86 protein-coding genes, 1 tRNA gene and 1 riboswitch (1 of these 88 running past the window's edge) are annotated in these 107,025 nt (G+C 70.2%); of the genes, 65 read left to right on the forward strand and 22 right to left on the reverse strand.

Annotated elements, in window-relative coordinates; genetic code table 11:
• Positions 1–355, forward strand: partial view of a pilin gene (locus tag P6166_RS10560; RefSeq protein WP_277764421.1) — the 3' portion only. 86 nt of this gene lie to the left of the window's left edge; only the last 355 of its 441 coding nucleotides appear in the window; its start codon lies beyond the left edge, outside the window; the stop codon is at positions 353–355.
• A gap of 65 nt (positions 356–420) precedes the next feature.
• On the forward strand, positions 421–2,160 hold the full coding sequence (gene pilB / locus P6166_RS10565) for a type IV-A pilus assembly ATPase PilB (RefSeq protein WP_277764422.1): 1,740 nt from the start codon (positions 421–423) through the stop codon (positions 2,158–2,160).
• 72 nt (positions 2,161–2,232) lie between these two features.
• Here pilB and P6166_RS10570 read toward each other — a convergent pair whose 3' ends face one another.
• Both P6166_RS10570 and P6166_RS10575 read right to left on the reverse strand, forming a co-directional pair.
• A complete protein-coding gene (locus tag P6166_RS10570) occupies positions 2,233–3,615 on the reverse strand; it encodes a sigma-54 dependent transcriptional regulator (RefSeq protein ID WP_277764423.1) in 1,383 nt (460 codons plus the stop codon).
• A 96-nt stretch (positions 3,616–3,711) separates the two neighbouring features.
• Complete coding sequence (locus P6166_RS10575) at positions 3,712–5,325, reverse strand: ATP-binding protein (RefSeq protein WP_277764424.1); 1,614 nt, start codon at positions 5,323–5,325, stop codon at positions 3,712–3,714.
• Positions 5,326–5,562: 237 nt separating this feature from the next.
• On the opposite strand from P6166_RS10575, the gene sucC reads away from it, so the two are divergent.
• The 3 genes from sucC (at position 5,563) to P6166_RS10590 (ending at position 9,497) form a co-directional block, all read left to right on the forward strand.
• Positions 5,563–6,732, forward strand: a complete 1,170-nt coding sequence (sucC, locus tag P6166_RS10580; protein ID WP_277764425.1) for an ADP-forming succinate--CoA ligase subunit beta — start codon at positions 5,563–5,565, stop codon at positions 6,730–6,732.
• Positions 6,733–6,758: 26 nt separating this feature from the next.
• Positions 6,759–7,637, forward strand: a complete 879-nt coding sequence (sucD, locus tag P6166_RS10585; protein WP_130318750.1) for a succinate--CoA ligase subunit alpha — start codon at positions 6,759–6,761, stop codon at positions 7,635–7,637.
• Positions 7,638–7,859: 222 nt separating this feature from the next.
• Positions 7,860–9,497, forward strand: coding sequence for an NAD+ synthase (locus P6166_RS10590; RefSeq protein ID WP_277764426.1), 1,638 nt, complete (start codon positions 7,860–7,862; stop codon positions 9,495–9,497).
• A 204-nt stretch (positions 9,498–9,701) separates the two neighbouring features.
• Here P6166_RS10590 and P6166_RS10595 read toward each other — a convergent pair whose 3' ends face one another.
• Complete coding sequence (locus P6166_RS10595; RefSeq protein WP_277764427.1) at positions 9,702–10,586, reverse strand: outer membrane protein assembly factor BamD; 885 nt, start codon at positions 10,584–10,586, stop codon at positions 9,702–9,704.
• Positions 10,587–10,699: 113 nt separating this feature from the next.
• On the opposite strand from P6166_RS10595, the gene rluD reads away from it, so the two are divergent.
• Together rluD and pgeF are read left to right on the forward strand one after the other, a co-directional pair.
• A complete protein-coding gene (gene rluD / locus P6166_RS10600; protein WP_277764428.1) occupies positions 10,700–11,680 on the forward strand; it encodes a 23S rRNA pseudouridine(1911/1915/1917) synthase RluD in 981 nt (326 codons plus the stop codon).
• Positions 11,680–12,459, forward strand: coding sequence for a peptidoglycan editing factor PgeF (gene pgeF / locus P6166_RS10605; protein WP_277764429.1), 780 nt, complete (start codon positions 11,680–11,682; stop codon positions 12,457–12,459). Before rluD ends, pgeF begins: the two co-directional genes overlap by 1 nt.
• Before the next feature lie 18 nt (positions 12,460–12,477).
• Here pgeF and otsA read toward each other — a convergent pair whose 3' ends face one another.
• The 4 genes from otsA to P6166_RS10625 all read right to left on the reverse strand — a co-directional run bounded on the left by otsA (position 12,478) and on the right by P6166_RS10625 (position 19,015).
• Entirely contained in the window at positions 12,478–13,845 is a 1,368-nt protein-coding gene (gene otsA / locus P6166_RS10610; protein ID WP_277764430.1) for an alpha,alpha-trehalose-phosphate synthase (UDP-forming), read from the reverse strand.
• The gene (locus P6166_RS10615; protein ID WP_277764431.1) at positions 13,842–15,620 is read right to left on the reverse strand and encodes a glycoside hydrolase family 15 protein; all 1,779 of its coding nucleotides are present in this window, start codon (positions 15,618–15,620) and stop codon (positions 13,842–13,844) included. The genes otsA and P6166_RS10615 overlap by 4 nt, the downstream gene beginning before the upstream one ends.
• A gap of 44 nt (positions 15,621–15,664) precedes the next feature.
• Positions 15,665–16,429 (reverse strand): trehalose-phosphatase, encoded by a 765-nt coding sequence (gene otsB / locus P6166_RS10620; protein ID WP_277764432.1) that lies wholly within the window; start codon positions 16,427–16,429, stop codon positions 15,665–15,667.
• A gap of 144 nt (positions 16,430–16,573) precedes the next feature.
• Positions 16,574–19,015 carry a TonB-dependent receptor gene (locus P6166_RS10625; RefSeq protein ID WP_277764433.1) on the reverse strand — a complete coding sequence of 814 codons (2,442 nt, stop codon included), beginning with the start codon at positions 19,013–19,015 and terminating at the stop codon, positions 16,574–16,576.
• A 199-nt stretch (positions 19,016–19,214) separates the two neighbouring features.
• On the opposite strand from P6166_RS10625, the gene P6166_RS10630 reads away from it, so the two are divergent.
• From P6166_RS10630 to P6166_RS10645, 4 genes are all read left to right on the forward strand, one after another.
• Positions 19,215–19,685, forward strand: coding sequence for a DUF3574 domain-containing protein (locus P6166_RS10630; protein ID WP_277764497.1), 471 nt, complete (start codon positions 19,215–19,217; stop codon positions 19,683–19,685).
• A gap of 28 nt (positions 19,686–19,713) precedes the next feature.
• Positions 19,714–21,306, forward strand: a complete 1,593-nt coding sequence (locus P6166_RS10635) for a hypothetical protein (protein ID WP_277764434.1) — start codon at positions 19,714–19,716, stop codon at positions 21,304–21,306.
• Between the two features lie 77 nt (positions 21,307–21,383).
• Complete coding sequence (locus P6166_RS10640; RefSeq protein WP_277764435.1) at positions 21,384–22,202, forward strand: DUF3014 domain-containing protein; 819 nt, start codon at positions 21,384–21,386, stop codon at positions 22,200–22,202.
• 141 nt (positions 22,203–22,343) lie between these two features.
• Positions 22,344–23,243, forward strand: a complete 900-nt coding sequence (locus tag P6166_RS10645) for a hypothetical protein (RefSeq protein ID WP_277764436.1) — start codon at positions 22,344–22,346, stop codon at positions 23,241–23,243.
• A gap of 1 nt (position 23,244) precedes the next feature.
• Here P6166_RS10645 and P6166_RS10650 read toward each other — a convergent pair whose 3' ends face one another.
• Positions 23,245–23,517, reverse strand: coding sequence for a GIY-YIG nuclease family protein (locus P6166_RS10650; RefSeq protein ID WP_277764437.1), 273 nt, complete (start codon positions 23,515–23,517; stop codon positions 23,245–23,247).
• A 170-nt stretch (positions 23,518–23,687) separates the two neighbouring features.
• Here P6166_RS10650 and clpB point away from each other — a divergent pair, with 170 nt between their 5' ends.
• The 13 genes from clpB (at position 23,688) to P6166_RS10715 (ending at position 38,109) form a co-directional block, all read left to right on the forward strand.
• Positions 23,688–26,273, forward strand: a complete 2,586-nt coding sequence (clpB, locus tag P6166_RS10655) for an ATP-dependent chaperone ClpB (protein WP_277764438.1) — start codon at positions 23,688–23,690, stop codon at positions 26,271–26,273.
• 558 nt (positions 26,274–26,831) lie between these two features.
• Positions 26,832–27,056, forward strand: a riboswitch (cobalamin riboswitch).
• Positions 27,057–27,177: 121 nt separating this feature from the next.
• On the forward strand, positions 27,178–29,046 hold the full coding sequence (btuB, locus tag P6166_RS10660) for a TonB-dependent vitamin B12 receptor (RefSeq protein ID WP_277764439.1): 1,869 nt from the start codon (positions 27,178–27,180) through the stop codon (positions 29,044–29,046).
• A gap of 15 nt (positions 29,047–29,061) precedes the next feature.
• Complete coding sequence (locus tag P6166_RS10665; RefSeq protein ID WP_277764440.1) at positions 29,062–29,649, forward strand: hypothetical protein; 588 nt, start codon at positions 29,062–29,064, stop codon at positions 29,647–29,649.
• A gap of 82 nt (positions 29,650–29,731) precedes the next feature.
• A complete protein-coding gene (locus P6166_RS10670) occupies positions 29,732–30,253 on the forward strand; it encodes a hypothetical protein (protein ID WP_277764498.1) in 522 nt (173 codons plus the stop codon).
• A complete protein-coding gene (gene cobO / locus P6166_RS10675) occupies positions 30,250–30,867 on the forward strand; it encodes a cob(I)yrinic acid a,c-diamide adenosyltransferase (RefSeq protein ID WP_277764441.1) in 618 nt (205 codons plus the stop codon). Before P6166_RS10670 ends, cobO begins: the two co-directional genes overlap by 4 nt.
• Before the next feature lie 28 nt (positions 30,868–30,895).
• On the forward strand, positions 30,896–31,822 hold the full coding sequence (gene cbiB / locus P6166_RS10680; protein WP_277764442.1) for an adenosylcobinamide-phosphate synthase CbiB: 927 nt from the start codon (positions 30,896–30,898) through the stop codon (positions 31,820–31,822).
• A gap of 1 nt (position 31,823) precedes the next feature.
• Positions 31,824–32,807 carry a threonine-phosphate decarboxylase CobD gene (gene cobD / locus P6166_RS10685; RefSeq protein ID WP_277764443.1) on the forward strand — a complete coding sequence of 328 codons (984 nt, stop codon included), beginning with the start codon at positions 31,824–31,826 and terminating at the stop codon, positions 32,805–32,807.
• Complete coding sequence (locus tag P6166_RS10690) at positions 32,804–34,297, forward strand: cobyric acid synthase (protein WP_277764444.1); 1,494 nt, start codon at positions 32,804–32,806, stop codon at positions 34,295–34,297. The genes cobD and P6166_RS10690 overlap by 4 nt, the downstream gene beginning before the upstream one ends.
• Positions 34,290–34,811 (forward strand): bifunctional adenosylcobinamide kinase/adenosylcobinamide-phosphate guanylyltransferase, encoded by a 522-nt coding sequence (cobU, locus tag P6166_RS10695; protein WP_277764445.1) that lies wholly within the window; start codon positions 34,290–34,292, stop codon positions 34,809–34,811. The genes P6166_RS10690 and cobU overlap by 8 nt, the downstream gene beginning before the upstream one ends.
• Positions 34,808–35,851: a nicotinate-nucleotide--dimethylbenzimidazole phosphoribosyltransferase gene (cobT, locus tag P6166_RS10700; RefSeq protein WP_277764446.1), complete on the forward strand. Its 1,044-nt coding sequence runs from the start codon at positions 34,808–34,810 to the stop codon at positions 35,849–35,851. Before cobU ends, cobT begins: the two co-directional genes overlap by 4 nt.
• Positions 35,848–36,414 carry a histidine phosphatase family protein gene (locus P6166_RS10705; RefSeq protein ID WP_277764447.1) on the forward strand — a complete coding sequence of 189 codons (567 nt, stop codon included), beginning with the start codon at positions 35,848–35,850 and terminating at the stop codon, positions 36,412–36,414. The genes cobT and P6166_RS10705 overlap by 4 nt, the downstream gene beginning before the upstream one ends.
• Positions 36,411–37,136, forward strand: a complete 726-nt coding sequence (locus P6166_RS10710) for an adenosylcobinamide-GDP ribazoletransferase (RefSeq protein ID WP_277764448.1) — start codon at positions 36,411–36,413, stop codon at positions 37,134–37,136. The genes P6166_RS10705 and P6166_RS10710 overlap by 4 nt, the downstream gene beginning before the upstream one ends.
• Positions 37,137–37,221: 85 nt before the next feature.
• The gene (locus tag P6166_RS10715) at positions 37,222–38,109 is read left to right on the forward strand and encodes a GyrI-like domain-containing protein (protein ID WP_277764449.1); all 888 of its coding nucleotides are present in this window, start codon (positions 37,222–37,224) and stop codon (positions 38,107–38,109) included.
• Between the two features lie 6 nt (positions 38,110–38,115).
• Here P6166_RS10715 and ybaL read toward each other — a convergent pair whose 3' ends face one another.
• From ybaL to P6166_RS10730, 3 genes are all read right to left on the reverse strand, one after another.
• Entirely contained in the window at positions 38,116–39,789 is a 1,674-nt protein-coding gene (ybaL, locus tag P6166_RS10720) for a YbaL family putative K(+) efflux transporter (protein ID WP_277764499.1), read from the reverse strand.
• A 455-nt stretch (positions 39,790–40,244) separates the two neighbouring features.
• A complete protein-coding gene (locus tag P6166_RS10725) occupies positions 40,245–42,590 on the reverse strand; it encodes a TonB-dependent receptor (RefSeq protein ID WP_277764450.1) in 2,346 nt (781 codons plus the stop codon).
• A 292-nt stretch (positions 42,591–42,882) separates the two neighbouring features.
• Positions 42,883–45,267 (reverse strand): TonB-dependent receptor, encoded by a 2,385-nt coding sequence (locus tag P6166_RS10730; protein WP_277764451.1) that lies wholly within the window; start codon positions 45,265–45,267, stop codon positions 42,883–42,885.
• 194 nt (positions 45,268–45,461) lie between these two features.
• On the opposite strand from P6166_RS10730, the gene P6166_RS10735 reads away from it, so the two are divergent.
• Complete coding sequence (locus tag P6166_RS10735; protein WP_277764452.1) at positions 45,462–47,324, forward strand: ABC-F family ATP-binding cassette domain-containing protein; 1,863 nt, start codon at positions 45,462–45,464, stop codon at positions 47,322–47,324.
• Positions 47,325–47,451: 127 nt separating this feature from the next.
• Positions 47,452–47,655 (forward strand): hypothetical protein, encoded by a 204-nt coding sequence (locus P6166_RS10740; RefSeq protein WP_277764453.1) that lies wholly within the window; start codon positions 47,452–47,454, stop codon positions 47,653–47,655.
• An 8-nt stretch (positions 47,656–47,663) separates the two neighbouring features.
• On the opposite strand, the gene P6166_RS10745 is transcribed toward P6166_RS10740, so the two are convergent.
• Positions 47,664–48,530 carry a LysR family transcriptional regulator gene (locus P6166_RS10745; protein WP_277764454.1) on the reverse strand — a complete coding sequence of 289 codons (867 nt, stop codon included), beginning with the start codon at positions 48,528–48,530 and terminating at the stop codon, positions 47,664–47,666.
• Positions 48,531–48,628: 98 nt separating this feature from the next.
• Between P6166_RS10745 and bla the strand changes: the two genes are divergently transcribed.
• Both bla and P6166_RS10755 read left to right on the forward strand, forming a co-directional pair.
• Positions 48,629–49,525, forward strand: coding sequence for a class A beta-lactamase (bla, locus tag P6166_RS10750; RefSeq protein ID WP_277764455.1), 897 nt, complete (start codon positions 48,629–48,631; stop codon positions 49,523–49,525).
• 187 nt (positions 49,526–49,712) lie between these two features.
• Entirely contained in the window at positions 49,713–49,979 is a 267-nt protein-coding gene (locus tag P6166_RS10755; protein WP_277764456.1) for a zinc ribbon domain-containing protein, read from the forward strand.
• A 60-nt stretch (positions 49,980–50,039) separates the two neighbouring features.
• Here the strand turns inward: P6166_RS10755 and P6166_RS10760 are convergent, their stop codons facing one another.
• The gene (locus P6166_RS10760; RefSeq protein ID WP_277764457.1) at positions 50,040–50,783 is read right to left on the reverse strand and encodes a DUF3011 domain-containing protein; all 744 of its coding nucleotides are present in this window, start codon (positions 50,781–50,783) and stop codon (positions 50,040–50,042) included.
• 155 nt (positions 50,784–50,938) lie between these two features.
• Here P6166_RS10760 and aspS point away from each other — a divergent pair, with 155 nt between their 5' ends.
• Both aspS and P6166_RS10770 read left to right on the forward strand, forming a co-directional pair.
• Complete coding sequence (gene aspS, locus P6166_RS10765) at positions 50,939–52,696, forward strand: aspartate--tRNA ligase (protein WP_277764458.1); 1,758 nt, start codon at positions 50,939–50,941, stop codon at positions 52,694–52,696.
• Between the two features lie 4 nt (positions 52,697–52,700).
• Positions 52,701–53,222, forward strand: a complete 522-nt coding sequence (locus tag P6166_RS10770) for a GNAT family N-acetyltransferase (RefSeq protein ID WP_277764459.1) — start codon at positions 52,701–52,703, stop codon at positions 53,220–53,222.
• A gap of 75 nt (positions 53,223–53,297) precedes the next feature.
• On the opposite strand, the gene P6166_RS10775 is transcribed toward P6166_RS10770, so the two are convergent.
• Positions 53,298–54,398 (reverse strand): metallophosphoesterase, encoded by a 1,101-nt coding sequence (locus P6166_RS10775; protein WP_277764460.1) that lies wholly within the window; start codon positions 54,396–54,398, stop codon positions 53,298–53,300.
• A gap of 109 nt (positions 54,399–54,507) precedes the next feature.
• Here P6166_RS10775 and P6166_RS10780 point away from each other — a divergent pair, with 109 nt between their 5' ends.
• The 19 genes from P6166_RS10780 to P6166_RS10870 all read left to right on the forward strand — a co-directional run bounded on the left by P6166_RS10780 (position 54,508) and on the right by P6166_RS10870 (position 69,337).
• Positions 54,508–54,852 (forward strand): I78 family peptidase inhibitor, encoded by a 345-nt coding sequence (locus P6166_RS10780; protein ID WP_277764461.1) that lies wholly within the window; start codon positions 54,508–54,510, stop codon positions 54,850–54,852.
• A 31-nt stretch (positions 54,853–54,883) separates the two neighbouring features.
• Positions 54,884–55,489, forward strand: a complete 606-nt coding sequence (locus tag P6166_RS10785; protein WP_277764462.1) for an alpha/beta fold hydrolase — start codon at positions 54,884–54,886, stop codon at positions 55,487–55,489.
• A gap of 64 nt (positions 55,490–55,553) precedes the next feature.
• Positions 55,554–56,282, forward strand: a complete 729-nt coding sequence (locus tag P6166_RS10790; RefSeq protein WP_277764463.1) for a YebC/PmpR family DNA-binding transcriptional regulator — start codon at positions 55,554–55,556, stop codon at positions 56,280–56,282.
• Between the two features lie 12 nt (positions 56,283–56,294).
• A complete protein-coding gene (ruvC, locus tag P6166_RS10795) occupies positions 56,295–56,816 on the forward strand; it encodes a crossover junction endodeoxyribonuclease RuvC (RefSeq protein WP_277764464.1) in 522 nt (173 codons plus the stop codon).
• 43 nt (positions 56,817–56,859) lie between these two features.
• On the forward strand, positions 56,860–57,447 hold the full coding sequence (ruvA, locus tag P6166_RS10800; RefSeq protein WP_277764465.1) for a Holliday junction branch migration protein RuvA: 588 nt from the start codon (positions 56,860–56,862) through the stop codon (positions 57,445–57,447).
• A 56-nt stretch (positions 57,448–57,503) separates the two neighbouring features.
• Positions 57,504–59,420: a potassium transporter Kup gene (locus tag P6166_RS10805; RefSeq protein ID WP_277764466.1), complete on the forward strand. Its 1,917-nt coding sequence runs from the start codon at positions 57,504–57,506 to the stop codon at positions 59,418–59,420.
• Between the two features lie 65 nt (positions 59,421–59,485).
• The gene (gene ruvB / locus P6166_RS10810) at positions 59,486–60,520 is read left to right on the forward strand and encodes a Holliday junction branch migration DNA helicase RuvB (RefSeq protein ID WP_277764467.1); all 1,035 of its coding nucleotides are present in this window, start codon (positions 59,486–59,488) and stop codon (positions 60,518–60,520) included.
• A 17-nt stretch (positions 60,521–60,537) separates the two neighbouring features.
• The gene (gene ybgC, locus P6166_RS10815; protein WP_277764468.1) at positions 60,538–60,960 is read left to right on the forward strand and encodes a tol-pal system-associated acyl-CoA thioesterase; all 423 of its coding nucleotides are present in this window, start codon (positions 60,538–60,540) and stop codon (positions 60,958–60,960) included.
• 10 nt (positions 60,961–60,970) lie between these two features.
• Positions 60,971–61,741 (forward strand): protein TolQ, encoded by a 771-nt coding sequence (gene tolQ, locus P6166_RS10820; protein ID WP_277764469.1) that lies wholly within the window; start codon positions 60,971–60,973, stop codon positions 61,739–61,741.
• 38 nt (positions 61,742–61,779) lie between these two features.
• A complete protein-coding gene (gene tolR / locus P6166_RS10825; RefSeq protein ID WP_130318789.1) occupies positions 61,780–62,205 on the forward strand; it encodes a protein TolR in 426 nt (141 codons plus the stop codon).
• A complete protein-coding gene (gene tolA, locus P6166_RS10830) occupies positions 62,195–63,226 on the forward strand; it encodes a cell envelope integrity protein TolA (protein ID WP_277764470.1) in 1,032 nt (343 codons plus the stop codon). Before tolR ends, tolA begins: the two co-directional genes overlap by 11 nt.
• A 181-nt stretch (positions 63,227–63,407) precedes the next feature.
• A complete protein-coding gene (gene tolB, locus P6166_RS10835; protein ID WP_277764471.1) occupies positions 63,408–64,727 on the forward strand; it encodes a Tol-Pal system beta propeller repeat protein TolB in 1,320 nt (439 codons plus the stop codon).
• A 62-nt stretch (positions 64,728–64,789) separates the two neighbouring features.
• A complete protein-coding gene (gene pal / locus P6166_RS10840; RefSeq protein ID WP_277764472.1) occupies positions 64,790–65,302 on the forward strand; it encodes a peptidoglycan-associated lipoprotein Pal in 513 nt (170 codons plus the stop codon).
• Positions 65,303–65,308: 6 nt separating this feature from the next.
• On the forward strand, positions 65,309–66,133 hold the full coding sequence (gene ybgF, locus P6166_RS10845) for a tol-pal system protein YbgF (RefSeq protein ID WP_277764473.1): 825 nt from the start codon (positions 65,309–65,311) through the stop codon (positions 66,131–66,133).
• 46 nt (positions 66,134–66,179) lie between these two features.
• A complete protein-coding gene (gene queE / locus P6166_RS10850; protein WP_277764474.1) occupies positions 66,180–66,860 on the forward strand; it encodes a 7-carboxy-7-deazaguanine synthase QueE in 681 nt (226 codons plus the stop codon).
• Between the two features lie 62 nt (positions 66,861–66,922).
• Entirely contained in the window at positions 66,923–67,591 is a 669-nt protein-coding gene (gene queC / locus P6166_RS10855) for a 7-cyano-7-deazaguanine synthase QueC (RefSeq protein WP_277764475.1), read from the forward strand.
• Positions 67,592–67,658: 67 nt separating this feature from the next.
• Positions 67,659–67,734: transfer RNA gene (locus P6166_RS10860), tRNA-Lys, on the forward strand.
• A 224-nt stretch (positions 67,735–67,958) separates the two neighbouring features.
• Positions 67,959–68,978 (forward strand): HWE histidine kinase domain-containing protein, encoded by a 1,020-nt coding sequence (locus P6166_RS10865; protein WP_277764476.1) that lies wholly within the window; start codon positions 67,959–67,961, stop codon positions 68,976–68,978.
• A complete protein-coding gene (locus P6166_RS10870; RefSeq protein WP_277764477.1) occupies positions 68,975–69,337 on the forward strand; it encodes a response regulator in 363 nt (120 codons plus the stop codon). The genes P6166_RS10865 and P6166_RS10870 overlap by 4 nt, the downstream gene beginning before the upstream one ends.
• 70 nt (positions 69,338–69,407) lie before the next feature.
• Here the strand turns inward: P6166_RS10870 and P6166_RS10875 are convergent, their stop codons facing one another.
• The gene (locus P6166_RS10875; RefSeq protein WP_277764478.1) at positions 69,408–69,890 is read right to left on the reverse strand and encodes a hypothetical protein; all 483 of its coding nucleotides are present in this window, start codon (positions 69,888–69,890) and stop codon (positions 69,408–69,410) included.
• Positions 69,891–70,014: 124 nt separating this feature from the next.
• The gene (gene recQ, locus P6166_RS10880) at positions 70,015–71,817 is read right to left on the reverse strand and encodes a DNA helicase RecQ (protein WP_277764479.1); all 1,803 of its coding nucleotides are present in this window, start codon (positions 71,815–71,817) and stop codon (positions 70,015–70,017) included.
• 84 nt (positions 71,818–71,901) lie between these two features.
• Here recQ and P6166_RS10885 point away from each other — a divergent pair, with 84 nt between their 5' ends.
• Entirely contained in the window at positions 71,902–72,750 is an 849-nt protein-coding gene (locus P6166_RS10885) for a hypothetical protein (RefSeq protein ID WP_277764480.1), read from the forward strand.
• A 107-nt stretch (positions 72,751–72,857) separates the two neighbouring features.
• Here P6166_RS10885 and P6166_RS10890 read toward each other — a convergent pair whose 3' ends face one another.
• A complete protein-coding gene (locus tag P6166_RS10890) occupies positions 72,858–73,403 on the reverse strand; it encodes a Dps family protein (RefSeq protein WP_277764481.1) in 546 nt (181 codons plus the stop codon).
• An 88-nt stretch (positions 73,404–73,491) separates the two neighbouring features.
• On the opposite strand from P6166_RS10890, the gene hrpA reads away from it, so the two are divergent.
• Positions 73,492–77,604: an ATP-dependent RNA helicase HrpA gene (hrpA, locus tag P6166_RS10895; protein WP_277764482.1), complete on the forward strand. Its 4,113-nt coding sequence runs from the start codon at positions 73,492–73,494 to the stop codon at positions 77,602–77,604.
• Positions 77,605–77,744: 140 nt separating this feature from the next.
• Here the strand turns inward: hrpA and P6166_RS10900 are convergent, their stop codons facing one another.
• Together P6166_RS10900 and P6166_RS10905 are read right to left on the reverse strand one after the other, a co-directional pair.
• Positions 77,745–79,478 carry a chloride channel protein gene (locus tag P6166_RS10900; protein ID WP_277764500.1) on the reverse strand — a complete coding sequence of 578 codons (1,734 nt, stop codon included), beginning with the start codon at positions 79,476–79,478 and terminating at the stop codon, positions 77,745–77,747.
• A gap of 52 nt (positions 79,479–79,530) precedes the next feature.
• On the reverse strand, positions 79,531–80,061 hold the full coding sequence (locus tag P6166_RS10905) for a hypothetical protein (RefSeq protein ID WP_277764483.1): 531 nt from the start codon (positions 80,059–80,061) through the stop codon (positions 79,531–79,533).
• Between the two features lie 62 nt (positions 80,062–80,123).
• Here P6166_RS10905 and P6166_RS10910 point away from each other — a divergent pair, with 62 nt between their 5' ends.
• Positions 80,124–82,274, forward strand: a complete 2,151-nt coding sequence (locus P6166_RS10910) for a bifunctional (p)ppGpp synthetase/guanosine-3',5'-bis(diphosphate) 3'-pyrophosphohydrolase (RefSeq protein ID WP_277764484.1) — start codon at positions 80,124–80,126, stop codon at positions 82,272–82,274.
• A 211-nt stretch (positions 82,275–82,485) separates the two neighbouring features.
• A complete protein-coding gene (locus P6166_RS10915; protein WP_277764501.1) occupies positions 82,486–83,919 on the forward strand; it encodes a hypothetical protein in 1,434 nt (477 codons plus the stop codon).
• 1 nt (position 83,920) lies between these two features.
• Here P6166_RS10915 and P6166_RS10920 read toward each other — a convergent pair whose 3' ends face one another.
• The gene (locus P6166_RS10920; RefSeq protein ID WP_277764485.1) at positions 83,921–86,017 is read right to left on the reverse strand and encodes a glycosyltransferase; all 2,097 of its coding nucleotides are present in this window, start codon (positions 86,015–86,017) and stop codon (positions 83,921–83,923) included.
• 183 nt (positions 86,018–86,200) lie between these two features.
• Between P6166_RS10920 and mrcB the strand changes: the two genes are divergently transcribed.
• The 5 genes from mrcB to P6166_RS10945 all read left to right on the forward strand — a co-directional run bounded on the left by mrcB (position 86,201) and on the right by P6166_RS10945 (position 93,161).
• On the forward strand, positions 86,201–88,639 hold the full coding sequence (gene mrcB, locus P6166_RS10925; RefSeq protein WP_277764486.1) for a penicillin-binding protein 1B: 2,439 nt from the start codon (positions 86,201–86,203) through the stop codon (positions 88,637–88,639).
• 26 nt (positions 88,640–88,665) lie between these two features.
• Positions 88,666–89,175, forward strand: coding sequence for a hypothetical protein (locus P6166_RS10930; protein ID WP_277764502.1), 510 nt, complete (start codon positions 88,666–88,668; stop codon positions 89,173–89,175).
• Between the two features lie 91 nt (positions 89,176–89,266).
• On the forward strand, positions 89,267–91,279 hold the full coding sequence (locus tag P6166_RS10935; RefSeq protein WP_277764487.1) for an ATP-dependent DNA helicase: 2,013 nt from the start codon (positions 89,267–89,269) through the stop codon (positions 91,277–91,279).
• Between the two features lie 29 nt (positions 91,280–91,308).
• Positions 91,309–92,010, forward strand: a complete 702-nt coding sequence (gene tsaB / locus P6166_RS10940) for a tRNA (adenosine(37)-N6)-threonylcarbamoyltransferase complex dimerization subunit type 1 TsaB (protein WP_277764488.1) — start codon at positions 91,309–91,311, stop codon at positions 92,008–92,010.
• Between the two features lie 29 nt (positions 92,011–92,039).
• On the forward strand, positions 92,040–93,161 hold the full coding sequence (locus tag P6166_RS10945; protein WP_277764489.1) for a hypothetical protein: 1,122 nt from the start codon (positions 92,040–92,042) through the stop codon (positions 93,159–93,161).
• A gap of 15 nt (positions 93,162–93,176) precedes the next feature.
• On the opposite strand, the gene P6166_RS10950 is transcribed toward P6166_RS10945, so the two are convergent.
• Both P6166_RS10950 and gshB read right to left on the reverse strand, forming a co-directional pair.
• On the reverse strand, positions 93,177–94,067 hold the full coding sequence (locus P6166_RS10950) for an energy transducer TonB (protein ID WP_130318812.1): 891 nt from the start codon (positions 94,065–94,067) through the stop codon (positions 93,177–93,179).
• A complete protein-coding gene (gshB, locus tag P6166_RS10955) occupies positions 94,064–95,014 on the reverse strand; it encodes a glutathione synthase (RefSeq protein ID WP_277764490.1) in 951 nt (316 codons plus the stop codon). Before gshB ends, P6166_RS10950 begins: the two co-directional genes overlap by 4 nt.
• A 289-nt stretch (positions 95,015–95,303) precedes the next feature.
• Between gshB and pilG the strand changes: the two genes are divergently transcribed.
• The 7 genes from pilG (at position 95,304) to P6166_RS10990 (ending at position 106,847) form a co-directional block, all read left to right on the forward strand.
• A complete protein-coding gene (pilG, locus tag P6166_RS10960) occupies positions 95,304–95,705 on the forward strand; it encodes a twitching motility response regulator PilG (RefSeq protein WP_057646033.1) in 402 nt (133 codons plus the stop codon).
• A 16-nt stretch (positions 95,706–95,721) separates the two neighbouring features.
• Entirely contained in the window at positions 95,722–96,084 is a 363-nt protein-coding gene (locus P6166_RS10965) for a response regulator (protein WP_130318814.1), read from the forward strand.
• Positions 96,084–96,614 (forward strand): chemotaxis protein CheW, encoded by a 531-nt coding sequence (locus P6166_RS10970; RefSeq protein ID WP_277764491.1) that lies wholly within the window; start codon positions 96,084–96,086, stop codon positions 96,612–96,614. The genes P6166_RS10965 and P6166_RS10970 overlap by 1 nt, the downstream gene beginning before the upstream one ends.
• A 36-nt stretch (positions 96,615–96,650) precedes the next feature.
• Positions 96,651–98,687, forward strand: coding sequence for a methyl-accepting chemotaxis protein (locus tag P6166_RS10975; protein WP_277764492.1), 2,037 nt, complete (start codon positions 96,651–96,653; stop codon positions 98,685–98,687).
• Between the two features lie 121 nt (positions 98,688–98,808).
• On the forward strand, positions 98,809–105,060 hold the full coding sequence (locus tag P6166_RS10980) for an Hpt domain-containing protein (RefSeq protein ID WP_277764493.1): 6,252 nt from the start codon (positions 98,809–98,811) through the stop codon (positions 105,058–105,060).
• Positions 105,061–105,064: 4 nt separating this feature from the next.
• The gene (locus P6166_RS10985; protein WP_277764503.1) at positions 105,065–106,345 is read left to right on the forward strand and encodes a chemotaxis protein CheB; all 1,281 of its coding nucleotides are present in this window, start codon (positions 105,065–105,067) and stop codon (positions 106,343–106,345) included.
• A gap of 34 nt (positions 106,346–106,379) precedes the next feature.
• Entirely contained in the window at positions 106,380–106,847 is a 468-nt protein-coding gene (locus tag P6166_RS10990; protein WP_277764494.1) for a chemotaxis protein CheW, read from the forward strand.
• Positions 106,848–107,025: the final 178 nt, after the last annotated feature.

Raw genomic sequence — 107,025 nt, forward strand, 5'->3', positions numbered from 1 at the left:
CTACGTCGTGAAAGCCCGAGTGTCTGAAGCGCTGGTGTTGGCAAGCGGTCTCAAGGCAACCGTCATCGTTAATGCATCAGAGGGGGCTGCGGATTTGTCCACCGGTGCTTCGCTGACGGCCGAGACAGATGGTTCGCCGAATGTCACCTCTACTGCGATTGATGGCGCCAACGGGACTATTACGGTGATCACCACCGCGAAGGCAGGCAACGGACAGATTGTCATGACACCTACCGGTGCTGCGGGCTCCGCTCTAGTGGCAGGGGAGTCGCCTTCCGGTAACATCGTTTGGACCTGTACCTCGACGATCAAGCAGAAGTACTTGCCGTCTAGTTGCGCCGGAGTCGATATCTAGTCAGTTCGTGCAGCCTTGCACCGTGGGAGAGGCGCTGCAGGGACAAGAGCTTGTTTGGGGAACATATGAACGCAGTAGCCACCGCCAATTTGGTCGGCATCACCGGCATCGCCCGCCGCCTCGTGCAGGACGGCGCCATGGACGAGACCGCCGCGCGCGCGGCCATGGACCAGGCGGCCGCCGCCAAGGTTCCGCTGCCGCAGTGGTTCGCGGAGAAGAAGCTGGTCTCCGCCGCCCAGCTCGCTGCCGCCAATGCGGTGGAGTTCGGCATGCCGCTGATGGACGTGTCGGCGTTCGACGCCAGCCAGAACGCCATCAAGCTGGTGAGCGAGGAGCTGCTGCAGAAGCACCAGGTGCTCCCGCTGTTCAAGCGCGGCAACCGGCTGTTTGTCGGTGTCAGCAATCCCACCCAGACCCGCGCGCTGGACGACATCAAGTTCCACACCAACATGGTGGTGGAGCCTATCCTGGTGGATGAGGACCAGATCCGCCGCACGCTGGAGTCCTGGCAGGCCAACCACAGCAATATCGGTGACGCCCTGGGCGGCGGCGATGATGACGGCATCGCCAACCTCGACGTTGACGGTGGCGGCGACGAGGACATGTCCGGCGGCGACGCCGGCGTCGATGCCAAGGGCGACGACACTCCGGTCGTGAAGTTCGTCAACAAGGTGCTGGTCGATGCCATCCGCAAGGGCGCCTCGGACATCCACTTCGAACCCTACGAAGACGACTACCGCGTCCGCTTCCGCATCGACGGCCTGCTGAAGAACGTCGCCAAGGCCCCGGTGAAGCTCAACCAGCGCATCGCCGCGCGCCTGAAGGTCATGTCCCAGCTGGACATCGCCGAAAAGCGCGTGCCGCAGGACGGCCGCATCAAGCTCAACCTGTCCAAGACCAAGCAGATCGACTTCCGCGTCAGCACGCTGCCCACGCTGTTCGGCGAGAAGATCGTGCTGCGTATCCTCGACGGCAGCGCCGCCAAGCTCGGCATCGACAAGCTCGGCTACGAGCCGGTGCAGCAGAAGCTGTTCCTGGAAGCCATCCACAAGCCCTACGGCATGGTGCTGGTCACCGGCCCCACCGGCTCGGGCAAGACGGTGTCGCTGTACACCGCGCTGGGCATCCTCAACGACGAGACGCGCAACATCTCCACCGCCGAGGACCCGGTCGAAATCCGCCTGCCCGGCGTGAACCAGGTGCAGCAGAACAACAAGCGCGGCATGACCTTCGCCGCCGCGCTGCGCTCGTTCCTGCGTCAGGACCCGGACATCATCATGGTCGGCGAAATCCGCGATCTGGAAACGGCCGAAATCGCCATCAAGGCGGCGCAGACCGGCCACATGGTGCTCTCCACGCTGCACACCAACGACGCGCCGCAGACCATCGCGCGCCTGATGAACATGGGCATCGCGCCGTACAACATCACCAGCTCGGTCACGCTGGTGATCGCGCAGCGCCTGGCGCGCCGCCTGTGCTCGAACTGCAAGCGGCCGGTGCAGCTGCCGGAGAACGCCCTGCTCGCGGAAGGCTTCACGCCCGAGCAGATCGCCGCCGGCATCGACCTGTACGAGCCGGTGGGCTGCGAGGAATGCACCGAGGGCTACAAGGGCCGTACCGGTATCTACCAGGTCATGCCGATGACCGACGAGATCTCCACCATCATCCTGGCCGGTGGCAACGCGTTGCAGATTGCCGAGGCTGCGCAATCGATCGGCGTGAACGACCTGCGCCAGTCCGCGCTGCTGAAGGCCTCGCAGGGCATTACCAGCCTGGCCGAGATCAACCGCGTCACCAAGGATTGAGCGCCCGGCAATCCGCAAAAGGAAAGGCCGCCCTCGGGCGGCCTTTCGCTATGTGGGCTCGCGACGCGCGCGTCACTCCATGCCGAGCTTCTTCAACTTGTACCGCAGCGCCCGGAAGGTGATGCCCAACTGCGCGGCGGTGCGGGTCTTGTTCCAGCGGTTCTCCTCCAGCGCCTTCTGGATCGCCGCACGCTCCAGCTGCTCGATGTACGAGGGCAGGGCGGCCGCGCCGGGTTCCACATCGACCACCGCTTCCTGCGGCTCGGCGCCCGCGCCCGCGGTGCGTGCGCCGTTGTGCTGTGGCAGCCGCAGGTCGGTGGCGCTGATCTGGTCGTCCTCGGCCAGGGCCAGGGCGCGCTCGAGGATGTTCTCCAGCTCGCGCACATTGCCGGGGAAGCGATAGCGGTCCAGCGCTTCCAGCGCGGACGGCGAGAGCAGCGGAATCGGCCGGCCGTGGCTGCGTGCCAGCCGTGCCAAGATCGCCGCGGCCAGCTGCGGCAGGTCGCCGCCGCGCTCGCGCAGCGGCGGCACGCGCAGCTCGATCACGTTGATGCGGTAGTAGAGGTCGTGGCGGAAACGGCCCTCGGCGACGAGGTCCGCCAGGTCCTTGTGCGTGGCCGAGAGGATGCGCACGTCCACCGGTACTTCGTTCGATGCGCCCACCGGGCGCACGGATTTCTCCTGGATCGCGCGCAGCAGCTTGACCTGCATCTGCAGCGGCAGCTCGGCGATCTCGTCCAGGAACAGCGTGCCGCCGTTGGCGGCCTGGAACAGGCCGGGCTTGTCGGTGTGGGCGCCGGTGAAGCTGCCCTTCTTGTGGCCGAAGAACTCGCTTTCCATCAGCTCGGCCGGGATCGCGCCGCAGTTCACCGGCACGAACGGGCCGCCGCTGCGCGCTCCTTGCTCGTGGATGGTGCGGGCGACCAGTTCCTTGCCCACGCCCGATTCGCCGAGGATGTACACCGGCGCCTGGCTGCGCGCGACCTTGGTGATGGTGGCGCGTAGCGACTCCATCGCCACCGAGTCGCCCAGCAGGCGGCTGGCCTGCTCCGGGGGCGGCGGGGGCGGCACCGGGCGCTCGGCGTTGTTGAGCTCCAGCGCATGGCGGACCAGGCCGCGCAGCACCGAGATGTCCACCGGCTTGCTGACGAAATCGAAGGCCCCCGCCTTGAGAGCCTCCACCGCCAGGTCCATGCTGCCGAACGCGGTGATCATCGCCACCGGCGTGCGCGGGTAGTGGCGCGCGATCTCCGTCACCAGCTCGATGCCGTTGCCGTCCGGCAACCGCATGTCGGTGATGCACAGGTCGTAGGGATTGTTCGCCAGCAACTCGCGGGCTTCGGCGAGGTTGGCGGCGGTGCTGATACGCAGGCCCATGCGGCCCAAGGTCAGAACCAGCAGTTCACGGATATCGCGTTCGTCGTCTACAACGAGGGCGCTTCGGCTGTCGTTCATGAATGTGGAAGATAGCGGAAGGGGCCAGAACCGACAAATATTGCGGGTTTGCGACCCCCCGGGACAGTCGGCCGAGGCTGAATACGGGTGTCCGATTCAGGCCGGCAGGATCGTATGCGGCCCCGGCAGCGTGATGCGGAAGCAGGCGCCGCCGGCCGGCACCGCCACGTATTCCAGCCGCGCCTGGTTCGCCCGGCACAGCTCCCGGGCGATGTACAGGCCCAGCCCGGTGCCGTGCTCGGAGGTGGTGAAGAACGGCCGGAACAACTGCGCGGCCACGGCCTCCGGGATACCCGGACCGCGGTCCATCACGTCGATCACCGCCGTGCGCTCCTGCGCGGCCACGCGCAACCGCACCCGTGCCGGTTCGTCCATCGTGCGCCCGTACTTGAGCGCGTTGTGGACCAGCGCGGTGAGGATCTGGTGCAGGTGCTTCGGGTCGACCAACGCCTGCACCGAGGTTTGCCCGATCACCGCCTCCAGGCTGTCGTTCTCTACCGACAGGGTCTGCCGGTACTCGAGCACGAAGCGGCGCACGAAGGCCGCCAGGTCCAGGTTTTCCGGATTGGCGCGCTCGCGTCGCGCCAGCCCCAGCACGCTCTCCACGATGCCGTTGGTGCGTTGGCACTGCTGGTGGATGATCTGCAGCAACCGGCGGTCGGCCTCGCCGATGGCCGGCGATTCCTCCAGCAGCTGCGCGGCGTAGTTGATCGCCGCCAGCGGGTTGCGGATCTCGTGCGCGAGGCTGGCCGAAAACCGCCCCAGCGCGGACAGGGTGAGCGACTCGGCCCGCCGCGAGACCACCGTGGCGTCGTCCAGGAACACCAGCGTCATGTCGCTGTCGGCGAGCAGGCGCGCGAAGCGCGGCTGCACTTCCGGCTGGTCGGGCGAGAGCTGCAGCGGCGCGTCGTCCTGCTGCCAGCCGTTGCGCCAACGCTGCAGGCGCCGGGCCAGCTCCGGCGCGGCGCTGGAAAGCTCCAGCAGGCCGCTGACGGTGTTGCCCTCGGCATCGCCGATCAGCGTGGTGGCGGCCTCGTTGGCCAGGGTGATGCGGTTGCCCGCGTCCACCACCAGCACGCCGGTGCGCATGCGCCGGATGATCAGCTCGTTGACCTCGAACAGGTTGGCCACCTCCGCGCCGCGGCGCTCGGCCAGCTGCTGGTTGCTGCGCGCGCGCTGGCCGATCTGGTAGCAGATGTAGGCAATGGCCAGGTAGCTGGCGGCAAACATCGCCAGCTCGGCCAGGGTGCGGTTGTTCTGGCTGCCTTCCAGTGCGCTCCACAGGTATTCCAGCACCGTGGCCGAGCAGGCGATCAGCGCCACGCTCATCGCCAGGCGCAAGGGCAGCAGCATGCCGGCGGCGGCGATGTTGAACAGCAGCATCATCGAGATGCCGGCGCTGGCGCTGGGCAGGGCGTGGGTCATCAACGCGGCGGCGGCGATATCCACCGTCGCCGAGCAGAACACGATGGTGTTGAGCCACTGCTCGTTGCGGCCCCACGCCAGCAGGCCCAGGGCCAGGGCCAGGTACACGACCGCCAGCGCCTGCGCCAGCTGCGGCAGCTTGGGCTCGCCCACCAGCGCCGAGAGCGGGCTGAACACCAGCGCGGCGATCAGGCCGGCGACCAGCACCCGGTAGAGCGCGAAGAAATACAGCTCGCGCCGGGGTGCCGATTCGATGCGGTCGATGAGCGAAGCACTGGGCGACAAACCGAACTCCCCTTCGGATTGGTCAGGCCCGGAGTATAGGCCGGCAGGGCGACGGCCCGGCGGGCCGGCGAGGGCGGGTGTTGCCGGAATGGGCCGCCATCGCGCCGATAGCCCTGCTCGATTTTGCGCCACGGGGCGCGGTGGGCGACAATAGGCGGCCCGCTTGTGCGCCCTGGCCGTGGTTTCCGCCGCCGTCGCACGCTCCCGGCGGTCGATTTCCTTTTCCCACGGTGACGCATGAATTTCCACGAATACCAGGCAAAACAACTGCTTGCCGAATACGGCATCCCGGTGCCGGCCGGCAAGGTCGCCGCCACCCCGGACGAAGCGGTCGAAGCCGCCAAGTCGCTGGGCAATGGCCCCTGGATGGTCAAGGCGCAGATCCATGCGGGCGGCCGCGGCAAGGCCGGCGGCGTCAAGTTCTGCAAGACCGTCGATGACGTGAAGGCCGCGGCCGGCAAGATGCTCGGCACCAAGATGGCCACCTACCAGACCGCCGGCGTCGAGCTGCCGATCAACCTGGTGCTGGTGACCACCGCCGGCGAGATCGTCAAGGAGCTGTACCTGTCGGTGCTGGTCGATCGTGGCACCAAGACCATCAGCTACATCGCCTCGTCCGAGGGCGGCATGGAGATCGAGCAGGTCGCCGCCGAAACCCCGGACAAGATCCACACCCTCAATGTCGATTTCGTCGAGGGCGTGCAGGGTTACCACGGCCGCGACATCGGCTTCAAGATGGGCCTGACCGCCAAGCAGGCCGGCCAGTTCGCCAACATCATGGTGAACCTGTACCGCATCTTCAACGAGAAGGACCTGGCGCTGGTGGAGATCAACCCGCTGGCGATCCTGGACGACGGCAACCTGTACGCGCTGGACGGCAAGTTCAACAGCGACGACAACGCCAACTTCCGCCACAAGGAACTGGTCGCCATGCGCGACAAGTCCCAGGAAGACGAAACCGAAGTCACCGCTTCGGAGCTGGACATCAACTACGTCACCATGGACGGCAACATCGGTTGCATGGTGAACGGCGCCGGCCTGGCGATGGCCACCATGGACGTCATCAAGCTCAACGGCGGCGAGCCGGCGAACTTCCTGGACGTGGGCGGCGGCGCGAACAAGCAGCGCGTGATCGAGGCGTTCAAGCTGATCCTGTCTTCGGACAAGGTCGAGGGCATCTTCGTCAACATCTTCGGCGGCATCGTCCGCTGCGACATGATCGCCGAGGGCATCATCGCCGCGGTGAAGGAAGTGGGCGTCAAGGTCCCGGTCGTGGTGCGCCTGGAAGGCACCAACGTGGAAGAAGGCAAGCAGCTGCTGCGCGACAGCGGCATGGCCATCATCCCGGCCGACAACATCAACGACGGCGCCAAGAAGGTCGTTGAAGCGGTCAAGGCCGCCGCCTAATCCACGTCACCGAACCAGGAATTCCCATGAGCGTTTTGATCAACAAGAACACCAAGGTGATCGTGCAGGGCTTTACCGGCCAGCAGGGCACCTTCCACGCCACCCAGATGATCGAGTACGGCACCCAGGTCGTCGGCGGCGTCACCCCGGGCAAGGGCGGCACCACCCACATCGACCTGCCGGTGTTCAACACCGTCGCCGACGCCGTGGCCAGCACCGGCGCGGACGCCTCGGTCATCTACGTCCCGCCGCCGTTCGCGGCCGACGCGATCCTGGAAGCGGCCGCGGCCGGCATCAAGGTCATCGTGTGCATCACCGAGGGCATCCCGGTGCTGGACATGCTGCGCGTGAAGAACGTGCTGACCCGTTCGCACCCGGACACCGTGCTGATCGGGCCGAACTGCCCCGGCGTGATCACCCCGGGCGAGTGCAAGATCGGCATCATGCCGGGCCACATCCACATGCCGGGCAAGATCGGCATCGTCTCGCGCTCGGGCACGCTGACCTATGAAGCGGTCAAGCAGACCACCGAAGTGGGCCTGGGCCAGTCGACCTGCATCGGCATCGGCGGCGACCCGATCAACGGCCTGAACTTCGTCGACTGCCTCAAGCTGTTCAACGAAGACCCGCAGACCGAAGGCATCATCATGGTCGGCGAAATCGGCGGCGACGCCGAGGAAGCCGGCGCCGAGTACATCGCCAAGCACGTGAAGAAGCCGGTCGTCGGCTTCATCGCCGGTGCCTCGGCCCCGGCCGGCAAGCGCATGGGCCACGCCGGTGCGATCGCCTCGGGCGGCAAGGGCACCGCGGAAGGCAAGTTCGCCGCGATGGAAGCGGCCGGCGTCACCACCGTCCGTTCGCCGGGCGACCTGGGTGCGGCGATTGCCGCGCGCCTGAAGAAGTAAGTCGACGCTTCGGCGTGGACGGAAAGGCCGCCTTCGGGCGGCCTTTCCTTTTTTGCGCGTTCCGCGCGTGCCGCCACGGGCGGGTCCGGCGCCGTGCGCTTCTGGAATAATGGGCGGGCAGCGTAATCCCGTGGCTGTCCGCGCCCTTCCGGCGTCTGGAGGCACGGATCTCTTCCTCCCGCGCGGCCCCGTTCGGCCGCCGGCGCCATACCGAGGCACCGCATGTCGCAGACGCTCCGCATCGCCCTGGCCCAGTTCGATTTCCCCGTCGGCGCCGTGGCCGGCAACACCGCGCGCATCATCGAGTTCATCGCGCAGGCGCGCGACGAGTTCGGCGCCGACCTCGTACTGTTCCCCGAACTGGCCATCAGCGGCTACCCGCCGGAAGACCTGCTGCTGCGCCCCGGCTTCCTGGCCGATTGCGAGCAGGCCGTGCAGCGCATCGCGCAGGCCGCGCAAGGCATCGTGGCGGTGGTCGGCTGGCCGCAGAGCGCCGGCAGCGTGGTCTACAACGCCGCCTCGGTGCTGCGCGAGGGCCGCGTGGCGCATACCTATCGCAAGCGCGAACTGCCCAACTACGCGGTGTTCGACGAGCGGCGCTATTTCGACGTGGACCCGGACGGTGGCAACTGCGTGTTCGAGGTCAACGGCGTGCCGGTGGGCCTGGTGATCTGCGAGGATCTGTGGTTCCCCGAGCCGCTGCGCGGCACGGTCGATGCCGGTGCCGAGCTGGTGCTGGTGCCCAACGCCTCGCCTTTCGAGCGCGGCAAGCATGCCCAGCGCGACGCGCTGCTCGCAGAGCGCACCCGCGAGAGCGGGGCGGCGATCGCCTACCTCAATGTCGTCGGCGGCCAGGATGCGCTGGTGTTCGATGGCGCCTCGGTGGTCGCCGATGGCGATGGCACGGTGCACCCGGCCGCCGCGGCCTTCACCGACCAGTGGCTGGTGGTCGAGTACAGCCGCCAGGAGCGCCGCTTCCTGCCCGTGGTGTGGATGGACGATGGCGACGAGAGCATGGACGCGCTGGCCTGGCGCGCGGTGGTGCGCGGCTTGCGCGACTACTGTGGCAAGAACGGCTTCGGCAAGGTGTGGCTGGGGCTTTCCGGCGGCATCGATTCGGCGCTCGTGCTCGCCTTGGCGGTCGATGCGCTGGGCGCGGAGAACGTCACCGCGGTGCGCCTGCCTTCGCGCTACACGGCCGGGTTGTCCAACGACCTGGCCGCCGAGCAGTGCGCCACGCTGGGCGTGAAGCTGGAGGCGGTCGAGATCGAGCCGGCGTTCCAGGGCCTGCTGCAGGCGCTCGGGCCGCTGTTCGAGGGCACCACGCCGGACATCACCGAGGAGAACCTGCAGTCGCGCAGCCGCGGCGTGATCCTGATGGCGCTGGCCAACAAGTTCGGCGGCCTGTTGCTGACCACCGGCAACAAGAGCGAGTACGCGGTCGGCTACGCCACCATCTATGGCGACATGTGCGGCGGCTACGCGCCGCTGAAGGACCTCTACAAGACCGAGGTGTTCGGCCTGGCGAAGTGGCGCAACACCGTGGGCGGCGCGCCGGTGATTCCGCCGGCGGTGATCGCCCGGCCGCCGTCGGCCGAATTGCGCGCCAACCAGACCGACCAGGATTCGCTGCCCGCCTACGATGTGCTGGACGGCATCCTCTACCGCTATGTGGACCAGGAGCAATCGCGCGAGGAGATCGTCGCCGCCGGCTACGCGCCCGAGGTAGTGGACAAGGTGCTGCGGCTGGTGCGGATCAGCGAGTGGAAGCGCCACCAGGCCGCGCCGGGGCCGAAGGTGTCGCGCCGGGCCTTCGGGCGCGAGCGCCGCTACCCGATCACCAACGGCTACGCTGGCTAGTCCCGGCTGGCTAGTCCCGCTGCGCGGGCCTAGCCCCCAAAGTTTGCTGCGCAAACTTCGGGCCCCAGCGCTTGCCTTGCCTATCCTCCGCGCCTTCGGCGCGCGCCCCTTAACAAAGGGGGGCTCCACTTGCGGATGGATGTGTGGAGGCGAACAAAAAAGGGCCCTTGCGGGCCCTTTGTCGTTCTTGCGATCAGAAGTCTGTTACTTCTTGTCCATGATCGCGTTGCGCTGGCCGGTCGCGGCGGACTTCTCGCCAGCGAAGGGGTTCAGCTTGCGGATCGCCCACGGATACTTCGGCCACTTGCCCTCCAGCCACGGGTGCTGGGGATCGTTGAGTTCCAGCACGCGGCGCGCGTCGTCGGCCAGCGGCTTGTTGCCAAGCTGCGTGTAGGCCTCGCCCAGCACCGCGATGGCGTCGTACTGGAACGCGCTCTGCGGATAGGTTTCCAGCAGGTAGTTGGCGCGGCCAGCCGCCGACACCCAAGCGCCGCGGCGCATGTAATACAGCGCGTTGTCCAGCTCGTGCTGGGCGAATACGTCGCGCAGCACGATCATCCGCGCGCGCGCATCGGCGGCGTAGCGGCTGTTCGGGTAGCGGTCGGCCACGGTGTTGAAGTCGTTGTAGGCCTGCAGCGGCGTGGAGAGGTCACGGCGGCTCGGGTCCAGCGACCAGACGCGGCGCAGGAAGATCGTGTCGCGGTTGGAGTTGGACAGGCCGCGCAGGTAGTACAGGTAGGCGATGTTGCGGTGGGTCGGGTAGGTGCGGATGAAGCGGTCGATGCTCGACACCGCGTCGTCGTGCTTGCCCGCCTTGTACTGCGCGTAGGCGATCTCGATCATCGCCTGCTCGGTGTACGGGCCGTAGGGATACTGCGCGATCAGGCGCTTGAAGCTGCCTTCGGCGCCGGCCCAGTTGCCCTTCTTGGCCAGACCATGGGCCTTGTTGTAGAGCTGCTCGACGGGGACGCCCTCGTCGGGGTTCTTGTCCTTGGCGCCGCGGTGGCAGCCGGTGGCGAACAGGGCCACGACCAGCAGCAGGGCGAACAGGCGGAAGGTCGCGGACATCGTTGCGGAGCGTCGGATCATGGTTCGGGCGGGACGCAGCTGGAAAACGAAAGGGCGATGATAGCCTAGTGGCCTGTCCAGCGACTGAAATTGTCCGCCGGACGCCGATTCCCACCCTTCTGCCGTGCCTTTCCATGTCCCAGACCCCCGCTGATCCCCGCCAGGCCGTGGTGCCCGATGGCGCCGCCGGACGCCGCTTCGATGCCGTCCTGGCCGAGCTGTTCCCCGAATTCTCCCGTTCGCGCCTGGCCGAATGGATCAAGTCCGGGGACGCCCTGCTGGACGGCAGCCCGGCCCGCCCGCGCGATGCGGTCAAGGGCGGCGAGGTGGTGACCTTGCAGGCCGTGCTGGAAACCCAGACCCACGCCGTGCCGCAGGACATCCCCCTGGACGTGCTGTACGAGGACGCACAGGTCTTCGTGATCGACAAGCCAGCCGGGCTGGTGGTCCACCCCGGCGCCGGCAACCCGGACGGCACCCTGGTCAATGCGCTCCTGCACCGGGACCCGGCGCTGTCGGCCCTGCCGCGCGCGGGCATCGTGCATCGCCTGGACAAGGACACCAGCGGCGTGATGGTGGTGGCCCGCACGCTGGAGGCGCAGACCGCGCTGGTCGAGCAGCTCTCGGCCCGGCAGGTGCACCGGCAATACCTGGCCGTGGTGGTCGGCGCGCTGGTCTCCGGCGGTACCGCCAATGCGCCGATCGACCGCCACCCGCGCGACCGTCTGAAGATGGCCGTGCGCGAGGACGGGCGCGAGGCCGTCACCCATTTCCGCCTGCGCGAGCGCTTCCGTGCCCATACCGCGCTGGAGTGCCGGCTGGAGACCGGGCGCACGCACCAGATCCGCGTGCACATGGCGCATCTCAAGCACCCCATCATCGGCGACCCGCTGTACGGCGGTCCGCTGAAGCTGCCCAAGGGCGCCACCGAGGAACTCGCCGCCGAGCTGCGCGGCTTCAAGCGCCAGGCGCTGCACGCCGAGACGCTGGAATTCGCCCATCCGGTCAGCGGCGAGCCGGTGCGCGCCAGCGCCCCGGTGCCGGCCGACCTGAAGCGGCTGATGGACGCCCTGCGGGCCGACACGGCCGCCGCCGCGGAACGCGAGCGCCGCTGATGGCCGCCGCCATGCCCTGGCTCGCGCCGGACTGGCCCGTGCCCGCGGGCGTGCGCGCGCTGGTGACGCTGCGCCATGGCGCCGGCGTGTCCGCCCCGCCGTTCGATGACTTCAACCTGGGCAATCGCAGCAGCCCGGAGGGCGACCGGCCCGAGGCCGTGGCCGCCAACCGCGCGCAGTTGCAGGCCCTGGCCGGGCTGCCCTCCGCGCCGCATTGGCTGCGGCAGGTCCACGGCACCGCGGTGCTGCGCTTCGATGCGCCACCTGCCGGGCAGGGACCCGAGCACGAGCCCACGGCCGACGCCGCCGTCACCTCGGTGCCCGGGGTGGTGCTGGCGATCCTGACCGCCGATTGCCTGCCGGTGGTCTTCGCGGCGGACGATGGCCGCGAGATCGGCGCCGCCCACGCCGGCTGGCGCGGGCTGGCCGACGGTGTGCTCGAACGCACCGTGGCGGCCATGCACACGCCGCCCGCGCGACTGCACGCCTGGCTGGGCCCGGCCGCGGGGCCGCAGGCCTACGAGATCGGCGAGGACGTGCGTGCCGCGTTCCTCGCGCACGACCCGGCGGCGCAGGCCGCGTTCGTGGCGACCCGCCCCGGGCACTGGCGCGTGGACTTGTACGCGCTGGCGCGGCAGCGCCTGCTATCGGCGGGATTGGCCCCGGAAGCCCTGCACGGCGGCGACCGCTGCACCATCAGCGAACCGCAGCACTTCTTCTCCCACCGCCGCGACCGCCGCAGCGGCCGGCTGGCCACGCTGGCCTGGATCGCCCCGTAAGGCGCAAGGGCGGGCCCCTCACGCCGCGTCCAGCGCCTCCAGGTAGCGCTGGCGCCAGTGATTGATGTCGTTGTGGCGCAGGTGCTCCATCATCGCGTGCCAGCGCTCGATGCGCTTGGGCTTGGCCAGCGTCGCCGCCGTGGCGATGGCGTCGGCCACGCCGTCCAGGTCGTGCGGATTGACCAGCAAGGCCTCGCGCAGCTCGTCGGCCGCGCCCGCCAGCAGCGAGAGCACCAGCACGCCGGGATTCTCCGGATCCTGCGCGGCCACGTATTCCTTGGCCACCAGGTTCATGCCGTCGCGCAGCGGCGTCACCAGGCCCACGGCCGCGCTGCGGTAGAAGCCGGTCAGCGTGGCATGGGTGAAGTTCTGGTTGACGTAGCGCAGCGGCGTCCAGTCCGGCTCGGCGTGGCCGCCGTTGATGTGCCCGGCGATCTGTTCCAGCTGGCTGCGCAGGTCGCGGTACTCGGCCACCTCGCCACGCGAGACCGGTGCGATCTGCAGGTAGGTCAGCGTGCCGTGCTGGTCCGGATGCCGCTCCAGGTAGCGCTCGAAGCCGCGGAAACGCTCCGGCAGGCCCTTGGAGTAATCCAGCCGGTCCACGCCGATGGCCAGTTGCCGGTCGCGCAGGCTGCTGCGCAGGCTGCGCACCGACTGCTTGCCCATGGCCGCCTTGGCCTGCTTGGCGATCAACTCGGTATCGATGCCGATCGGGAAGGCCGCCGCGCGCAGCTGGCGGCCGCCGGGGGCTTCGAGCATGCCATCCCCCAACAGGCGCCCGCCGCCGAACAGGCGCACGTAGGACAGGAAGCGGTCCACGTCGCGCTGGGTCTGGAAACCGACCAGGTCGTAGGCATACAGCGTGGAGAACAACCGCGCGTGGTCGGGCATGGCCTGCACCAGGTCGGCCGAGGGCATCGGCACATGCAGGAAGAAGCCGATCTTGCAGCCGATGCCCCGCTCGCGCAGCAGCGAGGCCAGCGGGATCAGGTGGTAATCGTGGATCCACACCGTGTCGTCGTCGCGCAGCAGCGGCGCGAGCTTGTCGGCGAACAGCGCGTTGACCCGGCGATAGCCGTCGCGCTTGTTGCGGTCGTAGTCCACCAGGTCCAGGCGGAAATGCAGCAGCGGCCACAGCGTGCGATTGGCGAAGCCGTTGTAGTAGGCATCCAGGTCGCGCTTGTTGAGGTCCATGGTGACGAAGCGGATGTCGCCCTCCACCTGCTCGTGCGTCTGGCCGCTCTCGCCGCGCGCGACCTTGCCGTTCCAGCCGAACCACACGCCGCCACGCTCGCGCAGCGCGGCCAGCAGGCCTACGGCCAGTCCGCCGGCGCGGGTTTCGCCCGGCACCGCGACACGGTTGGAAACGACGACCAATCTGCTCATGAAGCCTCCTGCCAACTCCGGGACAAGCGCATGGCGGCGATGATCAGCCCCACATGCGAATACGTCTGGGGGAAATTGCCCCAGGCCTCGCCGTCCTCGAAGGCCAGGTCTTCCGACAGCAGGCCCAGGTGGTTGCGACGGTCGAGGATGCGTTCGAACATCTGCCGCGCCTCGTCCTTGCGCCCGATCGCGGCCAGCGCGTCGATGTACCAGAAGGTGCAGATAGTGAAGCTGGTTTCCGGTTCGCCGAAGTCGTCCGGCGCGATGTAGCGGTACAGCGAATCGCCGTGCTTCAGATCGCGGCCGATGGCTTCCACGGTGCCGATGAAGCGCGGGTCCATCGCGTCGACGATGCCGATATCGGCCAGCAGCAACAGCGAGGCATCCAGGCGGTGGCCGCCGAGCGTGTCGGTGAAGTGGTTGCGCTCCTCGCTCCACGCCTCGCCCAGCACGTGCGCGCGCAGCTCGTCGGCGCGCGTGCGCCAGTAGGCGCGGCGATCCGCCAGGCCCAGCCGGTCGGCGATCTTGGCCAAGCGGTCGCACGCCGCCCAGCACATCGCCGCGGTATAGGTATGCACCTCGGCACGGCCGCGGAACTCCCACAGCCCGGCGTCGGGCACGTTGTAGAGCGCGTAGGCGCGTTCGCCCAGCGGCTCCATGCGGCGGAAGGTGGCCTCGTCGCCCGGGTCCTTCAGGCGCAGGTCGAAGAACAGCTGCGTGGAGGCCAGCACCACGCTGCCGTACACATCGTGCTGCTTCTGGATCCACGCCAGGTTGCCGCGCCGCACTGGGCCCATGCCGCGGTAGCCCGCCAGCGATTCGACCTCGTGCTCCTCCAGCGCCGATTCGAAGCCGATGCCGTACAGCGGCTGCATCGTGCCGTCGGTGGTGGCGATGTTGAAGATGTAGGAGATGAACTGCTCCATCGTGCGGGTGGCGCCGAGCCGGTTGAGCGCGCGCACCACGAAGGCGGCATCGCGCAGCCAGCAGTAGCGGTAGTCCCAGTTGCGCGGGGTATGCGGCGCCTCGGGGATGGAGGTGGTCATCGCGGCGATGATCGCGCCGCTGTCCTCGTACTGGCACAACTTGAGGGTGATCGCGCTGCGGATCACCGCCTCCTGCCAGTCCAGCGGCACGGAGAGGTAGCGCACCCACTCGCGCCAGTATTCTTCGGTGCGTTCGTAGGCTTCCTGCACGTAGCCGGTCAGCGAGCGCATCAGCGATTCGTCCACGCCCAGCACCAGGTGCACCGGGTGGTTGAGCACGAACGGCAGCGCGTCGCGCACGAAGCGGATCGGCACATCGGTGGTCAGGCGCAGGGTGAAGTCCGGCAGCAGCCAGCGGATGTGGTTGCTGCCCCAGGTCGATTCGGGCGCCCGCGCGCCCCAGTCGGCCAGCGGGCGCGCGCGCACCACGATGCGCGGCGCGCCGGACAGCGGGCGGATCTTGCGCACGATGCTGACCGGCCGGTAGAACCGGTTGTGGTTGCGCCAGCGCGGCGCGAAGTCGATCACCTCGATCGCGCCGCCTTTGCTGTCGCGCAAGACGGTGCGCAGGATCGCGGTATTCGGGATGTAGGCCTGCTCGCTCTCCTGGAAATCTTCCAGTTCGACCGAGAAATCGCCGCCCTCGATGCGCGGCGAGAGCAGGTGGCAGAAGGCCGGGTCGCCATCGAAGGTGGGCAGGCAGCTCCAGACCACGCGGGCCTGGCGGTCGATGAGGGCGCCGAAGCTGCAGTTGCCGATGACGCCCAGGTCCAGGTTCGGTTCGCTCATAACGGGGGAGAATCCTCGGTGTTTCCGGGGGGAGGGCGGAGGGATCATCCGCGGCTGGCGTTCTCCTGCAGCCAGGCGTGGACGGCGAGGGGGTCGGCCAGGGCGTGGCGCGCTTGCGTCGGTTCGCGCGTGCCCACGCGTACCGCCCAGCCGCCGAGCCGCTGGGCGGCGATGAAGCCGTATTCGTCGGTGAGGTCGTCGCCGACGAACACCGGCACGCGGCCAAGGAACGGCGCGCGCTGCATCAGCTGTTCGACCGCCACGCCCTTGTCGCTGCCCTGCGGCACGAACTCGACGACATGGTCGCCGGGCTGCAGGCGGTAGCCGGGCAGCTGCGCGAGCGCATCGTGGGCGAACGCGATCACCGCGTCGGCCGACTGCGGCGCGCCGCGCCAGTGCAGGGCCATGCTGACGCCCTTGTCCTCGACCAGCACGCCGGGATGGGCCTGCGCCATGTGCGCGGCACGCTGGTGCAGCGTGTGCAGCCAGTCGGTGGTGTCGTCGGCGGCGGGCATGTCGTGGCGGGCGGCCAGTTCGCTGCGCAGCTCATGGCCGTGCAGGCCGGCAGCGGGCAACCGCAGCGGGGCGAAGAGGGCGTCGAGCTGGGACAACGGGCGGCCGCTGACCAGCGCCACCGCGCCGCCGAGGCGGTCGCTCAGTACGCCAATGGCTTCGCGGACCTGCGGCAGCAGGCGGACCTGCAACGGATCCTCCGCGAATTCGATCAGCGTGCCATCGACATCGAGGAACAGCGCGCAGCCATCGTCCAGCAACGGCGGCGGCGGTCGGAAAGGGGGGATTTCAGACATGCCCCCCATTGTGTCAAAGCGGGCGTGATATTCAGGTTACGGAACGCTCGGGGAGGCCTCGCCCGCGGGCGTCCGTGGCCGGCCTGGTGCCGGCGCCAGGCCATTGGGCCCGGCGCCGGCGCCGTGCATCCGGCTGCGCGCCGGTCAGAAGGTGTAGCGCACCCGTCCGTACCAGTAAGCGCCGTTGCTGCCGATCGGCGACAGCACGTCGTACGGCAGGTTGCCGAAGTAGTAGATGTCCTCGTTGGACTTGTCCGAGTAGTTGTCCAGCACGTTCTGCCCGCCCAGCGCCACGCTCCACTGCGGGGTCACGTGGTACTCGACCTCCAGGTCCAGCTGCCACTCCGCGCCGTAGGTCTGCCGCGGAATGTAGCCGTCCCCGAAATCGAACACGCGCGTGGCGCTGCCGTAGCGGCTCAGGCGCGATTGCAGCGCCCAGCGGTCGTTGCTCCAGTTGGCGGCGAATTGCCCGCGGGTGCGCGGGGTCGCGTCGGTGAGGGTGTTGCTCTCCTCCACGCCGAACAGCACGTAGTCCGGGTCCAGCGCCAGCAATTCGGCCGGCGTGGCGACGATGTCCTTCAGTTCGGTCTTCGCGTAGCTGTAGGTGCCGGTCAGCAGCAGCTGCCCGCCCGCCAACGCCTGGCGCCAGTTGGCGACCAGTTCGGCGCCGCGCGTGCGGGTATCGGCCGCGTTGACGAAGAAGCTCGCGCTCTGCACGCCGCTCACACCGAAGTTGTCTTCCACGAAGGTGGTCAGCGCATCGCCGGTGATGTCCTCCGACAGCGCCACGCGGTCGTCGATGTCGATCTGGAAGAAATCCAGCGACAGGTCGAAGTGCTCGCCCACGCGGCTGGTGAAGCCGAAGCTGTAGTTGCGCGACTTCTCCGGGTCCAGCGGCCGCGCGCCGAGCGCCTGGGCGATGGGATTGTTCACCGAGAGCAGCCGGCCCTGGGTGAGGCGGCCGGCCGCATCGTAGCCGGTGGAGGTGGCCTCGTAGCCGATCTGGCTCAGCGAGGGCGCGCGGAAATTGTTGGAGATGGCGGCGCGCAGCGCGAAGGCCGGCACGAATTCATAGCGCGCGGCGAGCTTGCCGGTCCACTGGCTGCCGAAGTCCTGGTAATGCTCGTAGCGGCCGGCGATGTCGGTGGAGAACTTCTCGCCGAACTGGCTCGACAGGCTCACATAGGCGCCGAGCACGTTGCGCGAGAGGTCGGCCTCGTCCTGCGGGCTCAGGCCTCCGCCGGCCTGCGAACCGGTGGGGCGGTCGGTGTACGGGCCGGCGGCGTAGCTGGCGGGGTCGCCGGCGTGGGTGCGGTATTCCTCGCGGCGCAGCTCCACGCCGGTGCCCAGCGTGTGGCTGGCGCCGTCGGTATTGAACACCCGGCTCAGGTCGAAGTTGCCCACGGTCTGCGCGAAGGCATAGCTGCCGGTGCGGAAGCGGGTCGGGCTGTCCGGGCCGAGCGAGGCATTGAGCGAGTTCTTCAGGCGGTAAGTGAAGTCGTTGCGGCCATAGTCCACGCTGGCGTCGTAGTCCCACTCGCCCCACTGGCCACGTGCGCCGGCCACCAGTTGCAGGTCCTGGTTGTCGCCTAGCGATACCGGCCGATAACCATTCGGGTACACCTCCGGCCAGTTGCTGCTGTCGTCCGGGTAGCGGAAGTAGTTGTCGCCCTCGGTATCGCGCGAGTTGTAGGTGCCGAACGCGTACAGCCGGCCTTGGCCGTCCTGGCCGAACGGCAGCTCGCCGTTGAACCACGCGTTGATGTCCTTGCTGTGGCCATCGCCCATGGCGTAGTTGCGCTTGCCCTGCAGGGCGAGGTTGTTGTCGGTCTGCTCCCACGGCGGGATGAGGTCGAAGCCGGCCCGGTTGGTGGCTTCGCGGTTCTTCAGCTCCAGGCCGGCCTTGATGAAGCCGCCGTCCCCGCCCAGGCGCGTACCGGCCTTGGCGCTGAGGTAGCTGGTCTGGCCGTCGGTGATCGTGCGGTCGATCGGCTTGAGGTCGGTGTGGTGCGCGCCGAAGCTGGCTTCCACCGCGCCGCTGTCCGGGTCGTTGTCCAGGATCACGTTGATCACGCCGGCAATCGCGTCCGAGCCGTACTGCGCGCCGGCGCCGTCGCGCAGCACCTCGATGCGCGAGATCGCGCTGACCGGGATCGAATTGAAGTCCACCGGCGTGGTGCCCTTGCCGATCTTGCTGTCGGTGTTGACCAGCGCCGAGACGTGGCGGCGCTTGCCGTTCACCAGCACCAGTACCTGGTCCGGCGACAGCCCGCGCAACTGCGCGGCGCGAATGTGGTCCGCGCCGCCGGAGTTGGACTGGCGCGGGAAGTTGAACGACGGCAGCAAAGCCTGCAGCGCGCTGCCCAGCTCGCCATTGACCACGCCGGCCTTGCGGATGTCCTCGGCGGTGAGCACGTCCACCGGCGCGGTGGATTCGAGCACGGTGCGGTCGCTGGCGCGGGTGCCGGTGACGATCACCGTATCGAGCGTGGTGGCGCTCGCCGCCTCTTGGGCGAAGGCGGGCGCGGCAAGGATCAAGGAAAGGGCGCTGGCCAGGGCGAGCGGGCGGGGATGGGGGCGATGCATGGGGGTGGCTCCGGCGGTGACGAGGGATGAACATTCATCCGGATGAAGCGATATGTTAACTTTCCGTCGTCGTCCGGTGGCCGCGTTTTCGACATGAAGTCATCGCCGCTGGTTATGAGTCGCCGCGTCCCGCCTGCGGCTAATCTCCCCGTCTTCCCCGCCGAGAAATCCCGCCATCGTGTTCCAGCCCGTCGCCGTCCTGCGTAGTTCGTTCCTCGTCGTTTCGCTGTTGCTGGCGGGATGCGCCGCCACGCCGGTGTCTTCCGGCCCCCCGGCCGCGGCCACGGCGGACCTGCGCGGCGACGCGCTGCGCCCGGCCCAGGCCAGCGGGTGGGTGCGCAGCGAGCTTTATTTCGGCGTGGGCGAGGAAAGCGGCACCGCCGACCGCCCGCAGGACGCGCCGATCAGCGAGGAGCGCTGGCGCGCCTTCCTGGACAAGGAAGTCACTCCGCGCTTCCCCGATGGCCTGACCGTGTTCGATGCCTACGGCCAGTGGCTGTTCCGCGGCGCGCCGCAGCCCAACCGCCTGCGCACCAAGGTGCTGGTGATCCTGCACGAGGACACCGCGCAGCGCCGCGCCGACATCGAGGCGATCCGCCTGGCGTGGAAGCAGGCCACCGGCCACCAGTCGGTGCTGTGGTCGCGCCAGCCGGTCGATGTGTCGTTCTGACGCCCTCCCACGCCCTTCCGGACATCGCATGCGCACCGTCACCCCCTCGCGTCCCCGCTGGTTCGTCGCCGGCGACCTCAATGGCTTCTTCGGCCTGCTGGTCGACAACCTCACCATCCTCGGCTTCATCGCGATGGCGCTGATCGGCCTGTTCCAGTTTCCGGCCGAGATCGTCTTCACCCGCATGTTTCCCGGCACCGCGTTCGGCGTGCTGGTGGGCAACCTGCTGTACACGCTGATGGCGCGGCGGCTGGCCGCGCGCAGCGGGCGCGACGACGTCACCGCCATGCCGCTGGGGCTGGATGCGCCCACCAGCATCGGCATGGCGCTGCTGGTGCTCGGGCCGGCGTTCGTCGCGTTCAAGGCGCAGGGCCAGAGCCCGGCGGACGCGGCGATCTCCACCTGGCAACTCGGCATGGCCTCGCTGGTGGTGATGGGCCTGCTCAAGCTGGTGTTGTCGTTCTTCGGCGAGGCGGTCACGCGCGCGCTGCCGCGCGCCTCGCTGCTGGGTTCCATCGCCGGCATCGCGCTGGTGCTGATGGGGCTGCTGCCGCTGCTGGAGACGCTGCGCGCGCCGGTGGCCGGTTTCGTCACCCTCGGCCTGCTGCTCTACGTGCTGATCGCCAAGGGCCGCCTGCCGGTGCCGCTGCCCGGCGTGCTGGTGGCGCTGATCGTCGGCACCGCGCTGTATTACGGCCTGGGCCTGGCCGGCCTGGGGGCGCCGGGCTTCGCGCTGCCGGCGTGGACGCCGCTGTCGGTCGTGCTGCCGTGGCCGAACCTCGGCTTCCTCGCCGGGTTGCCGCACACCGTGCCGTACCTGCCGTTGCTGCTGCCGTTCGGCCTGCTGATGGTGGTGGGCGGCATCAACGTGAGCGAAAGCGCGCGCGCGGCCGGCGACGACTACCGCACCCGCGACATCCTGCTGGTGGAAGCCTTCGCCACGCTCGTGGCCGGCGTGTGCGGCGGCGTCGCGCAAACCACCCCGTACATCGGCCAGCCCGCGTACAAGCACATGGGCGCGCGCAGCGGCTACACGCTGCTGACCGGCCTGTTCGTCGGCATCGGCGGCATGCTGGGCATCATTTCCGGCCTGGTGCAGTGGCTGCCGCTGGCGGTGCTGGCGCCGATCATCGTGTATGTCGCCATCGACATCACCACCCAGGCCTTCCAGGCCACGCCATCGCGCCACGCCGGCGCGATGGTGCTGGGCTTCCTGCCGTCGGTGGCCTACCTGCTGGCGATCAAGGCGCCGGGCTGGATCGCGCCCGAGCAACTGCAGGCACTCACCACCCAGGCCGATGCGCACGGGCTGCCGGAACTGGCGGTGATCTTCACCCTCGGCAACGGCTTCATCATCACCGCGATGCTGTGGACGGCCAGCGTGGCGGCGATGATCGACGGCCGGCTGCGGCGCGCGGCGGTGTTCCTGCTGGTGGCCGCGGTGCTGGCGTTGTTCGGGCTGATCCACTCGGTCGATCCGCGCGGCGGCATCTACCTGCCGTGGCAGCTGCAAGGGCTGGCGCGCACGATCAGCTGGCAGTTCGTCGGCGCCTATGTCGTGCTGGCGGCGCTGCTCGCGCTGCTCTCGTTCACCCCGGGCGCGCCGCGTCGCACAACCTGAGCTGACCCGCGGAAGGAACCCGGCGGCGTCGCGCAGGTCCTACCTGCCGACGATCACGCACAGGAGGCCTTCCCGACATGCAGACACGCGAACACGCACCCCGCTGGCCGTGGCTGCTCGGCGCGGTGGTGGTGATAGGCGCGGGCGTGTGGTTGTTCCGGCCCGATGCCATGTCGCCGGAGGCGACGGCCGAGAAACCCGTGTCCGCGCCCCGCCTCGGTACCGCGCCGGCCACGCCTGCCGCGCCGGCCCAGCCGGCGATCGCGCATCCCATCGCAGCGGATGCCGCGGCCGATGCCGCGCTCCCCGCGCTCGCCCACAGCGACGAGGCCGCATGGGCCGCGTTGGCCGGCGTGGTGGGCGACGAAGGCGCGCTGGCGGTGCTGCTGCGCGACCACCTGGTGCAGCGCCTGGTGGTGGCGGTGGACAACCTGCCGCAGCGGAGCATCACGCTACGCGCGTTGCCTTACCGCCCGCTGCAGGACCCGATCGCCACGACCACCGGCGACGCGCAGGCCTCCTGGCTGGACACCGCGGCCAACGCGCGCCGCTACGCCCCGTTCGTGCGCGCCTTCGTGCATGTGGATGCACAGGCCTCGGCGGAGGTATATCGCCGCTTCTACCCGCTGTTCCAGCAGGCGTATGTCGAGCTGGGCTATCCGCAGGGCTACTTCAACGACCGCCTGGTCGCGGTGATCGACCACCTGCTGCAGACGCCCGTGCCGGCGCAGCCGATCGCCGTCGTACCCGGCGCCAATGGCCGGCTGCGGTTCGCCGACCCCGCGCTGGAATCGCTGTCGGTCGGGCAGAAGGCGCTGCTGCGCCTGGCGCCCGAGCAGGCGGAGGCGGTGAAGCAGCAACTGCGCGCGTTTCGCGCGGCGATCACCGGCGCCTGAGTCTCACGCCGCTTCGGCTACCCTGCTCGCCATCGCAGTGGGCGGGAGGGTCGCGCGATGGGCGGGAAAGGAAACAGGGGCAGGGTCGGGCCGCTGTGCGCGGTGATCTGCGCGGCGGCCGCGACGGCGGCCACGCAGCCGGTGCTCCATCTGGATGACGCGCGCCGTTTCGCGCGGGTGTTCGAAAGCGGTCACGGCCGGCCCGACGCGAACCAGCTGCAGCGCGGCTACCTCGACCCCGGCAGCGCGGGCCTGAAGGCCTACATCGCCGACGGCGTGGGAAGCGCCGCGCAGCTCGCGCAGGCCGTGGCCGCCAACCCCGGCAAGTACCGGCACGCGGTGGACGAGTGCCTGCCGGCGATGCCCGCGCAGGAAGCTGGCGTGGCCGCCGTGCTGGAGGCCTATCGCGAGCGGTTCCCCGAAGCGCGGTTGCCCGCCGTGGATATCGTGTTCGGCAGCGGGAACGCGCTGGGCCTGGCGACATCGCAACGCACGGTAAGCATCAGCCTGGAGCAGCTGTGCGCCCAGCCGGAGTGGCGCGCCGGCCTGCGTGCCCTGGTCGCGCACGAAACCGCGCACACGTTGCAGCCGGTGCTCTCCGAAGACAGCCCCCTGCGACGCGATTTGCTCGCATGGGCCTTGCGCGAGGGCGCGGCCAGCCACCTCGCGGCGGACATCACCGGCGGCACGGCCGATGGCGCCGACAACGCCTGGGCCATGGCGCGGGAACAGGCCTTGCTGCGCCAGTTCCTGGAGGACCGGCAGACCCTGCGTGCCCATTGGCAGGGGGCCTCGCCGGACCCCCAGGCCATCGCCGCCGGCACCCGCTGGATGTGGAACAGCGGCCGCGAGGATGGCGGCCCGCCCGACCTGGCGTACTGGGTGGGGGTGCGGATATGGGCGGCCTACCGTGCCCGCCATCCCCGGCAGGCGCTGCGCGCGATGATCGCGCTGCCCGATGCCGACCAGGTACTGCGCGACAGCGGCTATGCGCAGTCGCTGGGCGTGGACGCGGACGACGTGCGGCCCGCGGCGCCTTGAATCAGGTGGCCTGTTCCAGCCACGCCAGCTTGCGCGCCTTCGGCAGCCGCTTGAGCTGCCATTCCGCGCGCGAGGCGCTGGCGCGGTCGGGGAAGGGGCGGCTGCCGAGGAGTTCGACCGGCGGGAAGGCGCGCGTATAGCGCGCACCGCGTCCGGCCGCGTGGGCGGCGTAGCGCGCCGGCACATCGTTCGTGATGCCCGCGTAGTAGCTGCCGTTGCGGCACAACAGCAGATAGACGTGCCAGCCGGCGGCGTGTGCGGGAACGGTCTCCATGGGTCCTTGGAGCTTGAGGCCGGCGCAGGGCGCTTGCAAGCGGCGCGCGGGCGGTGCCGAAACGAATGACCACTGCCCGTCTCGCACAGGCTTGAAACACGCCTGCTTAACCGCATCTGGGGTTCATTGCCGGCGCAGCCGGCCTTTCCGATTCCAGAGGAACGCCCACCATGCGGATGGACAAGCTCACCTCGCGTTTCCAGCAGGCGCTGGCGGACGCGCAGTCGCTGGCCGTTGGCCGCGACCACAACATCATCGAACCGGTCCATGTGATGACCGCCCTGCTGGACCAGTCCGGCGGCAGCACCCGGCCGCTGCTGGCGCAGGCCGGCGTCAACGTGCCCGTGCTGCGCGAACGCCTCGGCGAAGCGCTCGACAAGCTGCCCAAGGTCTCCGGCCAGGAGGGCAACCTGTCGATCGGCAACGACCTGACGCGCCTGCTCAACCAGACCGACAAGCTGGCCCAGCAGCACGGCGATGCATTCATTGCCAGCGAGTGGTTCGTGCTGGCGGCCGCCGACGACGGCGGTGCGCTGGGCATGGCCATGCGCGCCGCCGGCGCGGACAAGCGCCGCATCGAGGCGGCGATCGACAAGGTCAGGGGAGGGGACACCGTGCAGAGCGAGAATGCCGAGGACCAGCGCCAGGCGCTGGAGAAGTACACCATCGACCTCACCGCGCGCGCGGAGAGCGGCAAGCTGGACCCGGTGATCGGGCGCGACGAGGAAATCCGCCGCACGATCCAGGTCCTGCAGCGGCGCACCAAGAACAACCCGGTGCTGATCGGCGAGCCCGGCGTGGGCAAGACCGCCATCGTCGAAGGCCTGGCCCAGCGCATCGTCAACGGCGAGGTGCCCGAGGGCCTGCGCGGCAAGCGCGTGCTCTCGCTGGACATGGGCGCGCTGATCGCCGGCGCCAAGTTCCGCGGTGAATTCGAAGAGCGCCTGAAGGGCGTGCTCAACGACCTGGCCAAGAACGAGGGCCAGATCATCCTGTTCATCGACGAACTGCACACGATGGTCGGCGCGGGCAAGGCCGATGGCGCGATGGATGCCGGCAACATGCTCAAGCCGGCGCTGGCGCGCGGCGAGCTGCACTGCATCGGCGCCACCACGCTGGACGAGTACCGCAAGTACATCGAGAAGGATGCCGCGCTGGAGCGCCGCTTCCAGAAGGTCTTCGTGGGCGAGCCGACGGTGGAGGACACCATCGCCATCCTGCGCGGCTTGAAGGAGAAGTACGCCGTCCACCATGGCGTGGAGATCACCGATCCGGCCATCGTGGCGGCCGCCACGCTGTCCAACCGCTACATCACCGATCGCCAGTTGCCGGACAAGGCCATCGACCTGATGGACGAGGCCGCCAGCCGCATCCGCATGGAGATCGATTCCAAGCCGGAGGAACTGGACCGCCTGGAGCGCCGCCTGATCCAGCTCAAGATCCAGCGCGAGATGCTGAAGAAGGAGAAGGACGAGGCTTCGCAGAAGCGCCTGGCGGACCTGGAAGCCGACATCGACAGCCTGGAGCGCGAGTTCTCCGACCTCAATGAAATCTGGAAGTCCGAGAAGGCCGCGTTGCAGGGCGCCACCAAGATCAAGGAGCAGATCGAGCAGGCCAAGCTGGAGCTGGAGGCGGCGCAGCGCCGGCAGGATTTCGCCAAGATGAGCGAAATCCAGTACGGCCTGCTGCCCCAGCTGGAGAAGCAGCTGGCCGCCGCCAGCGAAGCGGAGCAGAAGGATTTCAAGCTCGTGCAGGACCGCGTGACCGATGAAGAGATCGCCGAGGTGGTCTCGCGCTGGACGGGCATCCCGGTCAACAAGATGCTCGAAGGCGAGCGCGACAAGCTGCTGCGAATGGAAGACGTGCTGCACCATCGCGTCGTGGGCCAGGAAGAGGCGATCCGTGTCGTATCCGATGCGGTGCGCCGTTCGCGCGCCGGCCTGTCGGACCCGAACCGCCCGAGCGGCTCGTTCCTGTTCCTGGGCCCCACGGGCGTGGGCAAGACCGAACTGTGCAAGGCGCTGGCCGAGTTCCTGTTCGACAGCAGCGACGCGATGATCCGCATCGACATGAGCGAGTTCATGGAGAAGCATTCGGTGGCCCGCCTGATCGGCGCGCCCCCGGGCTATGTGGGCTACGAGGAAGGCGGCTACCTGACCGAGGCCGTGCGTCGCCGTCCGTATTCGCTGATCCTGCTGGATGAGGTGGAGAAGGCGCATAGCGACGTGTTCAACATCCTGCTGCAGGTGCTGGACGACGGCCGCCTGACCGACGGGCAGGGCCGCACGGTGGATTTCCGCAACACCGTCATCGTGATGACCTCCAACCTGGGCTCGCACCAGATCCAGGAGCTGAGCGGCGACGATTCGCCGGAAGCCTACGTGCAGATGAAGGCGGCGGTGATGGGCGTGGTGCAGGCGCATTTCCGGCCGGAGTTCATCAACCGGCTCGACGACATCGTCGTGTTCCATCCGCTGGACAAGCAGCAGATCAAGCAGATCGCCAAGATCCAGATGTCGGGCCTGGAAAAGCGGTTGGCCGAGCGTGGCCTGCGTATCGAGGTCAGCGACAAGGCCTTCGAGTTGCTGGGCAATGTCGGCTTCGATCCGGTCTACGGCGCGCGGCCGCTGAAGCGGGCGATCCAGGCGCAGCTGGAGAACCCGTTGGCGCAGAAGATCCTGGGCGGCGAATACGCCACCGGGGATGTGATCAAGGTGGATGCGGAGGGTGGCCAGTTGGTGTTTGCCAAGGGGTGAGGTTTTCGCGTGCGCTGCGTTGGAGGAGGCCTGGGCTGTTGCCTGGGCCTCTTTTTTTTTGGGTCATGCAGTTTTGTGGGTTTTATCGATGGCGCGTGCGTCGTGTGCGGTGGAGGGGCTGCCTCGCGGTGCGGGCATCGGCCTGCCGTATAGGGGCGTCACGGCTCAGCAGACGTCCTGTCCGATTCGCCGCCGCGGGCCATCCATGGCCCGCTGACGCCCCTATACGGCAGGCCGGCGCAAGGCGCCTTGGGGATCCCACTTCGATGAAGGTGCGCGTGCGAGGACGTGAAGTACGCGGGCGTTGTGCGCGCGCGCTTCGGAGGTTGTCGTCCGGTCGATGGGATCTGGAGGGACAGCGGGGCGGGGCCTTTTCGGGACCGTAGGCGACATGGATGTCGCCTACGAGCCTCCATGGATGGATTCACGGCGTGTCCCGAAAAGGCCCCGCCCCGCTGTCGGTGCACGAACCAAAAACAGCCGATCAACATCGAAGGCCTACAACCCCAAAACCACCGCAAGACCCAGGAAAGCCAGCCGCAAGCCAGCAAATCCCGGTATCATTCGCCCGCCCCAGGTGACCTCCCAAGAACAGCTGGCAGGTTTAAACGGGAATCCGGTGCGACGCCAACGCGTCAATTCCGGAGCTGCCCCCGCAACGGTAGGCGAGACAAGGTCCGCACGAGCCACTGTGCAGTCATGCATGGGAAGGCGCGGATTGGCTGGCGAGTAGATCGCCCGCGCTCGCGAGCCCGGATACCGGCCTGGAGCGGCGTGACATGCGGTGGGCGATGTCATGGGGCCGGGTCGCATCCCGTCACCACCATACCCTCCTTCCGCCTGTCCTTTTCCATCGTTCCCGCGCGGGCAGGCGCGGACTAGGAGTGTTTCAGTGCATCGCCACGTGTCGTTGTCCCGTCGCCAGGTCCTGGCGGCGTCTTTGGCCTGTTCGTTGTTCCCCGCCGGCGCGGCCTTCGCCGCCGACGCCCCGCGCGATCTGGACCAGATCGTCGTCACCGCCTCGCGTACCGCCCAGACCCAGGACCAGGCCCTGGCGCCGGTCACCGTCATCGACCGCGCCGAGATCGAGCGCCGGCAGCCGCAATCGCTGCCCGACCTGTTGCGCGGCGAAGCCGGCGTCTCGCTCGCCAACAATGGCGGCGCGGGCAAGGCGACCTCGCTGTTCCTGCGCGGCACCGAGTCGGACCATGTCGTCGTGCTCGTCGATGGCGTGCGCGCGGGCTCGGCCACCTCCGGTGGCGCCGCCCTGCAGGACATCCCCGTCGAGCAGATCGAGCGCATCGAAATCGTGCGCGGCCCGTTCTCCAGCCTCTATGGCTCCGAGGCCATCGGCGGCGTCATCCAGATTTTCACCCGCCGGCCCCGCGGCCCGTTCGAACCCAACCTGGCCTTGAGCATCGGCAGCGACAACGCCCGCCGTTACAGCGCCGGGCTGTCCGGCCGCACCCAGGGCGACGCCGCCGAACACGGCGGCTGGTACGCCGTGCAGGCCGTGCACGATGAAACCGACGGCATCAACGCCTATACCAATACGGCCTCCCGCTACTACGATCCCGACCGCGACGGCTACCGCAACGATTCGCTCGGCGTCCAAGGCGGCTGGCGTTTCAACCGCCAGTGGGATGCCGAGGTCAACGCGCTGCGCGCCGAAAGCCGCAACGAATACGACGGCAGCGTGGACAACCTCGCCAAGGGCGTGGAGCAGATCGCCGGCGGCCGCTTGCGCTATGCACCGAACGATGCCGTCAGGTTCACCGCCAGCGTCGGCACCAGCGCCGAGTTGAGTGATACCTACCTCGATGGCGTGTATTCCTCCACCTTCGATACCCGCCGCCGCCTGGGCGCGTTGCAGGCCGATATCCAGGCCGGCCCGGGCCTGCTCTCGGTCGGGTTCGACTGGCAGCGCGACGAGATCGAGAGCAGCGAAACCTACGACGCCGACCACCGCATCAACCGCGGCGCCTTCGCGCAGTGGCAACAGACCTTCGGCCGGCAGTCCGTGCAGGCCAGCGTGCGCCACGACGACAACAGCCAGTTCGGCGGCAAGAACACCGGCAGCCTGCTGTGGGGCTGGGATTTCGCCGAACAGCTGCGCCTGACGGCCAGCTATGGCACCGCATTCAAGGCGCCCACGTTCAACGAGCTCTACTACCCCGGCTACGGCAACCCCAACCTCGGGCCGGAAACCTCGCACAGCGCCGAACTCGGCCTGCGCGGCGAGCACGCCTGGGGCCACTGGTCGCTCAATGCCTTCCAGACCCAGGTCGACGACCTCATCGCCTACGACGCCGACCTGGTGGACGACGCCCATCCCTTCGGCCAGCCGAACAACGTGGACCAGGCGCGCATCCGTGGCGTGGAGGCGGTCACCGGCGCGGAACTCGCCGGCTGGCAACTGCAGACCACGCTCACCTGGCTCGATCCCCGCGCCGATGGCGACACCAACCACGGCAACGTGCTGCAGCGCCGCGCGCGCCAGAGCGGGCGCCTCGACGCCGACCGCAGCTTCGGCGCTTTCAGCCTGGGGGCCAGCGTGTTCGGTGCCGGCGCGCGCTACGACAACCTCGCCAACACCGTGCACCTGGGCGGCTACGGCCTGCTCGACCTGCGCGTGGGCTGGCGCATCGCGCAGGATTGGAAGTTGAGCCTGTCGGCCAACAACGTGTTCGACCGCGACTACGAAACCGCGCGCTGGTATGCCCAGCCCGGCCGCAACTACCAGCTGACCCTGCGCTACCATCCGGCGCAGTAACCGGGAGAAACGCCGATGAAGCACCTGTCACCTCCCGCCGCCCGCGCAGTGCTGATCGCGCTGCTGATCGTGATGGCCGCCACGCGCTTCCATCACGTCGGCAGCCTGCTGCACTTGCCGGATGCGTCGATGGCGCTGTTCTTCCTCGGCGGTTTCTACCTGCGCCGCTACGTCCAGTACGCCCTGCTGCTGGGCGTGGCGGTGTTGATCGACTACCTCGCCATCCGCCAGCAGGGGATGAGTTTCTTCCAGCACTACTGCGTCACGCCCGCCTATTACGCGCTGCTGCTGTCCTACGCCGTGCTGTGGCAGGCCGGGCGTTGGGTGTCGGCCCGCCGCGAGGGCGGGCTGGCCTCGCTCGGCCTGGTCTGGGTGGTGGGCGTGGCGGCCGCGGCGGTGTCGTTCCTGATCTCCAACGGTGCCTTCTACTGGTTCGGCGGCCGCTACCCGGATCCGAACTGGAACCAGTACCTCGCCTGCGCCGGACAGTGGGGGCCGCTGTTCGTGCGCACCACCGCCACCTACCTCGCCGTCGCGCTCGCGCTGCACTACGTCGTGGCACGGCGGCGGCGCACGCGCGCTGCCGCACCGGCCAAGGCGTGAGCCGGTGAGCGCCGCACCCCGCGCGTTGCCCCTCGCGTCGGCCGCTGGCCAGGGGTTGGCCGGCGTGCTGCTGGCCGCGTTGATGATCTGCACGCGCGGCCAGCACTTCGCCTCGGTCGATGCGCTGCCCAGTGCTTCGTGGGCGGTGTTCTTCCTCGCCGGCGCGCTGCTGCGCCCGATGTGGACGTTGCCGCTGTTCTTCGTGCTCTCCAGCGCGCTGGATCTCGGCAGCCTGGCCGCCGGCACCATCAGCGACTGGTGCGTATCGCCGGCCTACTGGGCGCTCGCGCTCGCCAATGCCGCGCTCTGGCTGGGCGGGCACGTCTACGCGCGGCGGCTGCACGAAGCCCGCTGGCGCGCCGTGCCGCGGCTGGCCGGGGTGCTGGTGCTGACCGCCAGCGTCGCCTACCTGCTGTCCAAGGGCGGCTTCTACTTCTTTTCGGGCCATTACCCGGGCGCCGACCTGGCCGGCTTCCTGGCGCGCGTGCCGCACTACTACCCGCGCGCGCTGGGCACCTTGGCCGGCTACGTCGCGGTGGGCCTGGCGCTGGCGGTGGCCGCGCGGCGCCTGGCCGCGCGACGCCCGCAAGGCGCCCTCGCATGAACGACACGCCCCCGCGCGACGAAGACGCGCACTACCGCGAACGCGCGCAGCGCAAGAAGGAACTCGTCGACCGCCGCATCGCCCGCGCCACCATCGACCGCGGCGTGTTCGTGCTCAACACCGGCAATGGCAAGGGCAAGAGTTCCTCCGGCTTCGGCATGCTGGCGCGCTCGCTCGGCCACGGCCTGCACTGCGGCGTGGTGCAGTTCATCAAGGGCAGCTTCGCCACCGGCGAGGAAGCATTCTTCCGCCGGTTTCCCGACCAGCTCGACTACCACGTCATGGGCGAGGGCTTCACCTGGGAAACCCAGGATCGCGCCCGTGACATCGCCGCCGCGCAGGCAGCGTGGGACGTCGCCCGGCGGATGCTGTCCGATCCGAACTACGACTTCGTGCTGCTGGACGAGTTGAACATCGCGCTGGTGAAGGAATATGTCGCGCTCGAGGACGTGCTGCAGGCCGTGCGCGCGCGGCCTGCGCGGCAGCATGTGGTGATCACCGGGCGCGGCGCGCCGGAGGCGCTGGTCGAGGCCGCCGACACGGTGACCGAGATGCGCCTGGTCAAGCATGCGTTCAAGGCCGGCATCATGGCGCAGAAGGGCATCGAGCTCTGAACATGCGCGGATCCGCGGCATCATGGGGATGAGCGCGCTGGCCACGGGCTGCGTTGGCGTGGTGGCGCTGCTGCTCGACCTGCTGCTGGGCGAGCCGCGCCGCGCGCACCCGCTGGTGGGCTTCGGACGTTGGGCGCAATGGCTGGCCACGCGGCTGTACCGCGATTCGCGCCTCGCCGGATCGCTCGCCTGGAGCCTGGCGGTGCTGCCGTTCGTGCTGGCCGCCGCCAGCGTGCAATGGCTGCTGTGGTGGTGGTCGCCCTGGGCGGCGCTGGCTTGGGCCGCAGTGGCGCTGTACGCCGCGGTGGGCCTGCGCAGCCTGGGCGAGCATGCGCAGGCGGTGGCCGGTGCGTTGGCGCGCGCGGACCTCGCGGCGGCGCGTGCCGCGGTGGGACGCATCGTCAGCCGCGATACCGGCGCGCTGGATGCCACGCAGGTCGCCGCCGCGGCGACCGAATCGGTGCTGGAGAACGGGAGCGACGCCGTATTCGCCGCGCTGTTCTGGGGCCTGTTGCTCGGCGCGCCCGGCGCGGTGCTGTACCGGCTGGCGAACACGCTGGATGCGATGTGGGGCTACCGCACGCCGCGCTACCTGCGTTTCGGCTGGGCGGCGGCGCGCATCGACGATGTCCTCAATTGGGTGCCTGCCCGCCTCACCGCGCTGACCTACGCGCTGCTCGGTGCCACGGCTGCGGCGCTGCGCTGCTGGCGCGGGCAGGCCGCTGCCTGGAAGAGCCCCAATGCCGGGCCGGTGATGGCCGCCGGCGCCGGTGCGCTGCGCGTGCAACTCGGCGGCGCGGCGCCGTACCACGGCCAATGGCAGCCGCGCCCGGCCCTGGGCGAAGGCGCGCCGGCCGACGCGGACAGCGTGCGCCGTGCACTGTGGCTGGTACGCGGCGGCGCGGCGCTGTGGTGCGCGTTGCTGATCGCCGCCGCGCTGCTGGGGAGCTACTGACATGCTCGAACATGGAGGCCGCCTGTTGCGCGCCGCGCAACGCCACGGCATTCCTGCCGCGCAGTGGCTGGACCTTTCCACCGGCGTGAGCCCGTGGCCTTGGCCGGTGCCCGCGCTGCCGGCCGAGGTGTGGCACCGCTTGCCGGAAGAGGAAGATGGCCTGTTCGCGGCGGCATCGGACTATTACGGAACCCCGCACCTGCTGCCGGTGGCCGGCTCGCAGGCGGCGATCCAGGCGCTGCCCCTGTTGCGTGCGCGCGGCCGTGTCGGGGTGATCGCCCCGGGCTACAACGAGCACGCGCATGCGTGGCGGCGCGCCGGCCACGAGGTGTTCGACGCGGGCGCCGACGTGCTGATCACCGAGGCCGACCACCTCGACGTGCTGGTGCTGATCCACCCCAACAACCCCGGTGGCGAGCACTTCGACGCCGCCGCCTTGCGCGCGCTGCATGCCCGGCTCGCCGCGCGCGGCGGCTGGCTGGTGGTGGACGAAGCCTTCATCGACGCCACGCCCGCCGACAGCCTGTGCCCGGCCACCGGTACCGAAGGGCTGGTCGTGCTGCGTTCGGTCGGCAAGTTCTTCGGCATGGCCGGTGCGCGCGCCGGTTTCGTGTGTGCGTGGCCGGCGTTGCTGCAGGCCCTGCGCGAACAGCTCGGGCCGTGGACGCTCGGCGGCCCCACGCGCTGGGCGGTGACGCGGGCGTTGTCCGACCGCGCGTGGCAGGACGCCGCGCGCCCGCGCCTGCACGCCGCCTCGCAGCGGCTGGCGGCGCTGCTGCGCGCGCACGGCCTGCCGCCCTCCGGCGGCAGCGCGTTCTTCCAGTGGTGCCGCCACCCGCGCGCGGCGGCGTTGCACGAGGCGCTGCAAACCCGCGCCCTGCTGACGCGCCTGTTCGACGCGCCCGCCAGCCTGCGTTTCGGCCTGCCGCCCGACGAGGCCGGTTTCGCGCGCCTGGACGCCGCCTTGCGCGCGCTGGCCGCATGAGCGCGCGCGTACTCATGGTGCAGGGCTGCACCTCCGATGCCGGCAAGAGCACGCTGGTCGCCGCGTTGTGCCGCTGGCTGCATCGCCATGGCATCGACGTGGCGCCGTTCAAGCCGCAGAACATGGCGCTCAACGCTGCGGTCACCGCCGATGGCGGGGAAATCGGCCGCGCGCAGGCGGTGCAGGCGCAGGCCTGCGGACTGGCGCCGCATACCGATTTCAACCCGGTGCTGCTCAAGCCGCAGAGCGACACCGGCGCGCAGGTGATCGTGCATGGCCGCGTCGTGGCCACGCTCGACGCGGTCGCCTACCACGACTACAAGCGCATCGCCCGCGAGGCGGTGCTGGCCTCGCATGCCCGCCTGGTCGCGCGCCACGCGGTAGTGGTGGTCGAAGGCGCGGGCAGCCCGGCCGAGATCAACCTGCGCGCGAACGACATCGCCAACATGGGCTACGCCGAAGCGGTGGATTGCCCGGTGATCCTCGTCGCCGACATCGACCGCGGCGGCGTATTCGCCCACCTGGTCGGCACGCTGGCGCTGCTGTCGGACAGCGAGCGCGCGCGCGTGGCCGGGTTCGTCATCAACCGCTTTCGGGGCGACCTGTCGTTGCTGCAGCCCGGGCTGGACTGGCTCGAACGCGAGACCGGCAAGCCGGTGCTCGGCGTGCTGCCGTACCTGCACGGGCTGCACCTGGAGGCCGAGGACGCCTTGCCGCGCACGCAAGCGGCCAAGCCGCAGGCGCGCCTGCGCGTGGTGGTGCCGGCACTGCCGCGCATCAGCAACCACAACGATTTCGACGCGCTGGCCGCGCATCCGCAGGTCGAGCTGCATTTCGTCAGGCCGGGCGACGTGCCGCCGCCTTGCGATCTCATCGTGCTGCCCGGCAGCAAGTCCACCCGCGCCGACCTGGACTGGTTGCGCACGCAGGGCTGGGCCGACGCGATCGCGCGCCACTTGCGCTACGGCGGTCGCCTGCTGGGCATCTGCGGCGGTTTCCAGATGCTGGGCCGCGAGCTGCTCGACCCGGACGGGCACGATGGCCCGCCCGGCCGCAGCGAGGGCCTGGGCTGGCTCGACCTGCGCACGTACTTCGGCGGCGACAAGCAGCTGCGTGCCACCCAGGGCACGTTGCAGCTGGCCGGCGCGGCCGTGCGCGGCTATGAAATCCATTGCGGCCACAGCGAGGGCAGCGCGCTGGCGCGCCCGTTCGCGTGGCTGGAGGAAGGCCGCCCCGAGGGGGCGATCTCCGCCGACGGGCAGGTCATCGGCACATACCTGCATGGCCTGTTCGACGCGCCCGAGGCGCTGGAGGCCCTGCTGCACTGGGCCGGCCTGGACCACGCCACGCCGCTGGACTTGGCCGCCCTGCGCGAACACACCCTGGAACGGCTGGCCGACGAGGTGGAAGCCCACCTGGATACTTCGGCCCTGTCGCGCCTGCTGAACCTGCCACCGCTTCCAACGCGAGGACCTTCCGCGCATGCATGAGTTGATCCTGGGGGGCGCGCGCTCGGGCAAGAGCGCGCTGGCCGAACAACGCGCCGCCGACAGCGGCCTGCCCGTCACCTACATCGCGACGGCGCAAGCGCTGGATGCGGAGATGGCCGCGCGCATCGCCCACCATCGCGCGCGGCGCCCGGTGCGCTGGGAATGCGTGGAAGAGCCGCTGGCCCTGGCCGCCACGCTGCGCGTGCACGCCGCGCCCGAGCGTTGCGTGATCGTCGATTGCCTGACGCTGTGGCTGGGCAACCTGCTGGGCGATGCCGACGCCGGCCGCTTCCAGCGCGAGCGCGATGCGCTGCTGCAGGTGCTGCCCGGGTTGCCGGGGCGCGTGCTGCTGGTCAGCAACGAGGTCGGGCAGGGCATCGTGCCGATGGGAGCGCTGAGCCGGCGTTTCGTCGATGAAGCCGGTTGGCTGCACCAGGCGCTGGCGCGCCAGTGCGCGCACGTGGCGTGGGTGGTGGCGGGGCTGCCGATGTGGCTGAAGGGCGGTACGCCATGAGCGCGTGGTGGCATGCGCCGCCGGCGCGGCCGGATGCGGCCATCGCGCGCGAGGCCACGGCGCGGCAGGCGCGCCTGACCAAGCCGCCGGGTTCGCTCGGGCGGCTGGAACCGTTGGTGATCCGCCTGGCGGCCCTGCAAGGCGCGGTGTGCCCCGTGGTCGATCCGGCGTGGATCGCGGTGTTCGCCGCCGACCACGGCGTGGCGGCCGAAGGCGTCTCCGCGTTTCCGCAGGCGGTGACCGGCGAGATGCTGCGCAACTTCGCGCGCGGCGGCGCGGCCATCTCGGTGCTTGCCCGCGCGCTCGACGCGCACCTGGAGGTCGTGGACCTGGGCACCGTCAACGACATTGGTCCCCTACCCGCCGTGCGGCGCGCGCGCATCGCACCGGCCACGGCGAACTTCTGCACCCAGCCGGCGATGACCGCCGACCAGCTGGACGCCGCGCTGCAGGCCGGTGCCGATAGCGTCGCCGCCGCGCGCGCCGCCGGGGCGCGCCTGTACATCGGCGGGGAGATGGGCATCGGCAACACCACCGCCGCCGCCGCGCTGGGCGCCGCGCTGCTGCGCCTGCCGCCGGAATGGATGGTCGGCGCGGGCACCGGGCTCGATGCGCAGGGCATGGCGCACAAGGCGGCGGTCATCGCGCGCGCCCTGGCCTGGCATGCCGGCGAACACCCGCCGCTGGAGTGGCTGCGGCGCCTGGGTGGCTTCGAGATCGCCGCGCTGGCCGGCGCTTGCGTGGCGGCCGCGCAGGCCGGCCTGCCGGTGCTGGTCGATGGCTTCATCGTCAGCGTCGCCGCATTGCTCGCCGTGCGCCTGCAACCGGGCGTGCGCGATTGGCTGCTGTTCTCGCACCGCTCGCAGGAGAACGGCCACGGCGCCGTGCTCGATGCGCTCGGCGCCGAGCCGCTGCTCGATCTCGGCCTGCGCCTGGGCGAGGCCAGCGGCGCGGCGCTGGCGGTGCCGTTGCTGCGGCTGGCCTGCGCGCTGCATGCGAACATGGCCACGTTCGAGGAAGCGGGAGTGTCGGAGGCATGAGCAAGGCGCCGATCATCGAACTGCTGCGGCACGGCCATACGGGCCAACGCAGCTATCGCGGGCAGTTGGACGATCCGCTCAGCGCGCTGGGCTGGGAGCAGCTGCGCGCCACGGCCGCGGCGGGCACCTGGGACGCGGTGGTGTCTTCCACTTTGCAGCGCTGCGCCGCGTTCGCCGCCGAGCTGGCCACGCAGCGCGGGCTGCCGCTGCGGCTGGATGCGCGGTTGGCGGAATACCACTTCGGCGACTGGCAAGGCGTGCCGATCGAGGACATCGACCGCGATGCCGGCCCTGCGCTGGGCCGGTTCTGGGCCGATCCGGTGAACCACCCGCCGCCGGCCGGCGAGCCGTTCGCCGCGTTCCGCGGCCGCCTGTCCGCCGCGCTGGACCAAATCGTCGCCGAGCATGCCGGCAGTGGCCGCCGCGTGCTGGTGGTGACGCACGGCGGCGCGATCCGCGCACTGCGCTGCGTGGCCGAGCAGCGGCCCTTCGCGCAGATGGTGGAGATCGAGGTGCCGCACGCCTCGCTGCATCCGCTCGCCTGGCCGCCGGTTGCCGCGTGATCGACGGCCTGCTCGTCGCATTGGGCTTCCTGACCCGCATCCCGGTGCCGGGCGCGGTGTTCGCGCGCGCCGGCGCACAGGCGCGCTCGTTGCCGTGGTATCCGCTGGTGGGCGTGGTGGTCGGTGCGTTGCTTGCCTCGCTGGCGTGGTGCCTGCAAGCCACGCCGGTGCTGCTGATGGCCGCGTTGCTGGTGGCCGCATGGGCGTGGCTGACCGGCGGCCTGCATCTGGACGGGCTGGCCGACACGGCCGATGCGTGGGTGGGCGGGATGGGCGATCGCGCGCGCACGCTGGAGATCATGAAAGACCCGCGCAGCGGCCCGGCTGGTGTCAGCGCGCTGGTGCTGGTGTTGCTGCTGAAGTTCGCCGCCCTCGCCAGCCTGCCGGCGCCGCTGTCGTGGACCGCGTTGGTCATCGCGCCGCTGCTCGGCCGCGCGGCGCTGACCGCGGCCTTCCTCACCACGCCCTACGTGCGGGCGGGGGGCATGGGCGCGCCGTTGGCAGGCGCCTCGCGCGTCGCCTGCGCGCTCGCGCTGCTGGGCACCGCGGTGCTGGTGGTGTGCGCCGGGCGTCGCGCGGTGCTCGCGCTGCTGGTGGTCGTCGGCCTGGGCCTGCTGTGGCGGCGCCTGTGCATGCGCCGGCTCGGCGGCATGACGGGCGACACCTGCGGCGCGCTGTGCGAGCTGGCCGAGGTCGCGGTGCTGGTGACGATGGCGTTGTAGGCGCCACCGCCATCGCGCAAGATCGGTAACGCGCGGGCGGGCCGCGCTCGGCACAGTGCAGGCACACCCACCCCGGAGCTTTCCCATGCGCCAGCCTGTCCTGCATCGCCATGTCGCCGGCATCGAGCGCGTCGTCGCGCACCTGCGCGAGCGGGTGGCCCAGCCGGAGCTCGCATTGCCCGACCTGGAAGACCTGGCGGCGATCGCGCACCTGTCGCCGTTCCATTTCCACCGCATCTATCGCGCGCTGACCGGCGAGACCGTCGGCCACACCGTGGCGCGCCTGCGCCTGAGCGTGGCGCTGCGCCAGCTGGCCGAGGGCGGCAGCGTGACCGGGGCGGCGATGGCGGCCGGCTACGACTCGCCGCAGGCATTGGCACGTGCGTTCCGTGCGCGCCTGGACGTGACGCCGGCGAGCCTGCGCGGCGATACGCGCGCCGTCGCCCCGTTGCTCGAGCGCTTGTCCTCGCCGCAGCTCGCGGCCGACGCGGCCGAGCGCCTGCCGTTGCGGGTCACCATCGAGGAGGTGTCGCCGTTCGAGGTTGTCGTGCTGCGCCAGCGCGGTGCGTTCGAAGACCTGGATCGCGGCTTCGGCCGGTTGTTCGACTGGGCCATGCGCGCGGGGCTGGGCGAACGTTTGGAGCGGCTGGTCGGCGTGCCGCTGGCCGATCACCGCGACGTGGCGCCGCGTGAGCACGAATTCGACTGCGCGATGGCCTTCGGCGAAGGCGTGGCGACGCCACCGGCGCCGATGGCGTTGCGCACGCTGGGCGGCGGCCGCCATGCGGTGCTACGCCATGTCGGCCCGTACGAGGGGCTGGAAGACGCGCTGGACCGCCTGCTGCGCGAATGGTGGCCCGACAGCGGCCAGCGGCTGCGCGACGCGCCGGTGTTCCACCATTACCTGGACGATCCGGAGCAGACGCCGGCGCCGATCCTGCGCGCCGACCTCTACGTGCCGCTGGCGACCTGAGCGCGCTTACGCCTGCCGCAGGCTGCGATAGGGCGGCGTGGACAGGATCATTTCGGTCAGCGAGTGCGCCAGCTCGCGTTCGGCGAGCACCGCGCCATCGGCGCCGTGGTCGAGCAGGTACTTCACTTCGGCGTCGCTGTGCGCGCGGGCGAGCAGGGTAAGCGAGGGGTTGAGCGCGCGCAGCTTGCTCAGCGTCTCGCCGGCTTCCAGCGGCTGCGGGATCGCCAGCACCGCGATCTTGGCGTTCTGCGGATGCGCTTCGGCCAGCACCTTGTCGGCGGCCGCGCTGCCGCGGATGGCGGGAATGCCGGCGGCATGCGCGCGCTCGACGTGGTCGCGGTTGTCGTCGATCACCAGCACCGGCACGCCGCGGTCGCGCAGCAGCGGCGCCAGCGCGCTGCCCACGCGGCCATAGCCGATGACGATGGCGTGGCCTTCGCTGGGCAGCGGCGGGCCGGGCGGCAGCTCGGCTTCGGCCGGCTGCGGGGCATCCTGCGCCTGCCGGGCCTGCCAGCGGTCGAGCCAGGAGAACAGGAAGGGGTTGGCGATGATCGACAGCAGCGCGCCGGCGAGGATCAGGTCGCGGCCGGTTTCCGGCAGGATCGCCAGGCCGACGCCGAGGCCGGCGAGGATGAAGGAGAACTCGCCGATCTGCGCCAGGCTCACCGAGATGGTCAGCGCGGTGCCGGTGGGATGGCCGAACGCGCGCACGATGAAGAACGCGGCCACCGACTTGCCGACGGTGATGGTGAGGAAGGTGGCCAGCACCTGCCAGGGATGCTCGATCAGGATCGAGGGGTTGAATAGCATGCCCACCGAGACGAAGAACAGCACGGCGAAGGCGTCGCGCAGGGGCAGGGAATCGTTGGCGGCCTTGTGGCTGAGTTCCGATTCGTTGAGCAGCATGCCGGCGAAGAACGCGCCCAGGGCGAAGGACACGCCGAACAGCATCGCCGAGCCGAAGGCGACACCCAGGGCGATGGCAAGCACGGCGAGGGTGAACAGTTCGCGCGAGCCGGTGGCGGCGATGCGGGCAAGGATCCAGGGGATGGCGCGGCGGCCGACGATCAGCATGACGGCCACGAAGGCGGCCATCTTCAACAAGGTCCAGCCCATCGCCATGGCGATGGCCACGCCGCCGCCGTGATCGCCGCCGAGCGCGCTGGCCAGGGCGGGCAGCAGCACGAGGGCGAGGACCATGACGAGGTCTTCGACGATCAGCCAGCCGATGGCGATCTTGCCGCGCTGCGTTTCCAGGAGGCGGCGCTCTTCCAGTGCGCGCAGCAGCACGACGGTGCTGGCCACCGACAGCGCCAGGCCGAACACCAGGCCATTGAGCCAGGGCCAGCCCATCGTCCAGGCCAGGCCCCAGCCGAGCAGGGTGGCCACGGTGATCTGCGCGATGGCGCCGGGGATGGCGATCCACTTCACTTCCAGCAGGTCTTCGAGCGAGAAGTGCAGGCCAACGCCGAACATCAGCAGCATGACGCCCAGTTCGGAGAGCTGGTTGGCGAGGTCCTGGTTGGCGACGAAGCCGGGGGTGAAGGGGCCGACCACCATGCCGGCGATCAGGTAACCCACCAGCGGCGACAAACGCAGCTTGTTGGCCAGCGCGCCAAGAATGAAGGCGACGGCGAGGCCGACGGCGATGATGTCGATGAGGCTGGTGTCGTGGTGCATCGGCTCGAACGGGAACAAGGGGTTCGAGTTTCGCTGATGAATGCGGTGGGTGGCAAACAGAAGGGGGTGTTTTTTGGCCTGCGGCCGGCTCGTGTGTGCGGCGCCTTTTGTTGGCTTGCGGGCCTTCGAGGGTGATCGGCTCGCATTGGCTTATGCACGGCCTGCGGGGGCGGGGCCCTTTCGGGACACGCCGTGAACCCGTCCATGGGGGCTCGTAGGCGACATCCATGTCGCCTACGGTCCCGAAAGGGCCCCGCCCCCGCAGACCCCCGTCGATCCCCTCGGCCGGACGACAACATCCAAAGCCGCGCGCGCTCAGCGGCCGCCGTTCAACTCCCTCGTTGTAGGAGCGGCTTCAGCCGCGACCCAGAAGCGCAAGGACAAGACCAGCCCGCACTCCGGCGCGTCGCCATCGACGTGGGGTCAATGAATCGCCTTGCGCCAGCGCTACCGCCTCACCACTTGTAGTCGATGTTCGCGTAGACAAACGCACCGTTGAACCCGAACGGCGAGGACGTGCTGTAGGGCAGGTAGGTGCGCGTCCCCTTGCCCGCCAGCTGCTCGTCCGGGTACTCGTTGAGCACGTTGTCTCCGCCCAACGTGAAGCTCCACTTGTCCAGCGTCCACGTGGCGGCCAGGTCCAGCGTCCACTTCGCGTCGTAGGTCTGATCCGTCGCCGGGGTGGTGCCGTAGCTGGTGAACTCGCCCCAGCGCGTGGTGGTGGCGTTGAAACGCCAGTCGCCCGGGGACCACGTCGCGCCGAGGAAGAACTTGTCGCGCGGCGAACCCTTGGTGATGCGCCCGATCTCCGTGCGGCCAATGCGCACCGCCGTAGGATCGATGGCCTCCAGCGCGGCAGGGTTCTCGGCGATGCGTTCGATCTCGGTCTTGTTGTAGTTGTAGCCGCCGGTCAGCTCCAGCGGGCCGCTGGCCAGCGCCCAGCGATACGTGCCCACCGCATCCACGCCGGTGGTGCGGGTATCCACGGCGTTGGTGAAGTAGCGCCCGCCGCCGATGCCGGCATAGCCGTTGGCCTGCAGGTAGTTGCGCACGGCGGTGGAAGTGAGGTTCTCCGACAGCACGATACGGTCGTCGATGTCGATGCGGTAGGCATCGACGGTCACGTACAGCGCGTCGATCGGCTGCAGCACCAAACCCAGGCTGTAGTTGGTCGATTCCTCGGCCTTCAACGGTTCGGCGCCCAGGGCGACGGCGGCGGGGTTGTCGGTGCGGAACGTGCCGATCTCGTAAGGCACGCCGTCGATGAAGTTGGTGGCGATGGACTGGAAATACTGCTGCTGCAGCGAGGGCGCGCGGAAGCCGGTCGAGGCCGTGGCGCGCAGGGCGATCTTGTCGGTGAAGGCGTAGCGCAGCGAAAGCTTGCCGTTGGCGGTGTCGCCGAAATCGCTGTAGTCCTCGTAGCGCCCGGCCAGCCCGACGGTGAACTTGTCGCTCAGGTCCGCCTCCAGGTCCACGTAGGCGGCATAGCTGTGGCGGTCGTAGTGGCCCGAGTCGGTGGGCTTGAAGCCGGCGAAGACCTGCGCGCCGGGCAGGAAGCTGCCATTGGCCGAAGGCACGCCGCCGTTGATGTACGAGGCCGGCTCGCCCGTGGATTCGTTGAACTTCTCGCCACGCCATTCCAGGCCGAACGCGAGTGCCAGCGGGTACGCCATGCCCACGTCCAGCGACTTGCTGAAATCGGCATTGAGCACGTTCTGGGTTACTTCCAGCGTGCCGGCGTAGAAGCGGGTCGGCGAATCCAGGCCCAGGCTGTTGTTGAGGCTGTTGCGCACATCGAAGCGCAGGTTGTTCTGGCCGTAGTTGTAGCTCATGTCGATGTGCAGGCCGCCCTCGGTGCTGGCCTTTAAGCCGCCGACCCACGAGACGTCCTTGCTGACGTTGTAGATCTGCGGCAGGAAGCCGTCGGGATAGATCTGCGGCCGGTTGCGGTTGTCGGTATCCCAGCGGAAGTAGCCGTTGGAGAGCACTTCGCGCCGGCTGGCCATCGCGTAGGAATAGAACGTCAGGTAGTCCGAAGGGCTGTACTCGCCGTTGTAGGACACCGCGCCCTGGTCGATCTCCGGGTCGCCATAGCGTTGCTCGACCACGCCGTTGTAGGGCTTGGCGCGGTCGGTCTGGTCCTGGTGGCCGGCCTGCGCGGCGAAATGGATCGAGCCGTTCTCGCCCAGGCGGATGCCGGCATCGCCGGAGAGCTGGTACTGCTCGCCGTCGCCGGCGCTGTACTGGCCGTAGCGCCCGGCGAGGCTGCCGCCGCTGCCGCTGCCCTTGAGTACGACGTTGATCACGCCGGCGATGGCGTCCGAGCCGTACTGGGCGGCCGCGCCGTCGCGCAGCACCTCGATGCGCTCGACCGCGGCGATCGGGATGGTGTTGAGATCGGCCGGCGAGGAGCCACGGCCCTGGCTGCCGTTGAGGTTCACCAGCGCGGTGGTGTGGTAGCGCTTGCCGTTCACCAGCACCAGCACCTGGTCCGGCGCCAGCCCGCGCAACTGCACGGGGCGCACGGCGTCGGTGCCATCGGTGATGGCCGGGCGCGGGAAATTGAGCGAGGGCACGGCGCGCGACAGCGCGGTGGCCAACTCCGTGGTGCCGGTGGCGGTGAGCGCCTCGGGCGAGATGATGTCGATCGGCGAGGCGGACTCGGCGACGGTGCGGTCGGACACGCGCGTACCGGTGACGATCACCGTATCGAGCGTATTGGGCGAGGACTGCGCGAAGGCGGACAGCGGGGACAGCGCGAGGACGACGGCGGACGCAAGAACACAGGCACGTGGCTTCATGGAAGGGCGACTCCGGCGGGGACGGATATGCGCCGACGCGCCCCCTCCTGGGCGACCGCGGCCGCCAGCCGCGCCGATCACGATTCACGAGTAACCGCTATGACATCGGGTTGTCAAATTTTTGTTTGTTTCAGCTGCAACTGCGCGCATCGGAACGCGCCTTACGCAAACCGCGGGAAGGCGGGATACACGTGTGCCACCCACGACGGGCAAATGGCGACGCACCCCATTCCGCCACGACGAAGGCCCGGTTACCCGGGCCTTCGCAGGGAATCACCACACCACCGCTCGCTTACCAGCGGTAGCCGATCTTCCCGTACACGTACGCGCCGTTGAAGCCGAATGGCGAGAGGTTGCTGTACGGGAACTGCCCGCTGGTGGAGTTGGCGAAGTTGTTTTCGTCCGGGTACTCGTTGAGCAGGTTGTCCGCGCCCAGCGTCAGCGTCCAGCCATCGACCTTGTAGCTGGCCGAAGCATCGACCACCCACTTGGCGCCGAAGGTCTGGTCGTTCACCGCCGAGGTCGGCCGGGTGGTGTACTCGCCGTAGCGCGTGGCGCCCAGCGCCAGCGTCCAGTGCTCCGCGTTCCAGGTGCCGTTGAGCAGGAACTTGTCGCGCGGGAAGCCTTCCTCGATGCGGCCGCGCTCGGTGCGGTCGATGCGCTCCAGGTTCAGCCCGTTGGCGCTCAGCTCGGCCGGGTTCGGGGCGACGTGGGTCACCTCAGTCTTGGCGTAGCTGTAGCTGGCGGTGAGGTCGAAGCTGCTTGCCGCCAGCTGCCAGCGGTAGCTGCCCACCACGTCCACGCCGCGGCTGCGGGTGTCGATGGCGTTGGTGAAGTAGCGGCCGCCGTTGACGCCGTAGATGCCCTGCGCCTCCAGGAACTGGCGCACCGCCGTGCCGGTGAGGTTGGAGGACAGCACGATGCGGTCGTCCACTTCGATCTGGTACGCATCGATGGTCAGGTACAGCGCATCCAGCGGCTGCAGCACCAGGCCGGCGCTGTAGGAGGTGGAGGTCTCCGGCTTCAGCGGTTCGGCGCCCAGGGCCTGCGCGGTGGCGCTGCTGGCCGGGAAGGTGCGGATCTCGTACGGATTCGGGTCACCGGCCAGGAACGTGGTGCTGGTGGTTTGGAAGTACTGCTGCGCCAGCGACGGGGCACGGAAGCCGGTGGAGGCGGTAGCGCGCAGCGCCACGCGGTCGGTGAAGGCGTAGCGCGCCGAGAGCTTGCCGGAGGTCTCGCTGCCGAAGTCCTCGTAGTCCTCCCAGCGGCCGGCCAGCCCGGCGGAGAACTTGTCGGTGAAGTCGGCTTCCAGGTCGGCGTAGATCGCGTAGCTGTCACGCGCGTAGCGGCCCGACACGCTCGGCGCGAAACCGCCAAAGCCCTGCGCGCCGCCGGCGATGCTGCCGTTCTGGTAGTACGAGCCCAGCTCGCCGGGCGACTGGTTCCACTTCTCGTTGCGGTACTCCACGCCGAAGGCCACGTTCACCGGATACGCCAGCCCCCAGTCGAAGCCGCGGCTGAAATCCAGGTTGGCGATGTTCTGCGTGGTCTCCAGCGCACCGTCGTAGAACGAGGTCGGCGAGTTGGCGCCCAGGCTCACGTTGAGCGTGTTGCGGGTGTGGAAATCGATGCGGTTGTAGCCGTAGTTGTAGCTGGCATCCCACTTCCAGCCGGCCACTTCGCCGCGCAGGCCGGCGACCAGGCTGCGGTCCTTGGCGTAGGTCTGGATCTGCGGCAGGAAGCCGTCCGGATAGATGGCGCGGATGTTCTGCGCGGTGTTGCCCGGCGCGCGGAAGAACGCCGAGCCGGTGATGTCGCGGTTGCTGGCCAGGCCGAAGGCGTAGGCGGTGAGCGTGTCGGTGAAGTTGTACTCGCTGTTGAGCGAGAACGCTTGCGCGTCCACCTCCGGGTCGCCGATGACGAAGGCCTTCTGGCCCACCGCCGGCTGCGAGGCACTCGGCGCGCCGGCATACGGGCGGGCGCGGTTGGTCGGATCTTGCTGGTTGAGCTGGCCGGCCACGTGCAGCCAGCCGCGGTCGCCGCCCAGCGCCACGCCGGTGTCGCCGGAGAGCTGGTAGTTCTTGCCGTCGCCGGCCGAGTACTGGCCGTAGCCGGCTTCCAGGCTGCCGCCCTTCTCCGCGCCCTTGAGTACGATGTTGACCACGCCGGCGATGGCGTCCGAACCGTACTGCGCCGAGGCGCCGTCGCGCAGCACTTCCACGCGCGCGATGCTCGCGATGGGAAGGGTGTTGAGGTCCACCGCCGCCGAGCCGCGGCCGATGGTGCCGTTGATGTTGAGCAGCGAAGAGGTGTGGTAGCGCTTGCCGTTGACCAGCACCAGCACCTGGTCCGGCGACAGGCCGCGCAGCTGCACCGGGCGCACCGCGCTGGTGCCATCGGCCAGCGCCGGGCGCGGGAAGTTCAGCGAGGGCAGGGCGCGCGCCAGCGCGGTGGCCAGTTCCGGGGTGCCGGTGGCGGCCAGCGATTCGGCGCTGATGATGTCGATGGGCGACTGCGATTCGGCCACGGTGCGGTCGCTGACGCGGGTACCGGTGACGATGACGGTGTCCAGGGTGTTCGGGGTGACCGAGGCGTCCTGGGCGAAGGCTTGGCCCAGCGGAAGCGCCACGGCGATGGCCGCGGCGAGGGGGGCGAGGAGCGGGGAGGGGGACTTCATGACATCTCCAACGGGCCCGGCAAGGGCGTGAACAGGGGCCGGGGCGGAGCCGTCGTCCTAGAGGAGAGGGAGCGGGCGACGGCAGGCCCCGGACGCGCTAAGTATTCGTTAACGCTAGAATGGCGTCGCAGGAAGGCTGCTCATCTGCTTATGCCTTCCGGTTATCAATAATCTGCGCCTTAGGCCTTTCTGTCATGATTTCCCTGCGTAATTTCTTCCTGCGTCGCGGAGAGCGGCTGCTGTTGTCCAACGTCGACCTCGCCATGCACGCCGGCTACCGGGTGGGCGTGGTCGGGCGCAACGGCACGGGCAAGTCCAGCCTGTTCGCCGCCATCCGCGGCGAGCTGGAGGCGGACAAGGGCGATGTCGACCTGCCCGGCAAGGTGCGGATCGCCTCGGTGGCGCAGGAAACCCCGTCCCTGCCGGATCCGGCCATCGAGTTCGTGCTCGGCGGCGATGTCGAGGTGGCGGCCATCCTCAAGGCCGAGGCCGAAGCCACCGCGCGCGAGGACTGGGAGGCCGTGGCCGACGCGCACCAGAAGATGGCCGAGATCGGCGCCTACGACGCCGAAGCGCGCGCCGGCAAGCTGCTGCACGGCCTGGGCTTCCCGGCCGAGACGCACTCGCGCGCGGTGTCCGAATTCTCCGGCGGCTGGCGCGTGCGCCTGAACCTGGCGCGCGCGCTGATGATGCCCTCGGACCTGCTGCTGCTCGACGAGCCGACCAACCACCTCGACCTGGACGCGGTGTTCTGGCTGGAGCAGTGGCTGCTGAAGTATCCCGGCACGCTGCTGCTGATCTCGCACGACCGCGAGTTCCTCGACAACGTCGCCACCCACACGCTGCACCTGCACGGCGGCGGCGCCAAGCTGTACGTCGGCGGCTATACCGACTTCGAGCGCCAGCGCACCGAGCAGCTGCGCCAGCAGCAGATCGCGCACGAGAAGGAACAGGCCGAGCGCGCCCACCTGCAGAGCTTCATCGACCGCTTCAAGGCGCAGGCCAGCAAGGCGGCGCAGGCGCAGAGCCGCATGAAGCGCCTGGCCAAGCTGGCCGGTACCGAGGCGGTGCGCGCCGAGCGCGAGTTCCGCATCGAGTTCGCGCCGCCGGCCAAGCTGCCGTTCTCGCTGATCCGGCTCAACCACGTCGATGCCGGCTACGGCCCGGACGCGGTGATCCTGCACGATGTCGGCTTCGGCCTGGAAGCGGGCCAGCGCATCGGCCTGCTCGGCCCCAACGGCGCCGGCAAGACCACCCTGGTCAAGACGCTGGTGGGCGAGCTGGCGCCGATTACCGGCGAGCGCGCCGCCCACCCGGACCTGCGCATCGGCTACTTCGCCCAGCACACGGTGGAGTCCCTGCACGAAGGGCAGTCGCCGATGGACCACTTCCGCGAGCTCGCGCCGGACGGCGTGAACCAGGCGTTCCGCGACTTCCTCGGCAAGTGGAACTTCGCCGGCGACCGCGCCTTCGAGCCGGTCGATGGCTTCTCCGGCGGCGAGCGCGCGCGCCTGGCGCTGGCGCTGATCGCCTGGCAGCAGCCCAACGTGCTGCTGCTCGACGAGCCGACCAACCACCTCGACCTGGAAATGCGCGAAGCGCTGGCCGAGGCGCTGAGCGATTTCGAAGGCGCCATCGTGATGGTCTCGCACGACCGCCACCTGATCGGCCTGGTCTGCGACACCTTCTGGCGCGTGGCCGACGGCGTGGTGGAGCCGTTTGCCGGCGACCTGGACGAATACGCCGCCTGGCTGCGCAGCCGCCCCGCCGCGCAGGGCACCAAGCAGCGCATGGCCGATGCGGCCCCCACGCCGCCCCCGCCGCCGCCGCCGCTGGCCCCGCCGGTGCCGAAGAAGCCGGCCAATCCGCACAAGGCCGCGGCCGCGGAGAAGCGCGTGGGCGAGCTGGAGACGCAACTGGCCGAGCTGGACCGCCAACTGGCCGACCCGGCGAACTACGCCGACAGCCAGCGCATGGGCACGCTGGGCCGCGACCGCGAGCACGTGGCCGCGCAACTGGCGCAGGCCGAGCAGCAGTGGCTGGAGCTGATGGGCTGAGCGTGCCGCCGCGCCAGCGCACCGCGTCCAGGAACACGCGCTGGCGCCGGTACTGGTCCAGCACGTCGCCGATCAGGTCCTCGCGGCGCCGGCCCATCACGTCGTAGCCCTTGCCACCTGCGCGCAGGTGCACCTCGGCACGGAAGTGCTGCGGGGTGTCCTGCACGCGGCGGCGCGGGTCCTGCAGCACGAAGCGCGCGGCCTGGAACGGCTCCGGCGTGATCGCCTTCAGCAGCCCCCAGCAGATCAACAGCTCACCACGCTGAAGGGCAGCGCCGAGGCGATCGTCATGGCCAGCGGCCACGGCGTGAACGGCGCGCGCGGCGGATGACGCTGCGCTCAGTCCGCTTGCACCTGCAGCCACTCGCGAAACCGCCGCGCCGGTTCGCTTTCCGCGCGCGAGCGCAGCCGCGTCAGCCAATAGCGGCCCAGGTCCGCGCTGGCCGCGAACGGTTGCATCAGCCTTTCGGAGGCCAGGTCCTGCTCGAACATGCACAACGGCAGCAGCGCCACGCCCGCGCCCGCGGCCGCCGCACTGGCCAGGGCGAGCGAGGAATCGAACATCGGCCCGCGCGCCTCCAGCGGCGGCAGGCCCGCCACCTCGCACCATCTCGCCCACTCGTCGGCACGATACGAGCGCAGCAGCGGCACCCGCCGCAGGTCGGAGGGCGTGCGTAGCTGCGCGGCCAGCCCCGGCGCGCAAACCGGCGCGAACGGCGCCGCGAGGATGGGCGTGGCGACGTGGCCGAGCCAATCGCCGTCGCCGAAGCGGATCGCCAGCTCCAGCCCTTCGCCGGCCAGGTCGATGCGGTTGTTGTGGGTATGCAGGCGCAGCTCGATATCCGGGTGCGCCGCAGCGAAGGCGGGCAACCGCGGAAGCAGCCAGCCGGTGGCGAAGGTGCCCACCACTCCCACCGCCAGTGCGTGCCGGTAGCGCCCATCGGCGAAGCGGTCGAGCACCGCGGCGATGCGGTCGAACGACTCGCTCAGCACCGGGTAGAGCGCGGCGGCGTCGTCGGTCATCGCCACGCCGCGCGGCAGGCGTTCGAACAGGCGCACGCCCAGCCGCGATTCCAGCGCCTTGATCTGGTGGCTCAGCGCGGCCTGGCTGACGCACAGCTCGTCGGCGGCGCGGGTGAGGTTCTGGTGGCGGGCGGCGGCCTCGAAGGCACGCAGCGCATTGAGCGGCAGGCGGGAGCGCGGCATCGGCAGGCATCAATCCAGCTCATGGGTCGCCTTGAATATCCTCGCTGGTGGGCTGCGGTCAACGTTTCGATACTCCAGGCTTTCCAAGGAGGTGCGCGATGCATACGAGAAGGCGGTTCCTGCAGTGGTCGGCGCTGGCGGCGAGTGCGCTGGCAGCCCAGGCGGCATGGGGAAAACAGGCGAAACCGGCGACCCCGTCCGGCGGCACGCTGGCGGCGGCGCTGGCGCAGATCGAGCGGCGCGCGGGCGGGCGGCTGGGCGTGAGCCTGCGCGACGCCCAGGGCCGGCACCTGGGCGGGCAGCGCGAGGACGAGCGCTTCCCGATGTGCAGCACCATCAAATTTCTATTGGCGGGCGCGATCCTGCACGAGGTGGATGCCGGCCGCCTGCGGCTGGACCGGCGCGTGCCGATTGCCGCCACCGACTTGGTGGGCAACTCGCCGATCACCGAACAGCACGTGGGCGCGGACGGCCTGCGCGTGGACGCGCTGTGCCACGCCACGATCACCCGCAGCGACAACGCCGCGGCGAACCTGCTGTTGCCGTTGGTCGGTGGCCCCGCGGGGCTGACCACCTTCCTGCGCGCCAATGGCGACGCGGTGACCCGGACCGATCGCCCCGAGCCGGGGTTGAACGAGTTCGCGGCCGGTGACGACCGCGATACCACCACGCCGGCGGCCATGGTGGACAACCTGCGGCGCCTGCTCCTGGGCGATGTGCTCAAGCCGGCCTCGCGCGCGCTGCTCGCGGCCTGGCTGCGCGACAACCGCACCGGCGGCAAGCGCCTGCGCGCCGGGCTGCCGGCCGGCTGGCAGGTGGGCGACAAGACCGGCTTCAACGGCGAGGACACCACCAACGACATCGCCATCCTGTGGCCGCCGGGCGGGGGCGCGCCGCTGCTGCTGGCGACCTACCTGCAAGGGGCGAAGGTCGACCCGGACGGACAGAACGCCGCGCTGGCCGCGGTGGCGGAGGCCGTTGCGCGGTACGCATGACGGCGTTGCAGGCGGCTAGCGCCCGATGGCCGGTGCCGCGACCGCTCCCGGTCGCGGCCGCCGCCACCGCCACGGAGGGCCACGGGCGGGGAGGAGGAGGGAAGGTGGCCTCGGCGCGGCCAGGCGCCTTGAACCGCGCCGCTTTGCCCTAAAATTGCCGGTCTCCGTTCCACCTGCGTATGCCCCCATGCCGATCTACGCCTTCCAGTGTGCCGAGTGTGGCCACAGCTTCGACCGCCTGCAGAAGCTCTCCGACCCCGATCCCACGGTCTGCCCGTCGTGCGGCGCGGCAGCGGTGAAGCGCCAGGTCACCGCGCCGTCGTTCCGCCTGGCCGGCGGCGGCTGGTACGAGACCGACTTCAAGAAGGACGGCGACAAGAAGCGCAACCTGGCCGAAAGCGGCGCCAGCACGCCGGCCGCGCCCGCCAAGAGCGATTCCAAGCCGGCCACCTGAGCCCGCGCCAACGCAAAGGGGCGGCCATGGCCGCCCCTTCGCTTCTCCGGTCTCGGCGGCTCAGCGGGCGCCGAAGCGCGCCCGGCAGCCGTCGTCCACCCACAGCTGGTTGCCCTGGTAGCCCCAGGTCCGGCCCTCGTCGCAACGGGTCTTGGAGAGCTGCTGCACGATCACCGGGCGGCCGCGGTTGCGGTCCCAGTCGCAGAAGCGGCGGCGCTGGTCGTCGCTGCTGCAGGTGACCTGGTAGTTCGGGTCGGCGTTGCCCCAGCCGCCGCCGTGGCCACCTCCGCCCCAGCCGCCACGCCCTTCGGCGAACTCGCCGCGGCAACCGTCGTTGACCCAGATGCTGCCGTTGCGGAAGCCCCAGGTGCGGCCTTCGATGCAGCGCGTGTCCGACAACTGGCGCACCAGCGTGGCGCCGCGCCAATTGGTGTTGCACAGGCGCTGGCGGTGGTCGCTGCTCTCGCAGCGGATCGTGCCGCCCGGGCCGCCGTTGCCGCCGCCTCCCCAGCCGCCGCCTTCGCGGCTGTCGGCGAAGCGGGCCCGGCAGCCGCGATCGACCCAGACGAAACCGCGGCCGCTGCCCCAGTTGTTGCCTTCCACGCAGCGGGTGTCGGAGAGGTTCTGCACCAGCACCGCGCGGCCGATGAACGGCACGTTGCACTGCACGCGGCGGTTGTTGTTGGAGGAACAGGTGACGGTCTGGCCGGCGTAGCCGCGGTCCTGGGCGGCGGCCGGGGCGGCAGCGCCCAGGGCCAGCAGCGCGGCCAGGGAGGAGACAGCGAGCGACAGGCGAAGGGACATCTGCGGATCCTTGCGGCGGTGAGTTGGCCGGACTATAGCCGCAGGTAGCGCCAACGGATCGTGACCGGCCGGATTTGCCCGGGCGGCCGCCGGGCCCCAGAATATCGGGCTTTCCGGCGCGGCCTGCGCCGGCATTCCCCTTGCGGAGTTCTGCGATGCGTACCCACTTCTGCGGCCTGGTCGACGAGACCCTGATCGGCCAAACCGTCACCCTCGCCGGCTGGACCGACGTCGCCCGCAACCTGGGCGGTGTCTGCTTCATCGACCTGCGCGACCACGAAGGCATCGTGCAGGTGACGGTGGAGCCGGACAACGCGGAGGTGTTCAAGGTCGCCGCCGACCTGGGCTACGAGGACGTGCTGCAGGTGGAAGGCGTGGTGCGCGCGCGCCACGCGGTGAACGACAAGATCCGCACCGGCAAGGTCGAGGTCATCGCCACCCGCATCACCGTGCTCAACAAGGCCGCGCCGCTGCCGTTCCACGCGCACGAGAACCCGGGCGAGGACACCCGCCTGAAGTACCGCTACCTGGACCTGCGCCGTCCGGAAATGCAGCGCATGCAGCGCACCCGCATCAAGCTGGTGCAGTCGCTGCGCCGCTACCTGGACGAGCGCGGCTTCCAGGACATCGAAACCCCGATCCTGACCAAGGCCACCCCGGAAGGCGCGCGCGACTTCCTCGTCCCGGCGCGCATGCACCCGGGCGAGTTCTACGCGCTGCCGCAGTCGCCGCAGCTGTTCAAGCAGATCCTGATGGTGGCCGGCTTCGACCGCTACTACCAGATCGCGCGCTGCTTCCGCGACGAAGCCCTGCGCGCCGACCGCCAGCTGGAATTCACCCAGCTGGACATGGAATTCGCCTTCGTGCGCGAGCGCGACGTGCAGGATGCCGTGGAGGCGATGATCCGCGCGGTGTTCAAAGAAGTGGTCGACGTGGAGCTGGACGCGCAGTTCCCGCGCATGACCTGGGCCGAGGCGATGCGTCGTTACGGCTCGGACAAGCCGGACCTGCGCATCGACCTGGAACTGGTGGACGTGGCCGAGCAGGTGAAGGGCAGCGAGTTCGCCGCCTTCACCGCGGCCGCGAACGATGCCGACGGCCGCGTGGCCGCGCTGCGCATTCCGGGCGGTGCCACGCTCTCGCGCAAGCAGATCGACGAGTACGCCGCGCATGCCGCCAAGTACGGCGCCAAGGGCCTGGCCTACGTGAAGCTGGGCGAGACCGGCGAGATCACCTCGCCGATCGCCAAGTTCTTCTCGCAGGACGCCTTCGCCGCGCTGCTGCAGCATGTTGGCGCGAAGAACGGCGACATCGTCTTCTTCGGCGCGGGCGGCTACAACAAGGTCTCCGACTTCATGGGCGCGCTGCGCCTGAAGGCCGGCAAGGACTTCGGCCTGGTGGCCGCCGGCTGGCGCCCGCTGTGGGTGACCGACTTCCCGATGTTCGAGTGGGACGAGGAAGCGCAGCGCTACGTGGCCCTGCACCATCCCTTCACCGCGCCGGCGGTGGACGACATCGCCGACCTGCGCGCGAACGCGAAGACCGCGGTGTCGCGTGGCTATGACATGGTGCTCAACGGCAACGAGATCGGTGGCGGTTCGATCCGCATCCATCGCCCGGAGATGCAGAGCGCGGTGTTCGAGCTGCTGGGTATCGGCGAGGAAGAAGCGCGGTCCAAGTTCGGCTTCCTGCTGGACGCGCTGAATTACGGCGCGCCGCCGCACGGTGGCATCGCCTTCGGCATCGACCGCATCGCCGCGCTGATGGCCGGCACCGAATCGATCCGCGACGTCATCCCGTTCCCAAAGACCACCGGCGCGCAGGACCTGATGACCGACGCGCCGTCGCCCATCGCCGACGAGCAGCTCGCCGAGGTGCACGTGATGGTGCGCCCGCAGCCGGCCAAGGGCTGAGGCCATGGCGCTGGCGATCCGCCGCGCCGGCGTGGCCGACGCCGAGATCCTCTCGGCGCTGGCCACGCGCACGTTCACCGAGACCTTCGGCCACCTGTATCCGGACGAGGACCTGCAGGCCTTCCTGCTGGAGGCCTATGCGGTGGAGCGCTCGCGCATCGTGCTGGCGCATCCGGATTACGCGATCTGGTTGCTGGAAGACGACGGCGTGGCGGTGGGCCATGCCGCCGCCGGTCCCTGTGGCCTGCCGCATCCGGAAGTGGCCGCGGGCGATGGCGAGCTGAAGCGCCTGTACCTCATCAAGGATTACCAGAACAGCGGCTGGGGCAGCCGGCTGTTCGAGACCGCGCTGCAGTGGCTGGAGCGCGAAGGGCCGCGCCGCTTGTGGATCGGCGTGTGGTCGGAGAATTTCGGCGCGCAGCGCTTCTATGCCCGCTACGGGTTCCAGCGCGTGGGCGAATACGAATTCCCCGTCGGCCAGGTGCGCGACCTGGAATACATCCTGCGGCGCGATGCCGTGCGCTGAGCGGGTGGCATCCGTTTTCCCATCCGCTTGATGGCGGCGAGCCGATCTACCTCGCAGGCGGCAGGCGGCCCCGCCTCAGTCGTCCTCGTCCTCCCCATCGCCCGGCAGCACCGTCGCCCGTGACCCGTCGAGCAATCCCCGGCTCAGCACGCCGTCCTCGATCAGCAGCATCTCACCCGATTCCCCCCGCTTGATGCTGCTGTCGATCGCGATCACCCGGCCGTCGAAGTAGCTGCCCACATGCGCCATCGACGTGTGCCCGACGACGATGCGCGCCACGCCCAGCGTGCGCAGCGCCGCCGCCACGGTGTCCGTCGTGGCGCGGCCATCGAAATAGCCGCGGTACCAGATCGGGCTGGTCTTGCCGTCGTACAGCGGCGCGGTGCGCGGATCGGCCTTCACCTCGGCCTTCGGCGTGCCCAGCGACTGTTGGTAACGCAGGTTGGCCTCGTCGCGGTCGATGCCTTGGGCGAGGAATTCCGGCGAGACGCCGCCGTGCAGGAACAGCGTGTCGCCCACCCGCGCCATGGCCGGTGCCTGCCGCAGCCACGTGCCGAGCACGCTGTCGCCGCCGTACAGCGCCGGGTACGGCCGGCCCAGCAGCCCGGCCACTTGCGCGTACTTCGGGTTGAGATAGCGCAGGTCGTCGTACAGCGTCATCGTCTCGTGGTTGCCGAGCAGGAACAGCACGTCGCCGCCCGCCGCCCGCGCCTGCCGCTGCAACTGCTGCAGCAGCCAGAACGATTCGGTGACCTGCGGTCCACGGTCGAAGACGTCCCCGCCCACCACCAGCAGGCCGTCGCCCCAGGCCCAGCGGTCTTGCGCGTCGATCAGCCCCTGGGCGCGCAGCAGCCGGCGCAGCACCGCGTACTGCCCATGGATGTCCGACAGCGCGGCCAGCCTGGCCGGCATCGGCCGCTGCGCACGCACGGGGGGCGCAGCGGCGGCGTCGATTTCCAGCGCGTGCGGGTAGCCGCAACGCGCCGGCACCGTCGCGCGGCCCTGCCGAAAGGCCACGTGCGCGCGCTGCACCTGTCCGTCGCATATCCATTCGGCATCCAGGCCATGGCCGGCACGGCGCAGGTAGGGGCCATCGTCGAGCGGCGCGCTCGCCGGCTCGGCGGCGAAGGTGATCGGGGCGAGCAGCACGGCAAGCAGGGGAAGCAGGGAGCGCATGGCGGGTCGGGTGGACAACGGAAGCCCCCGATGATGCCGCCGTTTCCCTGGGCCTGCCGCGTCCATAGGTCATGCCCGTCGTGACGCCGGCCTACGCCGGCGCGCTGCTATGCTCCGCGCCGACTGTCCACAACGGAGCGGTGCGATGAAGCATGCAGCGATGGGTCTCGTCCTGGTTCTCGGCCTCGCCGCGTGCGCGCCGCCGAAGGCGATGCAGCCCGAAAGCCCCGGGCCGCAAGTGAGCAGCAACGGGGCCTGCCACGCCGATCGCGTGGCGTGGGCGGTCGGCCAGCCCTCCGACCAGCAGGTGATGGCGCGGGTCTGGAAGGAAAGCGGCGCCGGGCTGATTCGCCCCATCGCGCCGGGCCAGGCGGTCACGCGCGATTTCAAGCCGGATCGCATCAACGTCTACGTCGATGGCGCCAACCTGATCACCAAGGTCGAATGCGGCTGACCTCCCGGATGTTCGCGGGGCCGCGCACGACATGAAAGCCCTGCTGCTGCACGGCCTGTGGAATTCGCGCCACTGGCTGGCGCCGTTGGCCTGGCGGCTGCGCCGCGCCGGCTTCGAGGTGGAGCTGTTCGGCTATGCCAGCCTGTTCGCCGGCGCCGAGGCGGCGATGCCGCGCCTGGCCGAGCGCATCGCCGCGAGCGGCGCGCAGGCGCTGGTCGGCCACAGCCTCGGCGGCCTGGTCGCCTTGGAAACGCTGCATCAGTGGCCCGCGCCGGCCGTCAGCCGCGTGGTCTGCCTGGGATCGCCGCTGCTGGGCAGCGCGGTCGCCGGCGGGCTGCGACGTTTCGGCGCGGGCGTGGCATTGGGCCGCTCGGCCGGCCTGCTGTGCCGGGGCGTGCCGGTCTGGGACGGCCGGCCGGCCGTGGGCATGGTCGCCGGCACCGTGGCGCGCGGCTTCGGGCGCTGGTTCGCCCCGCTCGACGGCGTGTCCGACGGCACCGTGGCGCTCGCCGAGACGCGCTGGCCGGGGCTGGCCGCGCATTGCGAGGTGGCCGCCAGCCACAGCGGGCTGCTGGTCTCGCCCGAGGCCGCCGCGCAGGTGGCCGCCTTCCTGCGCGACGGGCATTTCCTGCGCTGAAGGCGGCGCGGGTGGGGGATCGGGTAAAATCCGCGCCCTGTCATCAGCTCGCAGTGGAACACCCATGGGTAGAGGCCCTTCCATCGAAGCCCGCAAGAACGCGTCCGACGCGAAGCGCGGCAAGGTTTTCACCAAGATCATCCGCGAGATCGGCGTGGCCGCCCGCGCGGGCGGGGGCGACCCGAACAACAACCCGCGCCTGCGCGTGGCCATGGACAAGGGCCTGACGGCCAACATGTCCAAGGACGTGATCGAGCGCGCGATCAAGAAGGCCACCGGCGAGCTGGAAGGCGTGGAGTACGAGGAAGTGCGCTACGAGGGCTACGCGCCCGGCGGTGTCGCGGTGATCGTCGATTGCCTGACCGATAACCGCGTGCGTACCGTGGCCGATGTGCGCCACGCCTTCAGCAAGTGCGGCGGCAACATGGGCACCGAAGGCTCGGTCGCCTTCATGTTCAAGCGCCTGGGCGTGCTGAGTTTCGCGGCGGGCAGCGACGAGGAGCGCGTCACCGAGGCGGCCATCGAGGCCGGCGCGGACGACGTGGTGGTCTACCCGGAAGACGGCGCCATCGACGTGCTGACCGCGCCGGAAGCCTTCACCGCGGTCAAGGACGCCATCGGCGCGGCCGGCCTGGTGCCCGACCACGCCGAGATCACCTTCCGCGCCGACAACGACATCGCCGTGGACGGCGACACCGCGCTGCAGGTGCGCAAGCTGCTGGACATGCTCGAGGACCTGGATGATGTCCAGGACGTCTACTCGAACGTCGACCAGGCGTCGTTGGGCGCCTGACGGCGCCCGCCCATGGCCCGCATCCTCGGCATCGACCCAGGCTCGCAGCGCACCGGCGTCGGCATCATCGACGTGGATGCCAGCGGGCGGACCGTGCACGTCCACCACCAGCCGCTGATGCTGCTGGGCGAAGGCGACTTCGCCGGCCGGCTGAAGCGGCTGCTGCTGGGCCTGGCCGCGATCATCGAGGAGTACCGCCCCGACGAGGTGGCCATCGAGCAGGTGTTCATGTCGCGCAACCCGGATTCGGCGCTCAAGCTCGGCCAGGCGCGCGGCGCGGCGATCAGCGCCGTGGTGCTGCGCGACCTGCCCGTGCACGAATACGCCGCCAGCGAGATCAAGCTGGCGGTGGTCGGCAAGGGTGGCGCGGACAAGGTGCAGGTGCAGCACATGGTCGGCGTGATGCTCAACCTCAAGGGCAAGCTGCAGGCCGACGCGGCCGACGCGCTGGCCGTGGCGATCACCCATGCGCACGTGCGCGCCACCGCGCAGCGCCTGGGCGTGGGTACGCGCGTGGCCTGGGGCCGCAAGTGACCGCGCCGCGGTCCTCCTTCCTTATGACTTCGCAGGCTTTCGCATGATCGGACGACTCCGCGGCCTCCTGGCCCACAAGCAGCCGCCCTGGCTGGTGATCGACGTCGGTGGCGTCGGCTACGAGCTGGAGGCGCCGATGAGCACCTTCTACGACCTGCCCGACGTGGGCAGGGACGTCATCCTGTTCACCCATTACGCGCAGAAGGAAGACAGCGTGGCGCTGTACGGCTTCCTGCGCGAGAGCGAGCGGCGGTTGTTCCGCGACCTGCAACGGGTGAGCGGCATCGGCGCGAAGATCGCCCTGGCAGTGCTTTCGGGCGTGAGCGTGGACGAGTTCGCCCGCCTCATCCAGACCGGCGACGTCGCCGCGCTCACCCGCATCCCCGGCATCGGCAAGAAGACCGCCGAGCGCATGGTGGTCGAGCTGAAGGACCGCGCCGCGGACTTCGGCGGCGGCGGCGCGCCGATCACCGGCGCGCTGGGCACCGATCCGGTGTCCGAGGCGACCGTGGCCCTGCAGCAGCTGGGCTACAAGCCGGCCGAGGCTGCGCGCATGGCGCGCGAGGCCGGCGCGGCGGGCGACGACGTGGCCACCGTGATCCGCAAGGCCCTGCAGGCCGCGCTGCGCTGAGGCGCGGCGCGACCCCACTCACCTTTCACGCCCGCTGGCGATACCCTCGGCCCGACATGTCCCAGACCTCCACCCCCCACGCCGCCCACGGCTCCCACGGCGGGCATGCGCCTTCGGCCGGCACGGCCCTGGTGCTGGGTGCTATCGGCGTCGTCTTCGGCGACATCGGCACCAGCCCGCTGTACACGCTGAAGGAGGCGTTCTCGCCGCACTACGGGCTGGAGGGCAACCACGACACCGTGCTGGGCGTGCTGTCGCTGGCGTTCTGGGCGCTGATGATCGTGGTGACGCTCAAGTACGTCACCATCATCATGCGCGCCGACAACGAGGGCGAGGGCGGGGTGATGGCGCTGATGGCGCTGGCGCAGCGCACCTTCCGGCAGGGTTCGCGCTCGGCGTACTTCATCGGCATCCTGGGCATCTTCGGCGCCTCGCTGTTCTTCGGCGACGGTGTGATCACCCCGGCGATCACCGTGATGGGCGCCGTGGAGGGCCTGGAGATCGCCGCGCCCTCGCTGCATCCGTTCATCGTGCCGATCACCGTGGCGGTGCTGTGCTGCGTGTTCCTGGCCCAGCGCTTCGGCACCGAGAAGGTCGGCCGGGTGTTCGGGCCGATCATGATGGTGTGGTTCCTGGCGCTGGCGGCGATCGGCATCTGGAACATCTTCGACGCGCCGGAAGTGCTCAAGGCCTTCAACCCGTGGTGGGGCGTGCGCTTCTTCATGGAGCACGGCTGGCACGGGGTCTTCATCCTGGGCGCGGTGGTGCTGGCGGTGACCGGCGGCGAGGCGCTGTACGCGGACATGGGCCACTTCGGCGCGCGGCCGATCCGCCAGGCCTGGTACTTCTTCGTGCTGCCGTGCCTGCTGCTGAACTACCTGGGGCAGGGCGCGCTGGTGCTGGACCGCCCCGAATCGCTGAAGAATCCCTTCTTCGAGGCGGTGCCCGGCTGGGCGCTGTACCCGATGATCATCCTGGCCACGATGGCCGCGGTGATCGCCTCCCAGGCGGTCATCACCGGCGCCTACTCGGTGGCGCGCCAGGCCATGCAGCTGGGCTACATCCCGCGCATGCTGGTCAAGCACACCTCGCGCGACACCATCGGCCAAATCTACGTGCCGGGCATCAACTGGCTGCTGGCGATCATGGTGATCGCGCTGGTGCTGGTGTTCCGCAGCTCGACCAACCTGGCCGTGGCCTACGGCATCTCGGTGTCGATGACGATGCTGATCGACACCCTGCTGCTGGCCCTGGTGGCGCGCGCGCTGTGGCCCAAGCACCGCCGCTGGGTGCTGCCGCTGTGCGTGGTGTTCTTCGTGATCGAGCTGGCCTTCGTGGTCGCCAACGCGGTGAAGCTGCTGCAGGGCGCCTGGTTCCCGCTGGCGCTGGGCATCGTGGTGTTCACCCTGATGCGCACGTGGCGTCGCGGCCGCGCGCTGCTGCGCGAGGAGATCCGCAAGGACGGCATCCGCATCGACAGCTTCCTGCCCGGCCTGATGCTCGCCCCGCCGGCGCGGGTGCCGGGCACGGCGGTGTTCCTCACCGCCGACCCGATGGTGGTGCCGCACGCGCTGATGCACAACCTCAAGCACAACAAGGTGCTGCACGAGCGCAACGTGTTCCTTAACGTGGAGACGCTGCCGATCCCGTATGCGCCCAAGGACAAGCGGCTGAAGATCGAATCCATCGGCGACGAGTTCTACCGGGTCTACGTGCGCTTCGGCTTCATGGAGACGCCCGACGTGCCGCTGGCGCTGACGCGCGCCTGCGACAACGGCGGCATCTACTTCGACCCGATGGACACCACCTTCTTCGCCAGCCGCGAGACCATCGTGGCCAGCGCCAACCGCGGCATGCCGATCTGGCGCGACAAGCTGTTCGCGCTCATGCACCGCAACGCGGCCCCAGCCACCGGCTTCTTCCGCATTCCCGGCAACCGGCTGGTCGAACTCGGCGCGCAGGTGGAAATCTGACCGCGCCGACACGTCGAGCCGGTAAGATGGCCGGCGATTCCCCGCCTCCGGCCGCCGTAGCCCCCATGGACCGCCTCATCGACAGCAGCGCCACCCGCGAGGACGACGCGGCCGATGCCAGCATCCGCCCCAAGCGCCTGGCCGACTACCTCGGCCAGCAGCCGGTGCGCGAGCAGCTGGGCATCTACATCGAGGCGGCCAAGGCGCGCGGCGAGGCGCTGGACCACGTGCTGATCTTCGGGCCGCCCGGCCTGGGCAAGACCACGCTGAGCCATGTCATCGCCAACGAGCTGGGCGTGGCCCTGCGGGTGACCTCCGGCCCGGTGATCGAGAAGGCCGGCGACCTGGCCGCGCTGCTGACCAACCTGCAGCCGCACGACGTGCTGTTCGTGGACGAGATCCACCGTCTCTCGCCGGTGGTGGAGGAAGTGCTCTATCCGGCGATGGAGGATTTCCAGATCGACATCATGATCGGCGAGGGCCCGGCCGCGCGCTCGATCAAGATCGACCTGCCGCCGTTCACCCTGATCGGCGCCACCACCCGCGCCGGCCTGCTGACCGCGCCGCTGCGCGACCGCTTCGGCATCGTGCAGCGCCTGCAGTTCTACAGCCCCGAGGAGCTGACCCGGATCGTCATCCGCTCGGCGGCGATCCTGGGCATCGACTGCACGCCGGAAGGCGCCGGCGAGATCGCGCGGCGCTCGCGCGGCACCCCGCGCATCGCCAACCGCCTGCTGCGCCGCGTGCGCGACTACGCCCAGGTGCGCGCCAACGGCCGCATCGACGTGGCGGTGGCCGATGCGGCGATGAAGATGCTCAAGGTGGACCCGGAAGGCTTCGACGAACTCGACCGGCGCCTGCTGCACACCCTGATCGATCATTTCGACGGCGGCCCGGTGGGCGTCGAGTCCCTGGCCGCCTCGCTCTCCGAAGAGCGCGGCACGCTGGAGGATGTCATCGAGCCCTACCTGATCCAGCAGGGCTTCCTGGTGCGCACCGCGCGCGGGCGCATGGCCACCCACAAGGCGTATCGCCACCTGGGCCTGCAGCCGCGGCGCGACACCGCCGAGGCGCCCGGCGAAAGCGGAGACCTGTTTTGAGCGGATCGAATGCCGGCATGCCGCGATTCAGTTGGCCGACACGGGTTTACTGGGAAGATACCGACGCCGGTGGCGTGGTCTACCATGCGCGCTACGTCGCCTTCATGGAGCGGGCGCGCACGGAGTGGATGCGCTCGCTCGGCTACGGGCAGGAAAGCACGCGGCAGGACCACGGGCTGGTGTTCGCGGTGCGGTCGATGCGGGTGGACTTCCTCAAGCCGGCGCGGCTGGACGATGCGCTGGACGTGGAGGTCATCCTGCGCCAGTGCCGCAAGGCCAGCCTGGTGTTCGAGCAGCGCATCGTCCGCGAGGGCACGCCGCTGATCGCCGCCGAGGTCAAGGTCGCCGCGCTGGACGCGGCCACGTTCCGGCCCCGCGGCATCGAGGACGCGCTGTACGAACGCTTGAAAGCCCTGGAAACCACAGAATCCGAACACTGAGGAACAACGGATGATCGCTTTGCTCCTGGCCCTGCAGGACGCCGTCGTCGAGACGCTGCCGCCGGACGTCACCCAAGCCGCCGCGCAGACCGTCGCGCACACCGGCAACATCAACTACCTGGAACTGATCGCGCGCGCGAGCATCCCGGTCAAGCTGATCGTCCTGCTGCTGCTCGTCGGCTCGTTCATCAGCTGGGTGATCATCTTCCGCAAGGCGCGCATCTACAAGAACGCCAACCGCGAGGCCGACGACTTCGAAAACCGCTTCTGGTCCGGCGCCGACCTCGGCAAGCTGTACGCCTCGGCCACCGACCGCAACCGCTCGGTCAACGGCCTGGAAGCGATCTTCGAAGCCGGCTACCGCGAGTTCAGCCGCCTGCGCGACCGCCGCCGCATGGATGCGCGCGGCCAGCTCGAAGGCGCCCAGCGCGCCATGCGCACCACCATGACGCGCGAGGTCGACCAGCTCGAACGCAACCTCGAACTGCTCGCCAACATCGGCTCCACCGCGCCTTACGTGGGCCTGGTCGGCACCGTGTTCGGCATCATGGTGACCATGCACGACATGATCTCCAGCGGCGAGCAGGCCGGCATCGCGGCCGTGGCGCCGGGCATCTCCGAGGCGCTGTTCGCCACCGCCATCGGCCTGTTCGTGGCGATCCCGGCGGTGTGGGCCTACAACCGCTTCACCACCCGCGTCGAGCGCCTGTCCGTGCGCTACGAAACCTTCGCCGACGAGTTCAGCTCGATCCTGCAGCGCCAGGCCGGCGCCGACGAATAAGCGCCCCCGTCGCGCAGGAGCCCGAGGAGACGCACCGCATGTCCCGCCGCAAACGCCGCAAGCTCAAGTCCGAGATCAACGTCGTGCCGTACATCGACGTGATGCTCGTGCTGCTGATCATCTTCATGGTCACCGCGCCCCTGCTGACCCTGAGCATCGACGTCGACCTGCCGACCTCCCGCGCCAAGGCGCTGGAGAGCAAGCAGGACCCCATTGTCGTCACCGTGCATGGCGACGGCCAGCTCGGCCTGACCTTGCCCGACGGCAAGCAGCAGGCCGTGGATGCCGAAGTGCTGCGCACCCAACTGGCCGCGATCGTCGCCCAGGACAAGAACACCCGCGTGGTGGTCGCCGCCGACAGCAACGTGCCGTACCAGCGCGTGATCGACGCGATGGACGCGCTCAAGCGCGCCCGCGTGGAGAAGGTCGGCCTGCTCACCGATTCGGGCGGCAATGCACGCTGACGCGCTGCCGCCGCTGCCGCCCCGCGAAGAAGGCTGGGGCCGCCCGGTCGTCCTGGCGGTGGTCATCCACCTGCTGGTGGCACTGGTGTTCATCGGTGCCTGGCTGTGGTCGCCGCAACGCCAGACCGAGCCGGCCGCCGGCGACCCGAGCCTGGAAGCCAGCCTGGAAGTGAGCGCCTCCGAAGCGCGCGCCGCGCGCCAGGCCCTGCGCGAAACGCCCGTGCAGGCGCAGCCCGCGCCCACGCCCGTGCGCGAAGCGCCCGAAGACACCGTGCCGCCGCCGCAGCCGGTGCCCGAGCCGCGCCCGCAGGACGCCCCGACGCCGCAGCAGCAACAGGCGCAGGAGCGCGTGGTCGAGCCGGACAAGGTGGACCAGGAGCGCGTGAGCGCCATGGCCATCGCCGAGGAAAAGGCCAAGCAGGAGCAGGAAGAGAAGCGCCGGCAGGAGCAGATCGACCTGACCGAGCGCCAGCGCCAGGAAGAAGCCGAGCAGAAGCAGCGCCTGGCCAAGCAGCAGCAGGAAGAGGCCGACAAGAAGAAGGCCGCCGAGGCCGCGCAGGCGCAGGCCGAGCGCGAGCAGAAGCTGGCCGAGATCCGCAAGCAGCGCGAACAGGCCCAACGTGACGCGCAGCTGGCCGAGCAGAAGCTGCGCCAGCTCGCCGACGCGCGCGCCAAGGCGGCCGCGGCCAACAGTTCGGCCGCGCCGCAGACCACGGCCGGGCAGGGCGGCACCAACACCGACCTCACCGCGCAGTACGCCGCGGCGATCCAGCAGGCCGTGCTCTCGCAATGGGTGCGGCCGGATTCGGTGCCGCTGGGGCAGAAATGCTCCATCGACATCCGCCAGCTGCCGGGCGGGCAGGTAGTGGAGGCCAAGGTATCGGCCGGATGCCCGTTCGACGAGGCCGGAAAGCGCTCGGTGGAGGCCGCGGTGCTGCGCGCGCAGCCGCTGCCTTATCGCGGCTTCGAAACGGTGTTCCAGCGCAACCTGAAGTTCAACTTCACCGCGCAGGATCGCTGAAGCCGCCCTGCGTCAGTTGGCTGCGGGCGCATCGGCGCCGGCCGGGGGAGGAAGTCGGCGGCGGTGCGCGGGCGCCGATTCGTGATGGCATTTCACGCCGTCTTTGTTCACGATTGCGAAAATGTTCACCTCCCGCTTGCTATCCCTTGTTCACTTTTTCTTTCGAGCCACCGAGCGATCCATGAAGAATCCGCGCTGGTTAGCCCTTCTCGCTGCCACCCTCCTGCTGCCTTTTGCCGCCATGGCGCAGCAGCGGGGCCTGGAAATCGACATCGTGGGCGGCAACGCCTCGGCCACCCCGATTGCGGTGGTGCCCATGCCCTACCAGGGCTCGGCGGGGGCGCCGAATACCGAGGTCGCGTCCGTGGTGGCGGCTGACCTGGACCGCTCGGGCCAGTTCCGTAGCCTGCCGGCCGCGCAGATCGTCGAAAAGCCGACCCGCGGCAGCGAGATCCAGTTCCCGACCTGGAAGGCGCTCAAGCAGGCCTACATCGTCGTCGGCCGCGTCGTGGACGCCGGCGAAGGCGCCTTCCGCGTGGAGTACGAGCTGTTCGACGTGGCCAAGGGCGAGCGCCTGCTGGGCCTGGCGATGACCGCGCGCAGCAACGCCATGCGCGACGTCGCCCACCAGATGGCCGATGCCATCTACGAAAAGATCACCGGCGTGCGCGGCGCGTTCTGGACCCGCATCGCCTATGTCACCGCCAGCGGCAGCGGCGGCAACATGCGCTATGCGCTGATGGTGGCCGACTCGGACGGCTACAACCCGCAGACCATCGTGCGCTCGGCCGAGCCGCTGCTCTCGCCGGACTGGAGCCCGGACGGCCGCAAGCTGGCCTACGTGAGCTTCGAGCGCGGCAATTCCTCGATCTACGTGCAGGACATCGCCACCGGTGGCCGTGAGCTGGTCGCCAGCTTCCGTGGCATCAACTCGGCGCCGTCGTTCTCGCCGGATGGCCGCAAGCTGGCCATGGCGCTGTCGCGCAGCGGCAACCCGGAAATCTACGTCATGGACCTGGGCAGCAAGCAGCTGACCCAGCTGACCAACCATTTCGGCATCGATACCGAGCCGACCTGGAGCGCGGACGGCAACACCATCTACTTCACCTCCGACCGGGGCGGCCGCCCGCAGATCTATCAGGTCGCGGCCAGCGGCGGCAGCGCCAGCCGGGTGAGCTTCCAGGGCAACTACAACGCCAAGGCGAGCGTGTCCTACGACGGCAACAAGATCGCCGTCGCGCAGGGCGCCGGCAACTCCTACAAGATCGCGGTCATGGACCGCAGCCTGGGCTCGCCGCGCTGGAACACCGTCTCGACCGGCAACCTCGACGAATCGCCGAGCTTCGCGCCCAACGCCAGCATGATCCTGTACGCCGCCCGCGAGGGGGGGCGCGGCGTGTTGTACGCCGTCTCGACCGATGGCCGGGTGCGCCAGCGCCTGGTCCTGGCTGACGGCGATGTGAGGGAGCCCTCGTGGGGCCCCTACCGGACCGCGCGTTAATGTTAATATTTCGCTTGCGTTAAACACCCCTCATTGGCTTAGGAGCCACAAAAGGTATCGCCATGAACAAGTCCACCCGCGTCCTGCTTGTTTCGCTGCTGTCTGTTGCCGCTCTGGCCGGCTGTTCGAAGAAGGTCAAGGAGCAGCCGCAGGCTGCTACTGACACCGGCACCACTGTCCCGGCCCAGCCGTCGACCTCCGGCCTGTACGGCCCGGGCGACCTGGATACCGACGCTTGCCTGCGTCAGCGCGTCGTCTACTTCGACTTCGACCAGGACACCGTGAAGCCGGAGTTCCAGGCCATCATGGCCTGCCACGCCAAGTACCTGCGTGACCGTCCGTCCTCGCGCATCACCCTGGAAGGCAACACCGACGAGCGCGGCTCGCGTGCCTACAACCAGGCCCTGGGCGAGCGTCGTGGCAACGGCGTGTCCTCGGCCCTGCAGGCCAACGGCGGCTCGGGCAGCCAGCTGACCGTGGTCAGCTACGGCGAAGAGCGTCCGGTGTGCACCGACTCGAACGAGGCCTGCTGGTCGCAGAACCGTCGCGTCGAGATCGTCTACACCGCGAAGTAAGCAGTCATGCTGCTCCGGGTAATCACTACCCTGGCCGTCGCGGCGACCCTCGTGGTCGCCGCGCCGGTGCATGCGCAGCGCGCCAGCCTCGCCGACCGCGTGGCCGTGCTCGAAGCGCAGGCCAACAACAGCCAGGCCAATACCGATCTGCTCAACCAGCTGCAGGAACTGCGCTCGACCGTGCAGAGCCTCCAGTCGACCGTGGAGCAGCTGCAGCACGAGAACGAACAGCTCAAGCAAACCAGCAAGGACCAGTACCTGGACCTCGATGGCCGCTTGAACCGGCTGGAAGGCACCGGCGGCGCGATGCCCGCACTGCCCCCGGCCAACCCTCCGGCCCCCGCGCCGGCGGCCAAGCCCGCCGCCAAGCCGGCCAGTGCGGCCACCCAGGAACGCGCCCCTTCCGTACACGGCGACCCGGGCGCGCTGGCGGCCAGCGGCGACGAGCGCACGGCCTACAACGTCGCCTTCGACGCGTTGAAGAACGGCAAGTACGACGATTCCGCGCAGCTGTTCCAGAGCTTCCTGGAGCTCTACCCCAACGGCGTCTATACGCCGAACGCGCTGTACTGGCTGGGCGAAAGCTACTACGCCACCCGCAATTTCCAGTTGGCCGAGGCGCAGTTCCGCGACCTGCTGGCGCGTTACCCGACCCACGACAAGGCCGCCGGCGGCCTGCTCAAGCTGGGCCTGTCCCAGTATGGCGAAGGCGACTCGCGCGCCGCCGAAGACACCCTGCAGCAGGTCATCAGCCGCTATCCCGGCACCGACGCCGCCCGCGTGGCGCAGGACCGGCTGCATTCGATCCAGATCGGCCAGGCCCTGCGCTGATCCCCCTCGCGTTCTCCTTTGCCGGGCGGGCGCATAATTCCCCGCCATGAACGCCGCCGTTCCCAGTGAGATCGTCCAGTCGCCCTTGCCGCGATTGAAGATCACCGAAATTTTCCTTTCCCTGCAGGGCGAAGCTGACACCGCCGGCTGGCCGACCGTGTTCGTGCGTCTGACCGGCTGCCCGCTGCGTTGCCAATACTGCGACACCGCCTACGCCTTCCATGGCGGGGAGTGGTGGGATATCGACGACATCGTGAGCCACGTCCTGGCCCAGGGCGTGCGGCACGTGTGCGTGACCGGCGGCGAGCCGCTGGCGCAGAAGCGCTGCCTGGTGCTGCTGCGCCGGCTGTGCGACGCCGGGTTGGACGTGTCGTTGGAGACCTCCGGCGCGCTGGACGTGGCCGAGGTCGATCCGCGCGTTTCGCGCGTGGTCGACATCAAGACGCCCGGCTCGGCCGAGGAACACCGCAACCGCTGGGAGAACCTGCCGCTGCTCACCGCGCGCGACCAGATCAAGTTCGTGCTGTGCAGCCGCGCCGACTACGAATGGGCGCGCGAGATCGTGCGCGCGCGTGGGCTGGACCGCGTGTGCACCGTGTGGTTCTCGCCCAGCAAGAGCGAGGTCTCCCCGCGCGAACTGGCGGACTGGATCGTCGCCGACCGCCTGCCGGTGCGCTTCCAGATGCAGCTGCACAAGCTGCTCTGGAACGACGAACCCGGCCGTTGACCCGCGCGGCCTGCCACGCGCTGGCGTAGGCTTGTCCCCCTCCCCCGAGCACCCGCCTTCCCATGAAAAAAGCCGTCGTCCTCCTTTCCGGTGGCATGGATTCCGCCGCCGTCGTCGCCATCGCCCGCGAGCAGGGCTTTGCCGTGCATGCGCTGAGCGTGCGCTACGGCCAGCGCCATACCTCCGAACTGGACGCCGCCGCGCGCGTGGCGCGGGCGCTGGGCGTGGTCGCGCACAAGGTGGTGGACGTGGACCTGCGCAGCATCGGCGGCTCGGCGCTGACGGACGATGCCATCGACGTGCCGGAGGCGGGCGGGGACGGCATCCCTTCGACGTACGTGCCCGCGCGCAACACCATCATGCTGTCGCTGGCCCTGGGCTGGGCGGAAGTGCTGGGCGCCCACGACCTCTTCTGCGGCGTCAACGCGGTGGATTATTCCGGCTACCCGGATTGCCGGCCGGAGTTCATCGCCGCGTTCGAGGCGCTGGCCAACCTGGCCACCAAGGCCGGCGTGGAAGGCGCGGGCCTGCGCGTGCACGCGCCGCTGCAGTTCCTTAGCAAGGCGGACATCGTGCGCGAGGGCGTGCGCCTGGGCGTGGATTTCGGCCTGACGGTGTCCTGCTACCAGGCCGATGCCGACGGCCGCGCATGCGGCCACTGCGATGCATGCCGCCTGCGCGCGGCCGGTTTCGCCGATGCGGGCGTGCCGGACCCCACGCACTACGCCTGAACCCCAGGACTTCGCCCCCGGCGCGCCCTGGGGTAGAATGCACGCCCCGGTGCAAGGCCGGGCGCGTGGGCCGTTAGCTCAGTCGGTAGAGCAGAAGACTTTTAATCTTTTGGTCGAAGGTTCGAATCCTTCACGGCCCACCATTTCCCGCGTCGCGCATCCCCCGGTCCCCATGGCATGGCGCCCGCAGGCGTCGAGCCATCCACGAAGCGGCACAGCGCGATTGCGCTTCCGGCGAAGCCTGCCCGCGCAAGATGGCGCAGCGGCCCCGCAGCAAAATGCGGCGTCGTTTCCGCGTGAAAACCTCCTCATCGGCGCGCTCACATGCGAGTGCTAAAGTTCGCGCCGTAACGACCCGGGGAGCCCGATGGACGCACCGCAGCTCGACCAGAACGCCATGGCCGCCAAGCTGCGCCTGTACGAAACCGTGTTGCAGGCCACGCCTGATCTCACTTACGTGTTCGACCGGCAGCATCGCTTCATCTACGCCAACCAGGCGCTGCTCAACATGTGGGGCATGCGCTGGGAAGAGGCGGCCTACAAGACCTGCCTGGAGATCGGCTACGAGCCCTGGCACGCGGCGATGCACGACGAGGAGATCGAGCGCGTCATCGCCACCCGGCAGCCGATCCGTGGCGAGGTGCCGTTCCCGCATGTCACGCTGGGCGTGCGTATCTACGATTACATCTTCTCGCCCGTGTTCGGACCGGACGGCGAGGTCGAGGCCATCGCCGGCAGCACCCGCGACATCACCCAGCGCAAGCAGCACGAGCAGCACATGCAGCTGCTCATCAATGAACTCAACCACCGGGTGAAGAACACGCTGGCCACGGTGCAGTCGATGACGCTGCATACCTTGCGCAACAGCGCCGACGTGGCCGATGCGCAGGACAAGATGGAGGCGCGGCTGATGGCGCTCTCCGACGCCCACGACATCCTCACCCGCGAAAGCTGGCAGGGCGCCGAGCTGGCGGAGGTCGCGCGCGTGGCCGCCGCGCCGCACCAGATCACCGACGGCGACCGCTTCGATATCTCCGGCCCCGTCTTCATGCTCGACCCGCGCCGCGCGGTCGCGCTGTCCATGGCTCTGCACGAGCTGTGCACCAACGCGGCCAAGTACGGCGCGCTCTCCGTGCCGGCCGGCCGCGTGCGCATCCACTGGGATTGGCTCGGCGAAGAGGAGGCGGGCCTGCTCGACCTGCGCTGGGAAGAGTACGACGGCCCGGCCGTGCGTCCGCCCGAGCGGCATGGCTTCGGCACGCGCCTGGTCGAGCGTGGCCTCAAGTACGATCTGGGCGGCGAATCGGTGCTGGATTACGCGCCCGAAGGCGTGACGTGCCGCATCACGATGCCGGCCCCGAAATCGGTGGCGCAGGAGTCGGCATGAGCGTGCGGGTGATGATCGTCGAGGACGAGTCCATGATCGCGATGCTCACCGAGGATCTGCTGTCGGACATGGGCTACGAGGTGGAGCCGGCCGTGTCCACCGTGCCGGCGGCGCTGGACATGCTGGGCCAGGCCAAGATCGACATGGCGCTGCTGGACGTCAACCTCGCCGGCACGCAGTCGTTTCCCATCGCCGACGCGCTGGCGAACAACGGCATTCCTTTCCTCTTCATCACCGGCTACGGCCGCGCCGGGCTGCCTCCGCGCTATGTTGCCGTGCCCGTGCTGCAAAAGCCCTTTCGCCGCCGGGACCTGCAGGCGGCATTGGCGAAGTTGCAGGCGCGGCCAGCAGAAAGCTGATCGCCGCGTCGGCGCTTTCAGCGTTCGCGCGATCGCGCGTGGACGCCTATTCTGCCGGATGCGACGAAGCTCACCACCCCATCGGCGGCGGTTCGCTCGCCCGATACGGCCCCGGCCCGTAGTAGCCGCGGCCGTAATAGTCGGGCCCGAACACCGGTCCTTCGCCCTGGCCCACGGTGATGTTCAGCCCGAAGGTATTCGTCTTGCCTTCGTCGGTGGTGTAGTTCTTGGTCAGGTTGACCGTGGCCGCCTGCCAGTTGCTGTTGCCGCCGCGGCTCGAATAGCCCACGCCGGCCGCCACCGCGCCGTGCACCTGCAGCTTGTCGTCCACCACCTCGGCGATGCGGCCATCGGGGGCGCGCGGCACCGGGCCGGACTTGTCGCCGTAGAACGTGCCGGGCGGGTCGTCGGCATAGCTCGGGTCGGCGCGATACTGGATCGGCTCCTGCGGGACGCTCAGGTCCAGCGACTTCGCGGTGTCGGTGCCTTCGCTCTGCGCCAGGGCGGCGCCGGGGGCGAGGAGCAGGGCGGTCAGGATCAGGCTGCGCTTCATGGTGGACACCCGCGGAGGTACGGCCGTATGCGGCCTGCCTAGGATACTGGCAGCGGCCGCTTGAATGCCTGCTGTCGCGCCCGGGAACTTTCTTGCCGGGTTTGGCACACGGCGTTGCGCGGGCTCAACCTTGCTCGCGCACGATGTCCAGCAACCGCTCGCCGTAGCGCGCCAGCTTGCTGCCGCCGATGCCGCCCACCCGGGCCAGCGCGTCCATGCTCTCCGGCCGCTGCTCGGCGATGTTGCGCAGCGTGCTGTCGTGGAAGATCACGAAGGCCGGCACGTTCTGCTCGCGCGCCAGCTCGGCGCGCAACCCGCGCAGGGCGTTGAACAGGTCCAGGTCCTGGGCTGGCACCGGCAGCCCGGTGCGCTGCGCACTGCGCGGCTCGCGTTCGCGGGTGGGGGCTTGCTCGCGGCGCATCATCACCGTGCGCCCGCCCTTGAGTACCTGCCGGCTGGCATCGGTCAGGCGCAGGCCGCCGTGCCCCTCGCTGTCCACCTCCAGCAGGTGCGCGGCCACCAGCTGGCGGAACACGCTGCGCCAGGTGCGCGAATCCAGGTCGCGGCCGATGCCGTAGGTGCTCAGCTGCTCGTGGCCGAACTGGCGGATCTTCTCGCCGTCGCTGCCGCGCAGGATGTCGATCAGGTGGCCCACGCCGAAGCGCTGCCCGCTGCGGTACACGCAGCTCAAGGCCTTCTGCGCCGGCACGGTCGCATCCCACGCTGCCGCCGGCGTGAGGCAGTTGTCGCAGTTGCCGCACGGCTGCGGGTAGGTCTCGCCGAACCCGGCCAGCAGCACCTGGCGCCGGCACTGCATGGATTCGCAGTAGCCGAGCAGGTGGTCGAGCTTGGCGCGTTCCAGCCGCTTGCGCTCCTCGGCGGCCTCGCCCTGCTCGATCATCTGCTTGAGCAGCACCACGTCGCCCAGGCCGTAGCACAGCCACGCCTCGGAGGCTTCGCCGTCGCGGCCGGCGCGCCCGGTTTCCTGGTAATAGCCTTCCATCGACTTGGGCAGGTCCACGTGGGCGACGAAGCGCACGTCGGGCTTGTCGATGCCCATGCCGAAGGCGATCGTCGCGCACATCACGATGCCGTCCTCGCGCAGGAAGCGGCGCTGGTTGGCCGCGCGCACCTCGGCCGGCAGGCCGGCGTGGTAGGGCAGGGCGTTGTAGCCCTGTGCGCACAGGAACTCGGCCGTTTCCTCCACCTTGCGGCGCGACATCGCGTAGACGATGCCGGCCTCGTCGCGGTGGCGGCCGAGGAAATCCAGCAGCTGGCGCCGCGCGTTGTCCTTCTGCACCACGGTATAGCGGATGTTCGGCCGGTCGAAGGAGCTGACGAAGTGCCGTGCCTGGGTGAGGTCCAGCCGCTCGGCGATCTCGCGCTGGGTCGGCGGGTCGGCGGTGGCGGTGAGCGCGATGCGCGGCACCTGCGGCCAGCGCTCGTGCAGCACGGTGAGCTGGCGGTACTCGGGGCGGAAATCGTGCCCCCACTGCGAGACGCAGTGCGCCTCGTCGATGGCGAACAACGCGATGCGGCTGCGTTCGAGCAGCGAGAGGAAGCGGCCGGTGAGCAGGCGTTCGGGCGCCACGTAGAGCAGGTCCAGCTCGCCGGCCAGCAGTGCGCGCTCCACCCGCTGCGCGTTCTCCGCGTCCAGGGTGGAATTGAGGAACTCGGCGCGCACGCCGGCCTGGCGCAGCGCCTCCACCTGGTCCTGCATCAGCGCGATCAGCGGCGAGACGACCACCGCGGTGCCGTCGCGCAGCAGCGCCGGCACCTGGTAGCACAGCGACTTGCCGCCGCCGGTGGGCATGAGCACCAGGGCGTCGTGGCCGGCGGCGACATGTTCGACGATGGCCTGCTGGGGGCCGCGGAAGTCGTCGAAACCGAAGACGCGACGCAGAACGGCATGGGCGGGGGAAGACATCGTCCTAGGATACCGTGGCGGTCAAGCCGGGCCGCGCCGTTGCGGGGTCAGGCTTTGCCGGCCCGGCTGGCTAGAATCCTTCCGATGCATCCCCTCCATTCCCTGCTGGCCGAGGCCGACGGCTTCACCGCGCCGGCCGCCGACGATGCGCTGTGGCAGCGCCTGGATTGGCTCGACCGCCTGGAGCTGCGGCTGCCGGACGACGAAACCTCGCCGGTGGCGCAGGCATTGCGGCGGCGTCGCGAAGACGTCGAGGCCGCGCACCGCGCGCTGTATGCAGCCCTGCGCGGCGCCCCGGCGCGCCTGCGGGCGCTGCTGGCGTGCCCTCCCGAGGCCGCGACGCCGCACGCGGCCGAAGGCTTCGATGCCCGCGATGAACTGCTGGCCGGCGTGCTGGACCTGCCGGCGCCCGCGGCGCCGCGCGTCGCACTGGCGGCGGGGATGGTGGCCTACCAGCCCACGCCCGTGCGCCACGTGCTGGACCTGCTGGCGCGCGCGCAACTGGGGCCGGAAGACGAACTGGTCGACCTCGGCGCCGGCGTGGGGCAGGTGCCGCTGCTGGCGGCGCTGTGCTCGCCCGCGCGGGCGAGCGGCATCGAGATCGAACCGACCTACGTGGCGGCCGCCCGGGCCGCCGCCTCGGTGCTGGGGCTGACGCGGGCGACGTTCGTGTGCGCGGACCTGCGCGAGGCGGATCTCTCGCACGGCACGCTGTTCTACCTCTACACGCCGCTGCGCGGGCCGCTGCTGGACGGGCTGCTGCTGCGGTTGCGGGCGCAGGCGCAGCAGCGGCCGCTGCGGATCGGCGGCTTTGGCCCTTGCGTGGAGGTGTTGGCGGCGCAAGATTGGCTCCGGCCGCAGGGTCCGGTGCAGCCGCACCGCGTGGCGCTCTTTGCGTGCACGGTCGGGGCTGAAGCCCCTCCTGCAACTTGAGGCCGCGGTGAACGCCCCTTTGCAGGAGCGGCGTCAGCCGCGACCCAGGGCCCCAAAAACGAACGCCCGGCCAAGGCCGGGCGTTTGTCATCCGGTCACCGCGCTGCTTACTGCAGCAGCGAGCGCAGCATCCAGGCGTACTTCTCGTGGGTCTGCAGGCGCTGGGTCAGCAGGTCCACGCTCGGATCGTCGCCGGCATCGTCGGCCACCGCCAGCACCCTGCGCGCGGTGCGGCACACCGCCTCGTTGCCGGTGACCAGCTGGCGCACCATCTCGCGCCAGTCGGCGCTGTCGGACAGGCCCGGCTCCTCGGGGATCGAGGTCAGGTTGACGAATTCACGGTACGAGCCCGGCGCGTTGTAGCCCAGCGCGCGGATGCGTTCGGCCACCTCGTCCAGCGCCGTCCACTGCTCGGTGTACTGCGTCTCGAACATGGTGTGCAGCGAGTTGAACATCGGCCCGGTCACGTTCCAGTGGAAGTTGTGGGTCTTCAGGTAGAGCGTGTACGCGTCGGCCAGGTAGCCCGACAGGCCCTCGGCAATCTTCTTGCGATCGCCGTCCTTGATCCCGATATCCACGTTGGGCGCCGACGGCGCGGTGGCCGCCAGCTTGGTTTTCTCGACTTTCTGGGGGGTGTTCTTGTTCTTGGCCATCAGGAAATCCTCCTTGCTCAGGGATATGGCGTCACAATAGACAGGCTAAAGCATCCATGGTCATTCAATTTTTCACATCACCCGATCGATGAGTGCTATCGACAAACCACTGGCCGACCATCTGCGCGAACGCCGCCGCGCGGTGGATGACGCGATGAGCCGCGACCGCGGCCGCCTGTTCGGCCTATGGTCGCGTTGGCAGGCCAAGCCCCGCAACCCCGAGGTGGAGCAGGCATTCGAGCAGGCGCTGCGCGCCTCCACGGGTGAGCGTGCCCGGCGCGCGCAGAGCCAGCCGGCCATCACGCTGGACGAGCAGTTGCCGATCGCCCGCGAGGCCGAGCGCATCGTCGCGCTGATCCGCGACCACCAGGTCGTGGTGATCGCCGGCGAGACCGGCTCGGGCAAGACCACGCAGCTGCCCAAGCTGTGCCTGGCCGCTGGCCGCGGCACCGCCGGCATGATCGGTTGCACGCAGCCGCGCCGCATCGCCGCGCGCGCGGTGGCCAGCCGCGTGGCCGAGGAACTGCGCACGCCGCTCGGCGCGGCGGTGGGCTACCAGGTGCGCTTCACCGACCGCGTCGGCGAGGACACCCGCATCAAGTTCATGACCGACGGCATCCTGCTGGCCGAGATCGCCAGCGACCGCTGGCTGTCGGCCTACGACACGATCATCGTCGACGAAGCGCACGAGCGCAGCCTGAACATCGATTTCCTGCTCGGCTACCTCAAGCAGCTGCTGCGCAAGCGCCCGGACCTGAAGCTCATCGTCACCTCGGCCACCATCGACACCGAGCGCTTCTCGCGCCACTTCGACGATGCGCCGGTCATCAGCGTGGAAGGCCGCACCTACCCGGTGCAGGTGCGCTACCGGCCGCTGGAAGGCGAGGGCGGCGAAGCGGGCGAAGACGCCGGCGGCGACGGCGAGCGCTCGGTCAACGAGGCCATCGTGGCGGCGATCGACGAGATCACCCGCACCGACCCGCGCGGCGACGTGCTGGTGTTCCTGCCCGGCGAGCGCGAGATCCGCGACGCCCACCAGGCGCTGGAGCGGCGCAAGTACCGCGAAACCGAAGTGCTGCCGCTGTACGCGCGGCTGTCGGCCAACGACCAGGACCGCGTGTTCAACCCCGGTCCGAAGCGCCGCCTGGTACTCGCCACCAATGTGGCCGAGACCTCGCTCACCGTGCCGCGCATCCGCTACGTGGTCGATCCGGGCTTCGCGCGCGTCAAGCGTTACAGCCCGCGGCAGAAACTGGACCGCCTGCACATCGAGCCCGTGTCGCAGGCCAGCGCCAACCAGCGCATGGGCCGCTGCGGTCGTGTGGCCGAAGGTATCTGCGTGCGCCTGTACAGCGAGGCGGACTTCGCCGCGCGACCGGAATTCACCGATCCGGAAATCCGCCGCTCCAGCCTGGCCGGCGTGATCCTGCGCATGCTCCAACTGGGCTTGGGGCGCATCGAGGATTTCCCGTTCCTGGAAGCGCCCGACGAACGCGCCGTGGCCGATGGCTGGCAGCAGCTGGTCGAGCTGGGCGCGATCGATGCCGAACGCCGCCTCACCGCGGTCGGCAAGCAGATGGCGCGCCTGCCGGTGGACGTGAAGCTGGCGCGCATGCTGGTGGCCGCGCAGGCGGCCGGCTGCCTGCGGCCGATGCTGGTCATCGCCTCGTTCCTGGGCATCCAGGACCCGCGCGAGCGCCCGCCCGAAGCGCGCGCCGCCGCCGACAACGCGCACGCGCAGTTCGCCGATGGGCGCTCGGAATTCGTCGGCGTGCTGCGCTTGTGGGAGGCCTACCGGCAGGCCCACGAAGACCTCACGCAGTCGAAGTTGCGCGACTGGTGCGACCGCCACTTCCTTGGCTTCCTGCGCATGCGCGAATGGCGCGAACTGCATCGCCAGCTGCGCCTGCTGTGCGAGGAACTGGGCTGGAAGGAAGAAGCCGTGGAGGCCTCGCTGGCCCCGTTGCTGGCCGGCAGCAGCGCGCCGGCGCCGGCTGTGCGCGATGACGCCGCCGCCGCGAAGGCCACGCGTGGCCAGCTGCATCGCGCTGCGCGATTGGCCCGCGAAGGCAAGGCCGATACCGCCGCGCCACCGCCCGTCAACACGCCCGCGCCGCGCGGCAAGCCCGCCGGCCCGGAAAGCGGCGGCTTCAGCGAACGCGCGCGCAGCGCGGCCTACCAGACGTTGCACCGCGCGCTGATCGTCGGCCTGCCCACGCAACTCGGCCATCGCAGCGAGAAGGGCGATTTCCAGGCGCCGCGGCAGCGCCGTTTCCTGCTCTTCCCCGGCTCGGCGCTGGCCAAGCGGCCGCCGCCGTGGGTGCTGGCGGCCACGCTGCTGGATACGCAGAAGGTGTGGGGGCTGACCAACGCGGCCATCGAGCCGGACTGGGCCATCGCCGAGTTGCCGCACCTGCTGCTGCGCAAGCATTTCGATCCGCATTGGTCGCGCGCGCAGGGCCATGTGCTGGCCTCCGAGCAGATCAGCCTGTTCGGGCTGGTGCTCGCGCCGAAGAAGCCGGTGCACTACGGGCGCATCGACCCGGTGGAATCGCACGACATCTTCGTGCGCCAGGGCCTGGTGACCGGCGAGATCAACACCCGCGCCAGCTTCGTGGCCGACAACCTGCGCGTGCTGGAGCAGGCGCGCGAGGAAGAAGCCAAGCTGCGCCGCGCCGGGCTGGTGGCCGACGAGGGCTGGCAGGCGCGCTGGTACCTGGATCGCGTGCCGTCGGAGATCCATTCGGCCACCGGGCTCGATGCCTGGTGGAAGACCTTGCCGCCGGACAAGCGCCGCCAGCTGAACTGGACGCTGGTCGACCTGCTCCCTGGCGAAGGCAGCGAGGAAGACCGCTATCCGAAATATTTCCCGCTCGGCGATGCGCGCCTTGCCCTGCATTACCGCTTCGAACCCGGCGCGGACGACGACGGCGTGACGCTGGAGGTGCCATTGCACCTGCTCAACGCGCTGGACCCCGCGCGCCTGTCCTGGCTGGCGCCGGGCTTCGTGGCCGAGAAGGCGGCCGCGCTGATCCGCAGCCTGCCCAAGGCGCAGCGGCGCAATTTCGTGCCCGCGCCGGATTTCGGACGCGCGTTCTTCGAGGCGTTCGCCATCCCGTCGGCCGACGATCTGCGCGGCGAGTTGGCGCGTTTCCTCGCCAAGGCCACCGGCGTGGCGGTCTCGGCGCTGGATTTCGACGAGGCATCGCTGGAGCCGCACCTGCGCATGAACCTGCGCTTGCGCGACGAGGCCGGCAAGGTGCTGGCCGAATCGCGCGACCTGGAGAGCCTGCGCGCCCGCTTCGGCGAGCGCGCGGGCGATGCCTTCGCCGCGCGTGCCGGCCGGGCGCTGGCGGCCGAAGGCCTGCGCGAGTTCCCCGCCACGCCGATCCCGCGCCAGGTGCCGGGCGAGGCGGGTGTGCCCGCCTATCCGGCGCTGGTGGACCAGGGCGACAGCGCCGCGTTGCGCATCTTCGCCGACCGCGCCGAAGCCGAGGCCGCGCATCCGCGCGGCGTGCGCCGGCTGATGGAGATCGGCTTGGCCGACAAGGTGAAGCAGGCGCGCAAGCAGTTGCCGGTGTCGCCCAAGACGGGCCTGCTGTACGCGGCGATCGAATCGCAGGAACGCCTGCGCGGCGACTTGGTGGATGCGGCGATGAACGCGCTGCTCGACCACGGGCTGGAAGGCATCCGTGATGCGGGCGCGTTCGCGCAGCGGCGTGATGAAGTCGGCAAGCAGCTGTTCGGCGAAGCGATGCAGCGCCTCAAGCTGGCCGAGGAAATCCTCACCGGCGTGGCCGCGATCAAGCCCGCGCTGGAAGCGCCGCTGATGGGCTGGGCGCGGGGCAATCTGGACGACCTGCAGGCGCAGTTGGCCGCGCTGGTGCATCCGGGGTTCTTGCGCGAAACGCCGGCAGAAGCGCTGGCGCAGTACCCGCGCTACCTGAAGGCGATGCTGCTGCGCGCCGAGCGCGCCAAGCGCGATCCCTCGCGCGACCAGGCGCGGATGCTGGAACTCAAGCCGTTCCTGGATGCGCTGGAGGAAGCGGCGGCACTGGGCCGGCGCGAACGTGCCGAATGGCAGGCGTTGCGCTGGGACCTGGAGGAACTGCGGGTGTCGTTGTTTGCGCAGGAGCTGGGCGCGCGCGGCGGCATCTCGGCCAAGAAGCTGGCGCAGCGGGTGGCCGCGCTACGGGGGTGATCGGGTGGCATGCGCGCCGTGTTCGCGCGCGCGCGCCTCCATCTGTATCCCCATACCCCCATATCCCCTGTAGGAGCGGCTTCAGCCGCGACCGCAGGTTATCGCGGCCGACCTGACGGCGGTCGCGGCGTAAGCCGCGCCTACTCCGCGTCTTCCACGCGTTCACCCATCATCTCGCGCTGCCGCCGGTCCAGCTCCTCGGCGTAGCGCTTGCGCACGAATCCTTCCGACAGCACGCCCAGCACATGCCGCTCGGCATCGATGACCGCCATTTCATCGGTCTGCGTCTGATCGAAACGCTGCATCACCGCCACGACGTCGGCATCGGCGGGCAGGGCGATATCGCGGTTGCCGGCGAACTGCGCCAGCACCGCCTCCGGCTTGACGCCATCCGCGTACACCGCCGCCACGGTCACGATGCCCGCATACCGTTCCTCGCCATCGAGCAGGACCACGCGCGTGCCCGAGCCCAGCGGGAAGCGGTGGCGGAACTCGGCCACGCTGGCGTCGGCGGCCATCGTGGCCGGGTCGCGGCGCATCATCCGCCCGGCGCTGAGGTTGTGGATCCAGCCGACGTCGCGCGCGCTCTTGATGCTTTCCCCGCGCAGGTGCAGGCGCCAGGTCGAGAACGAATAGCCGAATACCTGCCGCACCACCGTGCTGGCCATCAGCACCGCGGCCATGACCACGCTGGCCAGTACGAAGTCGTGCGTGCCTTCCAGCACCAGCATCGCCATCGTCATCGGCGCGCCGACCACCGCCGCCGCCAGCGCCGCCATGCCGGCCAATGCCGCCGAGGTCGGGTCCACCAGCGCATCGCCCACGCCGAGGTTGACCAGGCCTGCGTAAAGCGCGCCGACCAGCGAGCCCATGAACAACGAGGCGAAGAACAGGCCGCCGCGGAAGCCGAAGCCCAGCGAGATGCCCGACGCCAGGCACTTGAGCAGCAGCAACACGCCCAGCCACAGCAGCGGCGTGTGCCCCGTGAGGTCGATATGCAGCGCGCCATGCCCGGAGGACAGCGTCTGCGGCGTCACCAGCGCCAGCGGAATCAGCAGCACGCCGCCGAGTACCGGACGCGCCCAGGCAGGCAGCGGCGTACGGTTCACGCCCTGCTCGATGGTGGTGACCAGCCGCATCACCGCCACGCCCACCAGTGCGCACACCAGCCCCAGCACCGCGAACAGGGCGTAATCGCGCGGATGCAGGCTGGAGACGGTCGCCGCCGGCAACAGATAGGGGGGCAGCCCGGCGGCCTGCGCGATGAAGCTGCCGGCCAGCGCGGCCACGGCCACCGCGGCCAGCGCGGAGGGCGTGTAGGCGCCGATGACGATCTCGAAGGCGTAGAACGCCCCGGCCAGCGGTGCGCCGAAGGCGGCGGCGATGGCCCCGGCCGCGCCGGCACCGACCAGCGTGCGAATGTCGGCGCGGCGCAGGCGCAGCACCTTGCCCAGTTGCGAACCGCTGCCGGCGCCCATCTGCGTGTACGCCGCCTCCAGCCCCACCGAGGCCCCGAAGCCGTTGGACAGCAGGGTTTGCAACGACACCACCAGGTTGTCGCGCATCGACATGCGCCCGCCGTGCAGCGCATTGGCCTCCACCGCATCGAGCAACTGGCGGCGGCGCGCGCGCGCGGCGCGGCCGATCAGCCCGACGAGCAGGCCGCCCACCGGCAGCACCCACAGCGAGTCGAGCCCGACCTGCGCGATCGAGCTGAGCCGCTCGTTCTCGTCGAAACCGTAGAGCCAGGCCTGCAGCGAATGCGCCAGCCCGGCCTGGAACAGCGTCAGCAGGCCGGCGATCAGCCCGACCAGCAGCGCCAGCCCGATGAAACCCGCCTCGCTGCGGCGGAAGAACCGGCGCAGCGCCGGCATCGGCCCGGATTCGCGGGCCGGCGCGGCGGCCGCGTCGGGGGCGGACATCGCGTTACTTCACCCGGCGCACTTTCGGCATGGTGTTGTAGCCCTCGACCTGCAGGTACCACACGCCGATCAGGCCCGGCTTGATCTTCACCTTCGGGCTGTCCTTGCGCGCGCGCAGCTCGGTCGATTCGGTCTGCTCCCACTCCTGGCCATTGGCCAGCACGTAGCGCCGGCCCTTGCCGAAGCCGGTGAACTCGCCGGCCAGGGTGCTCTCGATCGGCTCCTTGCTGCCGAAATCCAGGAAGCCGCGGTTCTTGGTGATCACTTCCTGCCGGCCTTCCTCGCGCGCCTGCGCCAACGCCGCGGCGCTGGCGGCCTTCTCCGTCTCGGCGGCCACCTTGCCCTGCAGCCAGTCGTTGAGCGCGGCCAGTTCGCTGGCGCTGAGCTTGTCCAGGCCGGCGGCCTTGAACTGCGCCGGGGTCATCTGCTGCTGCAAGTCGCCGTTGACGGTGCGCTGGGCGAACGCGGCGCCCGCCGGCAGGCTGAGGGCGAGGGCCAGGGTGAGACCGGACACGAGCGGGCGGGACAGGCGCATGACATTGGTTCCAGACAGGGGATGCGCGATAGTGTAGACGCAACCTGTTCGACCGATCCGCCGTGCATCGCCCGCCTCCCGCCCATCTCCAGGACCTGCTCGACCGCCGCTCGGCGGCCGCCATCGCGCCCGCGTTGCGGCAGGCGCTGGCGCAGGCGTGGTCCGCCCAGCCGCCCGCGGCCGACGCCGTGCCCGCCTGGCCGGTGCTGGCCGAGACCCTGGACCTGCTGCACCTGCTTTCCGCCGACGAGGCCACGCTGGTGGCCGCGCTGCTGTTCGACCTGCCGGCCCTGCGCGCCACCCTGCCGGACCTGCCGCTGGACGCCCCGCGCCGCCAGGCGCTGGCCGGCCTGCTCGAAGGGCAGGACGCCGCCGACCAGGTCTGGGTACTGCACGCCGGCCGCGAGGCGGGGCGCAACAGCGAAGGCCTGCGCCGCCTGCTGCTGGCGATCATCCACGACCTGCGCGTGGTGCCGATCCTGCTCTCGCGCCAGTTGGCGCGCATGCGCGCGGCCAGCCGCCTGCCCGAGGCGCAGCGCCGCGCGCTGGCGCAGCTCACGCGCGACATCCACGCCCCGCTGGCCAATCGCCTGGGCATCTGGCAGCTCAAGTGGGAACTGGAGGACCTGGCGTTCCGCTACCTGGAGCCGGACACCTACCGCCGCATCGCCCGCGAAGTGGACGAAACCCGCGTGGAGCGCGAGCGCTACATCGAAACGGTGCGCCGCGCGCTTACCCACGCGCTGGCCGAACACGGCCTGCACGCCGAGGTGAGCGGGCGGCCGAAGCACATCTACAGCATCTGGCGGAAGATGCAGAAGAAGCGCCTGGCCTTCGACCAGCTCTACGACGTGCGCGCGCTGCGGGTGATGGTGGACGACGTGGCCGCCTGCTACGCCGCGCTCGGCGTGGTGCATGCGCTGTGGGCGCCGGTGCCCAGCGAGTTCGACGACTACATCGCCCGCCCCAAGGCCAACGACTACCGCTCGCTGCATACCGCCGTGGTCGGCCCGGAAGGGCGCACGGTGGAAGTGCAGATCCGCACGCACGAGATGCACGCCCAGGCCGAACTCGGCGTGGCCGCGCATTGGAAATACAAGGAAGGCGGCAAGGGCGCGGAGAAGTCGTTCGACCGCAAGATCACCTGGATGCGCCAGCTGCTGGAGCAATCGCAGGACGGCGAGGCGGGCGAGCTGGCCGGCGCGCTGGATGCCGAGCTGGTCGAGGACCGCGTCTACGCGCTCACGCCCAAGGGCGAGGTGATCGACCTGCCGCAGGGCGCCACGCCCCTGGATTTCGCCTACCACGTGCACACCATGGTCGGGCATCGCTGCCGCGGCGCGAAGGTCAACGGCCGCATCGTGCCGCTGACCTACAAGCTGCGCAGCGGCGACCGCGTGGAGGTGCTCACCGCCAAGGAGGCCGACCCGCGCCGCGACTGGCTGCTGCCGGCCAACGGCTTCCTCGCCAGCGGGCGTTCGCGCGACAAGGTGCGCGCGTGGTTCCACAAGCTCGACCGCGCGCGCAACGTGCAGGCCGGGCGCGAGCTGCTGGACCGCGAACTCAAGCGCCTGGGCCTGCAGCAGGCCGACCTGATGGTGGCGGCCAAGCGTTTCCATGCCGACAGCGTGGACGATCTCTACATCCAGGTGGCGCTGGGCGACACCGGGCCGAGCCAGGTGAGCCGCGCGCTGCTGGAAGCCGAACGCGCGCAGCAGGCGCCACCGGCGCTGCCGCGGCCCACGGCCAAGCGCACCGGGCTGGGCAAATCGAAGTTCACCGTGCTGGGCGTGGGCAACCTGCTGGTGCAGCTGGCGCGCTGCTGCCAGCCGGTGGCCGGCGAGCCGATCGTCGGCTACCTGACCCAGGCGCGCGGCGTGACCGTGCATCGCGCCGACTGCGCCGCGCTGGCGCGGCTGGGCGCGGCCAACCCGCAGCGCCTGCTGCCGGTGGAGTGGGGCCAGGCCGGCAGTGGATACGAGGTGGACGTGCAGGTGCGCGCGGTGGACCGGCGCTACCTGCTCAAGGACGTGACCAACCTCATCGCGCAGGAAGACGCCCACGTGCTGGAGATCAACAGCGACAACGTGCGCGACAGCGGCCAGGCGCAGTTGCGCCTGCGGTTGAAGGTGAGCGACTACGGCCAGCTCTCCACGCTGCTGGGCAAGCTGGACGCCTTGCCGGGCGTGCACCAGGTGCGCAGGCTGGGCTGATCCGGTCGCTGACGCGGGTGTTCGCCTGCGGGGATGCGCGGGGAGCGCGAGGCCACGCCCGCCAGTCACCGACACGTCGCGCGTGCACCGCTACTATCGCGCGGTGAACCCGACACGCCCGCCGCGCCATGGACGCCGCCGTTTCCGCACGCCGCTGCGCGGTGCGCTGGTACGCCCGTTGCGTGACCGCCGGCTCTGGATCGGCGTGGCGGTGGTGGCCGCGGTGCTGGTGATTGGCATCGTCGCCTTTCGCCGCCCGCTGGCGCAGTGGTTGTGGCCGGACACGCGCATCCAGCAACTGCTCGCCCAGGGCGAACGCGCGCTGTCCCAAGGTCGCCTGACCGCGGCCGATGGCAGCGGCGCGCGGGAGTCCTTCCAGGCCGCGCTGGCGCTGGACAGCGACCGCAGCGAGGCCGGCGACGGGCTGGCCCGCACGGGCCTGGCGGCGCTCGCGCAGGGCCGCCAGGCGCTGGCGCGCGACGACATCGGCGGCGCGCGCCGCGCGCTCGAACTGGCCCAGCGCCTGCAGGTGCCGCAAGCCCAATCCGATGCCTTGGCATTGCAGTTGCGGCGATACCAGGCCGCGCGCGCGGGGCTCGACGACCTGGTGGCGCGCGCCCGGCAGGCACACGAAGCCGGCCGCCTCGACGGTGATCCCGATAGCGCGCTGCCGCTGTACCAGCGCGTGCTCGACCTGGCCCCCGACCGCCTCGATGCGCTCGAAGGCCGCGAGGACGCGCTGCAGGACCTGTTGCAGCAAGCTCGCCGCGAACAGGCGGGCGGCGATCTCGCTGCGGCAGCGCAAAAGGTGCGCGCCGCGCGCGGCTACGATCCGGGTCACGCCGACCTGCCGGCCAGCGAGGCGGCGCTCAACGACGCCTTGCAGCAGCGTCTGCGTCGCGCCGAAACCCGCCTGCGCCAGGGCCGGCTCGCGCAGGCCGAGGAGGACCTGCGGCTCGTCGCCGAACTGCGCCCGGACGACCCCGCCATCGCCCGCGACAGCGAGCACCTCGCCGCCGCCTATGCCGCCGAAGCGACCCGGCGCGCCAGCGATTTCGCATTCGAGGACGCCGAGGCGGCCATCGCCCGCGCACGTGCCTGGTCGCCGGAAAGCGCCGGCGTGCGTGCCGCCGAGCAGGCCATCGTCCGTGCGCGCCAGGCGCAGGCGCCGCAGCCCACGCTGGCGCCCGCGGCCCGCGCGAAGAAGCTGCGCCAGTTGCTCGCGCGTATCGAAGCGGCCGAGGCGAAGCAGCATTGGCTCACCCCGCCGGGCGAAAGCGCCTTCGACGCGCTGCGCGAAGCGCAATCGCTGGCCCCGCACGATGCGCGCGTGCGCGCGGCCGCCACGCGGCTGGTGCCGCAGACGCGCGCGTGTTTCGAGGATGCACTGCGCGCCAACCGGGTGCGCGGCGCGCAATCGTGCCTGGATGCGTGGCAGGCCCTGGCCGTGCGCGACGCCAGCCTGGCCGACGCGCGGCGCCGGCTGGCACAGCGTTGGATCGCGGTGGGCAGCGAGCGGCTCGGCGCCGGCGATGCGGCGTTCGCGGCCGAAGCGGCGCGGCAGGCGCGGCGGCTGGACCCCGCCGCGCCCGAACTGGCCGATTTCCAGGCGCGTGTGCGCGCCGCCGAAGGGCGCGATCGCTAGTTCAGTCCAGGAAGACGCGGCGCACGGTGTCGCGCGCCGCCTCCAGCGAAAAATGCTCGGCCACGTTGCGCAGGCCGTTGGCCGACAGCCGCGACCACAGCGCCTCGTCCTCGTGCAGGCGCACCACGGCGGCGGCGAAGGCTTCCGCCTCGTCGGCCACCAGCACGTCCTCGCCCTCGCGCAGGTGCATGCCTTCCACCGCGCAGGCGGTGGCGACCACCGGCTGGCCGTGCGCCATGCTGAGGTTGATCTTGCCCTTCACGCCCGCGCCGAAGCGCAGCGGCGCCACCGCGACCCGGGCGCCCTCCATGTACGGCGCCAGCTCCGGCACGTGGCCGTGGATTTCCACGCCCGGCTGCGTGGCGGCCAGTGCACGCAGCGCGTCGGGTACGTCCGCGCCGATGCAGTGGAAACGCAAGTCCGGCAATCGCGCGCGGATACGCGGAAATACTTCGCCGATGAACCAGTGCATCGCATCGGTGTTGGGCGGATGGCCGAAGCCGCCGACGAACACCACGTCGCGGCGCGCGGCCCAGCCCGGGCTGGTCGCGGCCACTTCATGGAGGTTGGAGAGCAGCTCCACCTGCACGCCCGGCGCGTCGGCGCGCAGCAGCGCGCGTTCGGCCGAGGACACCAGCACGGTGACGTCGCTGCGCGCCATCACCGACAGTTCGCGCTTGCGCGTGCGCTCGGCGGCGCGCAAGCCGGCCGCATCGCCAGCCACCTCGGCGCCGCGCCGCTCGCGCAGGTAATGCAGGTCCACCGTGTCGAAGACCGTGCGCGCACCCGGCGCGTGCCGGCGCAGCAGCGGCAGCGCGGCGTCGGCCACGTGATGGCGCACCATCATGACGGCGTGGAAACGCGCGCCGTGCTGGCGCAGCCAGCCCGCCAGGCTGCCCAGCTGCGGCGCATGCCAGGTCTCCACGCCCAGCCGTTGCAGCGCTTCGGTATGGCGCCCGCCGTGCGCGCGCGCGGTCGGCACGAACACTACGTGCGCGCCGCCTTCCAGCAGCAGGCGGATCAGGTTGTACTGGCGCAGCGAGCCGGAATCGCGATCCGGCTGCGGCACCGCTTCGTCCAGGATCAGCACCTGGCGCTGGCGGCGGTGCAGCAGTGCCGGCGCGGGCACGCTGCCCACCGGCAGGTGCTGGCCGAGCACACCGGCCCATTTCTCCGCGAATACCGCGCGGTTGCGTACCTGGTAGGCCTTGATCCCGCTGCCGGTATCGGTGCCGTGGCTGGTGCCTTCATCGTGCACTACCCGCGCGGCGGGTTGCACCAGCACCTGGTGGCCGCTGGCGCGCACCGCGAAGGCGAGGTCGGTGTCCTCGTAATAGGCCGGCGCGTAGCGCGCATCGAGGCCGCCGATGCGTTCGAGCAGGTCGCGCGGGATCGCGAGCGCCGCGCCGGAGACGTAGTCCACCTCGCGCACGTAGGCATAGCGGGGATCGGAAGGCGATTCGAAACGCCCATAGCTCCACGCGCTGCCGTCGGCGAACACGATGCCGCCCGATTCCTGCAGCCGGCCATCGGGGTACAGCAGCTGCGCGCCGACCAGCCCGGCGCGCGGATGCGTGGCGAAGGTGCCGATCAGCGCGTCCAGCCAGCCCGGCTGCGGCACGGTGTCGTTGTTGAGCAGCACCACGTAGTGGCCGCGCGCCAGCGCGATGCCGTCGGTGCAGGCGGCGATGAAGCCGCCGTTGCGGGCGCGCCGGTGGTAGCGCAGGCCGGCGACCTGCGGCAGCACCTGCGGCGTTTCGTCGCCCGTGCCGGCATCGTCCACGACGATGATCTCGCAGGCCAGCGCCGGCGGATGCGCCGCCAGTGCGCGCAGGCAGGCCAGCGTGTGCGCCAGGTGGTTGTAGACCGGGATGATGATCGACACGGCGGGCGCGTCGCTGTGCGGCACCGTGAACGGCGCGAACGGCGCGGCGGGCGGGAACCACAGCGGCGCGCCGGTATCGGCCACGCGCGGTTGCAGGTGCACGCGGGCGCGCGACAGCGTGGCGCGCCAACCGCGCGCGCGCAGGCTCGACCAGCCGCGCCGCGCCAGCGCCGACATGCGCCGCAGCAGGTAACGCCAATCGGAGATCGACATGCGCGCGCCGCTCAGCGCCGCGGCCGCGCGGCGCGCGGAGCGGTCGGGACGACGGCGCGGGGCGCCGCGGCGGGCTGGGCGGTCATTTCTGCTTCCATAACACCTTCTGAGCGGAGATCGCGCCGGCCGCAACCGCCGCGCCGGCTGCGCTAGACTCGCCGGAGCCCACATTCTCGCATTCCCGTGCCGCGACACCACGATTACGACGATTCCGAAGACATCGAAGACGACTTCGACGAGGACCAGGACGGCCCGCGCTGGCAGCGCCGGCTGATCGTGTGGGGCCTGGCGGCATTGGCGCTCGCGCTCGGCTTCCTGATTCCCTACACGCTGTACCTGAACCAGCAGGTCACCCAGCGCTTCGGCGAACTGCGCTGGCAGATCCCCACGCGGGTCTACGCGCGCCCGCTCGGCCTGGCGCCGGGCAAGGCGATGGACGCGGCGACGCTGAAGACCGAGCTGGACGCGGCGTCCTACCGCGAGGACGGCACCGGCCAACTGCCCGGCACCTACCAGCGCGACGGCGGGCGTTTCGTGATTTCCAGCCGCGGCTACGTGGACGTGGACGGGCGCGTGCCGGCGCGGCGGGTGGAGGTGGTGGTCAGCGGCGGGCGCGTGGCCTCGCTGCGCGATGCCGGCAGCCGCAAGGCGCTGCGCGCCGCGCGCATGGACCCGGCACGCATCGCCACGCTGTACGGGCAGAAGCAGGAAGAGCGCCGGCTGGTGCGGCTGGAGGAAGTGCCCGAGCTGCTGGTCACCGGCTTGCAGGCCGTGGAAGACCGCGATTTCAATTCGCACCACGGCATCGACGTCAGCGGCATGGTCCGCGCGGCGTGGGTGATGGTGCGCTCGGGCGGGCAGACCCGCCAGGGCGCCAGCACGCTGACCCAGCAGCTGGCGCGCAGCGGCCTGCTGGGCATCGGCAAGGAACAGACCGTCACCCGCAAGTTCAACGAAATCCTCTACGCGCTGATCATGGAAGCGCGCTACGACAAGCGCACCATCCTGGAGGCGTACCTCAACCAGGTCTACCTGGGCCAGCGTGGCAGCCAGGCGGTGCACGGCGTGGCCTCCGGCGCGGAGTTCTGGTTCGGCCGCGACCTCAATTCGCTGACGCCCGAGCAGGTCGCGCTGCTGATCGGCCTGGTCAAGGGGCCGTCCTACTACGACCCGCGGCGCAGCCCGGAGCGCGCGCTGGACCGGCGCAATTTCGTGCTCGGCAAGCTGCACGAGAGCGGCCTGATCGACGCCGCCGCCTACAAGCGCGCGCTGGCCGCCCCGCTGGGCGTGCCCGAGCAGCCGGGGCTGGTCGCCGCCAACCGGTTCCCCGCCTACGTGGACCTGGTGCGTCGCCAGCTCGCCCATGATTACCCGGAAAGCGTGCTGCAAGGCGCGGGCATGAGCGTGCTCACCGGCATGTCGCCCTCCGCGCAGGCGTATGCCGAAGGCGCGGTGACGCGCACGCTGAAGTCGCTGGAGAACAAGAAGCGCCCGCCGCTGCAGGCCGGGCTGGTGATGACCGACGTGCACAACGGCGATGTGATCGCGGTGATCGGCAGCGCGCAGGTCGCCGACCCCGGCTTCAACCGCGCGGTGGAAGCACAGCGGCCGGTGGGCTCGCTGCTCAAGCCGTTCGTCTACCTGCTCGCGCTGGCCTCGCCGGATCGCTGGTCGCTGTCCAGTTGGGTGGACGACTCGCCGGTGACGGTGCAGCTGGCGCGCGGGCGCACGTGGTCGCCGGACAACGCGGACCACCGCAGCCACGGCACGGTGCGGCTGGTCGATGCGCTGGCGCACTCCTACAACCAGGCCACGGTGCGCGTGGGCATGCAGGTGGGGCCCGAGCGCATCGCGCAGCTGATCCACGTGCTGGCCGGCGTGCAGGCCGATCCCAACCCGGCGCTGATCCTCGGCTCGACCGACCAGAGCCCGTATGCGATGGCGCAGCTGTACCAGTTCCTCGCCTCGGGCGGCGAAATCCAGCCGCTGCACGCCGTGCGCGGCGTGCTCGACCCGCAGGGCAAGCTGCTCAAGCGCTACGACAAGACGCCGGCGCCGGCGCAGGAGGGCGATTCGATCGCCGCCAACCTGATCGGCGTGGGCATGCAGCAGGTGGTCAGCAACGGCACCGCGCGCCAGTTGATGGCCGATGGCCTGGGCCGGCTCACCCCGGCCGGCAAGACCGGCACCACCAACGACGGCCGCGACAGCTGGTACGCCGGCTACACCGGCGACCACCTGGCGGTGATCTGGATCGGCAACGACCAGAACGAGCAGGCCGGCCTTTACGGCGCCACCGGCGCGATGCGGGTATGGTCGGGCATCTTCACCCGGCTGCCGAGCGCCGCGTTGAAGGTCAACGGCAAGGGCCTGGACTGGCAGTGGGTGGAAGCCAACGGTTCGGGCACTACCGACGTGGATTGTCCGGGCGCGCGCCAGTTCCCGTTCGTGGTCGGCTACGCGCCGGCCTACGTGCCCTGCAGCGCCGCCGCCGCGCCGGTGGACGGCGCGCCGGCCGAGGAGGGCGGCAGCAGCGGCGGCGGCTGGCGCAGCTGGTTCGGCCTGGACAAGAAGGAAAAGCAGGCTGAGCCGGCGCAGTCCGCGCCCCCGCCCGAACAGTGAGCCCCCTGATGATGCGCAAGTTCCCGATGATGTTTCGTGCCGTTCCCTTTGCCCTGGTGCTGGCCCTGGCCGCGTGCTCCAGCGCCCCGCCGCCGCCCGTCGTGACCGACACCACCACCCCGGCGCAGCGCCTGGCGGCGGTGGAGAAGATGGCCGGCGTGGACGACACGGAGCTGTCCGTGCAGCCGCTGCGCGACCCGCAGGTGGACGACCTGCGCGAGCGCGCCCGCCACCAGCGCGAGGCCGGCGACCTGGACGGCGCCGCGCGTGCGCTCGACCAGGCGCTCACGCTGGTGTCCGAAGACCCGGGCGTGCTGCAGGAACGCGCCGAGGTGGCCTTGCTGCAAGGCGACTGGAAGGGCGCGGAAAGCTACGCCAAGCGCGCCGTGGACCTGGGGTCGAAGACCGGTCCGGTGTGCCGCCGCCATTGGGCGACCATCGAGCAGGCACGCCTGGCGCGCGGCGAAAAGGAAAACGCCGCCTCGGCCCAGGCGCAGATCGAAGGTTGCACCGTGCCCGGGATCAAGCGTTACTGATCCCGCGCGGGACACGGGCACGCTTCGCATCGCGGCGGGCGCCCGGCGCTCCCGCCGCCGCTGATTCCGATCCCGCCCCGACCGCGCCCCCATGTCCCTGCTCGCCCACGCCAGCCGCGAAGCCCTCGATGCGCAGGGCGCGCTCGCGCGCCACATCGCCGGCTTCACGGCGCGGCCGGCGCAGCTGCACCTGACCGGCGCCATCGCCGATGCCTTCGACCAGCGCGATGTGCTGCTGGCCGAGGCGGGCACCGGCACCGGCAAGACCTTCGCCTACCTGGTGCCGGTGCTGCTGTCGGGCATGAAGACGATCATCTCCACCGGCACGCGCGCGCTGCAGGACCAGCTCTACCACCGCGACCTGCCGCGCGTGCGCGCCGCGCTCGGCATCGGCGTGGAATCGGCGCTGCTCAAGGGCCGCGCGAACTACCTGTGCCGCTACCGCCTGCAGCAGGCGCGCGGCGAGCCGCGCTTCGCCAGCCCCGAGCAGGTGGCGCAGTTCCAGCGCATCCTGGCGTGGAGCGGGCGCACGCGCTTTGGCGACATGGCCGAACTGGAAGCGCTGCCGGACGATTCGCCGCTGCTGCCGATGGTGACCTCCACCGTCGACAACTGCCTGGGCACCGAATGCCCGTTCTGGAGCGAATGCTTCGTGGTGCAGGCGCGGCAGCGGGCGCAGGCGGCGAACCTGGTGGTGGTCAACCACCACCTGCTGCTGGCGGACCTGGCGCTCAAGCAGGAAGGCTTCGGCGAAATCCTGCCCGGCGCGGAGGCCTTCGTCATCGACGAGGCCCACCAGTTGCCGGAGCTGGCCAGCAACTTCTTCGGCGAAGGCTTCGGCATGCGCCCGTGGCAGGAACTGGCGCGCGACTGCGTGGCCGAATCGCGCCTGGTCGGCGGCGCGCAGGCGGTGTTGCAGGCGCCGGTGCAGCAGCTGGACGAATCGCTGCGCCAGCTGCGCGCGGACATGGAAGGCCTGCCGCCGCGCGGCACGCAGTGGCGCGCGCTGGCGCGCCCGCAGGTACGCGAGGGTTTCGATGCGGTGGTGACCGCGCTGCAGCATCTGCAAGGCGCGTTGGACCCGCTGCGCGACGCCTCGCCGGGCCTGGATGCGTGCGCGGCGCGTGCGCGCGAGGCGGCCGGACGGCTGTCGCGCTGGCTGGGCGATGAAGCCCCCGTGGCGGACTTCGACGCCCTGCCCGAGGAACAGGTGCCCGACAACGACGTGCGCTGGTACGAGCTCACCCCGCGCGGCTTCCGTTGCCAGCGCACGCCGCTGGATGTCTCCGGGCCGCTGCGCGAACACCGCGAGAATTCCCGCGCCGCGTGGGTGTTCACATCCGCGACGCTAGCCGTGGATGGCGATTTCGAACACATCGCCACGCGCCTGGGCCTGCGCGACCCGATGACGCTGCTGCAGCCCAGCCCGTTCGACTGGAACCACCAGGCCTTGTGCTATCTCCCCGGCCCGTTGCCCGATCCGGCCTCGCGCGGCTATGGCACCGCGCTGGTGGCCGCGATCCGCCCGGTGCTGGAAGCTTCCGGCGGGCGCGCGTTCGTGCTGTTCGCCGCGCACCGCGCGCTGCGCGAGGCGGCCGAGGCGCTGCGCGACGGGCCGTGGCCGCTGTTCGTGCAGGGCGAGGCGCCGCGCGCGACCCTGCTGCAGCGCTTCCGCGAATCCGGCAATGGTGTGCTGCTGGGCTCGGCCAGTTTCCGCGAGGGCGTGGACGTGGTCGGCGAGGCGCTCAGCGTGGTGGTGATCGACAAGCTGCCGTTCGCCGCCCCGGACGATCCGGTGTACGAAGCGCGGCTGGACGCGATCCGCCGCGAGGGCGGCAACCCGTTCCGCGACGAACAGCTGCCGCAGGCGGTCATCGCGCTCAAGCAGGGCGTGGGGCGGCTGATCCGCAGCGAGACCGACCGCGGCGTGCTGGTGCTGTGCGACCCGCGCCTGCAGACGCGCGGATACGGCCGGGTGTTCCTCGATTCGCTGCCGCCGTTCGCGCTCACGCACGCGCTGACCGACGTGCAGGCCTTCTTCGGCACCGGGCCGGCCGGCGCGGTGCCCGCGGCCGAACTGCCCGCCGACGCCCCGTCGCGGTAACCTTGCGCGCGTTTCCCCCGGGTGCCTCCATGAACGTCCTCGCCTTCGAAACCTCGACCGAAGCCTGCTCCGTCGCCCTGCATACGGCCGGCGGCACGATCGAGCGCTTCGAACTGGCGCCGCGCCGGCATGCCGAGCTGGCGCTGCCGTGGGCGCAGGCGCTGCTGGCCGAGGCCGGCCTTTCGCGCGCGCAGCTCGACGCCATCGCGGTGGGCCGTGGCCCGGGCGCGTTCACCGGCGTGCGGCTGGCCATCGGCATCGCGCAGGGCATCGCGCTGGCGCTGGACGTGCCGGTGCTGCCGGTCTCCACGCTGGAAGTGCTGGTCCGGCGCGCACCGGCCGATGCCACGCGCGTGCTGGCCAGCATCGATGCACGGATGGGCGAGGTGTACGCCGCCGCGTTCGCGCGCGAAGGCGATGGCTGGCGCGCGCTCGACGAGGAGCGCGTACTGGCGCCGCACGCCGTGGCGCTGCCCGACGATGCGGCGCACTGGTACGGCGTGGGCACCGGTTTCGCCGCCGCCGATGGCGTGCTGGCGCAGCGGCTGGCGCCATGGCTGCGCGGTGTGGATGCGCAGGCGCTGCCGCATGCGGCCGATGTCATCGCGCTGGCGCTGCCGCGCCTGGCGGCCGGGCAGGGCATGGCGGCGGAAAAGATCGAGCCGGCCTACCTGCGCAACAACGTCGCGCTGACCCTGGAAGAACAGAAGGCGGCGAAAGCCCAGCGCTAGCCGCTCCCCACGCAAGGAACACGCCGCCCATGGATGGATACGCACGCTTCGCCCTGCTCGCCGGCCTCGCTTTCAGTGGCTGTGCCAGCGCCGGCACGGTCTACGAAGGCACGCTCGGCAAGTCGGCCATCGTCGCCGAGCTGGCGCAGGGCAAGGACGGTACCGACGGCCGTTACTTCTACCGCCGCCATCGGCTGGACATCGCGCTGGAAGCGCAGCCGGCCGACCACGGCGTGGTGGCGATGCAAGAAAACGCGGACTGGCACAGCGACGAATCCGAACGGCCGCGCTGGACGCTGCGCAAGGGCAGCGACGGCGCCTACACCGGGCAATGGCGCGATGCGAAGGGCAAGACCTTGCCGATCGCGCTCAAGCCGCTCGCGGTGGCAAGCCTGCCCGCCGATGCCGACCCCGCGCTCGACGCGCTGCGCAAGGCCGAGCCCTACGACTACCTGCGCCTGTCCGGCCTGACACTGGTGGACGACGGCAGCGAGCAGCATGGCGCGTACCGCCTGCGCTGGCGCCGCGAGCCGGCCAGCGGCATCCGCCTGTTCGAGGTGGTGGACGGCTATCCGGCCGATGCGCGCGAGCGCGTGAACCGCGTGCTGCACGCGCGCCTCTGGGCCGGGGTGCAGGCGTACTACGAATGCCTCTCCGGCGGCGGCGAAGGCGAGTACGACCAGACCGTCACCGTGCACCGCATCGACGCCAAGATCCTCAGCGCCAGCGTGTTCACCAGTTACTACTGCGGCGGCGCGCATCCGGATTTCGGCGACAGCCCGATCAACCTGGACCCGCGCACCGGCCGCGAGCTGCGGCTGGAAGACGTGATCTCCACCGGCAAGCCGGCGCCAACCGACGAACACGGCAGCGCGTGGCTCGACTACCGCTCGCAGGTGTGGGCGCCGTGGCTGGTGGCGCAGTTCCAGCGCCTGTACCCGGAACAGATGAAAGCCGGCGAAGGCGAGGACGACTGCGATTACGCCGACGACCAGGTCTGGTCGTTCCCGAGCTGGCATGCCACCGACCAGGGACTGTACCTGGGCGCGAGCTTCTACCGCGCCGCGCGCGCCTGCGATGAGCCGGAGTGGAGCGTGCTGCCGTGGTCGGTGGTGCGCCGCCATCGCGGCGCGGTCGACATCGCGCCCTGAGCCGGGCGCGTCGGCTCAGCGGTCGTCGCGCAGTTCGCCGTTCTGCAGGAACAGCCAGGTGCGGGTGACCTGCAGGATGTCCACGCCGTCGTCGGTCTTGGGCAGCGCGGGGAAGGGCTGGGCGAGTTGCACCACGCGCAGCGCGGCGTTGTCGAGCACCGGCACGCCGCTGGAAATGAGGATGCGCGAGCTCTCCACCGAACCATCGCGGCGCACGCCCACGGTGATCACCACCCGCCCGCTCAGGCGGCGCTGGCGCGCTTCGTCCGGGTAGTTGAGGTTGCCCACCCGCTCGGCGCGGTCCACCCAGGCGCGCAGGTAGTTGGCGTAGGCGTACTCGCGCGTGCTGGCGGAGACGAACTTGCGGTTCGGGCGCTTGGCGTACTGCTCCGAGCGCAGGTGCACCTCGGCGGCCAGCCGCGCCATCTCCGCATCGCGCTGCTCGCGCAGGGCCTGCGCGGCGCTCTGCGGGCGCTGCACTTCCGGGTTGGGCTGCTGCGCCGGCAGGGGTTCCTCGCCGCGCCGGCTGGCCACCACGCGCGCCTCCGGCGGGGGCGTGGCCGCCGCTTGCTGCGCCTGCACCGGCACCGGTGCCAGGCCGGTGCGCGGCTGCGGCACCACGCCGGGCTGGCTGTCGCGCGGGCGGGCGGCCTTGTCGTGGTCGCCGCCGCCCTGCTGGTTGGCCTGGGCAAGGAAATCGGCCTGCTTGGGCGTCAGCGGGGTGCTGGTCTGGCTGAAGATCACGTCCAGCGTGGGCACCAGCGGCGCCTCGTCGCTGACCGCGAACCCCACGCCGAGGATCAGCAGCCCGTAGACGATCAGCGACAGCACCAGGGTGGCGCTCAGGCGCTGGTTCTCCACCGCGCGCGGGTCGGGCGCGCGGCCGGCGGCGGGCGCGGCGCTCATGCGGCCAGGTCAGCCTCGAGCACGTCGAACAGCTGGCCGCAGATGTTCAGGCCGTACTGCGCGTCGAGCTCGCGCGCGCAGGTCGGGCTGGTGACGTTGACCTCGGTGAGGTAGTCGCCGATCACGTCCAGGCCGACGAAGCGCATGCCGCGGCGCTTCATCTCCGGCCCGACCTGGGCGGCGATCCAGCGGTCGCGCTCGCTCAGCGGGCGGCCTTCGCCGCGGCCGCCGGCGGCCAGGTTGCCGCGGAATTCGTCGCCCTGCGGGATGCGCGCCAGGCAGTAGTCCACCGGTACGCCGTCGATCAGCAGGATGCGCTTGTCGCCGGCGCTGATGTCCGGGATGAAGCGCTGCGCCATGGCCAGCTTGCGGCCGCCGTCGGTGAGCGTTTCCAGGATCACGTTGAGGTTGGGGTCGCCCTGGCCGCTGCGGAAGATCGAGCGCCCGCCCATGCCATCCAGCGGCTTGAGCACCACCTGCCCGTGCTCGGCGGCGAAGGCCTTCAGCTGCGCGGCGTCGCGGCTGACCAGCGTGGGCGGGCAGCACTGCGGGAACAGCTGCGCGGCCAGCTTCTCGTTGAAGTCGCGCAGGCCCTGGGGGTCGTTGACCACCTGCGCGCCGGCCTGCTGGGCGATGCCGAGCAGGTGGGTGTCGTAGAGGTATTCAGGGTCGAACGGCGGGTCCTTGCGCATCAGCACGACCTGGCCCGGCCCGAACGCCAGCTCGGCGAACTCGCCCAGGGTGAACCAGCCGGCCTTGTCGTCGCGCACCGACAGCGGGGCGACGGTGGCGATGGCGTTGCCGCCGCGCAGGGCCAGCCCACCGGGCCGCACGTAGTGCAGGCGGTGGCCGCGGCGCTGGGCCTCCAGCAGCATGGCGAAGGTGGTGTCCTTGGCGATCTTGATCTGGGCGATGGGGTCCATCACCACGATGACGTCTAGCGGCATGACGCGAACCTGGGGTTAAAGCATGGGAGCTGGCCGCCGATGTTAACGGTTCGAGGGGCCGACGCGGGCACGTCCGCGGCGGAACGGACCGGGCCGTCCAAGGGGGACAGGAGATGCCGGAAATCTGCGCAAAACTGCGAACCAGTTCCGCCGGCCCCGGCTACCGGGCGGGCGGGTTTGCTGGGCCACTATCGCCGCGCTTGACAGTATCGGCGGGTATTGGGATATACATGACGTTTCGCAGCGGTGCCGGACTGGATGAAGCACCGCGCGTCCCGGGGACATTGGAATGACTGAAAACATTGCTGCGGGCGGGGAGCTCGCAGGTCTGAGGGTCATGGTCATCGACGATTCGAAGACCATCCGCCGCACCGCCGAGACCTTGCTCAAGCGCGAGGGTTGCGAGGTCGTCACCGCGACCGACGGCTTCGAGGCCTTGGCCAAGATCGCAGACCAGCAGCCGCAGATCATCTTCGTGGACATCATGATGCCGCGCCTGGATGGCTACCAAACCTGCGCGCTGATCAAGGGCAACCAGCTGTTCAAGTCCACGCCGGTGATCATGCTGTCCTCCAAGGACGGCCTGTTCGACAAGGCGCGTGGCCGCATCGTGGGCTCGGAGCAGTACCTGACCAAGCCTTTCACCCGTGAAGAACTGCTGAGCGCCATCCGCACATACGTCAACGCCTGACCAGGGGGAAGGGCAAATGGCAAAAATCCTGCTGATCGAAGATTCGCCGACCGATCGGGCGGTCTTCAGCCAGTGGCTTGAGAAGGCCGGCCACCAGGTCGTCGCCACGGACAACGCCGAGGAAGGACTCACGCTGGCCAAGGGCCAGCTGCCCGACCTGGTCGTGATGGACGTGGTGCTGCCGGGCATGAGCGGCTTCCAGGCCACGCGCGCGATGTCGCGCGACGAGGCGACCAAGCACATCCCGGTGCTGATCGTCAGCACCAAGGGCATGGAAACCGACAAGGCCTGGGGCCTGCGCCAGGGCGCGGCCGACTACATCGTCAAGCCGCCGCGCGAGGAAGACCTCATCGCGCGCATCGCCGAGCTGGTGGGCTGATGCGCTCTCCGTTCGACATCCTCGAAGTCTACGAACGGCGCAGCCTGGCCCATGCGGTGCAGCTGCCCGAGCGCCAGTTCGCCACCGACGTGTGGCGCGGCGTGGGCTACCGCGTCGGCCAGCGCCGGCTGGTGTCGGACTTCCGCGAAGTGGTGGAAATCGTGCCGATGCCGCCGGTGACCCCGGTGCCCGGCGCGCAGCCGTGGCTGCTGGGCGTGGGCAACCTGCGCGGCAACCTGTTCCCGGTGGTCGACCTGAAGCAGTTCATGGAAGGCCGGCGCACCGTGCTGCACGAAGGCCAGCGCGTCCTGATCATGCGCCAGGCCGGTGGCGACGTGGCCCTGACCATCGACGAGCTGTTCGGCCAGCGCAGTTTCGAGCTGGCCCAGGCCACCGCGCCGGGCGAGATCGCCCAGGGCCGCTATGGCCATTTCGTCGATCGCGCCTTCCGCGCCGAAGAACAGGACTGGGGCGTGTTTTCCCTGTCGCTGCTGTCGCGCACCCCCGAATTCCGGCAGGCCGCGGCGTAAGCCGGGCCCGCCACGCATCGAGCATCGAGGTCGAAAATGAGTACCGCCCCGGACGCGCCCCAGAACAAGAAGATTGGCGGAGTCAGCACGAGCTTCTGGCTCATCCTGCTGGCGCTGTCGCTGATCGTGTTCGCCGCTAACTTCGCCGTGTCGACCTGGCAGGGCAGCCGCCTGGCCGGCGCCTCCACCGGCGCGGCCGACCTGCAGGTGCTCTCGCAGCAGCTGGCCAACCAGGGCCGCGAGGCAGTGTCCGGTGATGCCAAGGCGTTCGCCGCCTTCAAGGACACCAAGACCCAGATCGACAAGACCGTCTCGGAGCTGGAAGGCCGCTACGGCCAGGAGACCGGCGTGTCCGGGCCGATCCGCCAGCTCAAGTCCACCTGGACCCCGCTGGGCAAGAGCGCCGAGCAGGTGATCGCCTCCGAGCCGGCCGTGCTGGCCCTGGCCGGCAATGCCGACCGCTTCACCGGCGCGGTGCCGCAGCTGCAGGCGCAGTTGAACGAGGTGGTGCGCGCGATGACCGTCAGCGGCGCCCCGGCGTCGCAGATCTACAACACCCTGCAGCAGGTCGTGGTCGCCGGCACCATGGCGCGCCGCGTGACCGAAATGCGTGCCGGCGGTGCCGGCGCGGCGGCCTCCGGCGACGCGCTGGCGCGCGACTCGGTGGTGTTCAGCCAGATGCTCGAAGGCCTGCGCAACGGCAACGAGGAACTGGGCATCGTGGCGGTGAAGAACCCCGCGGCGCTGTCGGCCCTGGAACAGTCGCAGGCGCAGTGGGCGACGATGAAGAAGGACGTCGACGCCATCCTCGCCAGCTCGCGCAACCTGTTCGCCGCGCAGTCCTCGGCGGCGGCGATCACCGGCGGCTCGGGCAAGATGCTCGACGACAGCAAGAAGCTGTTCGACGCGTTCTCCGCCTTCGGTTCGGTGCGCGACACCCGCCTGTTCCCCAACCTGTGGCTGGGCGTGTTGTCCGGCGGCATCCTGGTGCTGTCGATCATCGGCCTGGTCTGGTCGATGGTGCGTGCCCGTTCGCGCGAACAGGAATTGCGCCTGCAGACGCAGGTGGAATTCAACAGCCGCAACCAGCAGGCGATCATGCGGCTGCTGGACGAAATCTCCTCGCTCGGCGAGGGCGACCTGACGGTGAAGGCCTCGGTGACCGAGGACATGACCGGCGCCATCGCCGACGCTATCAACTACGCCGTGGACGAGCTGCGCCACCTGGTGACCACGATCAACGACACCTCGGCCAAGGTCGCGGTGTCCTCGCAGGAAACCCAGGCCACCGCCATGCAGCTGGCCGAAGCGGCCGGCCACCAGGCCAGCCAGATCACCACCGCCTCCGAGCGCATCAACGAAATCGCCGCGAGCATCGAACAGGTGTCGCGCAACTCCACCGAGTCGGCCGAAGTGGCGCAGCGCTCGGTGGTCATCGCCGCCGAGGGTGCCGGCGTGGTGCGCGAGACGATCCAGGGCATGGACCAGATCCGCGACCAGATCCAGGAAACCTCCAAGCGCATCAAGCGCCTGGGCGAATCCTCGCAGGAGATCGGCTCGATCGTGGAACTGATCAACGACATTTCCGAGCAGACCAACATCCTCGCGCTCAACGCGGCGGTGCAGGCGGCCTCGGCGGGCGAGGCCGGCCGCGGCTTCGCGGTCGTGGCCGACGAAGTGCAGCGCCTGGCGGAACGTACCTCCGGCGCGACCCGACGCATCGAAAGCCTCGTGCAGACCATTCAGGCCGATACCAACGAGGCGGTCAGCTCGATGGAGCAGACCACCTCCGAAGTGGTGTCCGGCGCGCGCCTGGCCGAGGACGCCGGTACCGCGCTGACCGAAATCGAGCGCGTGTCCAACGCACTGAACAATTTGATTAAGAACATCTCCATCGCCGCCCACCAGCAGTCCGCGGCGGCGACGGACATCACCCAGACGATGGACGTCATCCGCAAGATCACCGGCCAGACCTCGCAGGGTGCGGGGCAGACGGCCGAGTCGATCGGCCACCTGGCACAGCTGGCCGCCGACCTGCGTCGTTCGGTCGCCGACTTCAAGCTGCCGGCGTGAGCGACGGGCGGAACGGGAAAGGAATTACGAGAATGACGCGTAGCGATACGCCAATGCAGGAAAAGGCCGCGCCGCGGGCGCGCTTGCGCGTGGCCATGGCGGATAGCTCGGGGGGGCTGCAATGAGTGCACTGCGCGATGCGATGAGCCACGCGGCGCTGGGTTGGGTGAAGCCCGAACTCGACGAGACGCTGCGCCAGGCCCGCCACGAGATCGAGTTCTTCGTCGAGGAACCGGCCGACACCAGCCGCATGCGCTTCTGCGCCGGCTACCTGCACCAGGTGCAGGGCACCTTGCGCATGGTCGAGCTGTACGCCCCGGCGATGGTGGCCGAGGAGCTGGAACTGCTGGCCAAGGCCGTGCAGGAAGGCAAGGTCGCCGACACCCACGAAGCCTGCGCGATGCTGATGCGCGGCACCGTGCTGCTGCCCGATTACCTGGAGCGCCTGCAGAACGGCCACCGCGACATCCCGATCGTGCTGCTGCCGCTGCTCAACGAAATCCGCGCCATGCGTGGCGAGGCGGTGCTCAACGAAAGCGTGCTGTTTGCCTTCGACCCGCAGGCCGGCAACGCGACCGAGGCCGAACTGGACCACGCGCGCGGCAGCCTGAGCGGCCGCAACCGCGAACTGCTCGACACCGTCGGCAACGCGGTGAAGGAAGAATTGCTGCGCGTGAAGGACGCGCTGGACCTGCACCTGCGCACCGGCGGCGATGTCGCCGAGCTGCAGGCGCAGGTGAACGACCTGGGCAGCGTGGCCGACACGCTCGGCATGATGGGCCTGGGCGTGGCGCGCAACGTGGTGGTGCAGCAGCGCGATGCGCTGCGCCGCATCGTGGACGGCCAGCAGCAGGTCGACGAAGGCCTGCTGCTCGATATCGCCGGCGCGCTGCTCTACGTCGATGCCTCGCTGGACGACCAGGTCGCGCGCCTGGGCGCGGACGCGAGCAACGACGACGACGTCAACGCCAATGCCAACGCCTCGGAAGTGCGTCGCACGCTGGAAGTGCTGGCGCACGAGGCCATCGCCAACTTCGGCGCGGCGCGCGAGCACTTCGTCGCCTTCATCGAGACGAACTGGGACCACCACCGCCTGGCCGACGTGCCGCAGCTGCTGGGAGAAGTCGGCGGCGCGCTGCGCATCCTCGAACTGCCCGAGCCTGCCGATTACCTGGAAGGCGTGCGCCGCTACATCGAGCGCGAGCTGATCGCCAAGCAGCGCGTGCCCAGTGGCCGCCAGCTGGACACCCTGGCCGATGCGATGGCCAGCCTGGAGTACTACCTCGAAGCCCTGCGCGAACGCCGCCCGGGCCGCGAGGAAATCCTCGACATCACCCGCAGCAGCCTGGAAACCCTGCGTTACTGGCCGCTGCCGTCCGAGGATGCCGAGCAGGCGCTGCCGCCGCCGGCGCCCGCCTTCGTGGCCGCGCCGGTCGCCGCGCCCGTGGCGGAGGCCGTGGCCGAATACGCGGCCGCCGAGCCGCTGGCCGTCGAACCGGAAACCATCGAGATCGAGGCCATCGAACTGGCGCCGGTCGCCGAGCTGGCCGAGCCCGTCGAGGCGCGCCACGAACTGACCGTGGCCGACATCAGCCCGCTGCCGCAGGGGCTGCACGTCACCGCCGGCGGTTTCGAATGGACGCTGCAGGAAGCCGCGCCGGTCGAGGCGGTGGCGGTGTCGTTCGACCCGGTCGCCGCCGAGCAGGATTTCGCCCCCGCGCTGGAAACGGCACAGATCGCGCCGATCGACCTGTCCGCCGATGGCGGCCAGGCGCCGACCGGCAGCGAATGGAATGCCGACCACGCGGGACTGTCGTTCGATCCGGTTTCCGCCGAGCAGGACATCGACGCGGCCGCGGCGCAGGTGACCTACCGTTTCGATGCCAGCCAGCTGGAAGGCGAGGCGGCGACGCCGGCGGCCTCGTTCTCCGAGGCGAGCTTCGAGCCGGCATCCGCCGACGAACTGCCGCCGCTGCCGCCGCTGCCCGAAGTACAGCCCGAGCCCGCCGCCGCCGCGCCCGACGCACCGCAGGCGTTCGATCCGAACGACCCGGCGCTGGACGCCGACAGCCCGTTCGTGGAGTCCTTCGAGGCCACGCTGCCCGCGTTCCTGGAAGAAGAAGCCGCACCCGCCGCCGACGCCTCGGCGCCGCACGTGCAGGAAGGCACGATCAGCAAGATCGAGCTGGATGACGCGCATGCCGCGTTCATCGCCGAGCTCGATGCCGCCGCCGCCGGTTTCAGCACCACGCCCGCGCCGGTGGCCGAAGCCGCCGCGCCGGTCGCCGCCGCGGACGCCCCGGCCCCGCTGGAAGGCGGTTTCGAGGACGACGGCAACGAGATCGACAGCGACATCCGCGACGTGTTCCTGGAGGAATTCGACGAGGAACTGGTCAACCTCGGCCAGCTGCTGCCCGTGTGGCGCGCCGCGCCGGACAGCGTGGAGAACCTGCGCCCGATCCGCCGCGTGTTCCATACCCTCAAGGGCAGCGGCCGCCTGGTCGGCGCGCGCACCCTGGGCGAGTTCAGCTGGAAGATCGAGGGCATGCTCAACCGCGTGCTCGACGGCACGCGCCCGGCCAGCCCGGCCGTGGTCGCCATGGTCGACCAGGCCTACCAGGTGCTGCCGCAGCTCAACGCCGCCCTGCGCGGCAATGGCCGCATCGCCGCCGACCTGATGGCGATGCAGGCCGTGGCCGATCGTATCGGCGCCGGCGAGGACGCCTGGTACGTGCCGACCGCCGCCACCGCGGCCGTCGCCGCCCCGGTGGTCGCCGAAGCCGCCGCCCCGCAGAACGTGTTCGCCGGCGAAGGCACGCCCGCCTCGGTGGACAGCGTGCTGCGCGAGATCCTCGAAGCCGAGGTCGCCACGCACCTGGAAACCGTGCACGCCTGGCTGGCGCAATCGCGCCCGGTGCCGCAGCCGGTGACCGAGGCATTGCTGCGCGCGGTGCACACCATGAGCGGTGCGTTCGCGATGACCGACGTGCCGGAGATCACCGCGGTCACCACGCCGGCGGAAACCTTCGTCAAGCGTTCGCTCGCCGCCGGCCGCACGCCGGAGGCCGCGGGCGTGGACGGCATCGCCGATACCGCCGCGGCAATCGCCACCACGGTGGCGGCGCTGCAGGCCGAATCCCCGCGCATTCCGTCCTTCGCCGACGTGGCCGCGCGCCTGCGCGCGCTGGTCGATACGCTGCCCGAAGCGCAATGGCCGCCGCAGCACATGCTGGGCGGCGACGAGCACGAGGCCATCGCGCCGCTGGCCGACGAGGAACTCACCGGTCCGCAGGACCTGGGCGCCTACCTCGACCCGCAGGTGGTGGATGCCGGCGTGCGCCCGGCCGATCCGTACGCGGACCTGGCGGTCGAGGAAATCGAGATGCCGCTGCCGGCCGAGCCGGAAGCGGTCCAGGCCGCCCCGGTGGACGAGGCGAGCGAAGCACCGAACAACGACGGCCTGGCCGAAGCGCTGGCCGCGTTCGAAGCGCTGGCGCCGGCCGCCCCGCCCGCCGAGCCCGAACCGGCGCCGGTCGAGTCGGGCTGGCAGGTCGAGGAAGTCGTGCTGTCCGCGCCCGAAGCCGAAGCCCCGGCGTTCTCGCCGGAGGATGTCGGGTCGGCCGTGGACGCCGGCACCGAACCGGCGGCGCCGGCCTGGGCGATCGAGGAAGTCATCGCCGCCGTCGCCGAAGTGGTGCCGCCGGCCGAGCAGACCCCCGCGTTCGACGCGGCGGACGTCATCGACGCCGCGCCGCTGGCCGAGCCGGCGCACGAAGTGCCGGTCGTCGAAGACGTCGTGGTCGAGGAGATCGTGGCTGACGTGCCGGTGGAGGAAGCCATCGACGCATCGGCCCTGGAGACACCGGCCGAAGTTGTGCGGGTCGAGGACACCGACGTCGCGCAGACGGAGGTCCAGGCCACGCTGGTCGAGGCCACGCCCGCCGAAGCGACCTACGCCGAAGCCGCGCCTGTTGAAGCACCCGCCGAAGTACGCGCCGACACCGACGCCGCCGCGGCGGAACTCGATGCCGGCCCGCTGGACTTCAACGAGCTGGACCGCGAGCTGGTCGATATCTTCGTCGAGGAAGGCAAGGACCTGCTCGACCATTGCGACGGCCTCATCGCCGGCCTGCGCGAAGCCCCGGAAGACCGCGAACTGGTCGCGGGCCTGCAGCGCGACCTGCACACCCTCAAGGGTGGCGCGCGCATGGCCGGCATCAACGCCATCGGCGACCTGGGCCACGGCATCGAATCGCTGCTGGAAGTGGTCGCCGCCCACCGCACCGAGATCGGTCGCGACGACGTGCGCCTGCTCGAACGCGGTTTCGACCGCCTGCACCAACTGCTGACCCGCACCGGCCAGCACCGCGCGGTGCGGATGCCGACCGACCTCATCGACGCGTTCGACGCGCGCACCCAGGGCCGCACCGAAGTGCCGGCCGCCGATGCCGACGTGGCGCGCATGATCAGCGCCGCGGTCGAGCCGGTGGCGGTGGCGCCGCTGTCGGCCCCGGTGCCGGTGGAAGGCGTGGTCGACGAGGAACTCGGCCCGGCCCGCGCGCCGCAGGAACAGGTGCGCGTGCGTGCCGACCTGCTCGACAGCCTGGTCAACCACGCCGGCGAAGTGGCGATCTACCGCTCGCGCCTGGAACAGCAGCTGGGTGCCTTCCGCGGCGCCATGGCCGAGCTGGACCGCACCAACGCGCGTCTGCGCGACCAGCTGCGCCGCCTGGACCTGGAAACCGAAGCGCAGATCGTCGCGCGCTACCAGCGCGAGCAGGACCAGGGCGACACCACGTTCGATCCGCTGGAACTGGACCGCTTCTCCACGCTGCAGCAGCTCAGCCGCGCGCTGAACGAATCGGCGGCCGACTTGGGTGGCCTGCAGGGCGTGCTGGACGATCTCTCGCGCCAGTACGACTCGCTGCTGCAACAGCAGTCGCGCGTCAGCTCCGAACTGCAGGACGGCCTGATGCGCGCGCGCATGGTGCCGTTCGACGGCCTCGTGCCGCGCTTGCGCCGCGTGGTGCGCCAGGCCGCTAGCGATACCGGCAAGCAGGTGCACCTGCTGCTGGAAGGCACCCACGGCGAACTGGACCGCAACGTCCTGGACCGCATGGTCGCCCCGCTGGAACACATGCTGCGCAACTCCGTGGCCCATGGCCTGGAGAAGCCGAAGGCACGCCGCGAGGCGGGCAAGGCGGAAGAAGGCACCATCGCGATCAAGCTGCGCCGCGAAGGCTCGGAAATCGTGTTGGAGGTCTCCGACGACGGTGCCGGCCTGGACCGCGAGGCGATCCGCCGCCGCGGCGAGCAGCGTGGCCTGATCGCCGCCGACGCGGTGCTCAGCGACAACGAGCTGGACCAGCTGATCTTCGCCGCCGGCTTCAGTACCTCCGAATCGGTCAGCCAGCTGGCCGGCCGTGGCGTGGGCATGGACGTGGTGCGCAACGAAGTGCGCCAGCTCGGCGGCTCGGTGGACATCCACTCCGTGCGCGGCCAGGGCGTCACCTTCACCCTGCGCCTGCCGCAGACGCTGGCGGTCACCCAGGCGGTGTTCGTGCGCATTGGCGAGACCACCTTCGCCGTGCCGGTGGCGTCGGTCAGCGGCATCGGCCGCATCGGCCGCGAGCGCTACAGCGCCGGCGCGGGCGGCTACCACTACGGTGGCGAGGAATACGCGCTGCACGACCTCGGCTCGCTGGTCGGCCAGGCGGCGGCCAATGCCGATGGCGCGGCGCAGATCCCGCTGCTGCTGGTGCGCGCCGGCGACCTGCGCGCGGCGGTGGCGATCGACCAGGTGCTGGGCAACCGCGAAATCGTGGTCAAGCCGGTGGGCCTGCAGATCGCTTCGGTGCCGGGCATCTACGGTGCGACCATCACCGGCGATGGCCGCGTGGTGGTTATCCTCGACGTCGCCCCGCTGGTGCGTCGCCACCTCGCCCAGCCGGCGCGTCCGGCTGCCGAGCCGGTGGTGGAGACGCAGCGCCGCGTGCCGCTGGTGATGGTGGTGGACGACTCGTTGACCATGCGCAAGGTCACCGGCCGCGTGCTGGAGCGCCACAACTTCGAGGTGTCCACCGCGCGCGACGGCGTCGAGGCGCTGGAGCAGCTGGAAGAACGCGTGCCCGACCTGATGCTGCTGGACATCGAAATGCCGCGCATGGACGGTTACGAGCTGGCCACCGCGATGCGCGCGGACGCGCGCTTCAAGGATGTGCCGATCGTGATGATCACTTCGCGCTCGGGCGACAAGCATCGCCAGCGCGCCTTCGAGATCGGCGTGCAGCGCTACCTCGGCAAGCCTTACCAAGAGTTGGATCTGATGCGAAACGTGTACGACCTGCTGGGTATCGCCCGTGTCCGCGAGTAACGAACTGGGAACCCCGGTCGCGTTGCTGGGCCGCAGCGGCCCGGCACGCGAGAGGATGCGCGAGGCGCTGTCGCTGATCGGCGCGCGCGTGGTGCTGGAAGACGAGCCGGGCGCGATCGATGCGCGCACGCTGGCCGACGCGGAGCCCGCGGCGGTGCTGGTGGCGCTGGAGCCGGCGATCGAGGATGCGCTCGAAGCGCTGGAGCCGGTGCTCAACCGGCCCGACGTGACGGTGATCTTCGACGAGGCCGAGCTGGCCGCGCGCCGCGAGGGCTGGGACGCGCAGCGCTGGGCCCGCCACCTGGCGGCCAAGCTGCACGGCCACGGCGACGTGCTGCCGCCGGGCGCCGAGCAGGAGCCGAGCTGGACGCCCGAGCCGGGCCTGCCGGTCACGCCGGCCGAGCTGCATTCGGCCCAGCCGGTGGCGCCGCACCTGCAAGCGGCTGCGCAGGCGCTGGACGAGGTGCCGGGCGATGCGCTGTTCACCGCGTCCACGCTGTCGCTGGCGCCGGAAGAAGACGTCGTGGTGCCGGTGATCGAGCGCGCGCATGCGCTGCTTGAGCCGATCGACGCTCCGTTCGCCGACGCGCCGGTGGACACGCCGGCACCCGCGCCGGCCTCGGCGCTGGGTGATTCGAGCACGTGGGGTTTGGTCGAGGACGTGGCGATCGTGGAGCGTCCGCGCAGCGAGGCGCAGTTCGACCATCTTCCCGACGGCGGGCTGTCGCTGGTGGACCTGGAGTCCGCGGCGGCGACGAAGGCGCAGGGTGCGGTGCTGGTGATGGCGGGCATCGGCGGGCCGGATGCGATCCGTCGCCTGCTGGGCGCGCTGCCGGCCGAGTTCCCGCGCGCGGTGTTGATCCGCATGCCGCTCGATGGGGGCCAGTACGGCAACCTGGTGCGGCAGATGGGCCGGGTGTCGCCGTTGCCGGTGGAACTGGCCGAGGCGGGCTTGGCGCTGGCGCCGGGCAAGGCTTACATCCTGCCTGACGGCGTGGGCCTGGTGATCGGCGAGGCGGGGCTGTCCTTCGCCGAGGGCGAGGGGTCGGCGGTGTTGGTGCCGGCGTTGCCGGCCGACGACAGCGCGGTGCTGCTGCTCAGCGGCGCGAGCGAGGCGCTGGTGCCGGACGTGCTGGCGCTGGCCGAGCAGGGCGCGTGGGTGGCCGGGCAGTCGGCGGAAGGGTGCTATGACCCGGCCGCGGCGGCGCGGCTGGTGCAGCAGGGCCGTCCGTCGGGCGACCCGGTGCAGCTGGCGCAGTCGCTGGCCGAGCGCTGGCCGGGCTGAGGCCCGGCGGCGAACCGTTCTTCAGGAGTCTTAGATGAGCTACGCCAGTAACGACGAAATCCGCGGCGTCCTGATCCAGGCGGGCGACGAGCGCGTGCTGCTGCCGAACGCGACGGTGGCCGAGGTAATGTCGCGCGTGCCGGTGGAGCCGCTAGGCGATGCGCCGCGCTGGTTGGTCGGGCAGATTGCGTGGCACGGTTGGAAGGTGCCGTTGTTGTCGTTCGCGCGGCTGAGCGGGCTGGGCGAGGAGCCGGCAGCGGTGAACAACAAGATCGTGGTGCTCAAGGCGCTGGGTGGTCACGCGGGGCTGCCGTATTTCGCGCTGCTGACGGCGTCGTTCCCGCAGTTGATCTCGGTGCCGCGCGATGGGCTGCTGGCCGATGCGTCGGAGGAGGCGCTGCCGCAGGGGGTGCACATGCGCGTGCTGCTCGGCGAGCAGAGTGCGTTGTTGCCGGATCTGGATGCGATCGAGGCGATGGTGTTGGAGAGCATCGCGGCTTGATCTTTCGATCGGTTTGATCGTTTTGGTCGGCTTGGTCGGCTTGCGGTGCGGTTTGTCGCGTCGCTGATGCGCGGCTTGCTTTAGTGGGTCGCGCGGCGCCCGGGGGCAGGCCCTTTCCGGGACACGCCGTGAATCCATCCATGGAGGCTCGTAGGCGACATCCATGTCGCCTACGGTC

Origin of the sequence: Stenotrophomonas sp. HITSZ_GD, assembly GCF_029543105.1 — a bacterium.
Taxonomy (GTDB): domain Bacteria; phylum Pseudomonadota; class Gammaproteobacteria; order Xanthomonadales; family Xanthomonadaceae; genus Stenotrophomonas_A.

Excerpts from the sequence above, each read along its gene's own strand:
- pilB (WP_277764422.1), top strand. The coding sequence starts at position 421 with ATGAACGCAGTAGCCACCGCCAATTTGGTCGGCATCACCGGCATCGCC.
- P6166_RS10570 (WP_277764423.1), bottom strand. The coding sequence starts at position 3,615 with ATGAACGACAGCCGAAGCGCCCTCGTTGTAGACGACGAACGCGATATC.
- sucC (WP_277764425.1), top strand. The coding sequence starts at position 5,563 with ATGAATTTCCACGAATACCAGGCAAAACAACTGCTTGCCGAATACGGC.
- sucD (WP_130318750.1), top strand. The coding sequence starts at position 6,759 with ATGAGCGTTTTGATCAACAAGAACACCAAGGTGATCGTGCAGGGCTTT.
- P6166_RS10590 (WP_277764426.1), top strand. The coding sequence starts at position 7,860 with ATGTCGCAGACGCTCCGCATCGCCCTGGCCCAGTTCGATTTCCCCGTC.
- P6166_RS10595 (WP_277764427.1), bottom strand. The coding sequence starts at position 10,586 with ATGATCCGACGCTCCGCAACGATGTCCGCGACCTTCCGCCTGTTCGCC.
- rluD (WP_277764428.1), top strand. The coding sequence starts at position 10,700 with ATGTCCCAGACCCCCGCTGATCCCCGCCAGGCCGTGGTGCCCGATGGC.
- pgeF (WP_277764429.1), top strand. The coding sequence starts at position 11,680 with ATGGCCGCCGCCATGCCCTGGCTCGCGCCGGACTGGCCCGTGCCCGCG.
- otsA (WP_277764430.1), bottom strand. The coding sequence starts at position 13,845 with ATGAGCAGATTGGTCGTCGTTTCCAACCGTGTCGCGGTGCCGGGCGAA.
- P6166_RS10615 (WP_277764431.1), bottom strand. The coding sequence starts at position 15,620 with ATGAGCGAACCGAACCTGGACCTGGGCGTCATCGGCAACTGCAGCTTC.
- otsB (WP_277764432.1), bottom strand. The coding sequence starts at position 16,429 with ATGTCTGAAATCCCCCCTTTCCGACCGCCGCCGCCGTTGCTGGACGAT.
- P6166_RS10625 (WP_277764433.1), bottom strand. The coding sequence starts at position 19,015 with ATGCATCGCCCCCATCCCCGCCCGCTCGCCCTGGCCAGCGCCCTTTCC.
- P6166_RS10635 (WP_277764434.1), top strand. The coding sequence starts at position 19,714 with ATGCGCACCGTCACCCCCTCGCGTCCCCGCTGGTTCGTCGCCGGCGAC.
- P6166_RS10640 (WP_277764435.1), top strand. The coding sequence starts at position 21,384 with ATGCAGACACGCGAACACGCACCCCGCTGGCCGTGGCTGCTCGGCGCG.
- P6166_RS10650 (WP_277764437.1), bottom strand. The coding sequence starts at position 23,517 with ATGGAGACCGTTCCCGCACACGCCGCCGGCTGGCACGTCTATCTGCTG.
- clpB (WP_277764438.1), top strand. The coding sequence starts at position 23,688 with ATGCGGATGGACAAGCTCACCTCGCGTTTCCAGCAGGCGCTGGCGGAC.
- P6166_RS10665 (WP_277764440.1), top strand. The coding sequence starts at position 29,062 with ATGAAGCACCTGTCACCTCCCGCCGCCCGCGCAGTGCTGATCGCGCTG.
- P6166_RS10670 (WP_277764498.1), top strand. The coding sequence starts at position 29,732 with ATGATCTGCACGCGCGGCCAGCACTTCGCCTCGGTCGATGCGCTGCCC.
- cobO (WP_277764441.1), top strand. The coding sequence starts at position 30,250 with ATGAACGACACGCCCCCGCGCGACGAAGACGCGCACTACCGCGAACGC.
- cbiB (WP_277764442.1), top strand. The coding sequence starts at position 30,896 with ATGAGCGCGCTGGCCACGGGCTGCGTTGGCGTGGTGGCGCTGCTGCTC.
- cobD (WP_277764443.1), top strand. The coding sequence starts at position 31,824 with ATGCTCGAACATGGAGGCCGCCTGTTGCGCGCCGCGCAACGCCACGGC.
- P6166_RS10690 (WP_277764444.1), top strand. The coding sequence starts at position 32,804 with ATGAGCGCGCGCGTACTCATGGTGCAGGGCTGCACCTCCGATGCCGGC.
- cobU (WP_277764445.1), top strand. The coding sequence starts at position 34,290 with ATGCATGAGTTGATCCTGGGGGGCGCGCGCTCGGGCAAGAGCGCGCTG.
- cobT (WP_277764446.1), top strand. The coding sequence starts at position 34,808 with ATGAGCGCGTGGTGGCATGCGCCGCCGGCGCGGCCGGATGCGGCCATC.
- P6166_RS10705 (WP_277764447.1), top strand. The coding sequence starts at position 35,848 with ATGAGCAAGGCGCCGATCATCGAACTGCTGCGGCACGGCCATACGGGC.
- P6166_RS10715 (WP_277764449.1), top strand. The coding sequence starts at position 37,222 with ATGCGCCAGCCTGTCCTGCATCGCCATGTCGCCGGCATCGAGCGCGTC.
- ybaL (WP_277764499.1), bottom strand. The coding sequence starts at position 39,789 with ATGCACCACGACACCAGCCTCATCGACATCATCGCCGTCGGCCTCGCC.
- P6166_RS10725 (WP_277764450.1), bottom strand. The coding sequence starts at position 42,590 with ATGAAGCCACGTGCCTGTGTTCTTGCGTCCGCCGTCGTCCTCGCGCTG.
- P6166_RS10730 (WP_277764451.1), bottom strand. The coding sequence starts at position 45,267 with ATGAAGTCCCCCTCCCCGCTCCTCGCCCCCCTCGCCGCGGCCATCGCC.
- P6166_RS10735 (WP_277764452.1), top strand. The coding sequence starts at position 45,462 with ATGATTTCCCTGCGTAATTTCTTCCTGCGTCGCGGAGAGCGGCTGCTG.
- P6166_RS10745 (WP_277764454.1), bottom strand. The coding sequence starts at position 48,530 with ATGCCGCGCTCCCGCCTGCCGCTCAATGCGCTGCGTGCCTTCGAGGCC.
- bla (WP_277764455.1), top strand. The coding sequence starts at position 48,629 with ATGCATACGAGAAGGCGGTTCCTGCAGTGGTCGGCGCTGGCGGCGAGT.
- P6166_RS10755 (WP_277764456.1), top strand. The coding sequence starts at position 49,713 with ATGCCGATCTACGCCTTCCAGTGTGCCGAGTGTGGCCACAGCTTCGAC.
- P6166_RS10760 (WP_277764457.1), bottom strand. The coding sequence starts at position 50,783 with ATGTCCCTTCGCCTGTCGCTCGCTGTCTCCTCCCTGGCCGCGCTGCTG.
- aspS (WP_277764458.1), top strand. The coding sequence starts at position 50,939 with ATGCGTACCCACTTCTGCGGCCTGGTCGACGAGACCCTGATCGGCCAA.
- P6166_RS10770 (WP_277764459.1), top strand. The coding sequence starts at position 52,701 with ATGGCGCTGGCGATCCGCCGCGCCGGCGTGGCCGACGCCGAGATCCTC.
- P6166_RS10775 (WP_277764460.1), bottom strand. The coding sequence starts at position 54,398 with ATGCGCTCCCTGCTTCCCCTGCTTGCCGTGCTGCTCGCCCCGATCACC.
- P6166_RS10780 (WP_277764461.1), top strand. The coding sequence starts at position 54,508 with ATGCTCCGCGCCGACTGTCCACAACGGAGCGGTGCGATGAAGCATGCA.
- P6166_RS10785 (WP_277764462.1), top strand. The coding sequence starts at position 54,884 with ATGAAAGCCCTGCTGCTGCACGGCCTGTGGAATTCGCGCCACTGGCTG.
- P6166_RS10790 (WP_277764463.1), top strand. The coding sequence starts at position 55,554 with ATGGGTAGAGGCCCTTCCATCGAAGCCCGCAAGAACGCGTCCGACGCG.
- ruvC (WP_277764464.1), top strand. The coding sequence starts at position 56,295 with ATGGCCCGCATCCTCGGCATCGACCCAGGCTCGCAGCGCACCGGCGTC.
- ruvA (WP_277764465.1), top strand. The coding sequence starts at position 56,860 with ATGATCGGACGACTCCGCGGCCTCCTGGCCCACAAGCAGCCGCCCTGG.
- P6166_RS10805 (WP_277764466.1), top strand. The coding sequence starts at position 57,504 with ATGTCCCAGACCTCCACCCCCCACGCCGCCCACGGCTCCCACGGCGGG.
- ruvB (WP_277764467.1), top strand. The coding sequence starts at position 59,486 with ATGGACCGCCTCATCGACAGCAGCGCCACCCGCGAGGACGACGCGGCC.
- ybgC (WP_277764468.1), top strand. The coding sequence starts at position 60,538 with ATGCCGCGATTCAGTTGGCCGACACGGGTTTACTGGGAAGATACCGAC.
- tolQ (WP_277764469.1), top strand. The coding sequence starts at position 60,971 with ATGATCGCTTTGCTCCTGGCCCTGCAGGACGCCGTCGTCGAGACGCTG.
- tolR (WP_130318789.1), top strand. The coding sequence starts at position 61,780 with ATGTCCCGCCGCAAACGCCGCAAGCTCAAGTCCGAGATCAACGTCGTG.
- tolA (WP_277764470.1), top strand. The coding sequence starts at position 62,195 with ATGCACGCTGACGCGCTGCCGCCGCTGCCGCCCCGCGAAGAAGGCTGG.
- tolB (WP_277764471.1), top strand. The coding sequence starts at position 63,408 with ATGAAGAATCCGCGCTGGTTAGCCCTTCTCGCTGCCACCCTCCTGCTG.
- pal (WP_277764472.1), top strand. The coding sequence starts at position 64,790 with ATGAACAAGTCCACCCGCGTCCTGCTTGTTTCGCTGCTGTCTGTTGCC.
- ybgF (WP_277764473.1), top strand. The coding sequence starts at position 65,309 with ATGCTGCTCCGGGTAATCACTACCCTGGCCGTCGCGGCGACCCTCGTG.
- queE (WP_277764474.1), top strand. The coding sequence starts at position 66,180 with ATGAACGCCGCCGTTCCCAGTGAGATCGTCCAGTCGCCCTTGCCGCGA.
- queC (WP_277764475.1), top strand. The coding sequence starts at position 66,923 with ATGAAAAAAGCCGTCGTCCTCCTTTCCGGTGGCATGGATTCCGCCGCC.
- P6166_RS10865 (WP_277764476.1), top strand. The coding sequence starts at position 67,959 with ATGGACGCACCGCAGCTCGACCAGAACGCCATGGCCGCCAAGCTGCGC.
- P6166_RS10870 (WP_277764477.1), top strand. The coding sequence starts at position 68,975 with ATGAGCGTGCGGGTGATGATCGTCGAGGACGAGTCCATGATCGCGATG.
- P6166_RS10875 (WP_277764478.1), bottom strand. The coding sequence starts at position 69,890 with ATGAAGCGCAGCCTGATCCTGACCGCCCTGCTCCTCGCCCCCGGCGCC.
- recQ (WP_277764479.1), bottom strand. The coding sequence starts at position 71,817 with ATGTCTTCCCCCGCCCATGCCGTTCTGCGTCGCGTCTTCGGTTTCGAC.
- P6166_RS10885 (WP_277764480.1), top strand. The coding sequence starts at position 71,902 with ATGCATCCCCTCCATTCCCTGCTGGCCGAGGCCGACGGCTTCACCGCG.
- P6166_RS10890 (WP_277764481.1), bottom strand. The coding sequence starts at position 73,403 with ATGGCCAAGAACAAGAACACCCCCCAGAAAGTCGAGAAAACCAAGCTG.
- hrpA (WP_277764482.1), top strand. The coding sequence starts at position 73,492 with ATGAGTGCTATCGACAAACCACTGGCCGACCATCTGCGCGAACGCCGC.
- P6166_RS10900 (WP_277764500.1), bottom strand. The coding sequence starts at position 79,478 with ATGCCGGCGCTGCGCCGGTTCTTCCGCCGCAGCGAGGCGGGTTTCATC.
- P6166_RS10905 (WP_277764483.1), bottom strand. The coding sequence starts at position 80,061 with ATGCGCCTGTCCCGCCCGCTCGTGTCCGGTCTCACCCTGGCCCTCGCC.
- P6166_RS10920 (WP_277764485.1), bottom strand. The coding sequence starts at position 86,017 with ATGTCGATCTCCGATTGGCGTTACCTGCTGCGGCGCATGTCGGCGCTG.
- P6166_RS10930 (WP_277764502.1), top strand. The coding sequence starts at position 88,666 with ATGATGTTTCGTGCCGTTCCCTTTGCCCTGGTGCTGGCCCTGGCCGCG.
- P6166_RS10935 (WP_277764487.1), top strand. The coding sequence starts at position 89,267 with ATGTCCCTGCTCGCCCACGCCAGCCGCGAAGCCCTCGATGCGCAGGGC.
- tsaB (WP_277764488.1), top strand. The coding sequence starts at position 91,309 with ATGAACGTCCTCGCCTTCGAAACCTCGACCGAAGCCTGCTCCGTCGCC.
- P6166_RS10945 (WP_277764489.1), top strand. The coding sequence starts at position 92,040 with ATGGATGGATACGCACGCTTCGCCCTGCTCGCCGGCCTCGCTTTCAGT.
- P6166_RS10950 (WP_130318812.1), bottom strand. The coding sequence starts at position 94,067 with ATGAGCGCCGCGCCCGCCGCCGGCCGCGCGCCCGACCCGCGCGCGGTG.
- gshB (WP_277764490.1), bottom strand. The coding sequence starts at position 95,014 with ATGCCGCTAGACGTCATCGTGGTGATGGACCCCATCGCCCAGATCAAG.
- pilG (WP_057646033.1), top strand. The coding sequence starts at position 95,304 with ATGACTGAAAACATTGCTGCGGGCGGGGAGCTCGCAGGTCTGAGGGTC.
- P6166_RS10965 (WP_130318814.1), top strand. The coding sequence starts at position 95,722 with ATGGCAAAAATCCTGCTGATCGAAGATTCGCCGACCGATCGGGCGGTC.
- P6166_RS10970 (WP_277764491.1), top strand. The coding sequence starts at position 96,084 with ATGCGCTCTCCGTTCGACATCCTCGAAGTCTACGAACGGCGCAGCCTG.
- P6166_RS10975 (WP_277764492.1), top strand. The coding sequence starts at position 96,651 with ATGAGTACCGCCCCGGACGCGCCCCAGAACAAGAAGATTGGCGGAGTC.
- P6166_RS10980 (WP_277764493.1), top strand. The coding sequence starts at position 98,809 with ATGAGTGCACTGCGCGATGCGATGAGCCACGCGGCGCTGGGTTGGGTG.
- P6166_RS10990 (WP_277764494.1), top strand. The coding sequence starts at position 106,380 with ATGAGCTACGCCAGTAACGACGAAATCCGCGGCGTCCTGATCCAGGCG.